Source organism: Cupriavidus lacunae, assembly GCF_003353055.1.
GTDB lineage: Bacteria > Pseudomonadota > Gammaproteobacteria > Burkholderiales > Burkholderiaceae > Cupriavidus > Cupriavidus lacunae.
The window spans coordinates 57,672-140,696 of the sequence record NZ_QKWJ01000014.1 but is presented as its reverse complement, the minus strand read 5'-3'; the positions used below and the strand labels follow the sequence as shown (position 1 = coordinate 140,696).

The 83,025-nt window shown below is 67.2% G+C and carries 78 protein-coding genes and 3 pseudogenes (1 of these 81 cut by a window edge); 40 read left to right on the top strand and 41 right to left on the bottom strand.

Annotated features, from left to right (window positions below; all coding sequences use genetic code 11):
• Positions 1–96: 96 nt before the first annotated feature.
• Positions 97–366 (bottom strand): annotated as a pseudogene (locus DN412_RS14320) (helix-turn-helix domain-containing protein); the annotation flags it as partial.
• A gap of 14 nt (positions 367–380) precedes the next feature.
• Between DN412_RS14320 and DN412_RS44520 the strand changes: the two are divergent.
• From DN412_RS44520 to DN412_RS14300, 4 genes and pseudogenes are all read left to right on the top strand, one after another.
• A pseudogene (locus tag DN412_RS44520) lies at positions 381–560 on the top strand (transposase); the annotation flags it as partial.
• 28 nt (positions 561–588) lie between these two features.
• A pseudogene (locus tag DN412_RS14310) lies at positions 589–1,042 on the top strand (ATP-binding cassette domain-containing protein); the annotation flags it as partial.
• A 31-nt stretch (positions 1,043–1,073) separates the two neighbouring features.
• Positions 1,074–2,249, top strand: a complete 1,176-nt coding sequence (locus DN412_RS14305) for a c-type cytochrome (RefSeq protein WP_115212243.1) — start codon at positions 1,074–1,076, stop codon at positions 2,247–2,249.
• Positions 2,250–2,449: 200 nt separating this feature from the next.
• Positions 2,450–3,340 carry a DMT family transporter gene (locus DN412_RS14300; protein ID WP_115212242.1) on the top strand — a complete coding sequence of 297 codons (891 nt, stop codon included), beginning with the start codon at positions 2,450–2,452 and terminating at the stop codon, positions 3,338–3,340.
• A 4-nt stretch (positions 3,341–3,344) separates the two neighbouring features.
• Here DN412_RS14300 and DN412_RS14295 read toward each other — a convergent pair whose 3' ends face one another.
• Complete coding sequence (locus DN412_RS14295; protein WP_115212241.1) at positions 3,345–5,222, bottom strand: bifunctional sugar phosphate isomerase/epimerase/4-hydroxyphenylpyruvate dioxygenase family protein; 1,878 nt, start codon at positions 5,220–5,222, stop codon at positions 3,345–3,347.
• Between the two features lie 130 nt (positions 5,223–5,352).
• Here DN412_RS14295 and DN412_RS14290 point away from each other — a divergent pair, with 130 nt between their 5' ends.
• A complete protein-coding gene (locus tag DN412_RS14290; protein ID WP_115212240.1) occupies positions 5,353–6,120 on the top strand; it encodes an IclR family transcriptional regulator domain-containing protein in 768 nt (255 codons plus the stop codon).
• On the opposite strand, the gene DN412_RS14285 is transcribed toward DN412_RS14290, so the two are convergent.
• Positions 6,117–7,064: a LysR family transcriptional regulator gene (locus DN412_RS14285; RefSeq protein ID WP_115212239.1), complete on the bottom strand. Its 948-nt coding sequence runs from the start codon at positions 7,062–7,064 to the stop codon at positions 6,117–6,119. The genes DN412_RS14290 and DN412_RS14285 overlap by 4 nt on opposite strands.
• A 95-nt stretch (positions 7,065–7,159) precedes the next feature.
• On the opposite strand from DN412_RS14285, the gene aroQ reads away from it, so the two are divergent.
• Positions 7,160–7,621, top strand: coding sequence for a type II 3-dehydroquinate dehydratase (gene aroQ, locus DN412_RS14280; RefSeq protein WP_115212238.1), 462 nt, complete (start codon positions 7,160–7,162; stop codon positions 7,619–7,621).
• A 55-nt stretch (positions 7,622–7,676) separates the two neighbouring features.
• Here the strand turns inward: aroQ and DN412_RS14275 are convergent, their stop codons facing one another.
• The 3 genes from DN412_RS14275 to DN412_RS14265 form a co-directional block, all read right to left on the bottom strand.
• On the bottom strand, positions 7,677–8,741 hold the full coding sequence (locus DN412_RS14275) for a porin (protein WP_115212237.1): 1,065 nt from the start codon (positions 8,739–8,741) through the stop codon (positions 7,677–7,679).
• 46 nt (positions 8,742–8,787) lie between these two features.
• Complete coding sequence (locus tag DN412_RS14270) at positions 8,788–10,116, bottom strand: MFS transporter (protein WP_115212236.1); 1,329 nt, start codon at positions 10,114–10,116, stop codon at positions 8,788–8,790.
• Positions 10,117–10,212: 96 nt separating this feature from the next.
• Positions 10,213–11,046 (bottom strand): shikimate dehydrogenase family protein, encoded by an 834-nt coding sequence (locus DN412_RS14265; protein WP_115212235.1) that lies wholly within the window; start codon positions 11,044–11,046, stop codon positions 10,213–10,215.
• Positions 11,047–11,340: 294 nt separating this feature from the next.
• On the opposite strand from DN412_RS14265, the gene DN412_RS14260 reads away from it, so the two are divergent.
• From DN412_RS14260 to DN412_RS14245, 4 genes are all read left to right on the top strand, one after another.
• Positions 11,341–12,423, top strand: coding sequence for a 4-hydroxyphenylpyruvate dioxygenase family protein (locus tag DN412_RS14260; RefSeq protein ID WP_115212234.1), 1,083 nt, complete (start codon positions 11,341–11,343; stop codon positions 12,421–12,423).
• A gap of 405 nt (positions 12,424–12,828) precedes the next feature.
• The gene (xsc, locus tag DN412_RS14255) at positions 12,829–14,595 is read left to right on the top strand and encodes a sulfoacetaldehyde acetyltransferase (RefSeq protein WP_115212249.1); all 1,767 of its coding nucleotides are present in this window, start codon (positions 12,829–12,831) and stop codon (positions 14,593–14,595) included.
• Between the two features lie 217 nt (positions 14,596–14,812).
• Positions 14,813–15,847 carry a phosphate acetyltransferase gene (pta, locus tag DN412_RS14250; RefSeq protein WP_115212233.1) on the top strand — a complete coding sequence of 345 codons (1,035 nt, stop codon included), beginning with the start codon at positions 14,813–14,815 and terminating at the stop codon, positions 15,845–15,847.
• Positions 15,844–16,614, top strand: coding sequence for a sulfite exporter TauE/SafE family protein (locus tag DN412_RS14245; protein WP_115212232.1), 771 nt, complete (start codon positions 15,844–15,846; stop codon positions 16,612–16,614). Before pta ends, DN412_RS14245 begins: the two co-directional genes overlap by 4 nt.
• A gap of 35 nt (positions 16,615–16,649) precedes the next feature.
• On the opposite strand, the gene DN412_RS14240 is transcribed toward DN412_RS14245, so the two are convergent.
• The 10 genes from DN412_RS14240 to DN412_RS14200 all read right to left on the bottom strand — a co-directional run bounded on the left by DN412_RS14240 (position 16,650) and on the right by DN412_RS14200 (position 26,464).
• Positions 16,650–17,954, bottom strand: a complete 1,305-nt coding sequence (locus DN412_RS14240) for an MFS transporter (protein ID WP_115212231.1) — start codon at positions 17,952–17,954, stop codon at positions 16,650–16,652.
• Positions 17,955–17,987: 33 nt separating this feature from the next.
• Complete coding sequence (locus DN412_RS14235; protein WP_115212230.1) at positions 17,988–19,484, bottom strand: amidase; 1,497 nt, start codon at positions 19,482–19,484, stop codon at positions 17,988–17,990.
• Positions 19,485–19,740: 256 nt separating this feature from the next.
• Positions 19,741–19,917 (bottom strand): hypothetical protein, encoded by a 177-nt coding sequence (locus DN412_RS43780; protein WP_167471094.1) that lies wholly within the window; start codon positions 19,915–19,917, stop codon positions 19,741–19,743.
• 149 nt (positions 19,918–20,066) lie between these two features.
• Positions 20,067–20,774 carry a GntR family transcriptional regulator gene (locus DN412_RS14230; RefSeq protein ID WP_115212229.1) on the bottom strand — a complete coding sequence of 236 codons (708 nt, stop codon included), beginning with the start codon at positions 20,772–20,774 and terminating at the stop codon, positions 20,067–20,069.
• 75 nt (positions 20,775–20,849) lie between these two features.
• Entirely contained in the window at positions 20,850–21,848 is a 999-nt protein-coding gene (locus DN412_RS14225) for a 2Fe-2S iron-sulfur cluster-binding protein (RefSeq protein WP_115212228.1), read from the bottom strand.
• Between the two features lie 32 nt (positions 21,849–21,880).
• Positions 21,881–22,360 (bottom strand): GlcG/HbpS family heme-binding protein, encoded by a 480-nt coding sequence (locus tag DN412_RS14220; RefSeq protein ID WP_013953475.1) that lies wholly within the window; start codon positions 22,358–22,360, stop codon positions 21,881–21,883.
• A 29-nt stretch (positions 22,361–22,389) separates the two neighbouring features.
• A complete protein-coding gene (locus DN412_RS14215; RefSeq protein ID WP_115212227.1) occupies positions 22,390–23,835 on the bottom strand; it encodes an aldehyde dehydrogenase family protein in 1,446 nt (481 codons plus the stop codon).
• A gap of 25 nt (positions 23,836–23,860) precedes the next feature.
• Positions 23,861–24,592 (bottom strand): iron-containing redox enzyme family protein, encoded by a 732-nt coding sequence (locus DN412_RS14210; RefSeq protein WP_115212226.1) that lies wholly within the window; start codon positions 24,590–24,592, stop codon positions 23,861–23,863.
• Positions 24,593–24,766: 174 nt separating this feature from the next.
• On the bottom strand, positions 24,767–25,699 hold the full coding sequence (locus DN412_RS14205; RefSeq protein WP_115212225.1) for an ornithine cyclodeaminase family protein: 933 nt from the start codon (positions 25,697–25,699) through the stop codon (positions 24,767–24,769).
• A 69-nt stretch (positions 25,700–25,768) separates the two neighbouring features.
• Entirely contained in the window at positions 25,769–26,464 is a 696-nt protein-coding gene (locus tag DN412_RS14200; RefSeq protein WP_244222652.1) for a sulfite exporter TauE/SafE family protein, read from the bottom strand.
• Positions 26,465–26,908: 444 nt separating this feature from the next.
• Here DN412_RS14200 and DN412_RS14195 point away from each other — a divergent pair, with 444 nt between their 5' ends.
• The 4 genes from DN412_RS14195 (at position 26,909) to DN412_RS14180 (ending at position 29,535) form a co-directional block, all read left to right on the top strand.
• Positions 26,909–28,447 (top strand): hypothetical protein, encoded by a 1,539-nt coding sequence (locus DN412_RS14195; RefSeq protein ID WP_115212224.1) that lies wholly within the window; start codon positions 26,909–26,911, stop codon positions 28,445–28,447.
• Positions 28,448–28,529: 82 nt separating this feature from the next.
• Positions 28,530–28,871, top strand: coding sequence for a 2Fe-2S iron-sulfur cluster-binding protein (locus DN412_RS14190; protein WP_115212223.1), 342 nt, complete (start codon positions 28,530–28,532; stop codon positions 28,869–28,871).
• A gap of 1 nt (position 28,872) precedes the next feature.
• Positions 28,873–29,199 carry a ferredoxin gene (locus DN412_RS14185; protein WP_115212222.1) on the top strand — a complete coding sequence of 109 codons (327 nt, stop codon included), beginning with the start codon at positions 28,873–28,875 and terminating at the stop codon, positions 29,197–29,199.
• 33 nt (positions 29,200–29,232) lie between these two features.
• The gene (locus tag DN412_RS14180; protein WP_115212221.1) at positions 29,233–29,535 is read left to right on the top strand and encodes a 2Fe-2S iron-sulfur cluster-binding protein; all 303 of its coding nucleotides are present in this window, start codon (positions 29,233–29,235) and stop codon (positions 29,533–29,535) included.
• Positions 29,536–29,661: 126 nt separating this feature from the next.
• Here the strand turns inward: DN412_RS14180 and DN412_RS14175 are convergent, their stop codons facing one another.
• Genes DN412_RS14175 through DN412_RS14165 form a run of 3 tightly spaced genes read right to left on the bottom strand, consistent with a single transcriptional unit; the run spans position 29,662 to position 33,287 of the window.
• A complete protein-coding gene (locus DN412_RS14175; RefSeq protein ID WP_115212220.1) occupies positions 29,662–31,386 on the bottom strand; it encodes a cobaltochelatase CobT-related protein in 1,725 nt (574 codons plus the stop codon).
• Positions 31,383–32,408 (bottom strand): AAA family ATPase, encoded by a 1,026-nt coding sequence (locus tag DN412_RS14170; protein ID WP_167471093.1) that lies wholly within the window; start codon positions 32,406–32,408, stop codon positions 31,383–31,385. Before DN412_RS14170 ends, DN412_RS14175 begins: the two co-directional genes overlap by 4 nt.
• 48 nt (positions 32,409–32,456) lie before the next feature.
• Positions 32,457–33,287 carry an IclR family transcriptional regulator gene (locus DN412_RS14165; protein ID WP_078201497.1) on the bottom strand — a complete coding sequence of 277 codons (831 nt, stop codon included), beginning with the start codon at positions 33,285–33,287 and terminating at the stop codon, positions 32,457–32,459.
• Between the two features lie 333 nt (positions 33,288–33,620).
• On the opposite strand from DN412_RS14165, the gene DN412_RS14160 reads away from it, so the two are divergent.
• The 4 genes from DN412_RS14160 to DN412_RS14145 all read left to right on the top strand — a co-directional run bounded on the left by DN412_RS14160 (position 33,621) and on the right by DN412_RS14145 (position 38,767).
• A complete protein-coding gene (locus DN412_RS14160) occupies positions 33,621–35,057 on the top strand; it encodes an amino acid permease (protein ID WP_115212219.1) in 1,437 nt (478 codons plus the stop codon).
• A 141-nt stretch (positions 35,058–35,198) separates the two neighbouring features.
• Positions 35,199–36,761: a MocR-like pyridoxine biosynthesis transcription factor PdxR gene (gene pdxR, locus DN412_RS14155; RefSeq protein ID WP_115212218.1), complete on the top strand. Its 1,563-nt coding sequence runs from the start codon at positions 35,199–35,201 to the stop codon at positions 36,759–36,761.
• A gap of 140 nt (positions 36,762–36,901) precedes the next feature.
• A complete protein-coding gene (locus DN412_RS14150; RefSeq protein ID WP_115212217.1) occupies positions 36,902–37,306 on the top strand; it encodes a nuclear transport factor 2 family protein in 405 nt (134 codons plus the stop codon).
• A 15-nt stretch (positions 37,307–37,321) separates the two neighbouring features.
• Positions 37,322–38,767: an NAD(P)/FAD-dependent oxidoreductase gene (locus DN412_RS14145; protein WP_115212216.1), complete on the top strand. Its 1,446-nt coding sequence runs from the start codon at positions 37,322–37,324 to the stop codon at positions 38,765–38,767.
• A 58-nt stretch (positions 38,768–38,825) separates the two neighbouring features.
• On the opposite strand, the gene DN412_RS14140 is transcribed toward DN412_RS14145, so the two are convergent.
• On the bottom strand, positions 38,826–39,599 hold the full coding sequence (locus DN412_RS14140; protein ID WP_115212215.1) for an SDR family NAD(P)-dependent oxidoreductase: 774 nt from the start codon (positions 39,597–39,599) through the stop codon (positions 38,826–38,828).
• 1,085 nt (positions 39,600–40,684) lie between these two features.
• On the opposite strand from DN412_RS14140, the gene DN412_RS14130 reads away from it, so the two are divergent.
• From DN412_RS14130 to DN412_RS14085, 10 genes are all read left to right on the top strand, one after another.
• On the top strand, positions 40,685–41,152 hold the full coding sequence (locus DN412_RS14130) for a (2Fe-2S)-binding protein (RefSeq protein ID WP_425267417.1): 468 nt from the start codon (positions 40,685–40,687) through the stop codon (positions 41,150–41,152).
• Complete coding sequence (locus DN412_RS14125) at positions 41,149–42,126, top strand: FAD binding domain-containing protein (RefSeq protein WP_115212212.1); 978 nt, start codon at positions 41,149–41,151, stop codon at positions 42,124–42,126. Before DN412_RS14130 ends, DN412_RS14125 begins: the two co-directional genes overlap by 4 nt.
• Complete coding sequence (locus tag DN412_RS14120) at positions 42,123–44,240, top strand: xanthine dehydrogenase family protein molybdopterin-binding subunit (protein ID WP_115212211.1); 2,118 nt, start codon at positions 42,123–42,125, stop codon at positions 44,238–44,240. The genes DN412_RS14125 and DN412_RS14120 overlap by 4 nt, the downstream gene beginning before the upstream one ends.
• A gap of 87 nt (positions 44,241–44,327) precedes the next feature.
• On the top strand, positions 44,328–45,257 hold the full coding sequence (locus tag DN412_RS14115; RefSeq protein ID WP_115212210.1) for a LysR family transcriptional regulator: 930 nt from the start codon (positions 44,328–44,330) through the stop codon (positions 45,255–45,257).
• Positions 45,258–45,395: 138 nt separating this feature from the next.
• Positions 45,396–45,749 carry a Zn-ribbon domain-containing OB-fold protein gene (locus tag DN412_RS14110; RefSeq protein ID WP_115212246.1) on the top strand — a complete coding sequence of 118 codons (354 nt, stop codon included), beginning with the start codon at positions 45,396–45,398 and terminating at the stop codon, positions 45,747–45,749.
• Positions 45,750–45,777: 28 nt separating this feature from the next.
• Positions 45,778–46,923, top strand: a complete 1,146-nt coding sequence (locus DN412_RS14105) for a thiolase family protein (RefSeq protein ID WP_115212209.1) — start codon at positions 45,778–45,780, stop codon at positions 46,921–46,923.
• Between the two features lies 1 nt (position 46,924).
• Positions 46,925–47,689 carry an SDR family oxidoreductase gene (locus DN412_RS14100; protein ID WP_115212208.1) on the top strand — a complete coding sequence of 255 codons (765 nt, stop codon included), beginning with the start codon at positions 46,925–46,927 and terminating at the stop codon, positions 47,687–47,689.
• 10 nt (positions 47,690–47,699) lie between these two features.
• Positions 47,700–48,503, top strand: a complete 804-nt coding sequence (locus DN412_RS14095; protein ID WP_115212207.1) for an enoyl-CoA hydratase/isomerase family protein — start codon at positions 47,700–47,702, stop codon at positions 48,501–48,503.
• Positions 48,504–48,535: 32 nt separating this feature from the next.
• The gene (locus tag DN412_RS14090) at positions 48,536–49,519 is read left to right on the top strand and encodes a tripartite tricarboxylate transporter substrate binding protein (protein WP_115212206.1); all 984 of its coding nucleotides are present in this window, start codon (positions 48,536–48,538) and stop codon (positions 49,517–49,519) included.
• Between the two features lie 40 nt (positions 49,520–49,559).
• Positions 49,560–50,798, top strand: a complete 1,239-nt coding sequence (locus tag DN412_RS14085) for a CaiB/BaiF CoA transferase family protein (RefSeq protein WP_115212205.1) — start codon at positions 49,560–49,562, stop codon at positions 50,796–50,798.
• Positions 50,799–50,808: 10 nt separating this feature from the next.
• On the opposite strand, the gene gcvA is transcribed toward DN412_RS14085, so the two are convergent.
• Entirely contained in the window at positions 50,809–51,705 is an 897-nt protein-coding gene (gcvA, locus tag DN412_RS14080; protein ID WP_115212204.1) for a transcriptional regulator GcvA, read from the bottom strand.
• A gap of 187 nt (positions 51,706–51,892) precedes the next feature.
• On the opposite strand from gcvA, the gene DN412_RS14075 reads away from it, so the two are divergent.
• Both DN412_RS14075 and fusA read left to right on the top strand, forming a co-directional pair.
• A complete protein-coding gene (locus DN412_RS14075) occupies positions 51,893–52,780 on the top strand; it encodes an oxidoreductase (protein WP_115212203.1) in 888 nt (295 codons plus the stop codon).
• Positions 52,781–52,986: 206 nt separating this feature from the next.
• Positions 52,987–55,065 (top strand): elongation factor G, encoded by a 2,079-nt coding sequence (fusA, locus tag DN412_RS14070; RefSeq protein WP_115212202.1) that lies wholly within the window; start codon positions 52,987–52,989, stop codon positions 55,063–55,065.
• 166 nt (positions 55,066–55,231) lie between these two features.
• Here fusA and DN412_RS14065 read toward each other — a convergent pair whose 3' ends face one another.
• The 9 genes from DN412_RS14065 to paaA form a co-directional block, all read right to left on the bottom strand.
• Positions 55,232–56,896 (bottom strand): cation acetate symporter, encoded by a 1,665-nt coding sequence (locus tag DN412_RS14065; protein ID WP_115212201.1) that lies wholly within the window; start codon positions 56,894–56,896, stop codon positions 55,232–55,234.
• Complete coding sequence (locus DN412_RS14060; protein ID WP_115212200.1) at positions 56,893–57,201, bottom strand: DUF485 domain-containing protein; 309 nt, start codon at positions 57,199–57,201, stop codon at positions 56,893–56,895. The genes DN412_RS14065 and DN412_RS14060 overlap by 4 nt, the downstream gene beginning before the upstream one ends.
• A 158-nt stretch (positions 57,202–57,359) precedes the next feature.
• Complete coding sequence (gene paaK / locus DN412_RS14055; RefSeq protein ID WP_115212199.1) at positions 57,360–58,709, bottom strand: phenylacetate--CoA ligase PaaK; 1,350 nt, start codon at positions 58,707–58,709, stop codon at positions 57,360–57,362.
• Positions 58,710–58,787: 78 nt separating this feature from the next.
• Complete coding sequence (gene paaN / locus DN412_RS14050) at positions 58,788–60,452, bottom strand: phenylacetic acid degradation protein PaaN (RefSeq protein WP_115212198.1); 1,665 nt, start codon at positions 60,450–60,452, stop codon at positions 58,788–58,790.
• Between the two features lie 58 nt (positions 60,453–60,510).
• Complete coding sequence (gene paaE, locus DN412_RS14045) at positions 60,511–61,587, bottom strand: 1,2-phenylacetyl-CoA epoxidase subunit PaaE (RefSeq protein WP_115212197.1); 1,077 nt, start codon at positions 61,585–61,587, stop codon at positions 60,511–60,513.
• A 19-nt stretch (positions 61,588–61,606) separates the two neighbouring features.
• Positions 61,607–62,122: a 1,2-phenylacetyl-CoA epoxidase subunit PaaD gene (paaD, locus tag DN412_RS14040; protein WP_115212196.1), complete on the bottom strand. Its 516-nt coding sequence runs from the start codon at positions 62,120–62,122 to the stop codon at positions 61,607–61,609.
• Between the two features lie 5 nt (positions 62,123–62,127).
• Positions 62,128–62,880: a 1,2-phenylacetyl-CoA epoxidase subunit PaaC gene (gene paaC, locus DN412_RS14035; RefSeq protein ID WP_115212195.1), complete on the bottom strand. Its 753-nt coding sequence runs from the start codon at positions 62,878–62,880 to the stop codon at positions 62,128–62,130.
• Positions 62,881–62,893: 13 nt separating this feature from the next.
• Positions 62,894–63,175, bottom strand: coding sequence for a 1,2-phenylacetyl-CoA epoxidase subunit PaaB (gene paaB, locus DN412_RS14030; RefSeq protein WP_078200774.1), 282 nt, complete (start codon positions 63,173–63,175; stop codon positions 62,894–62,896).
• 55 nt (positions 63,176–63,230) lie between these two features.
• Positions 63,231–64,217, bottom strand: coding sequence for a 1,2-phenylacetyl-CoA epoxidase subunit PaaA (gene paaA / locus DN412_RS14025; protein ID WP_115212194.1), 987 nt, complete (start codon positions 64,215–64,217; stop codon positions 63,231–63,233).
• A 130-nt stretch (positions 64,218–64,347) separates the two neighbouring features.
• Between paaA and paaX the strand changes: the two genes are divergently transcribed.
• Complete coding sequence (gene paaX, locus DN412_RS14020) at positions 64,348–65,268, top strand: phenylacetic acid degradation operon negative regulatory protein PaaX (RefSeq protein WP_115212193.1); 921 nt, start codon at positions 64,348–64,350, stop codon at positions 65,266–65,268.
• A gap of 10 nt (positions 65,269–65,278) precedes the next feature.
• Here the strand turns inward: paaX and boxA are convergent, their stop codons facing one another.
• The 4 genes from boxA to DN412_RS14000 form a co-directional block, all read right to left on the bottom strand.
• Positions 65,279–66,559, bottom strand: coding sequence for a benzoyl-CoA 2,3-epoxidase subunit BoxA (boxA, locus tag DN412_RS14015; protein ID WP_115212192.1), 1,281 nt, complete (start codon positions 66,557–66,559; stop codon positions 65,279–65,281).
• A 143-nt stretch (positions 66,560–66,702) separates the two neighbouring features.
• Positions 66,703–68,130 carry a benzoyl-CoA 2,3-epoxidase subunit BoxB gene (gene boxB, locus DN412_RS14010; RefSeq protein WP_115212191.1) on the bottom strand — a complete coding sequence of 476 codons (1,428 nt, stop codon included), beginning with the start codon at positions 68,128–68,130 and terminating at the stop codon, positions 66,703–66,705.
• 46 nt (positions 68,131–68,176) lie between these two features.
• Positions 68,177–69,835, bottom strand: coding sequence for a 2,3-epoxybenzoyl-CoA dihydrolase (gene boxC, locus DN412_RS14005; RefSeq protein WP_115212190.1), 1,659 nt, complete (start codon positions 69,833–69,835; stop codon positions 68,177–68,179).
• 159 nt (positions 69,836–69,994) lie between these two features.
• Positions 69,995–70,957, bottom strand: coding sequence for a helix-turn-helix transcriptional regulator (locus DN412_RS14000; RefSeq protein ID WP_115212189.1), 963 nt, complete (start codon positions 70,955–70,957; stop codon positions 69,995–69,997).
• 89 nt (positions 70,958–71,046) lie between these two features.
• Between DN412_RS14000 and DN412_RS13995 the strand changes: the two genes are divergently transcribed.
• The 4 genes from DN412_RS13995 (at position 71,047) to DN412_RS13980 (ending at position 76,170) form a co-directional block, all read left to right on the top strand.
• The gene (locus DN412_RS13995; protein WP_115212188.1) at positions 71,047–71,511 is read left to right on the top strand and encodes a DUF4863 family protein; all 465 of its coding nucleotides are present in this window, start codon (positions 71,047–71,049) and stop codon (positions 71,509–71,511) included.
• Between the two features lie 8 nt (positions 71,512–71,519).
• Positions 71,520–73,067 (top strand): 3,4-dehydroadipyl-CoA semialdehyde dehydrogenase, encoded by a 1,548-nt coding sequence (locus tag DN412_RS13990; RefSeq protein ID WP_115212187.1) that lies wholly within the window; start codon positions 71,520–71,522, stop codon positions 73,065–73,067.
• Positions 73,068–73,152: 85 nt separating this feature from the next.
• Entirely contained in the window at positions 73,153–74,757 is a 1,605-nt protein-coding gene (locus DN412_RS13985; RefSeq protein ID WP_115212186.1) for a benzoate-CoA ligase family protein, read from the top strand.
• Between the two features lie 54 nt (positions 74,758–74,811).
• Positions 74,812–76,170 carry an MFS transporter gene (locus DN412_RS13980; protein ID WP_115212185.1) on the top strand — a complete coding sequence of 453 codons (1,359 nt, stop codon included), beginning with the start codon at positions 74,812–74,814 and terminating at the stop codon, positions 76,168–76,170.
• Positions 76,171–76,346: 176 nt separating this feature from the next.
• Here DN412_RS13980 and ycaC read toward each other — a convergent pair whose 3' ends face one another.
• Positions 76,347–76,973, bottom strand: coding sequence for an isochorismate family cysteine hydrolase YcaC (ycaC, locus tag DN412_RS13975; RefSeq protein WP_115212184.1), 627 nt, complete (start codon positions 76,971–76,973; stop codon positions 76,347–76,349).
• 89 nt (positions 76,974–77,062) lie between these two features.
• Positions 77,063–77,740, bottom strand: a complete 678-nt coding sequence (locus DN412_RS13970) for an isochorismatase family protein (protein WP_115212183.1) — start codon at positions 77,738–77,740, stop codon at positions 77,063–77,065.
• Positions 77,741–77,890: 150 nt separating this feature from the next.
• Here DN412_RS13970 and DN412_RS13965 point away from each other — a divergent pair, with 150 nt between their 5' ends.
• From DN412_RS13965 to DN412_RS13950, 4 genes are all read left to right on the top strand, one after another.
• Positions 77,891–78,799, top strand: coding sequence for a LysR family transcriptional regulator (locus DN412_RS13965; protein ID WP_115212182.1), 909 nt, complete (start codon positions 77,891–77,893; stop codon positions 78,797–78,799).
• Positions 78,800–79,228: 429 nt separating this feature from the next.
• Positions 79,229–79,453: an isochorismatase gene (locus DN412_RS13960; protein ID WP_078200786.1), complete on the top strand. Its 225-nt coding sequence runs from the start codon at positions 79,229–79,231 to the stop codon at positions 79,451–79,453.
• Positions 79,454–79,539: 86 nt separating this feature from the next.
• Positions 79,540–79,761: a translation initiation factor IF-1 gene (gene infA, locus DN412_RS13955; RefSeq protein ID WP_008646230.1), complete on the top strand. Its 222-nt coding sequence runs from the start codon at positions 79,540–79,542 to the stop codon at positions 79,759–79,761.
• A gap of 85 nt (positions 79,762–79,846) precedes the next feature.
• On the top strand, positions 79,847–80,101 hold the full coding sequence (locus DN412_RS13950) for a translation initiation factor 1 (protein WP_115212181.1): 255 nt from the start codon (positions 79,847–79,849) through the stop codon (positions 80,099–80,101).
• Positions 80,102–80,152: 51 nt separating this feature from the next.
• Here the strand turns inward: DN412_RS13950 and DN412_RS13945 are convergent, their stop codons facing one another.
• The 4 genes from DN412_RS13945 to DN412_RS13930 all read right to left on the bottom strand — a co-directional run bounded on the left by DN412_RS13945 (position 80,153) and on the right by DN412_RS13930 (position 81,694).
• The gene (locus DN412_RS13945) at positions 80,153–80,527 is read right to left on the bottom strand and encodes a hypothetical protein (RefSeq protein WP_115212180.1); all 375 of its coding nucleotides are present in this window, start codon (positions 80,525–80,527) and stop codon (positions 80,153–80,155) included.
• Positions 80,528–80,617: 90 nt separating this feature from the next.
• Positions 80,618–80,944, bottom strand: coding sequence for a hypothetical protein (locus DN412_RS13940; RefSeq protein WP_078201498.1), 327 nt, complete (start codon positions 80,942–80,944; stop codon positions 80,618–80,620).
• A 65-nt stretch (positions 80,945–81,009) separates the two neighbouring features.
• Entirely contained in the window at positions 81,010–81,312 is a 303-nt protein-coding gene (locus tag DN412_RS13935; protein WP_115212179.1) for a hypothetical protein, read from the bottom strand.
• Positions 81,313–81,490: 178 nt separating this feature from the next.
• A complete protein-coding gene (locus tag DN412_RS13930; protein ID WP_010812830.1) occupies positions 81,491–81,694 on the bottom strand; it encodes a cold-shock protein in 204 nt (67 codons plus the stop codon).
• A gap of 282 nt (positions 81,695–81,976) precedes the next feature.
• Here DN412_RS13930 and DN412_RS13925 point away from each other — a divergent pair, with 282 nt between their 5' ends.
• Entirely contained in the window at positions 81,977–82,204 is a 228-nt protein-coding gene (locus DN412_RS13925; protein ID WP_078200790.1) for a hypothetical protein, read from the top strand.
• 83 nt (positions 82,205–82,287) lie between these two features.
• Here DN412_RS13925 and DN412_RS13920 read toward each other — a convergent pair whose 3' ends face one another.
• Positions 82,288–83,025 carry the end of an NADP-dependent isocitrate dehydrogenase gene (locus tag DN412_RS13920; RefSeq protein WP_115212178.1) on the bottom strand. 1,500 nt of this gene lie beyond the right edge of the window, so only the last 738 of its 2,238 coding nucleotides appear in the window; the start codon falls outside the window, past its right edge — the gene reads right to left on this strand; its stop codon occupies positions 82,288–82,290.

Genomic DNA, 83,025 nt, shown 5'->3' with positions numbered 1-83,025 from the left:
AACGAAAAGGAATGGCTTGCAAGGAGAGAGTTATCGCGCTATGCATCCCTATGCTGAAATTCAATACTGTAGGGGGTTGACACCCTCGCCCTCATAGAAGGCTCGCTCCAGGTCCTTGAGCGCCTGTTGCAGCGGGTGCGTTGGCGCATCCTTCAGCCACGGCGTCTCTGGGCCGTTGCGCCACGCGGTGAGAAGCTTACACAGTCCGGCGTAGCCAAGCTTCTTCTCTCCCTGCTCATGGCGCTTCTTCTGTAACGCCAGCGCCTTGTTGAACACGGACCGGCACGAACCGGCGAAGCGGCGCATCTGGCGCTGCTGCTCGCCGGTCGGCATCAGCTCGTACTTGAAGGATTGGAGGCGTTGCATGGCGATAGTATATTTTGGTAAGCGGCCTCAAGGGCGTATCCAGCCGGATGATCCGCAAAAAGAACTACCCGACCATCGACAAGAAGCTGTGGGGCGGCGCTCTCTAGTCGCCGTCCTACTTCGCCGGATGCTGCGGCGGCGCATCCATCAAGATCATCCGCCAATACATCGAGCAACAACAGACACCACATTAGACGCTTGTGGTGGCGTCGGGCCGCCACAAGCGTCACGCCCGGTGAATTCGTCGCGCTGCTCGGCCCCAGCTGCTACGGCAAGTCCACGCTGCTGCTGGTCGCAGGTCTGGACCAGCCCACCGCCGGCGAGATCCTGCAGGACAGCACGCCGATCACCGAGCCGGCGCGCGCTATTCAACGATCCGCGCCTGCTGGTGCTGGACGAGCCGCTGGGCAAGCTGGATTCATTGACGCGGCTGGCGATGCAGAGTGACCTGGTCGAACTGTGGCAACGTTCGCGCTTCTCGGCGCTGCTGGTCACGCACGACGTGGAGGAAGCGCTATTCCTGGCGCAGCGCGTGATCATCTTCAGCCAGCGCCCGGCGCGCATCACGGCAGAGATCCGGGTCGACCTGCCCTACCCGCGCCATCGCGGCGATCCGCGGCTGACCGCGCTGCGGCACGAAGCGCTGCGCCACCTGGGGCTGGACGCGAGCTGGTAATGGCCGTGCGCTACACCTTGCGGGCCGCCCGATGAGCGGCCCCCCGCCGCAGGCTTGGCTCAATGCACTGCTGGTCCTGATCGAGAAACTCCAGCTTGGACTGCTGTGGCTCTGGCATGCCTTTGGCCTGACCGGCGACAGCCACAGCCAGCCCGCATGGCCGTGGGCGCGGCGCGTGGCGGGCGAAACCCTGCTGATCGACCTGGGCCTCGCGCGCCAGGTCGGCCTGAGCCTGTGCGCCCTTGTCTTTGCCGTGCTGGCGATTGCCATCGCGCTGGCATGGCGCCGCCATCGCGGCGTGCTGCTGGCTGCCGGTGCGCTCGCCCTGGTGGCGGCGCCGTGGCCAAGCGCATCGCTGCTGCTGGGACCCGCTGTGCCGACCAGCTTCCACGCCAGCCCTACCCGCTTCTCTGTCGATGCCATCGCCCTCGGCGCCCGCGTCTATGCGCAGCATTGCGCCGGCTGCCATGGCGCGGACGGGCGCGGCGAAGGGCCGCTGGCCGCCAGCCTCGCGCAGTGGCCGCCCACGCTGGTCAGCCCGCTGCTGGCACGCCGCGCCGATGGCGAGCTGTTCTGGCACGTGCTGGCCGGCATACGCGACCGCCACGGCCAGCCCACCATGCCCGCCTTCCGCGACGCGCTCGGCGACCGAGAGGCCTGGGCCGTGATCGACTACATGAAAGCGCTGTCGGCCGGCAACGGCGCCGAGAACAACTGGCCGGTGCCGCTGCGGCTGCCGGAGATGGCCATCCGCTGCGCCGATGCCTCGCCGCTGGCGCTGTCCCAATGGCGCGGCGGCCAGCGCGTGCGGCTGGTGGCGGTCGACGGCGCGGCGCCGCTGCCATACGAGGACCCCCGCTTCCTGACCGTCCTGGTCACGCCTGACGGACGCCCGCCGGCGCAGGTGCCGCGCTTTCGTGCGGGCTGCACGGCCACTTCGCCGCAGGCGTGGCAGGCAGTGGCGGCAATCGCCGGTGAATCGTCCGCACGGCTGGCAGGCACCCAACTGCTGGCCGACCGCGCCGGGTGGCTGCGTGCGCGCGGCGCGTCCGGCCGGCAATGGTCCGATGCAGACCTCGTGTGCGTGTCGGGGCCCGGCGCCAACACCCCGCGCAATGCTGCGGAAACACCAGATGGACTGACTGCCCTGCTCCTGCGCATGGACGCCGAGCCGGTGCGCTTCGTCAAGGGTGGCTTTATCCATTGATCGCGCCCACCCCGCGCCTTATCCGTCATCGTCCCGGATTATTCGCTGCCAGCGAATTCTGACTTTCCATCCATTGCGCTTATTGCCCTCGCTCCTGCCAGTAACCTGCGCACGAAGACAAAGCCAACGTGGACCGGTGACATGATGCAGACAGGGATGGCCGTGGCAAGCGCAGCTTGCCGGCCTGCGGCGTGAGCCCCATGGGAGGTGCCCGGGCACTGCAAGGCATCGTGCTGATGGTGGCGGCAGTAGCCTGCTTCGCCGCGCTCGACACGCTCACAAAGATCGCCGGCGCGGCCGTATCGGTCGTGATGGCGCTATGGCTGCGCTACCTGGTGCAGGCAGGGCTGACTGGCGCAGTGTTGCTGCCGGCTCGCGGCCGCGCCCTGCTGCGCACGCGCCGTCCGCTGTTGCAGTGCGTGCGCGCGGTGACCATGCTGGTGTCCAGCGGATGCGCGTTCTTCAGCCTGCAAGTCCTGCCGGTGGGCGAGTTCACCGCCGTGGTGAGCCTGACGCCGCTGGTAATGGCGCTGGCCGCGGCGGCCATGCTCGGCGAGCGCGTGTCGGCCGTGCGCTGGCTCTGCCTGTTGACGGGGTTCGCCGGAGCGCTGGTGGTGATCCGGCCGGGCGCCGGCCTGCAGCCCGCAATGCTGTTACCGCTGGCAGCCGTGCTCTGCAATGCCGCCTACCAGTTGCTGACCAGCGTGCTGACCCGCGCCGACGGGGCTGGCACCACGCACTTCTATACCGGCTGCGTTGCCACGGTGCTGCTGTCCGCAGCGCTGCCGTTCGCATGGACCGCCCAACTCACGGTGTGGCACTGGTGCCTGCTCGCCGGCATGGCGCTTGCCGGCACCGCCGGCCACCTGTTCCTGGTGCTTGCCTACGCACGCGCGCCGGTCAGCCTGCTCACGCCTTATCTCTACCTGCAGATCGCGTTTGCGATGCTGGGCGGCTGGCTGGCGTTCGCCTACCTGCCCGATGCCTGGTCCGTGCTTGGCGTTGCGCTGATTGGCGCCAGCGGCGTAGGTGGCACGGTGGCCGCCGCGCGCGAGCGTGCGTTGCCGGCGCGGCCGGTCGCTGCGGCGTAGCCCCTCAGCCGTGCCGCAGTTGCGCCTGCGCAGCCATGCGCACCGCGGCGTTGGCTGCGCCGTAGCCGAGGTATCCGGCACGCTGCACCAGTTCGAAGAAGAACCGTTCGTGGAAAGGCTCGGTATACGCGTGCAGGAATTCGCCGAGCGCGTCCCGGTCGTAAAGCAGGTCTAGGCGTTGCAGGCGACCGAGCAGCCCATCGTCGAGCGCCAGCCGTGCGGCCACGTCGTCGTAGTAGTTGTCAGGCACGTGCAGCATCGCGGCGCGGCTGCGGTCGATCGCTTTCAGCGTTTGTTCGATACGGTCCGAGCGGAACGCAATGTGATGCACGCCCGAGCCCGCGTAAGCGGAAACAAAGCGACCGGTGGCGGTGCGGCCGCTCTCGGACACATTGAGCGGTATACGCACATGCTGCACGTGCTGGCCGGGGCTGACCATGGCGCGGCTTTTCACCAGGCCATACGGATCGGCGATCTCGTGCACCGCCTCCGGCTGCATGCCGAACACCGAGCGATAGAACAACACGAAGCTGTCGAGCCGGTTGGCCGGCAGCGCTTGCGCGAGATGGTCGATGGCGCAAAGCCCGGCGCCATGGTGAACTGCTTGCGCCGACGCATCGAGCATGAAATCGCTTTCGTAGATGCTGCGATCGGCGTCGCGGTCGTCGATCAGGTGGAACAGCATGCCGTCGGGTGAGCGCAGCGCGGGAATCACCCGCTCGTCGGGCCCGACCGGCTCGCGCCACTCCTTGCACAGCAGCGCGCGGGCGCGCGCCGTGGCGCGGCGGGCGTCGTCCACCTTCAGGCCGATAGCACACACCGACGGCCCGTGCAGCTGGAAGTGCTCGGCGGCGGCGCTGTCCTGCTCCGCATTCAGGATCAGGTTGATGCCGCCCTGGCGGTAGAGGTCGACCGCCTTGGAGCGGTGGCGCCCGGCATGGGCAAAGCCAAGCGATTCCAGCCGTTGCGCCAGTTCGCGGCCAGCCACGTAATCGACCGCGAACTCCACGAAATCCACGCCGCCGAGCACCGGCGGTGCGGGCAGCGGCGCGCCGCCGGCCTCGGACTCGAGCCAGATCAGCGAGCGCAGCCCGTCTTGTGCCGTCAGCCGTGCCGGCGCCGCGCGGAAGTCGTCGTTAAACACCTCGAGCGACAACGGGCCGGCGTAGCCGGCCTGCAGCACGGCGCGGGCAAAGTCGACCACGGGCAAGTCGCCCTGGCCGGGGAAGTTGCGGTAGTGCCGGCTCCACGACAGCACATCCATCGACAGGCGCGGCGCGTCGGCAAGTTGCACGAAGAAGATCTTGTCCGCCGGCACCGCGTCGAGGCCCTGCAGCGAATCGTCCAGCGACAGCGTGTGGAAGCTGTCCAGCACCAGCCCCAGCGCGGGATGATCAGCGCGCTGCACGATCTCCCACGCCTGCTGCCAGCGGCGCACATGGCGGCCCCAGGCGAGCGCCTCATAGCCCACGCGCAGTCCGCGCCGCGCAGCGGCCTCGGCCATCTGGCGCAGGTCGGCGGCGGCACGGGCCGGGTCGTCGATGGCCGCCTCCTGCACATTGCTGCAAACCAGCACCATCTCCGCGCCAAGCTGCGCCATCACATCGAACTTGCGTTCGGCGCGCGCCAGATTGCGTGCGAACACGTCGCCGGACATGGCCTCGAAGTCGCGCAGAGGCTGGTAGAGCAGGATCTGCAGGCCAAGATCGGCTGCCATGCGGCGCACCTCGGCGGGCGAGCCGTCGAAATGCAGCAGATCGTTCTCGAAGATCTCCACACCGTCGAAGCCCGCGGCCGCGGCGGCTTCCAGCTTTTCCGGCAGCGTGCCGGACAGCGAGACGGTGGCGATCGATTTCGGGAGGGGATAGCGGGCTGCGGTCATGGCGATAGCAAGGTGGCGGTATTGCCCCAAAGGTTATGGGTCGGGCAGCCCGTCAACAACCACAATTCGCGCGCCACCGTGCGACAATCGCTCTATGGCGCGCATCAATCGCGCCGAACTAGGGTTAACCATGGAAAAGGAACCGCTCAACCGGCGCGACTGGATCGCCGGCCTGGAAAAAGGCCTGGCCATCTTGGAGGCCTTCGACAACGATCATCCGCGCCTCACGCCCACCCAGGCGGCGCAGTTGACGGGGCTCACGCGCACTGCCGCGCGGCGCTACCTGCTGACGCTGGAGCACCTGGGCTACACCACCAGCGACGGCACGCTGTTCAGCCTGACGCCGCGCGTGCTCAAGGTGGGCTGGTCGTATTTCGATTCCGCACGGCTGCCGCGCACGGTGCAGCCCTTCCTGCAGCAGATCACCGCCCAGCTCGGCGAAGCGGCCTACCTGAGCGTGCTCGATGGCTGGGAACTGGTCTTCATCGCCCGCACCGGCACCAGCCGCGTGATGAGCACCGGCTTCGTGCTGGGCGCGCGGGTGCCGGCGCCGCTGGGCTCGGCCGGCGTGATGATGCTGGCCTCGCGCCCCGAGCAGCAGGTGCGCGAATGGCTGGAATCCGTCGTGCTCGCCCCCTATACCCCGTACACCATCCTGCAGCACGAGCGTCTGCTCGAAGAGATCCGCAAGGCCGGCGCGCAGGGCTACGCCATGCTGGAGCAGCAGCTGCAGACTGGCGTGCGCGGCATCGCGGTGCCGCTGCGCGACCGCCACGGCAAGGTGATCGCCGCGCTCTCCGTCAATATGCCGATCGGCGACGAGACCCCGCAGCAGGCGCTGGACCGGGTGCTGCAGGTGTTGCAGGACACCGCGCTGCTGATCATGCGGGTGCTTTAGTCCAACGTCGTCGCCAGCGCGTGCGGCCCCTCTGACAGCTGCGCCTTGAGGAACTCAAGGCAGGCGCGCATCCTGGCCGAGGCCGACGCCCGCGCACTGGTCACGGCCCAGATATCGGCCGGCTGCTGCCAGCCTAGCAGCACGCGCACCAGTTCGCCCGCGCGCACGCTCGCGGCCACGTCCCAGACCGAAGCCATGATGATGCCGAAGCCTTCCAGCGCCCATTGATGGGTCACGTCGCTATGGTTCGATGCCATCGGTCCGGTCACTTTTACCGTCTCCCACCCGTGCGGCCCCTGCAGCCGCCATACGCCAAAGGCCTGGTCGCGTTCGCGCAGCAGCAGGCAGTCGTGCCGGGGTAGCTCGCCCGGGTGTTCCGGCATGCCGCGCCGCGCCAGGTAGGCGGGCGCGGCGCAGAGCACGCGGCTGCCCGTGGCGATCTTGCTGGCGATGAGGTGGGGTTCCTCGACTTCGCCCACGCGGAGATCCAGGTCGAAGCTCTCGCCGATCAGGTCGACGCGCCGGTCGAGCAGTTCCAGCCAGACCTCCAGCCCCGGATGCCGCTGCCGCAGCAGCGACAGCACCGGTGCCACATGGCGGCGTCCGAGCCGCACGCTGGTGGCAATGCGCAGCAGTCCGCGCGGCTCGCCACCGGTGGCACCCACAGCTTCAAGCATGCCGTCCACGTCTTCCAGGATCTTCTGCGCCCACGCGAAGGCGCTCTCGCCCTCGGCCGTCACGCTGACGCGGCGCGTGGTGCGGTGGAACAGCCTGGCGCCGAGCATGGCCTCGAGCATGGCGATGCGCTTGCTGACATGGGCCGGGGAAATGCCCGTCTCGTTGGCGGCGGCGATAAAGCTGGCGCGCCGCGCTACCGTGCAGAACAGCCGCAGGTCCCGCAGGAACGGGTCATTGTTCGCCGTAAGCGCATTCTGAGTTTCCATGGCCGTCGATGATCGGAGAAGGGACTAACGATAGGCTATCCGCGATGGCCGCGCCAGTGGCGCGGCCGCGCACATGCAACGCAACGGGAGACACGATGAAGACAGTACTGGTGCTCAACGGGCCCAACCTCAACCTGCTCGGCAACCGCGAGCCTGCGGTCTATGGCAGCGAAACGCTGGCCGATGTCGAGCGCATCTGCCAGCAGGCCGCGCACCGGCTCGGGCTGGAGGCGCAATGCCGGCAGACCAATCATGAAGGCCAGTTGATCGACTGGATCCACGAGGCGGGGCAGCTGTGCGCGCAGGGAGAGATGATCGGCGTGGTGCTGAATGCCGGCGCGCTGACACATACGTCGATCGCGCTGCACGATGCGATCAAGGGCGCGTCGGTGCCGGTGGTCGAATACCACATCTCCAACGTGCATGCGCGCGAGGCGTTCCGGCATCACTCGTGGATTTCGCCGGTGGCGCGGGCGGTGATGGCGGGGCTGGGGGTGAAGGGGTATGCGTTGGCGGTTGAGGCGTTGGCGCTGGTGACAGCGGCCGCGGCTGAATAAGGCAGATCAAGCGGATGCCGCCGCGCATCGGGCGATGCGCGGCGGCACCCCCCCTTCAAAACTTGTGTCGTACCCCCGCCATCACACCCAGGCGCGAGGCATTGCCGTAGGTATTCCCGCTGTTAGCGAACGCCGGCGCACTGTTCAGCGCGATCCACTGCCCCTGCAGATGGGTGTAATCCACCTCCACATATACATCGGTGCGCTTGCTGAAGTTGTAGTCGAGCATGCCCGCCGTGGTCAGCCGCTTGCCGCCCTGCCCCGCGTGGCGCAGCCAGTCATACTGCAGCGTGCCGATAAACGCGAGCGCGTCGGTGATGTTGAACCGCGTCCCGACATAGCCGACGTTGCTGCGATAGTCCGCCACATCGAGCCGGTTGTTGGTATAGCCGAGGTAATACTGCGCCCGAGCCGCTTTCCACGTACCCCCCAGGCCCCACACCGTCTGCTTGCTCGCCTGAGCCGCCGGCACGGCGCCGAAAAATGCCGTGCTGACGTTCTGCGTCTGCTGGTACACGGCGCCGATCTCCAGCGGCCCCGACGTGTAGGCCAGCGAACCAGCCGCGGCCGAGCCACTCTTGATACTGCCCGGCACCTCGCCGAAGGTGTAGGCCGCGGCCACCTGCAAGCCGTTGAAGCTCTTGATGTACTTGACGGTGTTGTCGTAGCGCAGCCCGGTGTAGTTGCCGCCCTGGTAGCCGACAATGGAATTGTTGGCAAAGGCCATGGCCTCGTAGGACGAGAGCAGTTCGTGCGCCAGCGTGTACTGGCGGCCGATCGCCAGCTTGCCGTAGTCGCCGTCGAGCCCGATCACGGCGGTGCGCCCGAACAGCCGCCCGCCCTGCTGGCTACTGCCGGTATCGGGCGAAAAGCCCGACTCCAGGATGAACCAGGCCTTGTTGCCGCCGCCGATATCCTCGGTGCCGCGCAGGCCCCAGCGGCTGCCAGTGAGCACGCCATCGGTCATCTGCGTGCGGCCGTGGCCGGCCGCGTCTTCATGGGTGCTGTAGCGGATGGTCGTGTCCAGCAGCCCGTAGAGCGTGACGCCGCCGGAAGTCTGGGCGAGCGCGGGCAGGCTGCCCGCGCCCAGCGCGAGCAGCGCAATCAGTCGTTTTTGCATCGGGGTTTAGTCTCGGTGTTTAGTTGTTTTGACGCGATGAGAAGGGTCAGGCGGCGTCCGGCACCTTGCGCGGGGCCAGGAAGAACAGCCAGGTGAGTGCGATGAAGTAGGCGCAGGGGATCATCGTGAACAGCACCGAATAGTTGTTGTGCGTCGCGGTGAGCACGTAGCCGACCAGCTGCGTCATGAACATGCCGCCGATGGCGCCGATCATCCCGCCGAAGCCGAACACCGAGCTGACCACATGCTTGGGCGTGTAATCCATCACCATGCTCCAGATATTCGCGGTCCACGCCTGGTGGGCGCCGATGGCGACCGAGATTGCGGCCACGGCCATCCACAGGCTGCTGGCGCCGGCGGCCATCACTACCGAAGTAATGCAGGCCGCGAACACCAGCATCGACAGCAGGCGCGCACGCACCGCCGGCATGCCGCGGCTGATCAGCCACGACGACAGCGCACCGCCGCCCACGCTGCCCACGTCGGCCGCCAGGTAGATCACAATCAGCGGCAGGCCCATCTGCGTGACGCTGATGCCGAGCTGGTACTGCTGGTTCAGGAACGGCGGCAGCCAGTACAGGTAGAACCAGAATACCGGCGCGGTGATGGCGTAGGCCAGGGCAAAGACCCAGGTGCCGCGCATGCGCAGGATTTGCGAATAGCGGATGCGGTGCGGCGGCGGTTCGACGTCGTGCGTGATGTGGGCCAGTTCGGTGGCGCTGACGGTCGGGTGCTGTTCCGGGTTGTGGTAGCGGGCATACCAGAACGCCAGCCAGATCGCACCCAGCGAGGCGATGGCAATAAAGGCTGCCTGCCAGCCCCAGGCCTGCAGGATCAGCGGCAGCATGATCGGAGTGAGCATGGCGCCAACATTGGTGCCGGCATTGAAGATGCCGGTGGCAATGGCGCGCTCGCTCGCCGGGAACCAGATGCGCGTGGTCTTGACGCAGGCGGGGTAGTTGGCCGCCTCCGACAAGCCAAGGAAGAAGCGGCAGATCATGAAGCCGATCGCGGAGGCCGCGAACGCATGGGCGCCGCATGCGATGCTCCACAGCAGCACCGCGAGCGCGAAGGCGCGCTTGACACCGACCATGTCGATAAACCGTCCCTGCAGCGCAAAGCCGATCGCGTAGCCCACCTGGAACCAGAAGTTGATGTTGGCGTAATCCTGCGCGGTCCAGGCCATGGCCTTGGCCAGCACCGGCTGCAGCACGCCAAGCGCGGCACGGTCGACGTAGTTCAGCGTGGTCGCGAAGAACACCAGCGCCAGCATGCCCCAGCGGACCTTGCCGAAGGCAAAGGCGGCGCGGATCTTGTCGCCGAGCGAGTTGCCGGGTGCCGCAGCAGCCGGCAGCTCCTTGTGAGTCGTGGTCATCTTGTCTGTCTCCACCGTTAGATTGGAAATGCTTGCCGGCGTGCCTTTATGTGACGGCATCCGCTCGGCGGTTGATCAGGGCGTGGGCGCGGGCCCTCAATACCGGATCTGCGCGACCGCGCGCAGCGCTTCGGGCGTGGTCGTGCCGTAGCCAAAGAACTCGAGGTAGGCCGGGATCATTTCGAACAGCATGTCGGTGCCGACCTGTACCTTGCAGCCGCGCGCCAGCGCCGCCTCGAGGAAGGGGGTGTATTCGTGCTTCATGACAACCTCGCCCACCATCGCACCGGGATCGATGCGCGCGACGTCGAACGGCAGCGGATCGCCGGGATTCATCCCGAGCGGGGTGGCATTGACCACCACGTCGCAGCCATGCGGATCGGCCGTGCCGGTGGTCACGCGCAAGGCCGGGTAATGCTCGGCGAGGCGCCGGGCCAGTGCACGCGCGGCGCCCTCGCGGGCATCGAACAGCGCCAGTTCCGCCACGCCGGCTTCAGCCAGCGACGCGGCGATCGCGCTGCCTACGCCGCCGCTGCCCGAGACCATGGCACGTGCGCCTTCGAGCCGGCAGCCCTTGCGCACGATGCCGCGCACAAAGCCGGCGCCGTCGAACTGCTCACCGACCAGCCTGCCGTCGTCGCGCCGCAGCACGGCATTGCAGGCGCCGGCGATGCGGGCTGCCGGCGTGAGTTCGTCCACCAGTTCCATGGTGGCGACCTTGTGCGGCATGGTCACGAGCGCGCCGCGGATGTTGGTCAGGCGGAACAGGGAGCGGAACACGTCGGCATAGTCGTCGGGCCTGACGCCCATCGGCACGACCACCGCATCGATGCCCTGCTGCGCAAACCAGGGGTTGTAGATCATCGGCGCCTTGAACGACTCAGTCGGATAGCCAAGGTGCGGGATGAGCGTGGTCTTGCCGTTGATCATGATGTTCCAGAGGTTCGGGGGCGTTGGCCCGGCGGCCGGCAGGCGGATCTGCCGGAGTCGGAGCGCGTTTCGTTGACCGGAGATTAGTGGTCCGTACAGGCGTCGCCAAGAGCCTCATGCGGCATAATGCGCGATCAGTGAACGCATATGCGCGATCAAGGCGCGCAGTTCGGGTTTCTACGAGGTGCCGCGGCTCGCTGTCCGGACGCGGCCCTGCGGGGGTGCGTTGCTATGATCCGATCGACGCCGCAATGCCTCGGCACCGCCCTCACGCCACCCAACAGGAGCAACCCAATGAACGCCGCAGATGTCATTTCCCCGCGCGCGGACGATATCCAGACCTGGGACAACCCGCTGGGTATCCGGGGCTACGAGTTCATCGAATTTGCCTCGCCCGACCCGGCCGCACTGGGCCGGACCCTTGAACGCTTTGGCTTTGCCGCCATTGCCCGCCACCGCCACAAGGCCGTGAAGCTGTACCGGCAGGGCGAGATGAATTTCATCGTGGATGCCGAGCCGGATTCGTTTGCGACGCGCTATGCGGGCGAGTACGGCCTGTCTATCTGCGCCATCGGCATCCGCGTGGACGATGCCGCGGCCGCCTTCGCGCGCGCGCTGGAAGCCGGCGCCTGGCCGTTCGAGGGTGGCACGGTGGGGCCGATGGAACTCAATATCCCCGCGATCCAGGGCATCGGCCAGTCGATTATCTATTTCATCGACCGCTGGCGCGGCAAGGAAGGCCGGCCGGGCGACGTGGGCGACATCTCCATCTACGACGTCGATTTCCGCCCGCTGCCGCAGGCCGCCAATGCAGCCGGCGCGGGTCTGCTGCGCGTCGACCACCTGACCCAGGCGGTCGAGCCGGGACATCTGGAGGAATGGCTGGAGTTCTATCGCAAGGTGCTGGGCTTTTGCGAAATCCAGGTCGCCAGCGAGGCGCGTGCTCTGGTATCGCCGTGCGGGCGCATTCGCGTTCCGCTGTATGAGAAGGGAACGCCGCGCCATGACCAGATGCGGCACTACCTGTCGGACCAGCACGGCGAAGGTATCCAGCACATTGCGCTGGCCAGCGCCGACCTGCTCGCCAGCGCCGCGGCGCTGACGGGCAACGGCGTGCAGTTCGTGCAACCGCCGGCGGCCTACTACGATTCGGTCGACACGCGCCTGCCCGGCCATGGCCTGGACCTGGCCGCGCTGCAGCGCTACGGCATCCTCGTCGACGGCGCCGTGCGCACCGACGGCACGCGGGATCGCTTCCAGCAGGCGTTCGTCAAGCGCGAGGCGGGCGAGTTCTTTTTCGAGATCGTCCAGCGCGACGGCCACGACGGCTTCGGCGAAGGCAACCTGCCGGTGCTGGAGGCGCTGTCGGAGCGCTGACCCCCCCTCTTTCCGTCCGCCGCGTCACCCGCGGCCCCCCATCCCTCCCCCTCCTTCTCAGCGCCGGTATGTCATCGGCGCTGCATTGTCTCGCTGATTTCCCGCCCTTCCGCTGGGCAGCCTCCACTTGAATAGGCTGATAGTGCCTGATACGGCACCATGAAAGCACGTTTGTCTCGTTTTTTTGTCGGTTTCATTCCGTAAACCAAAACTTCCTATTGACCAACTGAAGTCTTCCGCCTACATTTCCCCCAACACGCAATTTTCCGGAACGCATTGTTCCATTTTATAAGACCCTCATCAGGAGACAACGCCATGCGCGACCTCGATACCACCTCGAATCCCGCCGTTTCCGGTGGCTCGGCCGCCGCGAAGGAAGGCCAGGTTCCGGCCGGCCCGCAGACCATGACCCCGTCCGAAGCCTTTGTCGAAACGCTGGCCGCCAACGGCGTGACCGACATGTTCGGCATCATGGGCTCGGCCTTCATGGATGCGATGGACATCTTCGCGCCGGCGGGCATCCGCCTGATCCCGGTGGTGCACGAGCAAGGCGCCGGCCATATGGCCGACGGCTACGCCCGCGTGTCCGGCCGCCATGGCGTGGTGATCGGCCAGAACGGCCCCGGCATCTCCAACTGCGTGACCTCGATCGCCGCTGCTTACTGGGCCCACAGCCCGGTGGTGATCGTCACGCCCGAGGCCGGCACCATGGGCATCGGCCTGGGCGGCTTCCAGGAAGCCAACCAGCTGCCGATGTTCCAGGAGTTCACCAAGTACCAGGGCCACGTCACCAACCCGGCGCGCATGGCCGAGTACACCGCGCGCTGCTTCGACCGCGCCATGTCGGAAATGGGCCCGACCCAGCTGAACATCCCGCGCGACCACTTCTACGGCAAGATCACCGCAGAGATCCCGCAGCCGCGCCGCCTCGACCGCGGCCCCGGCGGCGACGACAGCCTGAACGAAGCCGCCGAGCTGCTGGCAAATGCCAAGTTCCCGGTGATCATCTCGGGCGGCGGCGTGGTGATGGCCGATGCGATCGAGGAATGCAAGGCCCTGGCCGAGCGCCTGGGCGCGCCGGTGGTCAACAGCTACCTGCATAACGATTCGTTCCCCGCCAGCCACCCGCTGTGGTGCGGCCCGCTGGGCTACCAGGGTTCGAAGGCCGCGATGAAGCTGATCTCGCGCGCCGACGTGGTGATCGCGCTGGGCTCGCGCCTGGGGCCGTTCGGCACGCTGCCGCAGCACGGCATGGACTACTGGCCGAAGAACGCCAAGATCATCCAGATCGACGCCGACCACAAGATGCTGGGCCTGGTGAAGAAGATCTCGGTGGGCATCTGCGGCGACGCCAAGGCCGCCGCCGTCGCGCTGACCCAGCGCCTGGCCGGCCGCACGCTGGCCTGCGACACCAGCCGCGACGCCCGCGCCACCGACATCGCCAACGAGAAGGCCGCATGGGAGAAGGAGCTGGACGACTGGACCCATGAGCGCGACCCGTACAGCCTGGACATGATCGAAGAGCAGAAGCAGGAGCGCACGCCCACCGGCGGCCACTATCTGCATCCGCGCCAGGTGCTGCGCGAGCTGGAAAAGGCCATGCCGGAAGACGTGATGGTGTCGACCGACATCGGCAACATCAACTCGGTGGCCAACAGCTACCTGCGCTTCGAGAAGCCGCGCAGCTTCTTCGCGGCGATGAGCTGGGGCAACTGCGGCTACGCCTTCCCGACCATCATCGGCGCCAAGGTGGCGGCACCGCACCGCCCGGCCGTGTCGTACGCCGGTGACGGCGCCTGGGGCATGAGCCTGATGGAAACCATGACCTGCGTGCGCCACAACATCCCGGTGACCGCGGTGGTCTTCCACAACCGCCAGTGGGGCGCGGAGAAGAAGAACCAGGTGGACTTCTACAACCGCCGCTTCGTCGCGGGCGAGCTCGACAACCAGAGCTTCGCCGAGATCGCCAAGGCCATGGGCGCCGAAGGCATCGTGGTGGACCGCCTGGAGGACGTGGGCCCGGCACTCAAGCGCGCCATCGACCTGCAGATGAACCACGGCAAGACCACCATCATCGAGATCATGTGCACCCGTGAACTGGGCGACCCGTTCCGCCGCGATGCGCTGGCCAAGCCGGTGCGTTACCTGGACAAGTACAAGGACTACGTCTGATCGAAGTACTGCGCACTGCCAGCTGACGGCGTGCTCCCTCTCCCGCTTGCGGGAGAGGGTTGGGGAGAGGGCCGGTGCGTCCACGAAGTAAGGGGCGGCAGCATTGCGAGCGCCTGCCCTCTCCCCCGGCCCCTCTCCCGCAAGCGGGAGAGGGGAGAACACCAAGGGCATAGCGCAGGTCGCTGGCCCTTTTTTCAGTTTTACCGAGCCAACCGCCATGAAAGCCATCCTCCGCATCATCGACCGCGCCCGCGCCGCGCCTCGCCGCATCGTGCTGTGCGAGGCCGAAGACCCGCGCATCCTGCAGGCCGCGCAACGCGCCACGCAGGAAGGCATCGCCCGCATCGTGCTGGTCGGCAACACGCGCCAGATCAATGCCGCCGCGGCCATCCACGGCATCGGGCTGGACGGCATGACGCTGGTCGACCCGGCCACCTCGGCGCTCACGCCCTCTTTCGCGCAGCAGCTCTTTGCGCTGCGCCAGAAGAAGGGTATGACGCTGGATGAAGCGAAGCGCGCCGTGCTCGATCCGCTGTGCTTCGCCAACCTGATGGTGCGGCTGGGCCATGCCGACGGCTCGGTGGCGGGCGCCGCCCACACCACCGCCGACGTGGTGCGCAACGCGATCCAGCTGATCGGGCTGGCGCCCGGCTTCCGGCTGGTGTCGAGCTTCTTCCTGATGATGCTGTGCGAGCCCTTCCACACGCTCAAGGGCGGGCTGATCTTCTCCGACTGCGGGCTGGTGGTGGACCCGGATGCCGAGGCGCTTTCCGACATCGCCATGGCCGCGGCCGACAGCGCCCGCACGTTGCTGATGGAAGAGCCGCGCGTGGCCATGCTGTCGTTCTCGACCAGCGGCAGCGCCCACCACGCGGCGGTGGACAAGGTGGTGGCCGCCACCGAGCGCGTGCGCGCGCAGCGCCCGGACCTGGCCATCGACGGCGACGTGCAGCTCGACGCGGCCATCGTCGCCGAGATCGCCGCGCGCAAGGTCGCGCATTCGCAGGTGAACGGCCATGCCAACGTGCTGGTGTTCCCCAGCCTGGAGGCCGGCAATATCGGCTACAAGCTGGCCGAGCGCGTCGGCGGCGCCAAGGCCATCGGGCCGATGCTGCAGGGGCTGAGCAAGCCGGCCAATGACCTGTCGCGCGGCTGCAGCGCCGACGATGTGTTCCATGTCATCGCCGTCACCGTGGTCCAGGCGCAAGCGACCGCGGAGCAGGCCGGCAAGGGCGAGCAGGCGGCGGCATGAAAGCAGAATTGTTATTGCCGCTGCTGGGCCTGCAGGCCCTGCTCGGCGCCGGCACCTATTTCCAGACGGTGACCGGCTTTGGCCTTGGCATGATCGTGATGGGCGCCACCAGCGGACTCGGCCTGGCGCCAGTGGCCACCGTGGCCGCGGTGGTCAGCCTGGTCACGCTGGCCAACAGCGCCTGCGCGCTGCCCGGCAAGATGCAGCATATCGACTGGCGCGCGGTCGGCGCGGCGGCCATCGGCATCCTGCCATCGGTGGTGGTGGGCGTGCTGGTGCTGGAATACCTGAGCAGCAGCGCGGCCACCCTGCTGCAGTTGCTGCTGGGCGCCGTGATCCTCTACGGCGGCCTCAGCGCCGCGCTCAAGCCCGCGCCGCTGGCGCAACGCTCGGGCGACCGCAGCTTCTTCATGAGCGGGGTGTTCGGCGGCTTGCTGAGCGGCATGTTCGGCGTCTCCGGCCCGCCGCTGATCTTCCAGTTCTACCGGCAGCCGATGAAGCCGGTGGAAATCCGCTGCGCGCTGATCCTGGTCTTTACCGTGACCTCCAGCGTGCGCACGCTGTTCTCGGCCTGGCAGGGGCAGCTCGACACCGCGGTGTGCGTGCAGGCCGCCATTGCCGTGCCGGTGGTGGTGATCGCCACGCTGCTGGGCCGGCGCTTCCCGCCGCCCTTCTCGCCGACCACGACGCGCAGGGTGGCGTTCGGGGTGCTGATCGGGATCGGGGCCAGCCTGATGCTGCCGGCGATTTCGGCGTGGGTGTTGTAAGGGCGCGCGGCGCACCCTTGCAACCAAGACCGGCCTCAGGCGACCGTGCCTGCAGGCTGCGCCAGTGGCGGGCTCTCTTCCTTCTCCCCACCGCCGCCCGCCTGTCCCAGGTCCATGCCGGTGGTCTCGGGCAACAGCACCGCGGCGACCACCACCATCGCGTAGCCGACACCCGCCACGATGGCGATCGCGCTCGGCAGCGAGGTATGCCCCGTGCTCAGCCACCCCACCGACAGCGGGAACAGCGAGCCGATCACCCGGCCGGCGTTATACGACACCCCATACCCCGTCGCGCGGATATCGTTCGGATAAGACTCCGAGATCGTCGCGCCGATGCCCGCGAACACGCCCTGCATCAGGATGCCCAGCGGGAAGCCCAGGAACAGCATCGACGTATTCGACACCGGGATCACCATATAGACCAGCGCCGCCAGGAACGCCCCGGCCGCGAAGGCGATGTAGGTCAGGCGCCGGCCCCAGCGGTCAGTGGCGTAGGCGCCCGCCACATAGCCGATCAATGAGCCGATGATGGTGACCGCCAGGTAAGAACTGGTGCCGAACACCGACAGGCCGCGCTCGGTCTTGAGGAAGGTCGGCAGCCACGTGGCGATGGCATAGTACGCGCCCAGCATCCCGCCGGAGAGCAGGCTGCACAGCAAGGTCTTGGACAACAGCGGCCCACGGAACAAGCGGCCCAGGCCTGCCAGCGCCGTTCCCTGCCGGCCGGCCGCGCGGCTCTTCAGGAAGATTTCCGGCTCTTCCAGGTTGCGGCGCAGGTAGATCACCACCAGCGCCGGCAGGATGCCGAGGAAGAAGCAGACCCGCCAGGCGGTCTCGGCCGGCAGCACGCTGAAGGCGATCGCGTACACGATGGCTGCCGCGCCCCAGCCGAAGGAATAGCTGCTGGCGGTAAAGCCCGAGTATTTGCCGCGATGGGCCGGGTTGCGGATCATCTCCGTCACCAGCACCATGCACAGCGACGACTCCCCGCCAAACCCCAGGCCCTGGATCATGCGGAACACCATCAGCTGCTCCGGCGACTGCGCCAGCCCGCACAGGAAGCAGGCCGCCGCGAACACCACGATGGTCCAGCGCAGCACCCGCACGCGCCCGTAGCGGTCAGCCAGGATGCCCGCCCCGATCGCACCCACCAGCGACGACACCAGCGTCCACGTGACGATGGCGCCCGCCGTCGACTTGCTCATGCCCCACTGCCCGAGCAGCGTGGAGATGAGGAATGAATAGATCATAAAGTCGAAGACATCGACCGCATGCCCAAGGAACGCGCCATAAAAGCCCTTGCGCTCCATGCGCGACAAATCACGGAACCAGTCGAACATGATCCCTCCCTGTGGTGTGTGTGTTGTGGTGGCTTAGTTGTTGTGGTTCGCCGGCAAGACAGACGGCCGCGGCGGAGGCCGGAAGGCATAGCCCGCGTCTTCCAGCAGGCTGGCAAAGCGCAGTGCGGTGAGATCCCGGTAGCGGCCGGCGACGATCTGCACGCCGACCGGCAGGCCGCTGCTGCCCGGCCCGATCGGCGCGACCGCCGAAGGCAGCCCGCACAGCCCGGAATGGCCGGCCCAGAACAATTGCGTGGTCATCGGCTGCGCGCGGCCGTTGACGGTGAGGCTGCGCTGCCAGGGCTCGCCCTCTTCGTTCAGCGCGAAGGCGGTGGTGGCCGCGGCGGGGCACAGCAGCACGTCATAGTCGGAGAAGAAGCGTCGCCAGGCCGTGGCAAAGCGTTCGCGGGCCACCTGCAGGCGCAGCCAGTCGCGATGGCTCAGGGTCGCGCCGGTGTACTGGAGGGTGGCGTAGGCATGGTCATCCGCGGCGGCGCTGGCGCTGCGGGCCAGCGCATCGGCGTAGGCCGCGTCGTCCATGTGCACCGCGGTGGTCGCGCGCAGCAGCGTCACATAGACGTGCCACAGTTCGGCGGCATCGAAGTCCGGCCGCACATGCCAGTCCACGCGCGCGCCCTGTCCGGCCAGCCAGTGGCCCAGTTGTTCGATCTGCGCGGCGACCTCGCCGTCGGCTTCAGCCTGCGCATGGGTGGGCAACACGGCGACGCGAAAGTCGGCCAACTCTTGGTGCGGGCAGTCTGGCAGGTCGAGCCGGTAAGGCAGCGCCTCATCGCCGTGCGGACCGGCGATGGCCCGCAGCACCGGTTCCAGGTCGCGCGCGCTGCGTGCCAGCGGGCCCGCGACATTGATGTCCTGCTCGCCGAAGCGGGCCGAGCCAACGCCATGCCCTGCCAGCGGCACCAGGCCATGGCTCGGCTTGAGCGAGAAGATGCCGCAATAGTGTGCCGGATTGCGCAGCGAGGAGCCAATATCGGATCCCACATCGAAATACGACAGGCCCGCACACACCGCCGCGGCGCTGCCGCCCGAAGAACCGCCCGGCGTGCGCGACGGATCGCGCGGATTGCGGGTGGTGCCGTAGATGGCGTTGTAGCTCTGCCAGTCACGCAGGCCGAGCGGGACGTTGGTCTTGCCGAGCAGGACGGCGCCGGCATCGCGCAGGCGCTGCACCACCACGGCGTCGCGCTGGGCCGCGCGGCCTTGCATGGCCGGATTGCCGCAAGTGGTCGGCCAGCCGGCGACGTCGAACGATTCCTTGACCGAGAACGGCACGCCGTCCAGCACGCCGCGCGACTGCCCGGCACGGCGGCGCCGGTCGCTTTCCAGCGCGGCGGCGCGGGCGGCATCGAAGTCCGACAGCACCAGCGCATTGATGATGCCGTGCCAGTCGCGCCAGGCGGCCTCGCAGCCATCCACCAGTGCTACCGCTGAGATTTCACCGGCAGCGAGCCGCTGTGCCACCTCCCATAACGGCGGAGAACCGCCGGTGGTCCGGTCGGACAGGTTCACATCGACTCCTTGTCGTTATCCGCGCCGGGGGCGGCGCGGTGGGGGCATATAGGACAGGCTTCGGAAGGTATTGCGAATGCGTTGGTATACTATATTCCGTATTGCGCCGAGCGCAAGAGAAAGTGCCACGCACGCGCGGACGCGCCGCTGGCGGGGCGCAGCGGCGGAAGGGAGAACCTGGGGAAGAGTAGGCAGGTAGAACACCTGCCAGGAGGCAACGGCGGCGTGAAAGCGCCGCCGGGTCAGTCAGACTGGATCAGCAATGGCCACGGCGTGGGGCGCGGCCGCCCAGCGCCAGAAAGAAGCGGCCGATATCGCGCAGGCGCAGCGGCAGCAGCGGCGTGGCATGGCGAACGGCATTGCGGGCGGCATAGTGGTGCAACAGTTGCTGGCCGACGGGTTGCGAAAGATAGCGTTGCTCAGGCGACTGCATGGTAAATCCCTATGGATCTGGAATGCCTACAGTATACCTAAATTGGTGCAATGCGTCATGACGGCGCATGCAATGCCCAATTGCCGGGCATGCAACGAAAGGCTGAAAACGGGGGCAAAGGGGGAGGAAAAGACCGGGGCCCGACGCCCTCAGGCCGCCTCTGCCCTGCCCTGCCCGTCCACCGGCAAGTCTGCCGCCTTGGCGGCACTGTAGACATGGCGGGCGGCCAGCAAGGCGGCAAGGTCGGCATCGCCGGCAATGACCGCCTGCAGGATCTGGGCGTGCTCGTCCCAGTTCTGGCGGGCGCGCACCACGTTGGCCGGCCCGAACAGCACCGCGGTGCGCTCGCGCAGCGAACGCATCATTTCCTGCAGCACGCTGTTGGCGGCAATGGTGCCCAGCACTTCATGGAAGCGGGTATTGAGGGCGAGCAGCTCATCCGCGCGGCCCTGCGCTGCGGCATCCATGCCCTGGCGCAGCACGGTTTCCAGCTCCGCAACCAGCGCCGGGTCGCGGCGCTGCGCGGCGAGTTTGGCGTTGAGCCCTTCCAGCGTCGCGCGCACCTCCACCATCTCGCGCGCGATCACTGGCGACAGGCTGGCCACCGTTGCACCGCGGCGCGGCTCGATCACCACCAGGCCTTCGCTGGCCAGCGCGCGCAGCGCCTCGCGCACCGGGATGCGCGACACGCCCAGCTCCGCCGACAGCTTGTTCTCCACCAGCCGTTCGCCGGGGGCGTACTTGCCGTTCAGGATGCCTTCGCGCAGCTTGTCGGTGACAAGGGCGAACAGCGGCGAGTGGCTGGCACCGAGGCTCAGCGGCTCGGCGGACGCGGCGGGAGACGGAGTGATGGACATGGGTCGGCAGAGGCGTAGGCGGGAAGGCTGGCGTCATTGTATACCACGCCCCAAGCTGCAAACGGCCATGTCTTATCAATCATGCTGGAAGGTGAAGCTGTCCGCGTAGATGTGATCCGAACTGGCCCCGCGCTCGATAAAAGCGGCGCGCGCGTCGCGAATCATGTTTAGGGAACCGCACAAATAGATGGCATGCTCGCTCAGGTCGCCGAGGTCTGCCAGCGCCGCATCGTGCACGTAGCCACGCCGTCCCTGCCATGCGTCGCCGGCACGGGACAGCACCGGCACGTACTGGAAGTCGTACAGCCGTTCGCCCCAGGCGGGGATATCGGCGTGCAGGTACAGGTCATCCGGCTGCCGCATGCCCCAGTAGAGCGAGACCGGCGGGCAGTCGGGATCGTCCATCAGCGATTCGAGGATGGCCTTGATCGGTGCCAGCCCGGTGCCGGTGGCCACCATCAGCAGCGGCCGGTAATCCCTGGCGCGGTAGAAGAAGCTGCCGAGCGGCAGTTCGACGTCAACGGCGTCGCCCGCTTTCATCTGGGGCAGGATGCCATCGGTGAAGGCGCCGCCCGGGATGCGCCGCACGTGCAGGTCGACGCGTCCGTCGCGCGGCACCGAGGCCATCGAGAAACTGCGCGCGCGCCCGTCCTCGCTCAGCAGTTTCAGGTACTGGCCCGGGCGGTAGTCGAGCGCCCCCGCGTCCGGCACTTCCAGTTCGATGTGCAGGACGTCGGCCGACAACGGGCGCACGGCCTGCACCAGCGCCCGATACCGCGCCGGCTCGGCGCATGCTTCATCGTCGCGCGCCGTGCTGATGACCAGGTCGCCCAGCGGCTGCGCCTGGCAGGCCAGCGCAAAGCCGGCGGCGGCCTCGTCCGGGGCCAGGCCGAACGGTTCCTCGTCATACCGCACCTGCCCGTCGAGCAGGCGGATGCGGCAGGTGCCGCAGCCGCCCAGTTGGCAGTCGTGCGGCAAGGCGATGCTGGCGCGCCCGGCGGCCTGCAGCAAGGTCTCGCCGCGTTCAACGAAAAAGACCTGCTGGGTCTCGGCGATCTGAATGCGGTACGACATGGAACCTCCGCGAGAATCGTGCTGACTTGTACTTACTTCTTGATATCGGCCTGCACCAGCACCTTCAGGTCCTGCGGCGCCAGCAGTTCAGCCAGCGCCTGCAGCGCGGCCAGTCCGGCCTGCGTGTCCTGCTCGCCGTTGCCGCCCGACAGGCCGATGCCGCCGATCACCTCGTCGTTGACCACGATCGGGAAGCCGCCCACGAACGCGGCGAACTTGCCCTCGAAGCTCCACTGGATGCCAAACGCCTCGTTGCCAGGCAGCGCCGGCCCGTTGGGCGGCGTCGTGAACAGGTGCGTGGAGCGCTTGTGGCCAGCGGCCGTGAACGCCTTGTTCCATGCGATCTGCGGGCCGGTGATGCGGGCGCCGTCCATGCGCTCCAGCGCGAGCGGATAGCCGCCCTCGTCGACCACGCAGATCGATTCCAGCACACCGATTTCCTCGGAGCGCCGGATCGCGGCGGCAACCATGTGGCGCGCTTCGCGCAGTTCCAGCTTGATGGCTTTTTTCATGTCTCTGTGACTCCTTGCAACGGCCGGGCTCAGGCGCCGCGGTAGACCGTCTTGACCTGCGTATAGAACTCCAGCCCGGTGCGCCCCGACTCGCGGAAGGTCGAGGTGCTCGAGCGCTTGACCCCGCCGAACGGCGCGTTGACCAGGTTGCCGGTGGTGGTGCGGTTGACCTTGACCGTGCCCGCCTCGATGTCCGTGGCGAAGTGGTGGATGTAGCGCGGATTGCTGGTGACGATGGCCGCGGCCAGGCCATACTCGGTATCGTTGGCCTTGGCGATGGCGTCGGCGTAGTCGGTGAAGCCCAGGATGGCAATCACCGGCCCGAAAATCTCCTCGCGCGCGATCCGCATCTGCTGGGTCACGTCGGTGAACACCGTCGGTGCCACGTAGAAGCCCTTGTCGAAGTCGCCGCCGGCGAGGCGCGCGCCGCCGCACAGCAGCGTCGCCTCGGACTTGCCGATCTCGATATAGCGCAGCACCGTTTCCAGTTGCTTGTGCGAAGCCAGCGGCCCCAGGTCCATGCCGGCGGTCATGCCGCTGCCGACCTTGAGCGTCGCCACCTTCGCCAGCAGCCGCTCGGTGTATGCCGCCTTGACCGCCTCCGCCACCAGCACGCGGCTGGTGCCGGTGCATGCCTGCCCCGACAGCGAGAAGCCGCCCTTGATGGTCAGGTCGACGGCGCGATCGAGGTCGGCATCTTCCATCACGATCAGCGGGTTCTTGCCGCCCAGTTCCATCTGTGTGCGCGTGGTCAGCGGCACGGCGCGGTGGATCTGCTCGCCGGCACGCGACGAGCCGGTGAACGAGATCGCCCGCACGGACGGCGCCTCGGTGATGGCCGCGCCGATTTCCGCCGCGCTGCCGGTGATGAAGTTCAGCACGCCCTTGGGCAACCCGGCCTTGACCAGCGCCTCGGCCAGCCGGTAGCCCGACAGCGGCGCCTCGGAGGAGGGCTTGAACACCACCGTGTTGCCGGTCACCAGCGCCGGGGCGATCTTGCGGGCCGGGATCGATACCGGGAAATTCCACGGCGCGATCACCGTGACCACGCCCAGCGGCTCGCGCTGGCTGTAGACAAGCTGGTCGGGGTCGTCGTTCGGATACACCTCGCCGGTGAAGGTCTGCCCTTCCACCGCATAGAAGCGCAGCGTCTGGGCCGAGCGCAGCACCTCGTCGCGGGCCAGCGCCAGCGCCTTGCCTTCCTCGCGGGTCAGTTCGGCGGCAATGCTGTCGGCGTTGGCCTCAAGATGGTCGGCGGCGCGGTTGAGGATGGCGGCGCGCTTGCCGACCGGGGTCTTCTTCCAGCCGGCGAACGCAGCCGCCGCGGCGGCGACGGCCGCCTGCGCGTCGACCGCGGCCGACGCCTGGAAGCGGCCCACGAGATCGGCGGTATCGGCCGGGTTGACGTTGTCGAAGGTGCGGCCTGACTGGCAGGCCGTCCATTCGCCGTCGATATGGTTGAGGAATACGGTCATCGTCGATCCGGTAGGGAGGCGGCGCTCAGGCGGCCATCTCGAGTTCGGGCAGCGGCAGTTCTTTCTCGACGTAGTCGTGATAAAGCGCCGTCGTATACAGCAGCCGCATCTGCGCGCCGATCTCGCAGATCTTCAGGCAGCGCTGCTGCAGTTCCGGCGTGTTGGCGTGCTCCAGCACGATCTGGTAGCCGCGCTCGCCATGGATCTCGTCCGAAACGATATGCAGGTCGAAGAATTCGACTTCCTCGTCGGTGAACTGGTACTTGTCGCGCAGTGTCGGGGTCTGCTTGCGGTAGATCGACGGCACCTGCGACTCCAGCCCGACCACCAGGCCGGCCACCGCCACGATCGGGTCTTCACGCATGGCCACGGCGTAGCACCAGCTCTGCAGGCCGCGGGTGGTGGGCGACATATTGTCCGGGTCGATCACGCGCTCGCGGGTGGTGCCGCAGGCTTCGGCAAAGCGGATCAGCAGGTCGGTATGGCGGTCGCCGCCGATCTCTTCCTCATACATATTGGCGAGCAGGAAATCCTTGGCTTCGGTATAGCGGTCCGGCGTGCGGGCGTAGATGTAGCCCAGGTAATCCGCGAAGGGGCCGACGTAGTGATAGTGGTTCTCGGCCCAGCGCGCGAGATGAGCGCGGGTCAGCTTGCCGCTGGCCCAGGCCACGCTGAACGGCGCCTTGTTGGCGCTCTTGCCTTTGATGGCTTCTTCGAGGGCGGCACGGAATGCTTCACGGTTCATCAGTTCGGCCATGGCGGAGGCTCCTGGTTGGCGATGTGGGGCAATTGAGTGGGTTGGATGCCGGGACCGCTTCTCGAATCGATCGGCCCTGCATGGTTGTATACTATATACATTCATCGAATGACGACAAGGGCTTCGTTGACTAATCACGCTAGTGTTTACCCGGAACGGACCGGGCGATGGGGCTCAGGCCGCGCGGCGGTCCGCCGCGCCAGTGATGCGGGACCACGCGAAGCCCGCCAGCGCCACGTCTTCCAGCCCTACGCCGACCGACTTGTAGATCACGATGTCGTCGTCCCGCCGGCGCGGCGACACCTTGCCAAGGACCACCTCGCCCAGTTCGACGATCTTCTCGCGGGGAAGAGCCTGCGGATCGGCCAGCACGATGTCGCCGGCCTCGCGCACGGATTGCGGGCGCCACTCGACCACCACGGCGGCGGCGCGGCGCAGCGCGGTGTCGTCCAGTTCACGCGTGTGCGGCAGGCTGGAGCCGATGGCGGCGATGAAAGCGCCAGGCCGGATCGATGCGCCCGCGAACAGCGGGGTGGTCGCGCGCGAGGCGGTGACGACGATATCGGCCTCGGCCACGGCAGCATCGGGCTCTGCCAGCGTGACCGGGATGCCGCACAGCGCCGACAGCCGCGCCGGCATGCCGGCATCGGCGTGCGGATCGGACACCAGGATGCGCGCCAGCCCGAGCGTCTCGCTGAGCTGGCGCGCGTGCTGCACGCCCTGCGTGCCGGCGCCGAACAGCGCCAGCGTGCGGGCACCGGGCCGGGCCAGCCGCTGCGCCGCGAGCGTGGTGCAGGCGGCCGTGCGCAGGCGCGTGATGGCGCCGGCGTCGAATGAGGCAAGCGGCCGGCCGTCATCGGTCGAGAAGATCAGGATGACAAAGGAGAACTGGCCGTTGATGGTGGTGTACACCTTGGCGCCCGCCACGCCCTGCTGCGGGAGCACCGCGCCGAGCGTGGACAGCTTGACGCCGCCCGCCTCGGTGCGAATGCGCTCTTGCATCGCGGCGTCGCCGCGCCCGAAGCTGGAAAACGCGGCTTCCATGACTTGCCGGGCATCCTCCGGGCTGACGTGGGCATCGATCATCGCGTCTGTGATGTGCTGCATGGGAACTCCGCTGATTGGGTTGGCAGGGAAAGACAGGAAAATGAGGAGGGCAACCGGGCGCAGGAAGCGTCAGGCAAACGCCGCGCGTCCGAGCACGCCAAGCGCCCCGGCTGCGCACAGCCCCAACAGCAGGCGGCGCACTGCGCTGGGCGAGACGTGCCCGCGCACGCGGTTCGACAGCGCGAAACCGGCCAGCAGGAACGGCGCGAGCGCCGCCGCCAGCACCAGCTGCGGCAAGCCGAAGCGTCCCGCCAGCGCGAGCATGGCCAGCGACAGCACCGCGCCGCCGGACAGGATGGTGCCCATGGTCGCGCGCATCGGCGCCGGCGCCATGTGCTGCATGACCAGCGCGAACGGCGGCGCGCCGGCCGAGGTGATCGTGCCCATGAAGCCCGACAGGGTGCCGGCGATGGCCACGTTGCGCGAAGTCGGCAGCAAGCGCCAGCCCAGCAGGCTCAGCGCCACGGCGGCGAGGATCGACACTGAGAACAGCACCCCCAGGGGGCCCGGCGCCAGCCACGCCATCGTCAGTACCGCGGTCGCCCCGCCCAGCGCCCGCCCGACCAGGGCGAAGCCGGCGATACGCCACGCGATCGCCTCACGCTCGCGCAGCGCGCCCATCAGGGACAGACAGCAGCCCATCGCCAGCAGCGGCCCCGGCACGAGGTCCGGGAAGAAGATCGCCCCCAGCGGCGCCGACAGCATTGCAAAACCGATCCCACCCACGCCTTGCAGGCAGGCGCCCACGAGGACGAGCGCACCCATCCACAGATAAGCTGACACGGACAGGCTGGCGGGGAGCAGGGAGAACAAAGTGGCGGACAAGGCAGAGGTCATGGCGGCGTGGTCGGTACAGTGGCGCAGAAAGCGCGCAGGACGCGCGAGGAAGGTAGCGGCCTCGGACGGGCACGCCTCCTGCTCATCTTGCTCGCACTGCGCACGCGAATCACTGAATAACGGTATACAGTCTACACATCAAGTAAAGCCGGGCAAACCCCTCATCCCCGCCGCACCATAACGAGGCGACTCGCGCACCCTCGAAAGCCCAACAAATGTGCGGAATTCCGGACCTTGCACCGTTCCGGCATAGGCGTAAGTCCGGATGAAAAATCTGTTGTCGCGCAATGTTGTTGGAATATAGTATACCGAAACGGATTCCGAAGCCGACAGGAACCCGGGCCCACAACCCTCCGCCCCCAGGGAGTCTTCATGTCACAACAAGTCGTGATCGGTGCCGCGCACTGGATCTATCTGTCAGGGGTAGCAGTCATCGTGCTGACGATGATCCTGCGTGCCAATGTTGTCGTACCGTCGATCGTCGGCACCGCCCTGGTCGTCTTTGCGCTGACCGGCAGCCCGGTCTCCGCATTAGGTGGGGTGTTTTCCGCGAGCCTGGTTGCCGCCAAGGAACTGTTCAATATCTTCCTGGTGATCGCGTTCATGACGGCGCTGCTGAATGCGCTCAAGACGCTGCGCTCCGACATCCGCATGGTCGAGCCCTTCCGTGTGGTGATGAAGAACGGGCATTCGGCGTTCTTTATCCTGGCAGGCATCACTTACGTCATTTCGCTGTTCTTCTGGCCGACGCCGGCGGTGCCTCTGGTCTCGGCGATCCTGCTGCCGGCCGCCATCGCGGCGGGGCTGCCGCCGCTGGCGGGCGCAATGGCCATCGCCATCGCCGGCCAGGGCATGGCGCTGTCGTCGGACTACGTGATCGGCGTGGCGCCCGGCATCAGTGCCAAGGCAGCCGGCGCGGCGGTAAGCGCCGCGGTGGTGGCAGACCGCGCGCTGGCGTTGTCGATCATCACCGGCACCATTGCGCTGTGCCTGGCGTACCTGTCGATGCGCAAGCACATCGTTCCCGCCTGCGGCACCCTGCTCGACCGCTGGCAGGCACGCGCCGGCGGTAGCGCCGAGCCGGTCGACGGCAGCGGCACCTTCGACAAGGCCGAGATCGCCAAGGGCACCGCCCACGCCGAGCCGCTGGCCACCGACAGCAATATCGAGGCAAGCCTGGCGATGGTGGCCCGGCGCCGAGTGAAGTGGTCGAAGTGCTTCGCGATCGTGACGCCCGTCGCCTTCCTCGCCGTCGTCGCCGTCATGGTGCTGCCCAAGCTCGGCGCTGGCGTGCAGGACCTCAAGGGCGGCGATGCGGCCGCGCTGGTCGGCGGCGTCGCGGCAGTGCTGATGATGCTGGCGACGCTGGCCGCGGAAGGCCCGCGCCGCATGCTCGACGTCTGCCCCGAGCACATTACCGACGGCTTTGTCTTCGCCTTCAAGGCGATGGGCTCGGTGCTGCCGATCGCCGGCTTCTTCTTCGTCGGCGCCGGCGAAACCGCCGCGCAGATCCTGGGCCTGCCGCCGGGCAAGGCGCCGAGCCTGCTGTTCGAGCTGATCCAGGCTTACCAGCACATGATCCCGGACAACCACGTGCTAGTCGCCTTCGGGGTGCTGCTGGTCGGCATGATCACCGGCATCGACGGCTCCGGTTTCGCAGGCCTGCCGCTGACCGGCACACTGGCCGGCGCGCTTGGCCCGGTGGTCGGCTTCGACCCCGCCACACTGGCCGCGGTGGGCCAGATGGGCGCGGTCTGGACCGGCGGCGGCACGCTGGTGGCGTGGTCGTCGCTGATCGCGGTGGCCGGCTTCGCCCGCGTGCCGGTGCTGGAAGCGGTGCGCGCGCTGTTGATCCCGGTGCTGATCGGGCTGGCCTGCTCCACCGTGGCCGCCTTGGTGTTGTGGTCGTAGGCGGCCGCAAGCGACAGCCAGGTCCTACCAACTTCTTCGACTATTCATGACGCCGGGCGGACCGCCCGGCAGGAACCGCGCCATGCCGACAGTCATTTTCCACAAGCAGGGCCAGACCTTCGTCGACGAGGTCAAACCCCAGACCAACCTGGTCGTCCGCGCCGGGATCCGCCAGTTCCCCTACCCCAACCTGCGCTACGAGTGCGGCATGGGCAAGTGCTCCAAGTGCGCGTGCCGCGTGATCGCCGGCGCCGAACACCTGCCGCCTCCCAACTGGAAAGAGAAGAAGCAACTCGGCGAGCGGCTGGAACAGGGCTACCGGCTGGCTTGCCAGCTCTGGGTCGAGCATGACATCGAGCTGGCCCAGGACGACCTGCCAGCGCCGGCGCCGGCCACTCTCGCCACGGCCAGCGCGGATGCCTGACATGTTCGTCCTTCTCACCAGCCGCCCCGGCCAGTTCCGCACCGAGCCCACGGCAGGCATGACCGCGGTCGAAGCGTACGACTACGTCTTCTACGGCAAGCGCACCGCGCGCTTCGTCATCGCCGAACTGGCCGCCGATACCACCGATACCAAGGTACGGGTGCTGGAAGAAACACCGCCCGGCATCGTCAACCTGGTGTCGACCAAGTTCCTCGACAAGTACGCCACGCTGGAAGCCGCCCGCGCCGCGCTGCGCGAGCTGGCCAGCTTCGGCAGCATGGACATCGCCCTGGTGCCGGCTCCGGTCGCCGTCGGCGCGCGCTCCTGACAATTAACGCCTGCCCTTCAGGCAATCTTCGCCATGATCCAGATCACCTTCCTCACCAACCACGGCAAGACGGTCAGCGCGCCGGTCAACAGCAACCTGCTGCGCGTGTCGCTGCGCGAGCAGGGCGGCATTCCTTTCAAGTGCGGCGGCGGCCTGTGCGGCACCTGCAAATGCCGCATCGAAAAGGGCCACGAGCATACGGACGCGGTCAAGCCGAAGGAAAAGAAACTGTTGACGGAGGAGGAGCTGGCGACGGGGTTCCGGCTGGCCTGCCAGACTTTTATCGAAGGGGATATCGCGGTGTCGTGGCAGCCCAGGGAGGCGGTGCGCGGCTGAGCGGCTGCTGAGAGCGGCTGAAAGAAGACGACTTTGGGCAGGCGAGCGCGCCTTCGGTTTGTACGACTTCCTGGCGGTGTACGCGTAACGCGTACACCGCCAGCATCTCGAACGCTAGTCTGGCCGTTATCGCCGCCTCGCCCCCACCAGCCCCGCCACCTCATCCAGCATCGCCATATCCACCGGCTGCGACAAGTCCAGCGCCAGCGTATGCCGGTAGTAAGGGCTCAGGTCCAGCCCTACCCCCAGCCCCAGCACCTCCACATCGCGCAGCGCCTCGTGCCGTGCCACCACGGCCTTCAGGTGGTTGTCCAGGTAGCAGGCGTCGTTGGCTTGCCCGGTCGCTGTATCCATGGGGCTGCCGTCTGACACCACCACCAGGATGCGGCGTGCCTTGCCGCTGGCGTGCAGGCGCGCGCAGGCCCAGTCCACGGCCTCGCCGTCGACGCCTTCGCGGAACAGGTCGGCCTTGAGCAAGGCGGCGATGTCGGTACGCGCGCGCCGCCAGCTGCGCTGCGCATCCTTGAACACCATATGGCAGGTTTCGTTGAGCCGGCCGGGGTGTTGCGGGCGGCCGCGCGCGAGCCAGTCGGCGCGCGCGCGGCCGCCGTTCCAGGCGTTGGTGGTGAAGCCCAGCACCTCGGTGGCGACGCCGGCCTGGTCGAGCGCGCGCGCGAGCATGTCGATCAGCAGCGTCAGCGGCTCGGCCTGCGCCTTCATCGAGCCGGAGCAGTCGATCAGGAAGCCGACCACGCAGTCGGCATGGGCCTTGTGCGCTTCCAGGCGGAAGAGCCGGCGCTCGGCGGGCGAGCTGACTAGCTGCGCCAGGCGGCGGCCGTCGATGCGGCCGCTTTCCTCGCCGAAGGACCAGCCGTCCACGCGCGGCTGCGACAGCGCGGCGCGCAGCCGGCGCGCCAGCCGGGCGATGTTCACGCCCGCGCGCGCGATGCGTGCGTCGAGCCGCGTGCGGTACTCGTCGAGCAAGGCGCGGCGCACCAGCGTGGCGGCGCGCACTTCGCGGTCGTAGCGGGTGGTGAAGGCTCGGTAGCCGTCGGTGGCATCTGCCAGCACGCGGCTGTGGCCGCTGTCGGCCAGGGCAAAGTCTTCCGCCGGCGGTTCGTCGAAGTCCAGCCACAGCGCAAACCCGGCGCGCGCGGCCGCCGAGGCCGCGTTGTCGTCGTCTTCGCCGGCAAGCGGAGCTTCCGTACGGATCATCTGCGCCACCGCGCGGGCCAGCGCCAGTGCGTGCGTGGCGTAGGCGGCCTGGTCGTGGCGTTGCGCGCGCAGGCCGGCCAGCGAAGTGCCCAGCACCGGCACGATGGCGGCGCGGGTGGCCTCGATCAGGTCTTCGGTCTCTTCCAGCACGGGCTCGCCGGTCAGGCGCGACCACGCTACCTGCGCCACGGTGTAGAGCAGGATGCCGAGATGCCCCTCGGTCAGCCCGGAGCGATGGAAGGCCCGCGACCACGCCATGAAGCGGTGGCGCAGGTTGGCCGCCAAGCCGGGCATGCCGCGCGGCAGGCGGGTCTCGCAACGCAGCTGTTCCAGCAGTTCGAAGACCAGGCGCTCGACCGGATCGGCCGGGCATAGATGCCGGTGCAGCGCGGCGTCGGAATGCGCCTGGCGCAGCGCAGCGCCATCGGCCGCACCGCGCAGGCAGGTGGCCGTGTCGGTTTCCAGGTCCGTACGCAGGTGCGGCGCGTGCTGCGGCACCGGGCGCATCGCGCGCCAGAGCTGGCCGTCGCGGAAATGCAGCGCCGCATCGCCGGTGATCGCGCGCACCGTGGCGCCGGACAGTTCATCCTGCCGCTGGCGCCGCCGCAGTTGCTGCGCGACCGTGGACGCACTCATCGTGCGGGCTCCGACTCGGCACTCACGCCCGCGGCCTCGCCCGGCAGATGGCCAAAGCAACGCTGGAAGTACTCCGCCACCACCGGCCGCTCGGCTTCGTCGCACTTGTTCAGGAAAGTCAGACGGAACGCGAGCGCGGGGTCGCGGAAGATCTGGCAGTTCTCGGCCCAGCTGATCACCGTGCGCGGCGACATCAGCGCCGAGACATCGCCGGCGGCAAACCCGCGGCGCGTGAGGCCGGCCAGCGCCACCATCGCATCGACCAGCGCGCGCCCGGCGTCGTTATCCAGCTCCGGCACGCGCGCCAGCACGATGCCGCCTTCCTCTTCATGCGGCAGGTAATCCAGCGTGGCCACCACATTCCAGCGGTCGATCTGCGCGTGGTTGAGCAATTGCGTGCCGTGGTAGAGCCCGTTGACGTTGCCCAGGCCCACGGTATTGGAAGTGGCAAACAGCCGGAACGAGGGATGCGGGCGGATCACGCGGTTCTGGTCGAGCAGCGTGAACTTGCCGTCGCGCTCCAGGATGCGCTGGATCACGAACATGACATCGGGGCGGCCCGCGTCGTACTCGTCAAAGATCAGCGCCACCGGGCGCTGCAGCGCCCACGGCACGATGCCTTCCTGGAATTCGGTGACCTGGCGCCCGTCGCGCACCACGATGGCGTCCTTGCCGACCAGGTCCAGCCGGCTGATATGCCCGTCCAGGTTGACGCGCACGCAAGGCCAGTTCAGCCGCGCGGCCACCTGCTCGATATGGGTCGACTTGCCGCTGCCGTGCAGGCCCTGCACCATCACGCGCCGGTCGCGCATGAAGCCGGACAGGATTGCCAGCGTCACCTCGGGCTGGAAGCGGTAGGCCGGATCGATCTCCGGCACGTGATCGTCGCGCTGGCTGAAGGCCGGCACCATCAGGCCGGAATCGATGCCGAACACGCTGCGCACCGGAATCATCCGGTCCGGCTTGCCAAACTGCTCTTGCGTCACCTCATGCTCCTTGTTGCCTGTCACCAGACTTGCCATGCCATCGGCACCGCGGCAAACGGAGCAATCCGCGTGACGCCGTGCGCGCTATTCGTCCTCTTCCGCGCCGCCCTGCCAGCTGCCGGCGCTGTCGGCCTCGATCGCGGCCAGCGCACCCGCCGCGCGCTGCAGCGCGGGCAGCAATTGCAGCACCTTGTCGCGCGCCACGCGCATCACCGGAGCCTGCAGCGCCAGCCCCAGGTTGGACTTGCCACCATCTGCGGCCGGCACCAGCACGCCGATGCAGACCAGCCCCGGCAGGAACTCTTCATCGTCCATCGCGTAGCCGTCGCGCTTCACGCGCTCAAGTTCGCCTTCCAGCTGCGCGTGGTCGGTCAGCGTGTTCTGCGTGTAGCGTTCCAGCTCCACGTTGGCCAGCAACCGCTGGCGCTGCGCCGGCGCCAGCTGCGCCAGGAACAGCTTGCCCGTGGCCGAGCAGTGCGCCGGTACGCGCGAGCCCGGATGCAGGTAGAAGCGCAGCGGCGCCGCAGTCTCCACGCGATCCAGGTACAGCACCTCGCCGCCGGAGAACGCGGTCAGGTTGCAGCTCTCGCCCACTTCTTCCACCAGCCGGCGCAGCACCATGTGGCGCGCGCCGTGCGAGGTGCTGTTGAGCAACAGGTTCTCCGCCAGCCGGCGCAGCCGCAGGCCGGTGCCGTATTGCCGCCCGTCGCCGTTGCGCTGGATCAGGCCCGCTGCCTCCAGCTGCTGCAGCATGCGGTGCAGCGTGGGCTTGGGCAGGCCGGTTTCTTCCACCAGCGCTTGCAGGTTGAAGGACTGGTCCTTCTCAGCAATGACTTCGAGCAGGCCGAACAAACGCAGTGCCGGCGTGTCTCCATCCGGCTTGGCGTCACTTTTGGCGAGGCGCATATCGTTCATGCCTGGCTCCATCATAGGTAAGTTTCATTTTCAGAGTCAAATCATATCAATTATCGAAACTTCTGGTTGACCTTCCCGCTCGAACGACCTACATTCCGGTTAAACCATTATTTTTCGGAACTTATGGTTCCATTTTTTTAAGCGAGCACCGGAGACAAATCGATGTACGGATAGGCCTTCCCGCTTCCGGGATTGCAAATACTGAACGACCACGGCCCCAGGCTGGCATTTACTGCCCTGCCACCTATACCAAGAGAAGCCGTGGCGCCTGCCTTAAACGCTGGACTGGCTGCAACGCAGCACCAACAGCAAGCGCAGCACAGGAGACACAACATGATCCAACAACCCGAGTCCGGCAACGGACTATCCCACGGCCTCAAGCAACGCCACATGACCATGATCGCGCTGGGCGGCGTGATCGGCGCGGGCCTGTTTGTCGGCAGCGGCGTCGTCATCAAGTCGGCCGGCCCTGCCGCGGTAATTTCCTTCCTGATCACCGGCCTGCTGGTGGTGCTGGTGATGCGCATGCTGGGCGAAATGGCCTGTGCCATGCCCGGCAGCGGCGGTTTCTATGAGTATGCACGCGAGGCCTGGCGCGACCGCCCGGCGGTGGGCAACCTGGCCGGCTTCCTGACTGGCTGGATGTACTGGTATTTCTGGGTCATCGTGGTGGCGCTGGAAGCCGTGGCCGGTGCCGACCTGGTGCGCTACTGGCTGCCGGACGTGCCCAACTGGATCATCAGCCTGGTGCTGCTGGTGATGCTGACGCTGACCAACCTGGTGTCGGTCAAGTCATTCGGCGAGTTCGAGTTCTGGTTCGCATCGATCAAGGTGGCCGCGATCATGGTGTTCCTGTTCATCGCCGGCGTCTATGTGCTGGGCCTGGCCCCGGGCGCGCATGGCATGCAGGTGGCCAACCTCACCGCCAACGGCGGCTTCATGCCGCACGGCTTCGTACCGGTGCTGACCGGCGCGGTGGCGGCCACAGGCTTCTACTTCGGGGCCGAGATCGTCACCATCGCCGCGGCCGAGACCGCCGAGCCGCAAAAGGCCGTGGCCAAGGCCACCAGCTCGGTCATCACGCGCGTGCTGGTATTCTATGTCGGTTCGATCCTGCTGGTGGTCTGCCTGGTGCCATGGAACTCCACCAGCATCGGCACGCCGTACGTCAGCGCGCTGAATGTGATGGGCGTGCCGGCGGCCGCGCAGATCATGAACGCGATCGTGCTGACCGCGGTGCTGTCGGCGCTCAACTCTGGCCTCTATGCCTCGTCGCGCATGCTGTTTGCACTGACGCGCCGTGGCGATGCCCCGCAGTCGCTGGCCCGCGTGAGCCGCAACGGCGTGCCGGTGCGCGCCATCCTGGTGGCGACGCTGTTCGGCTATGGTGCGGTGGTGATGTCCTATGTCTCGCCGGACAAGGTGTTCGCCTTCCTGGTGAACTCGTACGGCACGGTGGCGATCTTCGTCTATATCCTGATCGCGATCTCGCAGCTGCGCCTGCGTTCCCGCCTGGAGCGCGAAGCGCCGGGCCAACTGCGCGTGCGCATGTGGTGCTACCCGTACCTGACCTACCTGGCGATCTTCGGCATGGTCGGCATCGTGGTGGCGATGGCCTTCATTCCCGACCAGCGCACGCCGCTCGCGCTTGGCGTGGTCAGCCTGGCGATCCTGCTGGTGGCCTACACCGCGCGGCAACTGTTTCGGCGTGGCGCGGGTCAGGTAGTGCCGCTGGCGGAAATGCCGCGCCCTGACCTGCATGAGTATTGATGACTGACGCTATCCGACCATGACCGACGTGGCGCGCCAGTGCGGTATGCTGGCGCGCTTCGCCATTAAGAACCCATTTCATAATGAAGAAGGGGACCCTTCTTCATTATGAAATGGGTTCTAAAGCAACGCCCCCAGCCCATGAGCCTGAAGTCTCCCACTACCCTCTGGTCCCAGCTGTTCCAACAGCATGCCCATTCGGGCCTGAGCCTGCAGGGCAAGATCCGCCAGATGCTGGTTTCGGCCATCCTGGACGAACAGTTGCCGCAAGGCGAGCCGCTGCCCAGCAGCCGCGAGCTGTCGGCGCAATTGCGCGTGGCGCGCAATACGGTGGTGCTGGCTTACCAGCAACTGGTTGACGAAGGCTACCTGGTGGCGCGCGAGCGCAGCGGCTACTTCGTCAACCCGGAGATCCTGGGCACGCGCGTCAGCGGCGTCGCGTCCCTGCGCGGCGAGCCAGTGCCCACTCGCTCGGGCGAGCCCGACTGGGAGCGGCGCTTCGTGTTCCGCCCCACGCAGCAGCGCAATATCGTCAAGCGCGCCAACTGGCGCGACTACCCCTACCCCTTTATCTACGGCCAGTACGACCCGGTGCTGTTCCCCACCGCCGACTGGCGCGAGTGCTGCCTGAAGGCGCTGAGCGTGCTTGACATCCACGACTGGGCCCAGGACATGATCCTGCGCGACGACGAATCGCTGGTGCAGCAGATCCGCACCCGCGTGCTGCCCCGCCGCGGCGTGTGGGCCGGCGCCGACGAGATCGTGGTCACCGTTGGCGCGCAGCAGGCGCTGTACCTGCTGGCCGACCTGCTGGTCGGCGCCGACACGCCGGTGGGCATCGAGGACCCCGGCTATCCGGACGCACGCAATATCTTCGGCTCGCACACCTCCCATCTGGTGCCGCTGCCGGTCGACGGCGACGGCCTGACGCTGTCCGACGCGCAGCGCGCCTGCGACTACGTCTACGTGACCCCGGGCCACCAGTGCCCGACCACCGTCACCATGCCGCTGGCGCGACGCCAGGCCCTGCTGCGCCAGGCCGAGGAAGCGGACTTCGTGCTGATCGAGGACGACTACGAGAGCGAGAGCCGCTTCGAAGGCGACCCCACGCCCACGCTCAAGAGCCTGGACCGCAACAACCGTGTGATCTACGTCGGCAGCCTGTCCAAGAGCCTGGCGCCGGGGCTGCGCATCGGCTATATCGTCGGGCCGGCGGCGCTGATCGCCGAGCTGCGCGGCGCGCGGCGGCTGATGCTGCGGCATCCGTCGGCATATATCCAGCGCGCATTCTCGCTGTTCCTGTCGCTGGGCCACTATGACGCGCACCTGCGCCGGCTGGCCGCCGCGCACCGCGAGCGCGCCGAAGCGGTGCTGGCGGCGCTGGCCACCCATATGCCTGACTTCCGCGCGGTGCCGATCGCCGGCGGCGCCTCATGCTGGATCGAGGGGCCGTCCTGGCTCGATGCCGACGCGCTCGCGCGGCTGGCCGAGCTGCAGGGCGTGCTAATCGAGCCCGGCAGTGTCTTCTTCATGGCCGAGCCCGCGCCGCGCAACGGCTTCCGGCTGGGCTACTCGTCGATCTCGCTGGACCGCATCGAGCCCGGTATCCGCGTGCTGGCGAGCGTGGCGCGTGAGCTGCAGGCCACCGCCAGCAGCGCCACGCCCGCCGCCGCCGTCACTTCCCGGGTCCGCCCCGCGGCCTGAACCGGCCAGCGGCACGGTCTCGCGCCGCTGGCCCAAGCGATTGTCCCGAACTGGCGCTACAGCGCCACGGCTGGCTTCCCTATCCTCGAGTCATGGCTGGTTCCCCACGGACCGGCAGACAACACTCAGGAGACCCACCCATGTCCAAGGACAACACCGCCGCCGGCATCGAACTGCTGCAGGCCTTCAACGATGCCTGGAACCGCCACGACATCGAAGCCCTGATGGGCTTCATGGCCGATGACTGCGCCTTCCACGGCGTGGCCGGTCCCGACCTGCTGGGCCGCAGCTTTATCGGCCACAAGGCGGTGCGCGAAGGCTTCCAGCTGGCCTGGCAGACCTTCCCCGACGCGCAGTGGGTCGATGGCGACCACTTTGTCGTGGGCGAGCGCGGCGTCAGCGAATCCACCTTCCGCGGCACCCGTGCCGACGGCGCCCGCATCGAGGCGCGCATGGTCGACGTCTTCACCTTCCGCGACGGCAAGATCGCGGTGAAGAATGCGTACCGCAAGGACCGCCCCCCCGTCGTAGCGCCCGCAGCCTGACCGAGGAGACGCGCCATGCAAGCCGTAGCCCCCCGCAGCAGCCTCCTTGCCGGCGAGCAGTCCACCGCGCCCACCCGGCCGTACGACCCCGCCTACGATCCCCTGCACACGCCCACCCCCGGTCACGGCCGCGAATACGCGCCCACCTACTGGATCGGCACCGCGGGCGAGCCGCCCGCCGACGACGGCCCGATCACGCACGATATCGACGTGGACGTGGCCATCATCGGCTCGGGCTTTACCGGCCTGACCTGCGCCATCTTCCTGGCGCAGGAATACGGCATCAAGGCCACCGTGCTCGAAGCCAACCGCGTCAGCTGGGGCTGCAGCACGCGCAACGGCGGCCAGGCGCAATGCGCGTCGGGGCGGCTCAAGCGCTCGCAGTGGATCCAGCGCTACGGCCTGGACACCGCGCTGCGCCTGCATGAAGAAATCTGCGACGGCATGGAGACCTTCAAGGGGCTGATCAAGGACATCAACTGCGACCCGCAGCCCGGCGGCCACCTGTATATCGCCCACCGCGCCAAGGTCATGCCCGCGCTGGAGAAGGAAGCCAGGCTCCTGCGCGAAGTCTTCAAGTACGACGCGCGCATCCTGGACGCCGACACCGTGCGGCGCGAATATGTCGACGACAAGGAATCCGCGGGCGCCATGCATGAGCCCGAAGGCATCGGCATCCACGCCGGCAAGCTCGCCTTCGGCTACCTGCGCCGCGCGCGCGAACTCGGCGCCAAGGTGCATCCGTCCAGCCCCGTGACCGGCTGGGAAACGCGCAACGGCGTGCACTACCTGCGCACCCCTGGCGGTGTCGTGCGCGCCCGCGCCGTGGCCGTGGCCACCGGCGGCTATACCTCGCAGTCGCTGCACCGGGAGCTCAAGAACCGGCTGTTCCCGATCCTGTCGAACTCCATCGTCACGCGCCCGCTCACGCCCGACGAACTGGCTGCGTGCAACTTCCGCACGACGCAGGTCATCACCGACACGCGCATCCTGCGCCACTACTACCGCCTGATGCCCGACGGCCGCCTGCAGATCGGCAGCCGCAGCGCCATCACCGGCAACGACGCGCCGCAGGAGCAGTACAAGCAGAAGCTGATCGCCGACATGCACCGCAAGTTTCCCGCGCTGCAGGGCATCCAGGTCGACTATTCCTGGTGGGGCTGGGTCGATGTCAGCCACGACATGATGCCGCGCATCACGCAGCCCGATCCGGCGCAGTCGATCTATTACGCAATGGGCTACGGCGGCAATGGCGTGATGTACTCCGCTCAGGCCGGCAAGCGCCTGGCGGCGCTGGTCGCCGGCAAGTCGTCGACGCTGCCGGAACTGCCGATCTTCGGCTCACCGCTGCCGTTTCCGAACGTGCGCGAGATGGTGGAATCGCGGATGTTCGCGCCGTTCCGGAGGATGGGGCAGCGGGTCTTGTATCACTGGTATCACCTGAAGGACGACGTGCTGTAAAGGGCGCGTGGGCGTGCCCCTGGCGCGCCCACGCTACAGGCACCGCTCAGCACAGCTCTCAGAACAGCGTATATCCGCCGTCGATCACGAAGGTATCGCCAGTGTGATACGCCGACGCCGGGCTCATCAGATAGATCGCGATTCCGCCGAAGTCGCTGCCATCGCCCCAGCGGCGCATCGGCACGCGCTTGTGCACCATCTCCTGGAAGGCATCGTTGGTCTGCGCCACGCTGGTCATTTCGGTCTTGATCCAGCCGGGCAGGATCGAATGGGCGCGGATGCCCTTGCGCGCATACTCGACGGCCAGCCCCCGCATCATCGAGATCACGCCGCCCTTGGTGGCGGCATAGTGCTCGGAGCGCGGCGCACCTTCAATGGCGGCGACCGAGGCCGTGCTGCACAGCACCCCGCCCTCGCCCTGCACCAGCATCTGCCGCACCGCCGCGCGCAGCGTGAAGAAGGCGCCGTCCAGGTTGACGCGCATGGTCCTGCGCCAGGCCTCGGTCGCCATCTGATCGAACGGCCCCTTGTTGCCGCTGCCGACCCCGGCATTGGCAAAGCAGCCATCGAGGCGTCCCAGCGCGGCCACCGTGCGCTGCATTGCAGCATCGACCGCTTGCTCGTCACCGACATCGCAAAGTTCGGTATGCACCTTGTGGCCATGCCGGGCCAGCCGGTCCGCCGCGGCGGCGTTCTTGTCCGCGTTAGTGCCCCAGATCGCGATATCGGCGCCGGCCGCGGTCAGGCCTTCGGCAATGCCCAGGCCGATGCCGCCGTTGCCGCCGGTTACCAGCGCCGCTTTGCCTGTCAGGTCAAACGGATGCTTGCTCATGTCTCTCTGCCTCCTCGGGTGGTCTGTCGCTGCCTTGGTCGGACATTGTTGACATGACCAGCGCCAATGTTCGTCGTCGGAATGGATGAAATTTGGGTGCGGAGGTGCATGCCATCGGGGGCAGAGAGGGAGACAGGCCGTGGCAACTGCACGCCCCAACGCAGGAAAGCCCACCCGAATGGCTGGGCTGGTTTGGTTGCGTGTAGAGGACGCGAGTGCGTCGAGGGCGTGAGGTACGCTCAATCGCCGTCACGCAAGGCGGATTTATCGCAAGCCGAAGAAACTAAGTACGGCAAGGATGATGACTACGGCTCCAACAAGCCAGACTATGTTCATGACAGCTCTCCTTGTTCCACGGCAGCCAGGTTTCGAAAGCCCCCCTGACGCCCTGATGCGCCGGCGATATGCCCATCGCTGTCCAATACCCGCAACATCCGTGCCGTGCGCTGCCGGTGTATCTACCGCCCCTCGCGGGGCAGTTCTGCGCCGGCACGCACGCTCGAGGCAGTCAGGTGCATCTCCTGTTGCAAAGGGAGACGGGCTCAAATTACAAACTTGTGAAACCGGCGCTTATGCCTTCACTGCCCTACGCCAGCCTCACAGGCCAGGGCCACCGCCGCCCGATGACCGAAAAAAGTGCGGCCGCCTGTGAATAGGTCCGGTCGAAGTAAACCGGCCCGCACAATCCGCAGGACCTGACGCGAACCATGCCGGCCGCGCCCCTTCTTCAAACCTATCATCCAACGAGTCAGCGCAAGAATCGTCCACCGCAGCGCAACGACGTTCTATTGCGATGACCGCCGGTGCCTGTAGCGTTTCAACGACTGCCCCACCAGTCCGAGGTCGCCACACATCTTTCGGTCCCGATGCGGGGCAGGGCCAGGACAAACCTGCAGAGACTTGCAGAATGCGCCCCTTGGTCGTTCCCGCAGTTCGTTCCCGACGTGGTGCCGGCCCGAGCGAAGCCCCTGTCCCCAACCGCCCAAGTCATTTGGGCTATGCGAAGAGGAATGTCGACTATGTCTAGTTCTGCTCGTTCCGACGGAAGCCAGCCACAGCCTGGCGATAGCTACGGCTCAACCCGCATGCCGCTGCGCCTGACGGTCAACGGCACGCTGCATCGCCTGGAGATCGATCCGCGCGAATCCCTGCTTGACGTACTGCGCGAGCGCCTGGACCTCACGGGCACGAAGAAGGGATGCAACCAGGGCGCGTGCGGGGCCTGCACGGTGCTGGTGGAAGGGCGCCGGATCAACAGCTGCCTCGCTCTGGCCGCCATGTACCACGACGCCCACGTGAGCACGATCGAAGGCCTGTCGCCGGCCGAAGGCGACCTGCATCCGCTGCAGGCCGCGTTCATCGAGCACGACGGGTTCCAATGCGGATTCTGCACGGCGGGCCAGATCATGTCCGGCGTCGCCTGCATCGGCGAGGGTCATGCCACCTCGGCCGACGAGGTGCGCTTCTGGATGAGCGGCAACATCTGCCGCTGCGGGGCTTACCCGGGCATCGTCGCGGCGATCGCCGAGGTCGGCGGGAGGAAGCTGCCATGATCCCCTTCACACTGCAGAAGGCCGGCTCGGAAGCTGATGCGCTGGCGGCGGCCGCGGCCGGGGCCCGCTTCATCGCCGGCGGCACCACTCTGGTGGACCTGATGCGCGAGCACGTGGAACAGCCCACTCGACTGGTGGACATCAACGCGCTGCCGCTGAACCATATCCGGGTGGAAGGCGATGAACTTGTCATCGGCGCGCTGGCCCGCATGTCCGATGTCGCCGCGCATCCGGACGTTTTCCGGCTCCACCCGGTGATCGCCGAGTCGCTTATCGAGGGCGCCTCTCCCCAGTTGCGAAACATGGCCAGCATCGGCGGCAATCTTCTCCAGCGCGTGCGCTGTCCTTACTTCCGGATGCTCGATGCCGCCTGCAACAAGCGCGTGCCGGGCAGCGGCTGCGCGGCCATCGACGGCTTACACGCGGGCAATGCCATCCTGGGTGCCAGCGGCCATTGCTCCGCAACGCATCCGTCCGACCTTGCGGTTGCCCTGGTCGCACTGGACGCGGTGGTCCATGTACGGGGTCCGCACGGCGCACGCCACTTCCCGGTGGAAGACCTTTACCGCCTGCCCGGGACCACGCCGCATCTCGAACACACCTTGCAGGCCGGAGAACTCATTGTCGAGGTGCGAGTGCCACCGCTCCCCTATGCACGGACTGCGCGCTACCTGAAGATCCGGGACCGGGCCTCGTATGAGTTTGCACTGGTATCGGCCGCGGCGGCCTTTGAGGTCAGGGATGGCGTGATCCGGGCCGCTCGCCTCGCGTGCGGTGGCGTGGGCACCCGGCCATGGCGCATGCGCGCGGCCGAACTCGCGCTGCAAGGCAAGCCGCCGACGCGCGCGAGCTTCGAAGCGGCGGCGCATACCACGATTACGGGCGCCTCTGCGCTGCCCGGCAACCGATACAAGGTCGCGCTGCTGCAGCGAACTGTGGTACGAGCCCTCGAACTGGCAGGAGAATGCAGATGAACGCAAACCATATCGGCCAGCCGCATGCCCGCATCGACGGGCGTGCCAAGGTGACCGGCAGCGCGCTGTATGCCGCCGACTTCAACCAGCCGGGACAGGCCTACGCGGTGATCGTAGGTGCTTCGATCGCGCTGGGACGCGTGGCCGGACTCGACGCCGAAGCCGCGCGCCGGCTGCCAGGGGTGCTGGCGGTACTGACCCATGAAAACGCGCCGAAACTGACGTACGCCCCGCACAAGGGCTTTATCGATCCGCAGCACGGCGAACGCCTGCATGTCCTGCAGGACGAGCGCGTCCGCTTCTACGGCCAGCCGGTTGCCGTGGTCGTGGCGCAGACCCTGGACCAGGCCGAGCACGCGGCCAGCCTGCTGCATATTCGCTATGCCGAGGAATCACCGGTCTCCGACCCGCTCGACCAGCGCGCCGAAGCCGTGGTGCCGGAGGCGGGGCGTGAGCCGGGTCCTCATTCGGCGGACCGGGTCCGCGGCGATCCCGAGGCCGCGCTCGCGGCGGCGGCGGTCAGGATCGACGCAGCCTACGATGCCGCGCGCGAGAATCACGTCCCGATCGAGCCGAACGCCACCGTTGCCGCCTGGGAAGGCGAGCGGCTGACGCTCTGGAGCAAGAGCCAGTTCGTGGTCAATGAGCAGGCCGAGATCGCGGCGATCCTCGGCATCCCGGCTGAGAACGTCCATGTCGTCTGCCCGTTTATCGGCGGCGCCTTCGGCACCAGCCTGCGCACCTGGCCGCACGTAACGCTGGCGGCGGTCGCCGCGCGCGAGGTGGGCAGGCCCGTCAAGCTGGTGCTGTCGCGGCGGCAGACCTTCCATCTGACGGGACACCGGCCGCGGACGGTGCAGCGCGTGGCGCTGGCGGCGACGCCCGAGGGCAAGCTGACCGGCATCGTGCACGAAGGCACTGGCGAAACCAGCCGGTATGAGCAGTTCGCCGAGGCACTCACTTCGGTGACACCGTTCCTCTATAGCTGCCCCAATGTGCGCACACGCTACCGGCTGGTGCCGCTGGACATCAGCACGCCGACTTATATGCGGGCCCCGGGCGAGGCCACTGGCGTCTTCGCGCTGGAATGCGCGATGGACGAACTGGCCCATGCCCTCCGGATGGATCCGCTGGAACTGCGCCGGCGCAACGAACCCCGGCTTGATGAGGGGATGCAGCTTCCCTTCTCCAGCCGCTCCATGCTTGCCTGCTACGAACGCGGCGCCAACGCCTTCGGCTGGGCCCGCCGCACGCTCGCGCCCGGTTCGATGCGGGACGGCCGCCTGCGCATCGGCTGGGGGATGGCCTGTGCCAGCTACCCTGTCTTCCATGGGCAAGCCAGCGCTCGCGTGCGCCTGCTGGCTGACGGAACGGCCGAAGTGGAGGCCGCGGCCAGCGACATGGGGCCCGGCACCTATACCTCGATCACGCAGATTGCCGCCGAGACCCTGGGGCTGCCGATGGACAGCGTGCGCTTCAGCCTTGGCCGGTCGGATTTCCCGCCTACCCCGCCACACGGGGGCTCGATGACCCTCGCGTCCGTTGGCTCGGCCGTGCACGCCGCCTGCACCGCCGCGCTGGACCAGCGCCAGGCGCGCGCGGATCGCACGGACGGCGTCATCGAGGCGAGCGCCACGGCAGGCCCGGATGCCGAGGTGCGCAGCCGGTTTTCCATGCATGCCTTCGGTGCGGTGTTCGTGGAAGTCGCCGTCGATCCCGATGTCGGCACGATCCGTGTCCGGCGCGTGGTGGGCGCATATGGCGCGGGCCGGATCGTGAATCCGCGCCTCGCGGCCAGCCAATGCACCGGCGGGATGGTCGGCGGCATCGGCATGGCGCTGATGGAGCGAACCGCCCTGGATCCGCGGGACGGCCGGCCGGTGAATGCGCATATGGCGGATTACCTCGTGCCGGTCAACCTGGATATCCAGGGGCTGGAAGCGCATTTCGTCGACGAGGCCGATCCCCATGTGAATGAGCTGGGCGTCAAGGGATTGGGTGAAATCGCGCTGGTGGGCGTGGCCCCGGCCGTGGCTAACGCCGTGTTCCACGCCACCGGCAAGCGCGTGCGGGAGCTGCCGATCCGCATCGAGCACCTGGTCGAGCACAGCTAGTCCAGATCCGCACGGGCCTGCTCTTGCTGTTTGCGTGATACGGCCTGGCATTATGATGGCCGCATCCCCAACCTCCGGTTGCCAGTCATGGACAAGGCCCGTGTCCTCACCCTCTTCCTCGGCGTGGTGCGCGCCGGCAGCTTCCATCGCGCCGCGGTGGAGGCCGGCGTCACCCCGCAGGCCGCCAGCAAGGCCGTGCGCACGCTGGAGGACCATCTCGGCGTGCGCCTGCTGCACCGGACCACCCGCAAGCTCAGCCTGACGGAAGAAGGCGCGCGCCTGTTCGAGCTGGCCGCGCCGGGAATGCGCCAGCTCGACGAGGCGCTCGAACAGGTCCGCGGCAGCAGGAGCGACAGCGACGGCCTGGTCCGCCTGACCGCTCCACCGTCACTCGGCAGCCGCGTGCTGGTCCCGCTGGTGCGGGGCTTTCGCGAACATTATCCCGGCATCACCTTCGATGTGGTGCTGAGCGACCTCTTCACCGACCTGGTCGAAGCCAGGATCGACGTCGGCTTCCGCGTCGGCACCAGCCCCGGCCAGAATCTGGTGGCGCGACGGCTGTGCGATCTTCCGCTGGTCATCTGTGCGGCGCCGGATTACCTGGCGCGGCACGGCGAGCCGGCCACCCTGGACGACTTGCTGCAGCACCAGTGCACGGGCTTCCGCCGCCCCGCGACCGGGCGCATGGTGCCGTGGGAGCTGCAGGTGGACGGCGACCTGATCTACCAGGAGGTGCCTGCCGTGGCGAGCTTCAATGACGTGGAAACCGAGGTCGAAGCGGTGCGAGCCGGCATGGGCATCGGTCAGCTGCCCGCCTACATGATCCACGCCGACCTCGTGAGCGGACGGCTGAAGGCGATCCTGCCGCGGTACAGCAGCAGCAATGTCGGCATGTACATGTACTACCCGCATCGCAGCCAGATGCCGGTGCGGGTCCGGCGCTTCATCGACTTCGTGGTGGAGGCCGGCCGGGGCGCTGAGCAGTCGCTGTCGCGCCTGGTCGGGATCGTGCCCTGATTCTGTCCGCAACTGCCGGCCTGGGTTTCCTGGCATTTTCGTTTGATTTTTTCTCAAGCGAACGCGCCCGAAATATCGTTTGTCGCGCAGCCTGCCGACGACAACTATTACGGCAAGGCCAACCCACAGGAGACTGCCGTGTCAGACCAGCCCTATCCGCTCTGGAGCGCGGAACCCATCCCCCACTTGCTCGCCTCGCGCGACCGCGCCACCGGCGCGTGGATCTTCCCGGCGCTGCCCGCCGATTCGCCGCTGGCGGACGGCCACGAGACCGTCGCCATCACCGGCACGGGCGTGCTCTACAGCTTCACCGTGATCCACCCCGCGCCCAAGAGCGGACTGGCTCCGTATGCGCTCGGCTATGTCGATTTCGTCGGCCCGGTGCGTATCTTCGGCCGCCTGCTGGGCACGGCACGTCCGGTCATCGGCGAGCGCTACGCGCAGCGGCATGACGCCGAGCTGGGCTATGTCTTCGAAGCCGTCACGGCCTGAACGATCGAGAGAAGGAAAGGTAAGCAAGATGCAGGACATCTACATCCACGGCGGCGCGATGACGCCGTTCGGCCGCCACCCCGGCGTGCTGGCGCCGGAGCTGGCGCAACAGGCGATCCTGAAGGCGCTGGCCGATGCCGACGTGCCGGCTGGCCGCATCCAGGCCGTCTACTGCGCCAACGTGCTGGGCGGCATGATCCTTGGCCAGCTGATCGTGCGCGACCTGGGGCTCAAGGGGATCCCCGTCTACAACGTCGAGAATGCCTGCGCCAGCGGCGCCACCGGCGTGCACCTGGCACGGCATGCGCTGCTGGCCGGGCAATACGACACGGTGCTGGTCTTCGGCATCGAACAGCTCACTGCGCTCGGCGGCGGCACCATCCCGCTGCAGCGCAATGACCACAAGACCGAGCTCTATGCAAAGTCGGGCATGGTACTGCCCGCGGTGTATGCGATGCGCGGCACGCGTTTCCTGCACGAGCGCGACGCCAGTCCTGCCGACCTCGCCGAGGTGGCCGTGAAGAACCGCTACCACGGCTCGCTGAACCCGTATGCCCAGCAGCGCAAGACCACCACGGTCGAGGAAGTGCTCGCCTCGCGCATGATCGCCGACCCGCTGACGCTGCTGCAGTGCTGCCCGTCGCAGGTCGATGGCGCGGCAGCGCTGGTGCTGAGCACGCGCCGGCCGGCGCAGGCGCGGCCGGTGAAGGTGCTGTCCTCGGTGGTGGTGTCGGGCATGCGCGAGGAGGCCGACGACGACATCCTCGATGCCGAGATCACCGCGCGCGCCGCGCGCCAGGCCTATGAACAGGCGGGGCTCGGCCCGCGGGACGTCAACGTGGTCGAACTGCACGACGCCTTCACCATTGCCGAACTGCTCTACTACGAAGCCCTGGGCCTGGCCCCGCGCGGCGATGCCGTGGCCCTGCTCGATTCCGGTGCGACGCGCCTGGGCGGGCGCGTGCCGGTCAACCCGAGCGGCGGCCTGCTGGCCAAGGGCCATCCGCTGGGCGCCACTGGTGTGGCGCAGATGGTCGAGATCCTGTGGCATCTGCAGGGCCGCGCCGGCGAACGCCAGGTGCCCGAAGCCCGCATCGGCCTGACGCAATGCACCGGTGGCGGCATCGCGGGCGTGGACCACGCCGCGTCTTCCGTCCACCTGCTGGGAGTCTGAGATGGGCACGCAACGCTTCGATCCTTCCCATGTGGCCGTGGTCACCGGCGCCGCGCGCGGCATCGGCCTGGGCATCGCCACACAACTGGCCCGCCAGGGACTGGCCGTGGCCCTGCTCGACCGCGACGCTGCCGCGCTCGATGCCGCCGTCGGCGCGCTGGTCGCCGAAGGCCTCAACGCCTTTGGCGCCAGCGCCGACCTGACCGACTCGGCCGCGGTCCACGACGCCTTTGCGCAGGTGCAGGCGCGCACTGGCCGCGTCGACTACCTGGTCAACAACGCCGGCGCCGTGCGCGACACGCGCTTCCTGAAGATGACCGACGAGGACTGGGACCTGGTCATCGATACCAACCTGCGCTCGCAGTTCCTGTGCTGCCGTGCGGCATTGCCCGGTATGGTCGGGCGAGGGTACGGCCGCGTGGTCAATATCTCGTCGCGGGCCTGGCTGGGTGGCTTCGGGCAGGCCAACTACTCTGCCGCCAAGGGTGGCGTGGTCAGCCTGACACGCTCGCTCGCGATCGAATTCGCGGGCAAGGGCATCACCGTCAACGCGGTGGCGCCCGGCATCGTCGATACCCCGCTGTTCCGCGGCTTCGCGCCCGAGGTGCAGGCGCGGCTGCAGAAGTCTGTGCCGGTGCAGCGCATCGGCACCGCCGACGACATTGCCAACGCGGTCAGCTTCTTCCTCGACCCGCAGTCTTCCTACGTGACCGGGCAGACGCTCTATGTCTGCGGCGGGCGCAGCCTGTCGTCGCCAAGCGTTTAAGGAAGCCACCATGACCGTACGACTCCACACCGACGGCGCGGTCGCCGTGCTGACGATCGACCGGCCCGGGGCGCTCAATGCGCTGGACGTGACCGCGCTGCGCGAACTGCGCGGCCACCTCACCGAAGTGCGCGACCGCGACGACCTGCGCGTGGCCGTCCTGACCGGCTCCGGCACGCGCGCCTTCTGCGCGGGCGCCGACCTGAAAGGCACGCGCAGCTCGCCCGCCACCTACCCGGAAGCGCTGTTCCGCGCGCCGGAGCAGGCGGCCGACCTCGGCCTCTATATCCGGCTGATGGACCTGAGCGACCTCGGCCTTTGCAAGCCGCTGATCGCGGCGGTCAATGGCCATTGCCTCGGGGCCGGGCTGGAGATCGCGCTGCAATGCGACCTGCGGATTGCAGCGGAGCAGGCGAGCTTCGGCCTGCCAGAAGCCGCGGTCGGGTCGATCCCCGCCGTCTCGGGCCTGCATCGCCTGCTCAAGGCCGTGCCGGCGGCGCACGCGATGCAGATGGTGCTGACCGGCGAGCGGATCGACGCCGCGCAGGCCGCGCGCATTGGACTGGTCACGGAGACGGTGGCGCCGGAGGCGCTGCTCGACCGTGCGCTGGCCATCGCCGCACGCATCGCCGCGAATGCGCCGCTGGCGGTACAGGCGGTGAAGAAGCTGTCGCGCCAGACCAGCCACCTCAGCGAAGCCGATGCGCAGCAGCTGACCGAGCTCTACTGGGGCGTGCTGCGCGATACCGCCGACCGCACCGAGGGGCGGCAGGCGTTCGCCGAGAAGCGCCAGCCCCGCTACACCGGCCGTTAAGCGCCCGAAAGCAGATACACAGGAGACAAAGCATGACTCGCATTACCCGATTCGCACGCGCGGCGTTTGCGGCCGCGCTGACAGCCACCGCGCTGGGCGCCGCGGCGCAGGCACCCTTCCCCACGCAAAAGCCGATCACCCTGGTAGTGCCGTTCGCCCCCGGCGGCGGCAACGACATCCTGGCGCGCCTGATCGCGCCCAGGATGGGCCAGCTGCTGGGCCAGACCATCGTGATCGAGAACAAGCCCGGGGCGGGCGGCAACCTCGGCGCCGACAATGTCGCCCATGCGGCGCCGGACGGCTATACGCTGGTGATCGCTTCCAGCCAGGTGACGATGAACCCGTTCCTCGGCAGCAAGATTCCGTTCAGCATCGAACGGGACTTCGAGCCGGTGGGGCGGATCGCATCGGTGCCGATCATGCTGGTGGCCAACCCCGACCAGCCGTTCCGCACCCTGCAGGACTTTATCCAGTACACCCGCGCCAATCCCGGCAAGCTGAGCTACAGCAGCCCTGGCAACGGCACGCCGCAACACCTGGCCGGCGAAGTCTTTGCCAAGCTCAACAAGACCGAACTGCTGCACGTGCCCTATCGCGGCACCGGACCGTCGATTACCGACCTGATGGGCGGCCAGGTGCAGATTTCCTTTGCGACCTTTGCCTCGGCGATCCAGTATGTGCGCGCCGGCAAGCTGCGCGCGCTCGGCATCGCCGGCAGGAAGCGCACCGCGCTGATGCCGGACCTGCCAACCTTTGCTGAAGCCGGCATTGTCGGCTACGACGCCGAGCTGTGGTACAGCCTGCTGGCCCCGGCGCGCACGCCCAAGCCCGTGGTCGACAAGATCAACGCCGCGCTGGTGGCCGCGCTGAAATCACCTGACGTGACGGAGCAGATGGGCAAGCAAGGCTTCGAGCCGCAGGCTTCGTCGCCGGCCGAGCTGAAGGCCTATATCGGCAAGGAGATGACACGCTGGCAGCGCCTGATCCAGGACAACGGCATCAAGGTGGCGCTGTGAACTCGCCCTCCCATCCCGCACCCCCTCCGGAGGCATGACAATGCTGCGCGACGCACTGGACGGCCTGACCGTCATCGACTTCACGCAGATCGGCGCCGGCCCGACCTGCACCATGCTGCTGGCCGACATGGGCGCCAGGGTCATCAAGGTGGAGCCGCCCGGCGGCGAGCTGGGCCGCGGGCTGGGACCCGGCTGGCTCGGCGACGACAGCGCGCTGTTCCACGGCTTCAACCGCAACAAGCTGGGCGTGGCGCTCGACCTCAAGTCCGCCGACGGCGTGGCCGTGGCACGCCGCCTGATCGCGGGTGCCGATATCGTGGTGGAGAGCATGCGCCCAGGCGTGATGGAACGCCTTGGCCTGGGCCATGCGCAACTGGCCGAGGCGCACCCGGCGCTGATCTACTGCTCGATCTCCGCCTACGGGCAGGACGGGCCGTACGCGGGCCGCGCCGGCGTCGACGGCATCATGCAGGCCGATTCCGGGCTGATGAGCCTGATCGGCCTGCCTGACGGCGAGCCGTGCAAGGTGCAGGCGCCGGTGGTCGACGTGATGACCGGCTACGTGGCCTGCGTGGGGGTGCTGGCGAAGCTCGCGCAGCGGGCCCGCGACGGCTGCGGCGGCCATCTCGATGTCAGCCTGCTCAATGCGGCGCTGGCGCTGCAGCAATCGTCCCTCACCAGCTATTGCGCCGACGGGAAACTGCCGCAACGCGTGGGCAGCGCGGCGCCCTATTCCGCGCCCAACCAGGCCTTCCGCACCGCCGACGGCTGGGTCATGGTGGCCGCCTACATGCCCGAGCGCTGGCGCCGGTTGTGCGATGTGCTGGGCCGGCCCGAGCTGGCCGGCGACCCGCGCTTTGCCACCTCGCCGCTGCGCGTAGCCAATCGCGCGGCAATGGTGGATGCGCTGACCAGTGTCTTCGTCACCCGCACGACCGACACTTGGCTGGCGTTGCTCCAGGACGCCGACATCCTGTGCGCGCCCGTGGCAACCTACGACGATGTCATGGCGCATCCGCAGGTGGCCGCCAACCGCATGGTGCAGCGCGTCCGGCACGACACCTTGGGCGAGATCCGCATGCCGGGCTTCCCGATCAACAGCGCTCAGGAAAACGCGTTGCCATCTCAGCCGGCACCGGCTTGCGGCCAGCATACGCAGGCCGTGCTGGCCGAACTGGGCTACAGCCGCGACGAAATCGCCGCGCTGCGGTCACGGGGCGCAATCCACTGCAGTCAGTCGGAGGCGATACGAGACATGGTGGTCCCGGCGGCATCCTGAGCCTGCCGCATCAACCCTGCGCGTCGAACTGCGCCAGCAGCCACTGCCGGAACACCGCCATGCTGGGGCTTTCCTTGCGGTCAGCGGGCGTCAGCAGGTAGTAGGTGAAGTCGCCCATATCCACGGCCTGCCGGAACGGCGCCACCAGCCGGCCGGCATCGAGATCGGCCGCCACCAGGAAGCGCTGCGCGATGGCAAAGCCCTGCCCTTCGACGGCGGCCGCATAGGCCATGGCCGAGCTCTGGTAGGTCATGCCGCCGCGCGCATCGACCTGCCCGTCCGCGCGCGCGGCCTTGAGCCAGTGGGCCCAGTCGTCAGGCCGCGCGATCGAGTGCAGCAGGGTCTGGTGCTCCAGGTCAGCGGGCTTCTTCACCTTCGGCCCGCCCTCCAGCAGCCCCGGGCTGCATACCGGCACCAGGATATTCGACACCAGCCGATAGGTATTGACACCGCTCCACTTGCCGTCGCCCAGCCGGATCGCGCCGTCGATGTCTTCCTTGCGAAAATCGACCGGGTCGAGCGACGCGGTCAACAGCACCTCGATGCCGGGATTGGCTGCATGGAAGCTCGACAGCCGCGGGATCAGCCAGCGCATGGCAAAGGTGGTGTAGGCGCGCACCTTGAGCTGCTTGCGCCTGGCGCGCTTGCTCAGGCGCCGGGTGGCCTCGCGCAGGTCGTCCATCGCCTTGGTCACTGCGCGATAGTAGTCCTCGCCGGTGCGGGTCAGCGAGATCTGCCGGTGGCCGCGATGCAGCAACTGCACGCCCAGCCCCTCCTCCAGCGCACGGATCTGGCGGCTGACGGCGCCGGGCGTGACGTGCAGCTCCTCGGCAGCCGTGGTGATGCTGAGGTGCCGCGCGGCCGCCTCGAAGGCACGCAAGGCGTTCAATGGGGGCAATTTGTCCATGCCAGCGAGTCTGCCACACGGTTGAGGTTTGCTCAATTGAAGCGCTGTCGCTGAATTGACAACTACTTGTTGTCATTGAAACGCGATTGCATGTCTAGTGTTGCTGACGTCGCCGGCCTAAATTTGTCTCCGTGGCCCCGCCATCAGACATCGACGTCAAACCGAGCACCCTGAAAGGAGATTCATCATGTCCGCCAACACCACCAACACCGCCAACACCAACGTCAACGCCACCGGCAAGGTCTGGTTCATCACCGGCGCCTCGCGCGGCTTCGGCCTGGAACTGACCCGTGCCGCCCTGGCACGCGGCGATCGCGTTGTCGCCACCGCGCGCCGCCCGGAGACGATCACCGCCGCGCTGGGCGAACACGACAACCTGCTGGGCGTGGCGCTGGACGTCACCAGCGAAGCCCAGGCCGTCGCCGCCGCCGAAGCGGCCGTGGCCCGCTTTGGCCGCATCGATGTGCTGGTCAACAACGCCGGCTACGGCCTGCTGGGCGCGGTGGAAGAAGCGTCAGCGCAGGAAGTCGAGCAGCAGTTCGCCACCAACGTGTTCGGCGTGCTGGCCGTGACGCGCGCGGTGCTGCCGCATATGCGCGCGCAGCGCGGCGGCCGCATCCTCAATATCTCGTCGATCGGTGGCTACGCCGCGTATCCGGGCTGGGGCGTGTATGGCGCCACCAAGTTCGCGGTGGAGGGCCTGACTGAAGCGCTCGACGCGGAACTGTCGCCGCTGGGCATCCGCGCCACCGTGGTCGAGCCGGGCTTCTTCCGCACCGACTTCCTCGATGCCAGCTCGCTGGTGCGCGTGCGCACCGAGATCGCGGCGTATGCCGAGACGGTCGGGGCCATGCGTGCGCACATGGTTTCGGCCAACCACCAGCAGCCCGGCGACCCCGCCAAGCTGGCGGCAGCGCTGCTGGCCCTGGCCGACAGCGACACCCCGCCGGTGCGCCTGCCGCTGGGCTCGGACACGGTCTACCGCATCACCGAGAAGAACCGCCGGGTGGAAAGCGAACTGGCCGCATGGCAGGCGCTGGCGGTGTCGACCGACCACAACGATGTGCGCCGCTGATCTTGCTGCAGCGCACCAGCGCGCGGCTTGCTGCAGTGCAGGCAAGCCGCGCGGCCACAAAACCAGGCCGGCCAAGCGCCGGCCGCGCCACTTGGGGGCTGTCCCATGTCCGGCATGGCACGGTGTCGGGCATGCGCATATGTCGCTTCCGCCGAATTTCGCCAATAATGCCCTGAGAGTCATTGCCGGACGAACCGAGAGCCAACATGCACGATAGTCCCGATGCCATCCGCACCGTCGCCCTGCTTGGGCACGCGGGGTGCGGCAAGACCTCGCTGGTCGAGGCACTGCTGTACAAGGGCGGTGCGCTGCACACGCCCGGCAGCATCGAACGCGGGTCCACGGTGTGCGACACCGATCCGCTGGAGCGCAAGTACAAACGCTCGCTGAGCACCGCCGTTGCCCACCTGCATTACCGCGACACCCGCATCTACCTGCTCGACACCCCCGGCTACCCTGACTTCTCCGGCCTCGCCATCAGCGCGCTGGCCGCGGTGGAGACCGCTGCGATCATCATCAATGCGCAGACCGGCATCGAGATGACCACGCGCCGGGCGATGGCGTGGGCCCAGGCGCGCCAGCTGTGCAGGATGATCATCATCAATGGCATCGACGGCGACAAGGTCGACCTGCCAACGCTGCTGACGGATATCCAGGAGGCCTTCGGCAAGGAATGCCTGCCGATCAACCTGCCGGCCGACCACGGCGGCAAGGTGGTCGACTGCTTCTTCAATCCGGCCGGCGAGTCGGATTTTTTATCTGTGCCAGCGGCCCACGATGCGCTGATCGACCAGGTGATCGAGATCGATCCCGAGCTGATGGAGCTATACCTCGAGCAAGGCCAGGCGATCACGCCGGAACAGCTGCATGCCCCCTTCGAGCGCGCGCTGCGCGAAGGCCACCTGGTGCCGATCTGCTTTACCTCGGCCGCCACCGGCGTCGGCATCACGGAACTGCTCGACGTATTCGTGCAACTGCTGCCCAATCCGACCGAAGGCAATCCGCCGCTGTTCTATCGCGATACCGGCAAGGGCAGCAGCGAGGGCGGCAGCGAAGGCAGCGAACACCGCAAGGCCGTGCGCGCCGAACCGGTGCCGCACAAGCATGTGCTGGCCCATGTCTTCAAGGTGGTGATCGATCCCTATGTCGGCAAGCTGGCTGTGTTCCGCATCCACCAGGGCACGGTCACGCGCGACAGCCAGCTCTATATCGGCGACGGCCGCCAGCCGTTCAAGGTGGCGCACCTGCTGCGGCTGCAGGGCAAGGAGACGCAGGAAGTGCCGCGTGCCGGCCCGGGCGATATCTGCGCGGTGGCGAAGGTGGACGAGCTCGGCTTCGATGCAGTGCTGCACGATGCCACCGAGGACGGCAATATCCACCTGACGCCGCTGGAGTTCCCCACGCCGATCTATGGCCTGGCGATCGAGCCGGCACGCCGCGGCAATGAGCAGCGCCTGGCCGAGGTGCTGCACAAGCTCAGCGCGGAAGACCCGTGCCTGCGCGTCGAGCATCCGGCGGGCACCAATGAAACCGTGGTGTTCGGGCTGGGCGAGTTCCACCTGCGCTGCGCGCTGGAGCGGCTGACCGAGCAGTACAAGCTGGAAGTGGCGACGCACCCGCCCAAGATCGCCTATCGCGAGACCATCGGCGGCAAGGCCGAGGGCCATCACCGGCACAAGAAGCAGACTGGCGGCGCCGGGCAGTTCGGCGAGGTGATGCTGCGGGTTGAGCCGCTCGCGCGCGGCGAGGGCTTCGACTTTGTCGATGCGGTCAAGGGCGGGGCAATTCCCGGGCAGTTCATTCCCGCCGTCGAGAAGGGCATCCGCCAGGTGCTGGACAGCGGCCCGCTGGCGGGCTTCCCGATGCAGGACGTGCGCGTGACCGTCTATGACGGCAAGAGCCACCCGGTCGACTCCAAGGAAGTCGCGTTCGCGACCGCCGGGCGCAAGGCCTTTATCGATGCGGTGCTCAAGGCCCGCCCCAGCGTGCTGGAGCCGATCGTCGATATCGAGGTCACGGCGCCGGGCACCGCCATGGGCGACATCATCGGCGACCTCTCCACCAAGCGCGGCCAGGTCCATGGCACGCGCACCGCCGCCGGCAACGCGGTGATCGTCGCCGGACAGGTGCCGCTGTCGGAGCTGAACGACTACCAGTCACGGCTGAACAGCATCACCGGCGGCCACGGCAGCTACACCATCCAGTTCAGCCACTACGACTACGTGCCGCCGGCACAGCAGGACAAGATGGCGTCCCGCCACAAGGCACAGCAGGACACGGATTGAGCACTTAGTCCACTGCGTCAGAGGCAATGCGCCCCCGCTGGACTGCGCCTCAAGGCCGTATGCGTCGTTGCAAATGCTCGCAATAGCCGTGCTATTGCTGCGCTTTGCGCCTAGCCTACGACCTTGCTGCGCAGCCCCTCGGGTGCGATTCCTCTAACCCGGTGGACTAGTGCTGGCTGGCGCCGGTCGCGCCGATGCCGGTCATGGCACGCACGAACTGCGCGCCATAACGCTGGCGCTCGGCGCTCGCCTGCGCCGAGCGGTCGAGCACCGACACCAGCCAGGCGCAGGCAAAGGCCAGCGTCATCGAGAACAGCGCCGGATTGGCATACGGGAAGACCGGCTTGGCGTGGTGCAGGATGCCGACCCAGACGGTCGGGCCCAGCACCAGCAGCGCCACCGCCGAGGCCAGCCCGGCCAGGCTGCCCGCCACCGCGCCGCGCGTGGTCAGCCCTTTCCAGAACATCGACAGGAGCAGCACCGGGAAGTTGACCGAGGCCGCGATCGCCAGCACCAGCCCTGACAGGAAGGCGATGTTCTGCTTCTCGAACATCACGCCCAGCACCATCGCCAGCACGCCGATCACCAGCGTGGCCGCCTTCGATACGCGGATCTCGTCCTTCTCGCTGGCCTGTCCGCGGCGGAACACGTTGGCGTACAGGTCGTGCGAGACAGCCGACGCGCCCGACAGGGCCAGGCCCGCCACCACCGCCAGGATGGTCGCGAACGCCACCGCCGAGATAAAGCCCAGGAACAGGTCGCCACCGATCGCATGCGACAGGTGCACCGCCACCATATTGCTGCCGCCGATGATCTTGCCGGCCGCATCGCGATAGGCCGGGTCGGCGCCCACCATCACGATCGCGCCGAAGCCCACCACCAGGATCAGCAGGTAGAAGTAGCCGATGAAGCCAGTCGCGTAGAGCACGGACTTGCGCGCCTCGCGGGCATCCGCCACCGTGAAGAAGCGCATCAGGATGTGCGGCAGGCCGGCCGTGCCGAACATCATCCCGACACCGAGTGAGATGGCATCGACCGGGTTGGACACCAGCCCGCCCGGCGACAGGATCGCCAGGCCCTTCTCATGCACCTTGGCCGCGCCGGCGAACATGGCTTCGGGGCTGAAGCCGAAATACGCGAGCACCATGATGGCCATGAAGGTCACCCCGCCCAGCAGCAGCGCAGCCTTGATGATCTGCACCCAGGTAGTCGCCAGCATGCCGCCGAACATCACGTACAGCACCATCAGCAGGCCGACGATCACCACCGCCGATTCATAGCTGGTGCCGAACAACAGCTCGATCAGCTTGCCGGCACCGACCATCTGCGCCACCAGGTACATGATCACCACGGTCAGCGTGCCGCAGGCGGCAGTAATACGCACCGGCTTCTGCGCCAGGCGGTACGACACCACATCGGCGAAGGTATAGCGGCCGAGGTTGCGCAGCCGTTCGGCGACGATGAACAGGATGATCGGCCAGCCGGCGACCACGCCCAGTGCGTAGATCAGTCCGTCATAGCCCTTGTCGAACATCATGGCGGAGATGCCCAGGAAGGAGGCCGCCGAGACCATGTCGCCGGCGATCGCCAGGCCGTTCTGGAACCCGGTGAGGCCACCGCCGGCGGCATAGAAGTCCGACGCCGAGCGCGTGCGCCGCGCGGCCCAGCGCGTGATGCCGAGCGTGAAGAGCACGAACAGCAGGAACATCAGGATGGCGCTCCAGTTCAGCGGCCGGCGCGCGGCTTCGCCCTGGATCGCGGGCGCGGCCAGTGCGGCGGTGCTCGCAAGGTCCATGAAAAACACGGGCAAGAAACGGAATACCGGCTTCATGCTTTGCACTCCTTGCGCACGCGCTCGTTGAGCGGGTCCAGGTCGCGGTTGGCCCGGTACACGTAGATCCCGGTCAGCATCACGGCCGCGAAGATCACCGCCACGCCCACGGGAATACCCACCGTCATGACACCTGCGCCGAGCGGCGCGCCAAGCGTGGCCGGCGAGAACGCCAGCAGCAGGATGAAACCGAAGTAGATTGTCAGCATCACCAGCGTCAGCGACCAGCCCAGGCGGGCCCGCCCGCTGGTGAGCCGGATGAAATCGGGGTGGTTCTGGATGGCATCCAGTTGTCGCGCGTCCATGATTGTCTCCTTTGGCGCAGGGGTTGGCGTGGCGCCTCTGGGTGGGCGCCATCGTTGGATGAATTGTTGGTGCTTTGAATCCGTCGGCGGTGTTCTCCCCTCTCCCACTTCGCGGGAGAGGGGAGCGTCCGCATAGGGCGGCGGTAGAAAATGGCGCTTCAGATCGCGCCGACCGGCTGCTCGTGCGTGACCTTCGGCCGCATGTCCAGCACGCGCCTGGCCTTGCCGACAGTGGTGCGCTCGATGCCTTCCGCATCCACCACCTGCACGTGCGTGGTCACGCCCACATAGGTCTTGATCTGCTCCTTCAGCTCGCGCTCCAGCGTCGCGCGGTCGTCGGCGCACAGCGACGCCGAACGCTCGGGCCGCGCTTCGACCCGCACTTCCAGCTCGTCGAGGTGGCCGTCGCGGGTCACCACCAGCTGGTATTGCGGCGCCAGTGCCGGCGACTTCAGGATCAGCTCCTCGATCTGCGACGGGAACACGTTCACGCCGCGGATGATCAGCATGTCGTCCGAGCGGCCGGTGATCTTGCCGATGCGGCGCATCGATCGCGACGTCGGCGGCAGCAGGCGCGTGAGGTCGCGCGTGCGGTAGCGGATCACCGGAAGCGCCTCCTTGGTCAGCGAAGTGAACACCAGTTCGCCCTCTTCGCCATCCGGCAGCACCTCGCCGGTAACCGGGTCGATAATCTCGGCGTAGAAGTGGTCTTCCCAGATCACCGGGCCATCCTTGCTCTCGATGCATTCGCAGGCCACGCCCGGGCCCATGACTTCGGACAGGCCGTAGATGTCCACCGCGTCGATGCCGGCGCGAGCCTCGATCTCGGCGCGCATCGCGTCGGTCCACGGCTCGGCGCCGAAGATACCGACCTTGAGCGAGCTTTCCGACGGGTCCATGCCCTGGCGCTCCATCTCCTCGATCAGGTTCAGCATGTACGACGGCGTGACCATGATGATGTTGGGCTGGAACTCGCGGATCAGCTGTACCTGTTTCTCGGTCTGGCCGCCGGACATCGGGATCACCGTGCAGCCGGCCTTCTCCGCGCCGTAGTGCGCGCCAAGGCCGCCCGTGAACAGGCCGTAGCCATAGCTGACATGGACCAGGTCGCCGGCGCGGCCGCCCGCTGCGCGGATGGAGCGCGCCACCACGCCGGCCCAGGTATCGATGTCCTTCGCGGTATAGCCGACCACCGTGGGCTTGCCGGTGGTGCCGCTCGACGCGTGCACGCGCGCCACCTTCTCGCGCGGCACGGCGAACATGCCGAAGGGATAGTTGTCGCGCAGGTCCTGCTTGGTCAGGAACGGAAACTTCGCCAGGTCCGACAGCGACTGCAGGTCGTCCGGATGCACCCCCGCCGCGGCAAAGGCCTTGCGGTAGTGCGGCACGTTGTCATAGGCATGGCGCACGCTCCATTTCAGCCGTTCCAGCTGCAGCGCCTGCAGTTCGTCGCGGCTGGCGCGTTCGATCGGCTCCAGCTCGTTGGGGTTGGGGATGCGTTGAACCATTGTCTACTCCATCTCGTTATGATGGCGCCGCGAGCAAAGGGGGGGCCGGCGCCGGGTACTGCGACTGCAACCCCTGGGTCAGATATGCGAACGGCTCTGGACGACGCGGAAACGGTTGGCGACGAAGGCGGAATCCGACAGCGACGCATTGGCCGCCGGGTTGGCACCGGTGGCATGGAAGTCGCTGAACGCCGCCGACTGGTTGACGAACACGCCGCCGGTCAGGTTCAGCGACAGGGCCACGCCGGCGTCTTCGGCGGCATCGCGGATGGCTTGGGTCACGCCTGCATCCGTCGTATAGGCAGACAACGTCAACGCCCCGTGTTCCTTCGCGCCGCGGTGCGCCAGCGCGATGCTGTGCGCGGTGCTGTCGGTGGCAACGATGAACGAGATCGGGCCGAACAGCTCCTGCATGATCTTGCCCTCGTCGCTGGCATCCACCTTCAGCACCAGCGGCGTGCGGATGCGCGCGCCGGGGAACTCAGGGTGTTCCAGCACGCGGCTGTCGGCGACGATCTCGCCGAGCGCGCGCGACGATTCGATACGTTCCACCACACCGTCGTTCTGGATCGCGCCCAGCAGCTCCACCGCCTTGGTCGCATCGCCGGTCAGCTTGCCGACCGCTTCGCCGATGGCCGTGGCGACCTGGTCGAAGCTGACGCGCCCTTCCGGCGTATCGATACCGTCCTTCGGCACGTAGATGTTCTGCGGCGCCGTGCACATCTGGCCGGAGTACAGCGCCAGCGAGAACGCGATATTGCGCACCATGCCCTTGAAGTCGCTGGTCGCGTCGATCACGATCTGGTTGACGCCGGCCTTCTCGGTGTAGACCTGCGCCTGGTGCGCGTTGCGCTCCAGCCAGTCGCCGTTGGCCGTGCTGCCGGTAAAGTCGATCAGGCGCACTTCCGGGCGCAGCGCCAGCTTCGACGCCATGCGCTCGGTCGGGTCGTTGGCCACCAGCGTGACCAGATTCGGATCGAAGCCGGCTTCCTGCAGCACCTCGCGCGCCACCTCGACGGTGATCGCCAGCGGCAGGATCGCGCCCGGGTGCGGCTTGACCACCACCGCATTGCCGGTCGCCAGGTTGGCAAACAGGCCCGGATAGCCGTTCCAGGTCGGGAAGGTGCAGCAGCCGATCACCAGGCCCACGCCGCGCGGCACCACGGTGTAGCGCTTTTCCATGCGCAGCGGCTCGTTCTTGCCCTGCGGCTTCTCCCAGATGGCCTGCTTAGGGATGCGGTGCATCTCGTCCCAGGCGTAGGCCACGGCCTCCAGCCCGCGGTCCTGCGCGTGCGGGCCGCCGGCCTGGAAGGCCATCATGAAGGCCTGGCCGGTGGTGTGCATGACCGCGTAGGCAATCTCGAAGCTGCGGCGGTTCAGGCGCTGCAGGATTTCCAGCGAGACGCCGACCCAGGCTTGCGGCCCGGCCTTGCGCCACGCGGGCATGCCTTCGGCCACGCCGGCAAAGAGCTGGTCGAGGTCGGGCTTCGGATAGCTGATGCCCAGCTCCGGGCCGTAGGGCGAGACTTCCTTGCCGGCCTGGCCGACGGTGCCCGGCTGCGACAGCGCGAACGGCTGGTTCAGGCGGGCCTCGAAGGCGGCCTTGCCGTCGGCGTTGGCTGTTTCGCCGTAGGCCTTCGGGCTCGGCATTTCGGTGAACGGGCTCCAGTAGCCGCGTTCGGCGATGGCTTGGGTGGCTTGTTCCAGCAGCGCCTGGTGGCGCTCGAAAAACGGATGGGACACGGCTTGCTCCGGGGGCGATACTGTTTCTGAGTTTGTAGGGATGGCTGCAGGAAACGCCTCAGGTTTCCTGATCGAAATCGATCACCAGCTTGTCGCTGACGGCGTAGCTCTGGCAGCTCAGGATGAAGCCGCGCGCGACTTCATAGTCTTCCAGTGCAAAGTTGACGTCCATGTCGACTTCGCCTTCAATGCGCTTGCAGCGGCAGGTCGAACAGACCCCGCCCTTGCACGAGTACGGAAGCTCGATGCCTTGCGCCAGCGCGGCATCCAGCACGGTTTCCTTGTTTTTCTCCAGGGTGAAGGAACGCGTGCGTCCGTCCTGGATCACCGTGACCTCGCACTGCTGCTGGCCCACCTGCTTGTGCGCATGCGCGGGCGGACGTGCCGACGGGATGCTGGTGGCGAACAGCTCGCGCTTGATGCGGGCCTTGTCGACGCCGTTGGCGAGCAGGGCCTGCGACACCTCTTCCATCATCGAATGCGGGCCGCAGATAAAGGCGACGTCGATGTCCTGTGGTTTGACCCAGTGCTTGAGCAAGGCATTGACCTTTTCGCCGTCGATACGGCCGTTGAACAGGTCGATATCCAACTGCTCGCGGCTGAGCACGAACACCAGGTTGAAGCGCTGCAGGTAGGTGTCCTTCAGGTCTTCCAGCTCTTCCTTGAACAGCACGGACGATGAGGCGCGGTTGCCGTAGAACAGCGTGAAGCGGCTTTCCGGCTCGGCCTGCAAGGTAGTCTTGATGATCGACAGCATCGGCGTGATGCCGCTGCCGGCGGCGAATGCCACGTAGTGCTTTGTGTTGGATTCGGACAGCGGCACGTGGAAGTGGCCGGACGGCGGCATCACTTCCAGCTTCATGCCGGGCTGCAGCTGTTCGTTGGCCCAGTTGGAGAACAGGCCGCCGTCGACGCGCTTGATCGCGACGCGCAGCTGTTCGTCCTGCACCGCCGCGCAGATCGAGTACGAGCGGCGCACGTCCTCGCCGTCGATGCCGGCGCGCAGCGTCAGGTGCTGGCCCTGCACGTAGCGGTAGGTATCCGCCAGCTCATCGGGTACGGCAAAGGTCACGGCCACGGCGTCGCGGGTTTCGCGGGTGACCGAGGCCACCGTCAGTTCATGGAATTTGCTCATCTCACTACCTCGGTCCGGCTCAGTGCGCCTTGAAGTAATCGAACGGTTCCTTGCAGTCGCCGCAGCGGTACAGGGCCTTGCAAGCGGTCGAGCCGAACTGGCTGACCAGCCGTGTCTGGCGCGAGCCGCAATGCGGGCAGGCCACCACCAGCGCCGGGGCCGCCCTGCGGCTGATGCCGCTGATGTCGATCACCCGCTGCGCCGGTGGCGCGATGCCGTAGCCAGCCAGGCTGGCCTTGCCGCGCGGGGTCATCCAGTCGGTGGTCCAGGCCGGCGCGAGCCGGGTTTCCACGCGCACGGCATCCACGCCCTGCGCGGCGAGCGCGCTTTCGATGCCTTCGCGGATCACGGTCATCGCCGGGCAGCCGGAGTAAGTCGGCGTAATGGTGACGACGCAGGCATCGTCCACCCACGCCACCTCGCGCACGATCCCAAGGTCCACCACGGAAATCACCGGGATCTCCGGATCGGGCACCGTATCGAGCCAGCTCCAGACCTGTTCGACGGCGGGGCGTGCCAGTGCTTGCGCGTTCATGGGGATCACCACTGCGCGCCGGGATAGGCGCGCTGCAGGAACTGCATCTCGGCCAGCAGGTAGCCGAGGTGTTCGGTATGACGGCCGTGGCGGCCGCCGCTCTGCGCCCACTGGCCGGCGGGCATGCGCAGCGTGGCCTCTTCCAGCACCTCGCCAACGTGGCGCTGCCAGGGCTCGGCCAGCATTGCCGGATCGGGAATCACGCCGTCGCGCACCAGCGCGGCCTCGGCCGCGTCGGCCTCGAACAGCTCGCCGGTGAACATCCACAGGTCGTCGAAGGCGTCCTGCATGCGCCGGTGGCTCTCTTCGCTGCCGTCGCCCAGGCGCACCACCAGGTCAGCGCTGCGGCGCACGTGATAGGTCGCTTCCTTGAGCGACTTGGCGGCGATTTCCGCGATGCGCGCGTCGGTGGAGCGCTGCAGTCCCTCCAGCACGAAGTAGTGCCAGGTGTCGAACAGGAACTGGCGCGCCAGCGTGTCGGCATAGCTGCCGTTGGGCTGCTCCACCAGCAGCAGGTTGCGGAACTGGTGCGCGTCGCGCAGGTAGGCGAGCTGGTCCGCGTTTTGCCCAGCGCCCTCCACCTCGGCGGCATAGCCCAGCCACAGCCGGGTCTGGCCGACCAGGTCGAGCGCGACGTTGGTCAGCGCAATGTCCTCTTCCAGCGCCGGGCCGCGGCCGCACCATTCAGACAGGCGCTGGCCGAGCACCAGCGTGGTGTCGCCCAGGCGCAGCAGGTATTCGAGCTTGTGGTTGTCCATGATGAAGGCCGTGTCAGATGTGCTTGACGGCTTCCGGCATCGGGAAGAACGTCGGATGGCGGTAGACCTTGCTGTTGGCGGGCTCGAACAGCGGGCCCTTGTCGCCGGGGCTGCTGGCGACCACGTCGGCGGCCTTGACCACCCAGACGCTGACGCCCTCATTGCGGCGCGTGTAGACGTCGCGGGCATTGTTGATCGCCATTTCGCCGTCGGGCGCGTGCAGGCTGCCCACGTGCTTGTGGGCCAGGCCGTGCTGGCTGCGGATAAAGATCTCCCAAAGCGGCCACTCTTTCATGGCAACCTCCTGTGTGATGCGGGTTCGATGGGTAGCGGCGCCGTGCGCCGCGGAGTCAGGCGGCGGCTTGCTGCGCCTGCTTGTCGGCGTGTGCCACCAGTGCGTCGCGGAACCATGCGCCGTCGTCCCAGGCCTTGACGCGGGTGCGCAGTCGGTCGCGGTTGCACGGGCCGTTGCCCTGGATGACGTTGTAGAACTCGGACCAGTCGATCTCGCCGAAGTCATAGTGGCCGCGTTCCTCGTTCCACTTCAGGTCGGGATCGGGAATGGTCAGGCCCAGGTACTCGGCCTGCGGCACGGTCTGGTCGACCATCTTCTGGCGCAGTTCGTCGTTGGAGAACAGCTTGATGCGCCACTGCATGGACTGCGCGCTGTTGGGCGAATCGCCGTCGGACGGGCCGAACATCATCAGCGCGGGCCACCACCAGCGGTTCAGCGCGTCCTGCGCCATCTGCTTCTGCCCGGGCGTGCCGTTGCACAGCGACAGCAGGATGTCGTAGCCCTGGCGCTGGTGGAAGGACTCTTCCTTGCATACGCGCACCATGGCTCGGGCATAGGGGCCGAAGGAGCAGCGGCACAGCGGCACCTGGTTGATGATGGCCGAGCCGTCCACCAGCCAGCCGATCATGCCGATATCGGCCCAGCTCAGCGTGGGGTAGTTGAAGATGCTGGAATACTTGGCCTTGCCGCTGTGCAGCTCGCCCAGCATCTGGTCGCGCGACACGCCCAGCGTTTCCGCCGCGCTGTAGAGGTACAGGCCATGGCCGGCCTCGTCCTGGATCTTGGCCAGCAGCACGGCCTTGCGCTCCAGCGTGGGGGCGCGGGTAACCCAGTTGCCTTCGGGCAACTGGCCCACGATCTCGGAATGGGCGTGCTGCGATATCTGGCGGACAAGGGTCTTGCGATACGCCTCGGGCATCCAGTCCTTGGCTTCGATCTTGATGCCGGCGTCCACGCGGGCCTGGAACTCACGCTCCTGCGGGTCCATCTCTTCCATTGCGCGGAGCCTCGTCGCTCCCGTCTCCACCAGCTGTGCGTACATCGTTTGCTCCACCTGTTTTGCCCGTGATCGACGTCTTGATCTGCGTCAATCTCGTAAGTTGAAATGGATGGTAGTGATACAATTTGATTCAAGCAATCGACGTTTGTGTATCACTTCTGGAGACTCGCCGATGGCGACGCCCGACCCCGATCCGGTTTCCCCCCGCGTGACCCGGCTGGCACGCGGGCTCAAGCTGGGCGCCAACTCGATGCTGGTGACGCTGTTCGGCGACGTGGTCGCGCCGCGACCCCAGGCGGTCTGGCTGGGCAGCCTGATCCGCCTGGCGGCGCCGTTCGGCATCAATGACCGGCTGGTGCGCACCGCCACCTTCCGCCTCACCGCCGACGACTGGCTGGCCGCCACGCGCATCGGGCGGCGCAGCTACTACGGGCTGTCTGAAGCCGGCCTGCAACGCGTGCTGCACGCGGGCAAGCGCATCTATGCGGGCGATGCGCCCGAATGGGACGGGCGCTGGACGCTGGTGCTGGTGCGCGGTGACGTACGCGCCACCGTCCGGCAGCGGCTGAAGCGGGAATTGCTGTGGGAAGGGTTCGGCGCGATCGCGCCCGGGGTGATGGCGCATCCCAACGCCGACCTGGCCTCGCTGCGCGAGATCATCCAGGCGGCACGAGCGCAGGAGTATGTGGCGGTAATGGAGGCCAGCAGCCTCGAGGCATTTTCGCTGCGGCCGCTGCAGGCGCTGATGCATCAGACCTTCAAGCTGGGCGACGTGGCCGACGCCTGGCAGGCATTGCTGCGGCGCTTTTCACCGGTCGCGGAAGAAGCGGCGCAGCTGGCGCCGGCGGATGCCTTCTTTGTCCGGACGCTGCTGGTGCATGAGTACCGGCGCGTGCTGCTGCGCGACCCGAACCTGCCCGAGGTGCTGCTGCCGGCGGACTGGCCGGGGCGCACGGCGCGGGGGATGTGCAGTGCGGTCTACGGGGCGTTGCTGGAGGCGAGCGAGGCCTACCTGCATGGGGTGGTTGAGGTGGCGGATGGAGCGCTGGTGGATGCGAAGCGTGCGCTGCGCAAGCGCTTCACGCACGCTTGAGCCTCCTGTGTTAGTAAGTTTCCAGATGCAGCCGCCCGTCGCGCTTCATCCCCTCCGCCAACGACTCCCAGTTCAGCCCAGCCTGCTGCGCCACGTCGCGCAAGGCCAGCACCACGCCCTCCTCCATGCTCTTGAGCCCGCACACGTAGAAGCAGGTATCCGGTGAAGCCAGCAGCGCGGCCAGATCCGCCGCACGCTCGCGCATCAGGTCCTGCACATAGCGCCTGGGCTGCCCCGGGGTGCGCGAGAAGGCCAGGTTGATGTCGATGAAATCCCTGGGCAGGTTCTGCAGTGGGCCGAAGTAAGGCAGCTCTTCGCGCGTGCGCGCGCCGAAGAACAGCATCAGCTTGCCGCCGTCGAACTTGCCGGCCTTGCGCAAACGCCGCCGCCATTCGGTCATGGCGCGCATCGGTGCACTGCCGGTGCCGGTGCAGATCATCACGATGTTGGAGCGCGGGTGGTTCGGCATCAGGAAGCTGGCGCCGAACGGGCCGATCACTTCCACCTTGTCGCCCACCTGCAGGTCGCACATATAGTTCGAGGCCACGCCGCGCACCGGATTGCCGTCGTGATCCTGCAGCACGCGCTTGATGGTCAGCGACAGGTTGTTGTAGCCGGGCCGCTCGCCGTTGCGCGGGCTGGCAATCGAATACTGGCGCGCATGGTGCGGGCGGCCGCTGGCGTCGGTGCCCGGCGGGACGATGCCGATGGACTGGCCTTCCAGCACCGGGAACGACGTCGAGCCAAAATCCAGCACGATATGGTGGGTGTCATACTCGCGGCCGACTTCAGTCACGCGCACGTTGCCGGTAACGGTGGCGGTGATGGTCTTCTGCGCGGATTTCGCGCCATACAGGTTGGTGTATGCGTGCGCGGCGGACCAGGGCGGCACGGTGGCGCCGTAGCCGGCGCTGTTGAACACTTCCTCGCCGGTGCCGGCCAGCGGCGATGCCGTGACGGCTTCGGGCGCTGCGGTCTGCACGTCGGCGTCGGGTGCCAGGTCGGCCAGTTGCTCCGGCGACAGTTCTTCCGGCAGCGTATCCCAGCCCAGCTGCTCTTCGATGCTATAGGCACGCAGCCGCGGCATGGCGCGCCAGTTGTCGATCGAGCCGGTCGGGCACGGCGAAATGCAGGCCATGCACAGGTTGCACTTGTCGGCATCGACCACATAGTTGCGCGAGTCATGCGTGATCGCGCCCACCGGGCAGGTCGCTTCGCAGGTGTTGCAGCGGATGCAGATCTCGGGATCGATCAGGTGCTGCTTGATGACTTGAATTTCTGCCATGTCCATGGCGGTCTCCACAGGATGAGGGGTGCTCGGGGTGAGGGTCGTTGATGCGGCGGCGCTTTGTCGTGGCGCCTGCCCTCTCCCCCGGCCCCTCTCCCGCACGCGGGAGAGGGGAGCAAACAGGGAGCGGTTGACAGTGCCGTGGCTTAGTTGAAGCGCACGTATTCGAAATCCACCGGCTGACGGTTGATGCCCATCACCGGCGGCGCGATCCAGTTGGCGAACTTGCCCGGCTCGACCACGCGGCCCATCAGGCTGGCGACAAAGGCGCGGTCGCCTTCGGTGGGCAGCCACTGGTCGCGGAAGTCGCGCCATTCGGCGTCGGAGATCACGCGGCCGTCCGGCGCTACCCTGACGCCGGCCAGCGCGCCGATATTGCGGTGGAAGGCCTTGTGCGGCACCTTCAGGCGGAACGGGATCCCGGCCTTGTCGATGACCTTGTTCCAGCGCTCGATGCCGGCCATGCTGTCCTTGATGTAGTCGTCGCGCAGCACTTCATTGAGCGCGTTGAGCATCGGCACTTCCTTCTCGGTCAGCTGGCCGTTCTGCGCCTGCAGGATGCGGTAGGTCTGGCCCTTCAGGATATGGTCGTCCATACGCTTGCCCTCTTCGTAGCGGCCCTTCAGGCCGGTGCTGTAGAAGGTCGCGGCATTGCTGGACTCATCGGCGCCGAACAGGTCGATGGTGACGCTGTAGTGGAAGTTCAGGTAGCGCTGCAGGGTCGGCAGGTCGATCACGCCAGCGGCGCGCAGCTTCGCCGGGTCATCGGTCTTCAGCTCGTTCATCACCTGGCAGGTGCGCTGGATCACGCGCGACACGCCGGACTCGCCCACGAACATGTGGTGTGCTTCCTCGGTCAGCATGAACTTGGTGGTGCGTGCCAGCGGGTCGAAGGCGGACTCGGCCAGCGCGCACAGCTGGAACTTGCCGTCGCGGTCGGTGAAGTAGGTGAACATGAAGAACGACAGCCAGTCAGGCGTCTGCTCGTTGAACGCCTGCAGGATGCGCGGGTTGTCCTGCTGGCCGCTGCGGCGCTCCAGCAAGGCCTCGCCCTCTTCGCGGCCGTCGCGGCCGAAGTACTTGTGCAGCAGGTAGACCATGGCCCACAGGTGGCGGCCCTCTTCCACGTTCACCTGGAACAGGTTGCGCAGGTCGTACATGCTGGGCGCAGTCAGGCCCAGGTGGCGCTGCTGCTCGACCGACGCCGGCTCGGTGTCGCCTTGCGTCACGATGATGCGGCGCAGGTTGGCGCGGTATTCGCCGGGCACGTCCTGCCAGGCATCCTCGCCCTTGTGGTCGCCGAAATGGATCTTGCGGTTGGCCTCGGCCGGGTTCAGGAAGATGCCCCAGCGGTAGTCCGGCATCTTGACGTGGCCGAAGTGGGCCCAACCCTGCGGATCGACGCTGATGGCGGTGCGCAGGTAGATGTCATGCTGGTGCGAGCCTTCCGGGCCCATGTCATTCCACCAGCTCAGGTAGTTGGGCTGCCACTGCTCGAGCGCGCGCTGCAGGGTGCGGTCTTCGCTCAGGTTGACGTTGTTGGGGATCTTGTCGCCGTAGTTGATGCCGGACATGGTGGTCTCCTTCAGGGGGACGATTCGGTTGTCGTGTAAGTCTGGATCAGACGCGGTTCCAGTCGAAGGCGGCCTTGTCGCCCTTGCCGTAGACCTTCAGCGCACCCTTGTCGCCTACTGCGTTGGGGCGCTGGAAGATCCAGTTCTGCCACGCGGTCAGCCGGCCGAAGATGCGGGTGAACATGTTTTCCTGGCCGTTGAAGCGCAGGTTGGCTTCCATGCCGGTGAGGGCATCGGGCGACATCGCCACGCGCTCTTCCAGCGCGATGCGGACTTCGTCGGTCCAGTCGATGTCGTCGGGGTTGGCGGTGACCAGGCCCAGCGCATGGGCGGCATCGGCATCGAGCGGCTGGCCGGCCCTGGCGCGCACGGCGTCCAGCGCGGGCTGCTCGTCGTAGAAGCGACGGCCCAGGCGGCTCTGGCCGGTGACCATCGGGTACAGGCCGAAGTTGACTTCCGCCACGGTGATCTTCGGCGCGCGCGCCTCGTCGTCCGGCAGCGCCAGGTGGTAGCTGCGGTCGCAGGCCAGGGCCAGTTCCAGGAAGGTGCCGGCAAAGCAAGACTCCGGCTCGATCAGCGCGAACAGGCTGCGCGACGACACATCCAGGCGGCTCAGCGTACGGCGCAGCAGGCCGATGGTCTCGCGCACCAGCCAGTGCTCCTTGTGCGCCAGCAGCGTGGCGTCGGTGGCCAGCACCGCGGCGGCATCGCCGCTGGTCTTGATCAGCCAGGTGCCGATGTCCAGTTCATTGGTGCGCATCGACAGGATCGCGTCTTCCAGTTCGCGCGCCAGTTGCAGCGGGTACCAGGCGGCGCCGGCTTCAACGATCTCGTCGATGCCCTGCGGCTGCGCGCCGGTGGGCGCCTTCACCGTGAAGGTGGCGGTGCGCCCGGCACGGTCGATCTCGACCGTCACATGGGTGTAACGCAGCGCATCGGCTTCGATGGTGCGCTCGATCGGGGCCAGCGCCACGCCCTTGCCGTCGGCCGGGCGGTCGCTCTGCGCGGCCAGCGCCAGCGCGCGTTCCTGGACCCTCTGCGCGAACACGGCGGGCTTGGCGATATCGTCGACCAGGCGCCAGTCCTTGGCACGCTGGCCGCGCACGCCTTCGGTGGTGGTGCAGAAGATATCGGCCAGGTCATGGCGCACATGGCGCTTGTCGGTCACGCGGGTCAGGCCGCCGGTGCCGGGCAGCACGCCCAGCAGCGGCACTTCCGGGAGGCTGACGGCCGACGAGCGGTCGTCCACCAGCAGGATCTCGTCGCAGGCCAGCGCCAGCTCATAGCCGCCGCCGGCGCAGGCGCCGTTGACCGCGGCCAGGAACTTCAGGCCGCTGTGCGCCGAGGAGTCCTCGATGCCGTTGCGGGTCTCGTTGGTGAACTTGCAGAAGTTGACCTTCCACGCATGGCTGCTGACACCCAGCATGAAGATATTGGCGCCGGAGCAGAACACCTTGTCCTTGTCGCTGGTAACGACCACGGTGCGCACTTCCGGGTGCTCGAAGCGGACACGGTTGAGCGCGTCGTTCAGTTCGATGTCGACGCCGAGATCGTAGCTGTTGAGCTTGAGCTTGTAGCCGGGACGCAGGCCGGCGTTCTCGTCGATATCCACCGCCAGCGTGGCGACGGGGCCGTCGAACGTCAGCTTCAGGTGCTTGTATTGGGCGGGGGCGGTCTGGTAGTCGACGCGGGGGGCGGTGGTCACGGCGGTGTCTCCTCTGCGAAACTGCACTATTGTGCATGAACAGGAATCTTGTGAGACGAACTATAGTTCATCAATCAGATTTCATGCAAGCATTATTGTGCAGATTACGCAAGGAGTGCCGGCCGCTGCCCCCAATGCCCGCCTATTGCGCCCCAGCCGTCACAAGGGCATGCGCAAGGCCTGGCGCACCAGTTCGGTCAGCGCGACAAATGTGGGCTCCAGCGGCTGCGCGCTGGTGTCCAGCGAGAACTCCGCCTTGGAATAGAAGGCCGCGCGGCCGGCCAGGATATGGCGCAGGTCCTCCATGGCCTCCTTGCTGGCCGCCATCGGACGGAAGTCGCCCTGCGCGCGCACCCGCTCCATATGGTCTTCGGGCTCTGCCTGCAGCCATACGGTGGTGCAATGCGCCAGCAGCAGGTTGAAGGTGGCCGGATCCGAGACCAGGCCGCCGGGGGTGGCGATCACGGCTTCGGGATAGATCTGGATGGCCTCTTCCAGCGCGCGCCGCTCATAGCGGCGGTAGGCGTTCATGCCGTACAGACCCTGGATCTCCGAGATGCTGCAGCCGGCAAACTTCTCGATCTCGCGGCTCAGCTCGACAAAGGGAAAGTCCAGGTCCTCCGCCAGCATCCCGCCCAGCGTGGTCTTGCCGGCGCCGCGCAGCCCGATCAGCGCCACGCGCGGGCTGCGCGCGGCCTGGCCCGCATTCTCGCCACCCGTGCCAAGCATTTCGCCCACGGCGATGCGCACGCGCCGCAGCGTGGCTTCGTCGCGGTGCTCCAGCAGTTCGCGCAACAGGATCCATTCAGGCGACGACGTGGTGACGTCGCCCAGCAGCCCGGCCAGCGAGCACTGCAAGGCATCTGCGACGTGCTGCAGCACCAGGATGGAAGCGTTGCCGCTGCCGTATTCCAGGTTGGCCAGGTGCCGCTCGGAAACGCCGGCCGCTTGCGCGGTGGCCTTGCGGGTCAGGCCGCGGCAGGCGCGCAGCTCACGCACGCGCTCGCCCAGGGCGACCAGGAAGGGGTTCTTCCCGGCACCATTGGCAGCCCCCGCATCGGAATCATGATGCAGGCTCACGTCCGGGGTTAACCCAGATTCATGCAATATAGTGCTTGACATGATTTCTGCGCGGCTCTATTTTTCATACATGCACAATAATGCATGGTGCCAGTGAAGGCAACTGGCGAATCAGACGGAGCCCCCTCAATATGTCCCCCACTGAATTCCGCAGCCAGATCGCGCATCTCACCGCGCAACTGGCAGGCCGCCCACTAGATGCCGCACTCGATGCCTGGCTCAATGCCGAGCACGGCGCCGGCAGCCCCACCTACCAGCAACTGAAGGACGCCTGCCAGGCCGGCGTGGCCGAAGGCTGGCTGTGCGATCGCGAAGGCGGCGGCATCCGCTACGGCCGCATCTTCAAGCCCGCCGACGACCTGCACGGCTTTTCGGTCGACGTGGTCGACATGCAGGACATTGCCGGCCCGCACCATACCCACCCCAACGGCGAGATCGACCTGATCATGCCGCTCGACGGCGAGGCGCAGTTCGACGGCCGCCCCGCCGGCTGGCTGGTATGCCCGCCGGGCAGCGCCCACCGCCCCACCGTCAGCAACGGCCGCGCGCTGGTGCTCTACCTGCTGCCGGAAGGCCGCATCGACTTCACGCGCTGAGATCCCCCATGACTGAATTGCTATCCAACTTCCTCGGCGGCAAGTGGCAGGCCGGCAGCGGCGCCGGCACGCCCTTGTTCGATCCCGTGCTGGGCGACGAGCTGGTGCGCGTGGACGCCACCGGGCTCGACCTGGCGGCGGGCTTCGCCTTTGCCCGCGATCAGGGCGGCCCGGCACTGCGCGCGCTGACCTACCGCCAGCGCGCCGCGCTGCTGGCCGAGACCGTCAAAGTCCTGCAGGCCAACCGCGACGCCTATTACGAGATCGCCACCGCCAACAGCGGCACGGTGAAGAACGATTCCGCGGTCGATATCGATGGCGGCATCTTTACGCTGGGCACGTATGCGAAGCTGGGCGACACGCTCGGCGACCGCCACTACTTGCTGGATGGCGAGGCCGCGCGCCTGGGCAAGGATCCGCTGTTCCATTCGCAGCATGTGCTGGTGCCCACGCGCGGCGTCGCGCTGTTTATCAATGCCTTCAATTTCCCGAGCTGGGGCCTGTGGGAGAAGGCCGCGCCCGCGCTGCTGGCCGGCGTGCCGGTGATTGTCAAACCCGCCACTGCCACCGCCTGGCTGACGCAGTGCATGGTGCGCGACGTAGTCGAGGCCGGCGTGCTGCCGGCGGGCGCCCTGTCGGTCATCTGCGGCAGCTCGGCAGGATTGCTTGACCAGTTGCAGCCCTTTGACGTGGTGTCGTTCACTGGCTCGGCCGATACCGCGGCGGTGATCCGCTCGCATCCCGCCATCGCACAGCGCTCTGTGCGCGTGAATATCGAGGCGGACAGCATCAATTCCGCCGTGCTGCTGCCGCAGGACGGCCCCGACACCGCCGCCTTCGACCTGCTGGTGAAGGAGGTCGTGCGCGAGATGACGGTCAAGTCCGGCCAGAAGTGCACCGCGATCCGGCGCGTGTTCGTGCCTGAAGCGCTGTATGGCCAGGCCGCCGAGGCCATCGGCGCACGGCTGTCGAAGGTGACCGTGGGCAACCCGCGCAACGACGCTGTGCGCATGGGTGCGCTGGTCAGCCGGGCGCAGTTCAACGCCGTGCAAGACGGGCTGGCAAACCTGCGCAAGCACGCCCAGGTGCTGCATGACGGCACGCAGCAGCCGCTGGTGGATGCAGATCCGGCCGTGGCCCGCTGCATCGGCCCGACCCTGCTCGGCGTACCTGATGCGGACGCTGCCGCCGTGGTGCATGACACCGAAGTGTTCGGCCCGGTCGCCACGCTGCTGCCTTACCGCGATACCGCGCACGCGCTGGCACTGGTGCGCCAGGGTCAGGGCTCGCTGGTGGCATCGCTCTATGGCAGCGACGCGGGCGCGCTCGGGGCTGCCGCTGTCGAACTGGCCGACAGCCACGGCCGCGTGCATGTGATCTCGCCCGACGTGGCGCAGCTGCACACCGGCCACGGCAACGTCATGCCGCAGTCGCTGCATGGCGGCCCCGGCCGCGCCGGCGGCGGCGAAGAACTGGGCGGCCTGCGCGCCCTGCACTTCTATCACCGGCGCAGCGCCATCCAGGCCAGCACCGCGGTGCTCGACGCGCTCGCCTGACCGTCCAGGCCAACCCGCTTCACCGCGCCGCCACGCCCGCATGGCGGCGCGCGGCACACCGTACACCAGCAACGGGGAGACACCCATGACCGCCACGCCCGCCGAGACACCCGTCCGGCCACCCGGCACGTCCTTCAACTTTGCCGCGCACCTGCTCGGCTGCAATGCCGGGCGCGCCGGCAAGGTGGCCTATATCGATGACGACGGCCAGCTCACCTATGGCGAACTGGCGCAGCAGGTGCAGCGCCTGGGTGCCGCGCTGCTCGGCGCCGGCATCCACCGCGAGGAACGCGTGCTGCTGCTGATGCACGACTGCACCGACTGGCCGGTCTGCTTCCTGGGCGCGATGTACGCCGGCATCGTGCCGGTGGCCGTGAACACATTGCTGACCGCCGACGACTACGCCTACATGCTGCAGCACAGCCGCGCGCAGGCGGTGCTGGTATCGGCCGCGCTGCTGCCCGTGCTGCAGGAGGCGCTGGCCCGTCCGGGGCATGAAGTGCGACAGGTGTTCGTGTGCCGTGCGCATGAGCCGCTGCCCGATGGCATGGTGGCGTTGGATGCAGTGCTTGCCGCGCAAACGCCGCTGCAAGCGCCCGCCGCCACCAGTTGCGACGATCCCGGCTTCTGGCTCTACTCGTCCGGCTCTACCGGCCAGCCCAAAGGCGTGGTGCACAGCCACGGCAACCCTTACTGGACCGCCGCGCTCTATGCCGGCCCGGTGCTCGGCCTGCAGGAGCAGGACGTCTGCTTCTCGGCGGCCAAGCTGTATTTCGCCTACGGGCTGGGCAACGGGCTCAGCTTCCCGCTCAGCGTTGGTGCCACGGTGGTGCTGATGGCCGAGCGGCCCACGCCCGAGGCCACCTTCCTCCGCTGGCTGCAGCACAAGCCAACCGTGTTCTTCGGCGCGCCGACGGGATACGCCGGCATGCTGGCCTCGCCAGGTCTGCCGGCACGCACCGAGGTGGCGTTGCGGCTGTGCTCGTCCGCCGGCGAGGCGCTGCCGGCGGATATCGGCCAGCGCTTCACCGCGCATTTCGGCTGCGAGATCATCGACGGCATCGGCTCCACCGAGATGCTGCATATCTTCCTGTCCAATCGCCCTGGGCAGGTACGCTACGGCACCACCGGCTGGCCGGTGCCGGGCTACGCCATCGAACTGCGCGACGAAGACGGGCGCCCGGTGCCCGACGGCGAGATCGGCGAGCTCTATATCCAGGGCCCCAGTGCCGCGATGATGTACTGGGCCAACCGCGAGAAATCGCGCGAGACCTTCCGCGGCGGCTGGACCAAGAGCGGCGACAAGTATGTGCGCAACCCGGATGGCAGCTACAGCTACGCCGGGCGCAGCGACGACATGCTCAAGGTCAGCGGCATCTACGTCTCGCCGTTCGAAGTCGAGGCCACGCTGGTGCAGCACCCGGCAGTGCTGGAAGCCGCGGTGATCGGCGTACCCGACCAGGAAGGACTGATCAAGACCAAGGCCTTCGTGGTGCTGAAGGCTGGCGCGCAACTCGGCGACGGCGAACTGAAGGCCTTCGTCAAGGAGCGGCTGGCCGCCTACAAGTACCCGCGCGCAATCGAGTTCGTCGAGGCGCTGCCCAAGACCGCCACCGGCAAGATCCAGCGCTTCATGCTGCGCGAACGAGAACTGAAGGCCGCCGCAGAGCGTGCCGTCGCGGTGGCGTGAGCGGCAACGCCCCCTCATCGCAACATACCGCCCCCCCATACCGGAGACAAAAACATGCGTCAGATCGATGTCCACAAGCTGGCCGACGAGGCCCGCTTCAACCGCTTCCATGCGCTTATCCTGCTCTGGTGCGCGCTGATCATCATCTTTGACGGCTATGACCTCGCCGTGGCCGGCATCGCCCTGCCGTCGATCATGAAAGAGATGGGCGTGACCGCCACCAGCGCGGGCTTCATGGTCAGCTCGGCGCTGTTCGGCATGATGTTCGGCGCGATCTTCCTCGGCACCGTGGCCGACCGCATCGGCCGCAGGCGCGCCATCGCCATCTGCATCCTGCTGTTCAGCGTCTTCACCGCGGCAGCGGGCTTTACCAGCGACCCGGTGACATTCAGCGTTACGCGCTTCCTGGCGGGGCTGGGCATTGGCGGGGTCATGCCCAACGTGGTGGCGCAGATGACTGAGTACTCGCCACGCAAGCTGCGCGGCACGCTGGTGACGCTGATGTTCAGCGGCTACTCGGTCGGCGGCATGCTGGCCGCGCTGTTGGGCAAGGGGCTGATCGAAAGCTACGGCTGGCAGTCGGTGTTCCTTGCTGCAGGCCTGCCGGCGGTGCTGATCCCGCTGGTACTGCGCTCGCTGCCGGAGTCGATGCCCTACCTGATCCGCACCGGCCAGACCGCGGCGCTGCAGGCGGTGGTATCGCGGCTGGTGCCCTCGCATCGCCCGCAAGCCGGCGACACGTTCACCCTGCCCGCTGACGAGAAGGCCGGCAGCGCGCCGATCCAGCGCCTGTTCCAGGACGGCCGCGGCTTCAGCACGGTGATGTTCTGGGTGGCGTTCTTCATGTGCCTGTTCATGGTGTACGCGCTCAGCTCGTGGCTGGCCAAGCTGATGGCAAGCGCGGGCTATAGCCTGGGCTCGGCGCTGACCTTCGTGCTGGTGCTGAACTTCGGCGCGATGCTCGGCGCCATCGGCGGGGGCTGGCTGGCCGATCGCCTGCCGATCAAGCACGTGCTGATCGGCATGTACGCGCTGGCGGCAGTGTCGATCACGCTGCTGGGCTATCCGATGCCCAGCGCCGCGCTGTTCGTCGTGGTGGGCCTGGCGGGTGCTTCCACCATCGGCACGCAGATCGTCACCTATGCCTATGCGGGCCAGTTCTATCCGATGGCCGTGCGTGGCACTGGCATCGGCTGGGCTTCCGGCGTGGGGCGCAGCGGCGCCATCCTGGCACCGATCGTGATCGGCGTGCTGGTCGGCATGTCGCTGCCGCTGCAGCAGAACTTCATGGCGATGGCGATCCCGGCGGTGATTGCGGTGGGGGCGGTGTCGATGATCAACCACCGGCGCTCGGCATCGGCGCAGGAGGAAGTCGAAGCGGCGCCGGTGGGGGCGGCTGTGAAAGAAGCCTGAGAGAAATCGACCGTCGCTTGTGTGCTCCCTCTCCCGCTTGCGGGAGAGGGCTGGGGAGAGGGCCGGCGTATCGACGAAGTGATGTGTGTCGGTCTGCCAGTGCCTGCCCTCTCCCCCTGCCCCTCTCCCGCAAGCGGGAGAGGGGCGCAAACAGGCAGCTTGCTGGGCTGCACTGCTTACTTGCTACCCTTCACCGTCGTATAAGCCGTAATCAAATTCCGATAGTCCGGAATATGGTTCGAGAACAGCGTGCCCAGGCCCTCAATGTCGTTGCGCCAGTCGCGATGCAGTTCGCACGCCACGCCGAACCACGTCATCAGCTGCGCGCCGGCATCCGACATCCGTTGCCATGCCGAATTGCGCGTGATTTCGTTGAAGGTGCCCGACGCATCGGTCACGACGAAGACTTCGAAACCCTCTTCGATCGCCGCCAGCGCCGGGAAGGCCACGCACACTTCAGTGACCACGCCGGCGATCAGCAGCTGCTTCTTGCCAGTGGCGCGCACGGCGGCAACGAAGTCCTCGTTATCCCAGGCGTTGATCTGACCCGGGCGCGGAATGAACGGTGCATCGGGGAACATGGCCTTGAGTTCCGGCACCAGCGGCCCGTTGGGCCCGTCCTCGAAGCTGGTGGTCAGCACCGTCGGCAACTTGAAGTACTTGGCCAGGTCGGCCAGCGCCAGCACATTGTTCTTGAACTTGTCGGGCTCGATGTCCCGCACCAGCGACAGCAGTCCGGCCTGGTGATCGACCATCAGGACGGCAGCCTGGCTTTTGTCCAGGCGCTTATAGGGCTTGCTCATGACATTCTCCAGTGAACATCAGGGTGCGGACCCGCGGCCTTCGCCGTGGGTCCGCACCCGGGGGTATGCAGGCCGTTGCCGGCCTGGCGTCAGCGGTTGGAGTCCAGTACCTCGTGGTTCTTCTCCACGTCCTGGGCCTTGAGATAGCTCTCGATCAGCAGGCGGTAGGCCGGGAAGATCTGCGTGCAGACCTCGGCCCATTGCTGCGCGTCCGGGCGGTTCCAGCTCTGCTGCAGCTCCGAGGCCACGGCGGCGGTATCCATCGGCACCACGCCGGCCTGCACGATGCGCGCCAGGGTGATCTCCTGCGCCATCTTGGAATAGGTGCCCGAGGCATCGACCACGGCGAACACCTTGTAGCCGTCGGCCACCGCGCTGATCGACGGGAACGCCATGCACACGCTGGTAATGGTGCCGGCGATGATCAGGGTCTTCTTGCCGGTCTCACGCACCGCGGCGACAAAGTCGGGGTTGTCCCAGGCGTTGATCTCGCCCTTGCGCGCGACGTATTTGGCATGCGGGGCGTTCTCGTGGATTTCCGGGATCAGCGGGCCGTTCGGGCCTTGCGGCACGGATGCCGTGGTGATCACGGGCAGCTTGCACAGCGTCGCCATCTTGGCCAGCGCTGCCGCACGCGCGCGCAGCTCGGGCATCGGCATGTCGCCCACGGTCTGGAACAGGCCACTCTGGTGGTCGATCAGCAGCATCGCCGTATCGGCGGGATCCAGTACCGGACGCTTGCCATTGAAATTGGCGGGTGTGGTCATTTGGCTTTCTCCTGTGCGGTTGGCGAAACCGGCGGCTCAGGCAGTCCCAAGCCGGCCGTGTGCGCAAAGCATAGGTCTTGGCAAATCACACCGGTAGGCTGGAAAATCTGCCTTCAGCGTCCTACTGACAGGACGACAGGAGCCGCCCCTTTGCATCCCGACCTCAATGACCTGTTTTACTTCGCGCAGGTAGTGGACCACCAGGGATTTGCGCCCGCCGGGCGCGTGCTCGGCATTCCCAAGTCCAAGCTGAGCCGGCGCGTGGCGATGCTGGAGGAGCGTCTCGGTGTGCGCCTGATCCAGCGTTCGACGCGGCGCTTTTCGGTGACAGAGCTGGGACAGACTTATTACGCCCACTGCAAGGCCATGCTGGTGGAGGCCGAGGCCGCAGAGAGCGCGATCGAGCAAACCCGCGCCGAACCCAGCGGCCTGGTGCGCATGACCTGCCCGGTGGCGCTGCTGCACGCCCGCGTGGGCGACATGCTCGCAGACTTCATGGCGGCCAACCCCAAGGTCGTCGTGCACCTGGAGGCCACCAACCGGCGCGTGGACGTGGTGGCCGAGGGCATCGACCTGGCGATCCGCGTGCGCGTGCCGCCGCTGGAAGACAGCGACCTGGTGATGCGGGTGCTGTCCGAGCGCGCCTGGTGCTTCGTCGGCAGCCCGGCGCTGCTGGCCGGCCACGGACCGCTGCTGGCACCGGCGGACCTCAACGCGCTGCCCACGCTTGACCTGGGCCCGCCACGCCCCTCGCACACCTGGTCGCTGTATGGCCCCGACGGCGCCAGTGCCGACCTGCATCACAAGCCCAGGCTGGTCACCGACGACATGATCATGCTGCGCACCGCGGCAGTGGCCGGTGCGGGCATCGTGCAACTGCCGGTCATGATGATGATCGATGAACTGCGCGATGGCCGGCTGGTGAAGGTCCTGCCGGAATGGTCGGTCAAGGGCGGCGTAATCCACGCCGTATTTCCGTCACGGCGCGGGCTGCTGCCTTCGGTGCGTGAACTGATCGACTTCCTGTCATTGCGCTTCGGACAGATCAGCGAACACTGACCATCGCAAAGCGGCCGTGCCGGGGGCACTGCCCGTCACGCGGGCAGGGTTGGCCCGGAAGTGGTATTATGCGAGTTCTTATGCACGGATCGGCAACGCCCGACATCTGTGCGCCAGCCGCAAGACAATCTCACAAAAGCATCCAGCGGCGGCATATCGGGCGTACACCCGATGCGTCCTTGGGCCAGCTTGTGCAGAACGGCCCACCACCCTATCCGACCGGCGGCACGTCCGCTCCGCAACGATCGCCCCTGTACCCGGCGCATCGGCTTGCGCAGGCATGGTCCACTTCACGCCAGATTCAACGCCTGCGCAGCCGCGCGGGCCCGACGCTGGCCCACAGCAACGGCGAACGGCCGCCACCGCGCGACGCCTGCATCGGAACGATGCTCCGCGCCCCTGCGGCCGCGCCCATGAACAGGCATCACATTGAATCGAATCAACGCTACCCCTTACACCGTTTCCGTCTATCCCATCCAGCAGGAACCCGGCCTCTGGTTCGCGACCTACATGATTGCGGAATACCGCAATGGCGCCGAACGCATCGTGGCCAACGTGGCCATGCGCCACGACACGCACCGCTCTGAAGCCCGTGCCAGGCAGTCCGCCCGCCGTGCCGGCGAACGCGCCGCAGCGCGCCTGCGCCAGCAGTAAGCCACCCATCCCATCGGCCAGTTGGTGTCCAGCTGGCCGTCACAACAGCGCGCGCACGAAAGGCGCGGCTACAGCAAGGAGCCTCCTTGGCAAAAGAAGAGCTGGTCGAATTTGGCGGCAAGGTGTCGGAAGTCCTGCCCGACAACCGTTTCCGCGTGATCCTGGAAAACGGCTTCGAAGTCTGGGCGTATTCGTCCGGGCGGCTGAAGAAGAACCGCATCCGCGTGCTGGCGGGCGACCGCGTCACGCTGGAGATGTCGCCCTACGACCTCACCAAGGGACGCATCAACTACCGGCACAAGTCGTAAGCCAGCGTACCCTCGCCATGGCATGCGCCGTGCCGGCGCGTGCCGTCCCGCAAACGCCTCATCCCTCAATCAAGGAGAACCGATCATGTCCGTCATCGAAGAATGGGAAGCCCTGCACCTGACGCCCGAAGGCTGGCAGCCGGGCAGCTACCGGCATGCACCGTGGCAGGCCGTGGAAGTCGCACCGCCCGCATCGGGCGTGCTGACGGTCAGGCGCCACGTGACGGCCACCTATTGCGGGCCGTCGCGCGCGGTGGAAGACCGTACCCCCGAAATCGCCGACATGGCGCTGATCGAAGCGCTGCTGGAGCGCCACGGCAACCCTGTCTTCCAGATCTGATTCTGGCGTGATGCGCGTTGGCGCAGCCGTTGCGGCTAGCGCACCGGCGCGTCAGCCAAGCACGCGCACATGCTGCCTGGCCGTCCTGAGCCCGGCGCCTACAGTGCGCAGCTCACCGTCCCATGGCGCGGCGGCCAGGTCCAGCACATAGTCACCCTCGCGCGCCTTGTCGTGCAACTGGTCGCGCACCACCTGGCCGATGGCCAGGCGGCACAGCGCCTCACCGCTGGCGGCAAGCTGGCCCCGCAACGCGCCCGGGTCGATCAGCACCCCGAACGAACGCCGCCCTACACCCACGAAGCTGGTGAACAGCACACCGGTGGGACGCTCCGCATCGATAAAGCAGACTGCCACGTGATAGGTGATGCCTTTGCCCTCGCCGGGCAAGGTGCACAGAAAACCGGATGATCCCGTACGCATGTCCATAAACGGACTCCTTGCAGTCTGACGGATGACGCCGCGCGCGTATCCGGTTATGCAGCGGGCCTGTCGAGCAGGCCGCTGCAGAACCGACGCCTAAAGCGACGTTACGGATTCGCCGGTCACCAGGCCGTTGATGATGTCTTCACCGAACTGCAGCGCACCGCGGCGGGCCGAGCCGATGTTCTCCCAACGGGACTGGCCCACGGGAAACACGCGCGCATGGTCCTCGCCCGGGCGATAGCCTTCGCGGCAGATCACGATCGAGGCCAGGAAACTGTTGTCGGGCTTGGTACGCGGCCAGGACTGCTCAGGCCGGTGGCGATAAACCAGGGGATACAGGTCAAAACCTTTGTAGCTGGCAAAGGGCGTGCTGCCGGGAATATTGTTGCCAGGACTTCGGCTGGGAGTGCTGTCGCTCACGACGGCTCCATGCGGCATCGTGCCGCGTTGATGGGATGAATTGCTGCGTTGGTGCCTGGGTACGCTCAGGACGCCGCCGGCGAACCTGCCGTTGCCACCGACACCCCCGGCACTGCGCCGTTGATGATCGCCTCGGCATAGCGCAGCGCACCACGGCGCGCGCCACCGACGTTGTCCCAGGGCGTGGCATCCAGGCGGAACGTGCGTGCCTGCAGGCCTTCGGGCGACTCGCCTTCCAGGCAGATCACCACCGCGGCATCGAACGAGCGGTCGGGCCGCGGCTCAGGCCACGCGCGCGTGACTGCATGCTTGTACACCAGGGGATAGAGGTCATATCCCTTGTAAGTTGCAGCTGGATAGATATCCATGGCAGCCTCCGCCCGAATGGTGGTCTTGCCCCCACTCTACGCCTGTTGGCGGGCCCGATGTGGCTTTATTTCACCATTTTCCGGTGTACTGGCGGGCAAAATAAAAAGGCCCCGCCTGGGCGGAGCCTTTTTGATTGGACTGGCGCCGAGGCGCTCAGCTCAACTCAGGTCTGTGCGTTCAGATCGGCTCGATCTTGGTCGCGGCCGGGCCCTTTTGGCCGACGCCAGCAACATAACGCACCTTCTGGCCTTCTTGCAGCGACTTGAAGCCGTTGCCCTGGATTTCGGAGAAGTGCGCGAACAGGTCGTTGCCGCCTGCATCAGGCGTAATGAAGCCAAAACCCTTCGAATCGTTGAACCACTTGACGGTACCGGTTTCCATGTTGGATTCCTTAATAAGTTTTTCTCACCGGCAAAAGCGCCGGCAAGGCATGACGATCAAGGAAGACACAAGGAGAAAAAGTGGCGCCGTGTGGGCAAGCACCTGGACTTCTAGGTTGCTGCTTGAAAGATCCTGCATTCATCCTTATACAGGTCGCCCCCTGCCATGTCAATGAACTTCGCCGAATCGGCCCTGGAATCGCGTGGAAAGTGCGGGTTGAGGGTCTCGCCGCTCCGAGGGCACCGGCATGCTAAAGTGGCCCATCGAACGGAACACACACGGATGACACTCTGCACTGCCTGCCAGGCCATCGAACGCCATGTGCGCGGCGCCCCCGGGCACGCGGCACTGCGCATCACCGATACCCAACGCATCAAGCCGCCGCGCTCGGCGGCGGTCACCATCAGCAGCTTTGTCTGCCAGGACTGCGGCGCCCTGTGGACCTACCGTGACCAGAAGAGCGGCCCGGAACAGGGGTGGGACATCCACACGGAAACGCAGCAGCCCTAGCGTAGTCGCCGCGCAAACAAAAACCCCGGGCCGAGGCCCGGGGTTTTTGTTTGCTGCCAGCCCGCGGAGCGGGCCAGTTGCGATCAGGCTGCCACCGATGCCAGCGCGGCATTCAGCGTCTGGCTCGGGCGCATCGCGGCGCTGAGCTTGGCGGCGTCCGGCTGGTAGTAGCCGCCGATATCCACCGGCTGGCCTTGCACGGCGCCCAGTTCGCCAACGATCTTCTGCTCGTTGTCGGTCAGCGTCCTGGCCAGCGGCGCGAACTTCGCGGCCAGTTCCGCGTCGTCCGACTGGGCCGCCAGTTCCTGCGCCCAGTACATCGCCAGGTAGAACTGGCTGCCGCGGTTGTCCAGCTGGCCGGTCTTGGGCGACGGGCTCTTGTTGTTGTCGAGCAGCTTGCCGGTGGCCGCGTCCAGCGTCTTGGCCAGGATCTTGGCGCGGGCATTGCCGGTCTTGATGCCGACATCTTCCAGCGACACGGCCAGCGCCAGGAACTCGCCCAGCGAATCCCAGCGCAGGTGGTTTTCTTCCACCAGCTGCTTGACGTGCTTCGGCGCCGAACCGCCGGCGCCGGTCTCATACATGCCGCCACCTGCCATCAGCGGCACGATCGACAGCATCTTGGCGCTGGTGCCCAGTTCCATGATCGGGAACAGGTCGGTCAGGTAGTCGCGCAGGATGTTGCCGGTCACCGAGATGGTGTCCAGGCCGCGGATCACGCGCTCCAGCGTGTAACGCATGGCGCGCACCTGCGACATGATCTGGATGTCCAGGCCCTTGGTGTCGTAGTCCTTCAGGTAGGTCTCGACCTTCTTGATCAG

Bases quoted from the DNA above. Each gene is read 5' to 3' on its own strand.
- DN412_RS14130 (WP_425267417.1), top strand. From the start codon at position 40,685: ATGCCGCTGCGCCTGACGGTCAACGGCACGCTGCATCGCCTGGAGATC.
- DN412_RS14215 (WP_115212227.1), bottom strand. From the start codon at position 23,835: ATGACCGTATTCCTCAACCATATCGACGGCGAATGGACGGCCTGCCAG.
- DN412_RS14065 (WP_115212201.1), bottom strand. From the start codon at position 56,896: ATGAAGCCGGTATTCCGTTTCTTGCCCGTGTTTTTCATGGACCTTGCG.
- DN412_RS14270 (WP_115212236.1), bottom strand. From the start codon at position 10,116: ATGACCACGACTCACAAGGAGCTGCCGGCTGCTGCGGCACCCGGCAAC.
- DN412_RS13950 (WP_115212181.1), top strand. From the start codon at position 79,847: ATGTCCGTCATCGAAGAATGGGAAGCCCTGCACCTGACGCCCGAAGGC.
- DN412_RS14105 (WP_115212209.1), top strand. From the start codon at position 45,778: ATGCAGGACATCTACATCCACGGCGGCGCGATGACGCCGTTCGGCCGC.
- DN412_RS14205 (WP_115212225.1), bottom strand. From the start codon at position 25,699: ATGCAGCACATCACAGACGCGATGATCGATGCCCACGTCAGCCCGGAG.
- DN412_RS14220 (WP_013953475.1), bottom strand. From the start codon at position 22,360: ATGAAAAAAGCCATCAAGCTGGAACTGCGCGAAGCGCGCCACATGGTT.
- DN412_RS14190 (WP_115212223.1), top strand. From the start codon at position 28,530: ATGCCGACAGTCATTTTCCACAAGCAGGGCCAGACCTTCGTCGACGAG.
- DN412_RS14125 (WP_115212212.1), top strand. From the start codon at position 41,149: ATGATCCCCTTCACACTGCAGAAGGCCGGCTCGGAAGCTGATGCGCTG.
- paaE (WP_115212197.1), bottom strand. From the start codon at position 61,587: ATGAGCAAATTCCATGAACTGACGGTGGCCTCGGTCACCCGCGAAACC.
- gcvA (WP_115212204.1), bottom strand. From the start codon at position 51,705: ATGGACAAATTGCCCCCATTGAACGCCTTGCGTGCCTTCGAGGCGGCC.
- DN412_RS14285 (WP_115212239.1), bottom strand. From the start codon at position 7,064: ATGGAAACTCAGAATGCGCTTACGGCGAACAATGACCCGTTCCTGCGG.
- DN412_RS14225 (WP_115212228.1), bottom strand. From the start codon at position 21,848: ATGTCGTACCGCATTCAGATCGCCGAGACCCAGCAGGTCTTTTTCGTT.
- DN412_RS14295 (WP_115212241.1), bottom strand. From the start codon at position 5,222: ATGACCGCAGCCCGCTATCCCCTCCCGAAATCGATCGCCACCGTCTCG.
- DN412_RS14090 (WP_115212206.1), top strand. From the start codon at position 48,536: ATGACTCGCATTACCCGATTCGCACGCGCGGCGTTTGCGGCCGCGCTG.
- pta (WP_115212233.1), top strand. From the start codon at position 14,813: ATGAAAGCCATCCTCCGCATCATCGACCGCGCCCGCGCCGCGCCTCGC.
- DN412_RS14275 (WP_115212237.1), bottom strand. From the start codon at position 8,741: ATGCAAAAACGACTGATTGCGCTGCTCGCGCTGGGCGCGGGCAGCCTG.
- DN412_RS14290 (WP_115212240.1), top strand. From the start codon at position 5,353: ATGGAAAAGGAACCGCTCAACCGGCGCGACTGGATCGCCGGCCTGGAA.
- paaX (WP_115212193.1), top strand. From the start codon at position 64,348: ATGGCGACGCCCGACCCCGATCCGGTTTCCCCCCGCGTGACCCGGCTG.
- DN412_RS14160 (WP_115212219.1), top strand. From the start codon at position 33,621: ATGATCCAACAACCCGAGTCCGGCAACGGACTATCCCACGGCCTCAAG.
- DN412_RS14145 (WP_115212216.1), top strand. From the start codon at position 37,322: ATGCAAGCCGTAGCCCCCCGCAGCAGCCTCCTTGCCGGCGAGCAGTCC.
- DN412_RS14245 (WP_115212232.1), top strand. From the start codon at position 15,844: ATGAAAGCAGAATTGTTATTGCCGCTGCTGGGCCTGCAGGCCCTGCTC.
- ycaC (WP_115212184.1), bottom strand. From the start codon at position 76,973: ATGAGCAAGCCCTATAAGCGCCTGGACAAAAGCCAGGCTGCCGTCCTG.
- paaC (WP_115212195.1), bottom strand. From the start codon at position 62,880: ATGGACAACCACAAGCTCGAATACCTGCTGCGCCTGGGCGACACCACG.
- paaB (WP_078200774.1), bottom strand. From the start codon at position 63,175: ATGAAAGAGTGGCCGCTTTGGGAGATCTTTATCCGCAGCCAGCACGGC.
- DN412_RS14260 (WP_115212234.1), top strand. From the start codon at position 11,341: ATGAACGCCGCAGATGTCATTTCCCCGCGCGCGGACGATATCCAGACC.
- DN412_RS14120 (WP_115212211.1), top strand. From the start codon at position 42,123: ATGAACGCAAACCATATCGGCCAGCCGCATGCCCGCATCGACGGGCGT.
- boxA (WP_115212192.1), bottom strand. From the start codon at position 66,559: ATGGACATGGCAGAAATTCAAGTCATCAAGCAGCACCTGATCGATCCC.
- DN412_RS14305 (WP_115212243.1), top strand. From the start codon at position 1,074: ATGAGCGGCCCCCCGCCGCAGGCTTGGCTCAATGCACTGCTGGTCCTG.
- DN412_RS13930 (WP_010812830.1), bottom strand. From the start codon at position 81,694: ATGGAAACCGGTACCGTCAAGTGGTTCAACGATTCGAAGGGTTTTGGC.
- DN412_RS13935 (WP_115212179.1), bottom strand. From the start codon at position 81,312: ATGGATATCTATCCAGCTGCAACTTACAAGGGATATGACCTCTATCCC.
- DN412_RS13925 (WP_078200790.1), top strand. From the start codon at position 81,977: ATGACACTCTGCACTGCCTGCCAGGCCATCGAACGCCATGTGCGCGGC.
- DN412_RS14075 (WP_115212203.1), top strand. From the start codon at position 51,893: ATGTCCGCCAACACCACCAACACCGCCAACACCAACGTCAACGCCACC.
- pdxR (WP_115212218.1), top strand. From the start codon at position 35,199: ATGAGCCTGAAGTCTCCCACTACCCTCTGGTCCCAGCTGTTCCAACAG.
- DN412_RS14095 (WP_115212207.1), top strand. From the start codon at position 47,700: ATGACCGTACGACTCCACACCGACGGCGCGGTCGCCGTGCTGACGATC.
- DN412_RS14210 (WP_115212226.1), bottom strand. From the start codon at position 24,592: ATGGCCGAACTGATGAACCGTGAAGCATTCCGTGCCGCCCTCGAAGAA.
- xsc (WP_115212249.1), top strand. From the start codon at position 12,829: ATGACCCCGTCCGAAGCCTTTGTCGAAACGCTGGCCGCCAACGGCGTG.
- DN412_RS14230 (WP_115212229.1), bottom strand. From the start codon at position 20,774: ATGTCCATCACTCCGTCTCCCGCCGCGTCCGCCGAGCCGCTGAGCCTC.
- paaD (WP_115212196.1), bottom strand. From the start codon at position 62,122: ATGAACGCGCAAGCACTGGCACGCCCCGCCGTCGAACAGGTCTGGAGC.
- DN412_RS13970 (WP_115212183.1), bottom strand. From the start codon at position 77,740: ATGACCACACCCGCCAATTTCAATGGCAAGCGTCCGGTACTGGATCCC.
- DN412_RS14100 (WP_115212208.1), top strand. From the start codon at position 46,925: ATGGGCACGCAACGCTTCGATCCTTCCCATGTGGCCGTGGTCACCGGC.
- DN412_RS13990 (WP_115212187.1), top strand. From the start codon at position 71,520: ATGACTGAATTGCTATCCAACTTCCTCGGCGGCAAGTGGCAGGCCGGC.
- DN412_RS14000 (WP_115212189.1), bottom strand. From the start codon at position 70,957: ATGTCAAGCACTATATTGCATGAATCTGGGTTAACCCCGGACGTGAGC.
- DN412_RS14060 (WP_115212200.1), bottom strand. From the start codon at position 57,201: ATGGACGCGCGACAACTGGATGCCATCCAGAACCACCCCGATTTCATC.
- DN412_RS14195 (WP_115212224.1), top strand. From the start codon at position 26,909: ATGTCACAACAAGTCGTGATCGGTGCCGCGCACTGGATCTATCTGTCA.
- paaA (WP_115212194.1), bottom strand. From the start codon at position 64,217: ATGTACGCACAGCTGGTGGAGACGGGAGCGACGAGGCTCCGCGCAATG.
- DN412_RS14180 (WP_115212221.1), top strand. From the start codon at position 29,233: ATGATCCAGATCACCTTCCTCACCAACCACGGCAAGACGGTCAGCGCG.
- DN412_RS13995 (WP_115212188.1), top strand. From the start codon at position 71,047: ATGTCCCCCACTGAATTCCGCAGCCAGATCGCGCATCTCACCGCGCAA.
- DN412_RS14265 (WP_115212235.1), bottom strand. From the start codon at position 11,046: ATGATCAACGGCAAGACCACGCTCATCCCGCACCTTGGCTATCCGACT.
- DN412_RS43780 (WP_167471094.1), bottom strand. From the start codon at position 19,917: ATGCAGTCGCCTGAGCAACGCTATCTTTCGCAACCCGTCGGCCAGCAA.
- fusA (WP_115212202.1), top strand. From the start codon at position 52,987: ATGCACGATAGTCCCGATGCCATCCGCACCGTCGCCCTGCTTGGGCAC.
- DN412_RS14115 (WP_115212210.1), top strand. From the start codon at position 44,328: ATGGACAAGGCCCGTGTCCTCACCCTCTTCCTCGGCGTGGTGCGCGCC.
- aroQ (WP_115212238.1), top strand. From the start codon at position 7,160: ATGAAGACAGTACTGGTGCTCAACGGGCCCAACCTCAACCTGCTCGGC.
- DN412_RS14165 (WP_078201497.1), bottom strand. From the start codon at position 33,287: ATGAACGATATGCGCCTCGCCAAAAGTGACGCCAAGCCGGATGGAGAC.
- DN412_RS13980 (WP_115212185.1), top strand. From the start codon at position 74,812: ATGCGTCAGATCGATGTCCACAAGCTGGCCGACGAGGCCCGCTTCAAC.
- paaK (WP_115212199.1), bottom strand. From the start codon at position 58,709: ATGGTTCAACGCATCCCCAACCCCAACGAGCTGGAGCCGATCGAACGC.
- DN412_RS14170 (WP_167471093.1), bottom strand. From the start codon at position 32,408: ATGGCAAGTCTGGTGACAGGCAACAAGGAGCATGAGGTGACGCAAGAG.
- DN412_RS14240 (WP_115212231.1), bottom strand. From the start codon at position 17,954: ATGTTCGACTGGTTCCGTGATTTGTCGCGCATGGAGCGCAAGGGCTTT.
- DN412_RS14085 (WP_115212205.1), top strand. From the start codon at position 49,560: ATGCTGCGCGACGCACTGGACGGCCTGACCGTCATCGACTTCACGCAG.
- DN412_RS13985 (WP_115212186.1), top strand. From the start codon at position 73,153: ATGACCGCCACGCCCGCCGAGACACCCGTCCGGCCACCCGGCACGTCC.
- DN412_RS14200 (WP_244222652.1), bottom strand. From the start codon at position 26,464: ATGGGTGCGCTCGTCCTCGTGGGCGCCTGCCTGCAAGGCGTGGGTGGG.
- DN412_RS14300 (WP_115212242.1), top strand. From the start codon at position 2,450: ATGGGAGGTGCCCGGGCACTGCAAGGCATCGTGCTGATGGTGGCGGCA.
- DN412_RS14150 (WP_115212217.1), top strand. From the start codon at position 36,902: ATGTCCAAGGACAACACCGCCGCCGGCATCGAACTGCTGCAGGCCTTC.
- DN412_RS14140 (WP_115212215.1), bottom strand. From the start codon at position 39,599: ATGAGCAAGCATCCGTTTGACCTGACAGGCAAAGCGGCGCTGGTAACC.
- DN412_RS14175 (WP_115212220.1), bottom strand. From the start codon at position 31,386: ATGAGTGCGTCCACGGTCGCGCAGCAACTGCGGCGGCGCCAGCGGCAG.
- boxB (WP_115212191.1), bottom strand. From the start codon at position 68,130: ATGTCCGGCATCAACTACGGCGACAAGATCCCCAACAACGTCAACCTG.
- DN412_RS14185 (WP_115212222.1), top strand. From the start codon at position 28,873: ATGTTCGTCCTTCTCACCAGCCGCCCCGGCCAGTTCCGCACCGAGCCC.
- DN412_RS13945 (WP_115212180.1), bottom strand. From the start codon at position 80,527: ATGGACATGCGTACGGGATCATCCGGTTTTCTGTGCACCTTGCCCGGC.